The organism is Pseudaeromonas sharmana, assembly GCF_042649925.1.
In the GTDB taxonomy this organism is placed as follows: Bacteria; Pseudomonadota; Gammaproteobacteria; order Enterobacterales; family Aeromonadaceae; genus Pseudaeromonas; species Pseudaeromonas sharmana.
This window is the reverse complement of record NZ_JBHSAF010000006.1, coordinates 171,787-253,075: the sequence shown is the minus strand read 5'-3', so window position 1 is coordinate 253,075 and position 81,289 is coordinate 171,787. Positions and strand designations below refer to the sequence as shown.

78 protein-coding genes, 1 tRNA gene, 1 other RNA gene and 1 pseudogene (1 of these 81 cut by a window edge) are annotated in these 81,289 nt (G+C 56.9%); 41 read left to right on the top strand and 40 right to left on the bottom strand.

What is annotated here, in order from left to right; translation table 11 throughout:
- Positions 1-52 precede the first annotated feature (52 nt).
- From ACFOSS_RS07675 to ACFOSS_RS07655, 5 genes are all read right to left on the bottom strand, one after another.
- A complete protein-coding gene (locus ACFOSS_RS07675) occupies positions 53-286 on the bottom strand; it encodes a hypothetical protein (RefSeq protein ID WP_377151614.1) in 234 nt (77 codons plus the stop codon).
- 137 nt (positions 287-423) lie between these two features.
- On the bottom strand, positions 424-621 hold the full coding sequence (locus ACFOSS_RS07670) for a hypothetical protein (protein WP_377151613.1): 198 nt from the start codon (positions 619-621) through the stop codon (positions 424-426).
- 199 nt (positions 622-820) lie between these two features.
- On the bottom strand, positions 821-1,915 hold the full coding sequence (gene degS / locus ACFOSS_RS07665) for an outer membrane-stress sensor serine endopeptidase DegS (protein WP_377151612.1): 1,095 nt from the start codon (positions 1,913-1,915) through the stop codon (positions 821-823).
- 92 nt (positions 1,916-2,007) lie between these two features.
- Positions 2,008-3,369: a Do family serine endopeptidase gene (locus tag ACFOSS_RS07660; protein WP_377151622.1), complete on the bottom strand. Its 1,362-nt coding sequence runs from the start codon at positions 3,367-3,369 to the stop codon at positions 2,008-2,010.
- A 77-nt stretch (positions 3,370-3,446) separates the two neighbouring features.
- On the bottom strand, positions 3,447-3,842 hold the full coding sequence (locus ACFOSS_RS07655) for a YhcB family protein (protein WP_377151611.1): 396 nt from the start codon (positions 3,840-3,842) through the stop codon (positions 3,447-3,449).
- Between the two features lie 458 nt (positions 3,843-4,300).
- Here ACFOSS_RS07655 and rplM point away from each other — a divergent pair, with 458 nt between their 5' ends.
- From rplM to ACFOSS_RS07635, 4 genes are all read left to right on the top strand, one after another.
- Entirely contained in the window at positions 4,301-4,729 is a 429-nt protein-coding gene (rplM, locus tag ACFOSS_RS07650) for a 50S ribosomal protein L13 (protein ID WP_377151610.1), read from the top strand.
- Positions 4,730-4,744: 15 nt separating this feature from the next.
- The gene (rpsI, locus tag ACFOSS_RS07645) at positions 4,745-5,137 is read left to right on the top strand and encodes a 30S ribosomal protein S9 (protein ID WP_377151609.1); all 393 of its coding nucleotides are present in this window, start codon (positions 4,745-4,747) and stop codon (positions 5,135-5,137) included.
- A gap of 268 nt (positions 5,138-5,405) precedes the next feature.
- Positions 5,406-6,038 carry a stringent starvation protein SspA gene (sspA, locus tag ACFOSS_RS07640; protein ID WP_377151608.1) on the top strand — a complete coding sequence of 211 codons (633 nt, stop codon included), beginning with the start codon at positions 5,406-5,408 and terminating at the stop codon, positions 6,036-6,038.
- A gap of 14 nt (positions 6,039-6,052) precedes the next feature.
- On the top strand, positions 6,053-6,496 hold the full coding sequence (locus ACFOSS_RS07635) for a ClpXP protease specificity-enhancing factor (protein WP_377151621.1): 444 nt from the start codon (positions 6,053-6,055) through the stop codon (positions 6,494-6,496).
- Between the two features lie 150 nt (positions 6,497-6,646).
- On the opposite strand, the pseudogene dolP reads toward ACFOSS_RS07635, so the two are convergent.
- The 4 genes and pseudogenes from dolP to ACFOSS_RS07615 form a co-directional block, all read right to left on the bottom strand.
- A pseudogene (dolP, locus tag ACFOSS_RS07630) lies at positions 6,647-7,216 on the bottom strand (division/outer membrane stress-associated lipid-binding lipoprotein); the annotation flags it as partial.
- 16 nt (positions 7,217-7,232) lie between these two features.
- Positions 7,233-7,817, bottom strand: coding sequence for an SIS domain-containing protein (locus tag ACFOSS_RS07625; protein ID WP_377151607.1), 585 nt, complete (start codon positions 7,815-7,817; stop codon positions 7,233-7,235).
- Positions 7,818-8,198 (bottom strand): YraN family protein, encoded by a 381-nt coding sequence (locus ACFOSS_RS07620; protein ID WP_377151606.1) that lies wholly within the window; start codon positions 8,196-8,198, stop codon positions 7,818-7,820. It abuts the gene before it with no gap.
- Positions 8,140-10,014 (bottom strand): penicillin-binding protein activator, encoded by a 1,875-nt coding sequence (locus ACFOSS_RS07615; RefSeq protein WP_377151605.1) that lies wholly within the window; start codon positions 10,012-10,014, stop codon positions 8,140-8,142. The genes ACFOSS_RS07620 and ACFOSS_RS07615 overlap by 59 nt, the downstream gene beginning before the upstream one ends.
- A gap of 82 nt (positions 10,015-10,096) precedes the next feature.
- Here ACFOSS_RS07615 and rsmI point away from each other — a divergent pair, with 82 nt between their 5' ends.
- The 19 genes from rsmI to mutT all read left to right on the top strand — a co-directional run bounded on the left by rsmI (position 10,097) and on the right by mutT (position 32,011).
- Entirely contained in the window at positions 10,097-10,960 is an 864-nt protein-coding gene (gene rsmI, locus ACFOSS_RS07610) for a 16S rRNA (cytidine(1402)-2'-O)-methyltransferase (RefSeq protein ID WP_377151603.1), read from the top strand.
- A gap of 8 nt (positions 10,961-10,968) precedes the next feature.
- Positions 10,969-11,350: RNase P RNA component class A (gene rnpB / locus ACFOSS_RS07605), an RNA gene on the top strand.
- A 303-nt stretch (positions 11,351-11,653) separates the two neighbouring features.
- Positions 11,654-12,112: a division/cell wall cluster transcriptional repressor MraZ gene (gene mraZ / locus ACFOSS_RS07600; protein ID WP_377151602.1), complete on the top strand. Its 459-nt coding sequence runs from the start codon at positions 11,654-11,656 to the stop codon at positions 12,110-12,112.
- Positions 12,113-12,114: 2 nt separating this feature from the next.
- Entirely contained in the window at positions 12,115-13,053 is a 939-nt protein-coding gene (gene rsmH / locus ACFOSS_RS07595; protein WP_377151600.1) for a 16S rRNA (cytosine(1402)-N(4))-methyltransferase RsmH, read from the top strand.
- A 6-nt stretch (positions 13,054-13,059) separates the two neighbouring features.
- Positions 13,060-13,371, top strand: a complete 312-nt coding sequence (gene ftsL, locus ACFOSS_RS07590) for a cell division protein FtsL (protein ID WP_377151599.1) — start codon at positions 13,060-13,062, stop codon at positions 13,369-13,371.
- Complete coding sequence (locus ACFOSS_RS07585; protein ID WP_377151598.1) at positions 13,368-15,125, top strand: penicillin-binding transpeptidase domain-containing protein; 1,758 nt, start codon at positions 13,368-13,370, stop codon at positions 15,123-15,125. The genes ftsL and ACFOSS_RS07585 overlap by 4 nt, the downstream gene beginning before the upstream one ends.
- Positions 15,109-16,578, top strand: a complete 1,470-nt coding sequence (gene murE / locus ACFOSS_RS07580; protein WP_377151596.1) for a UDP-N-acetylmuramoyl-L-alanyl-D-glutamate--2,6-diaminopimelate ligase — start codon at positions 15,109-15,111, stop codon at positions 16,576-16,578. The genes ACFOSS_RS07585 and murE overlap by 17 nt, the downstream gene beginning before the upstream one ends.
- Positions 16,575-17,933: a UDP-N-acetylmuramoyl-tripeptide--D-alanyl-D-alanine ligase gene (gene murF / locus ACFOSS_RS07575; protein ID WP_377151595.1), complete on the top strand. Its 1,359-nt coding sequence runs from the start codon at positions 16,575-16,577 to the stop codon at positions 17,931-17,933. The genes murE and murF overlap by 4 nt, the downstream gene beginning before the upstream one ends.
- On the top strand, positions 17,927-19,009 hold the full coding sequence (gene mraY, locus ACFOSS_RS07570) for a phospho-N-acetylmuramoyl-pentapeptide-transferase (RefSeq protein ID WP_377151594.1): 1,083 nt from the start codon (positions 17,927-17,929) through the stop codon (positions 19,007-19,009). The genes murF and mraY overlap by 7 nt, the downstream gene beginning before the upstream one ends.
- Positions 19,010-19,015: 6 nt before the next feature.
- A complete protein-coding gene (gene murD / locus ACFOSS_RS07565) occupies positions 19,016-20,308 on the top strand; it encodes a UDP-N-acetylmuramoyl-L-alanine--D-glutamate ligase (protein WP_377151593.1) in 1,293 nt (430 codons plus the stop codon).
- A complete protein-coding gene (gene ftsW / locus ACFOSS_RS07560; protein WP_377151592.1) occupies positions 20,305-21,486 on the top strand; it encodes a cell division protein FtsW in 1,182 nt (393 codons plus the stop codon). The genes murD and ftsW overlap by 4 nt, the downstream gene beginning before the upstream one ends.
- The gene (murG, locus tag ACFOSS_RS07555) at positions 21,483-22,562 is read left to right on the top strand and encodes an undecaprenyldiphospho-muramoylpentapeptide beta-N-acetylglucosaminyltransferase (RefSeq protein ID WP_377151591.1); all 1,080 of its coding nucleotides are present in this window, start codon (positions 21,483-21,485) and stop codon (positions 22,560-22,562) included. The genes ftsW and murG overlap by 4 nt, the downstream gene beginning before the upstream one ends.
- A complete protein-coding gene (gene murC, locus ACFOSS_RS07550) occupies positions 22,559-24,013 on the top strand; it encodes a UDP-N-acetylmuramate--L-alanine ligase (protein WP_377151590.1) in 1,455 nt (484 codons plus the stop codon). Before murG ends, murC begins: the two co-directional genes overlap by 4 nt.
- 139 nt (positions 24,014-24,152) lie before the next feature.
- Entirely contained in the window at positions 24,153-24,932 is a 780-nt protein-coding gene (locus ACFOSS_RS07545; protein ID WP_377151589.1) for a cell division protein FtsQ/DivIB, read from the top strand.
- Complete coding sequence (ftsA, locus tag ACFOSS_RS07540; protein WP_377151588.1) at positions 24,892-26,148, top strand: cell division protein FtsA; 1,257 nt, start codon at positions 24,892-24,894, stop codon at positions 26,146-26,148. Before ACFOSS_RS07545 ends, ftsA begins: the two co-directional genes overlap by 41 nt.
- Positions 26,149-26,184: 36 nt before the next feature.
- On the top strand, positions 26,185-27,339 hold the full coding sequence (gene ftsZ, locus ACFOSS_RS07535; RefSeq protein ID WP_377151587.1) for a cell division protein FtsZ: 1,155 nt from the start codon (positions 26,185-26,187) through the stop codon (positions 27,337-27,339).
- 106 nt (positions 27,340-27,445) lie between these two features.
- Entirely contained in the window at positions 27,446-28,369 is a 924-nt protein-coding gene (lpxC, locus tag ACFOSS_RS07530) for a UDP-3-O-acyl-N-acetylglucosamine deacetylase (protein WP_377151586.1), read from the top strand.
- Between the two features lie 413 nt (positions 28,370-28,782).
- Positions 28,783-31,506, top strand: coding sequence for a preprotein translocase subunit SecA (gene secA, locus ACFOSS_RS07525; protein WP_377151585.1), 2,724 nt, complete (start codon positions 28,783-28,785; stop codon positions 31,504-31,506).
- Between the two features lie 88 nt (positions 31,507-31,594).
- Complete coding sequence (gene mutT, locus ACFOSS_RS07520) at positions 31,595-32,011, top strand: 8-oxo-dGTP diphosphatase MutT (RefSeq protein WP_377151584.1); 417 nt, start codon at positions 31,595-31,597, stop codon at positions 32,009-32,011.
- A 22-nt stretch (positions 32,012-32,033) separates the two neighbouring features.
- On the opposite strand, the gene yacG is transcribed toward mutT, so the two are convergent.
- The 8 genes from yacG to nadC all read right to left on the bottom strand — a co-directional run bounded on the left by yacG (position 32,034) and on the right by nadC (position 39,484).
- Entirely contained in the window at positions 32,034-32,237 is a 204-nt protein-coding gene (gene yacG, locus ACFOSS_RS07515; RefSeq protein ID WP_377151583.1) for a DNA gyrase inhibitor YacG, read from the bottom strand.
- Between the two features lie 21 nt (positions 32,238-32,258).
- Positions 32,259-32,984, bottom strand: coding sequence for a cell division protein ZapD (gene zapD, locus ACFOSS_RS07510; protein ID WP_377151582.1), 726 nt, complete (start codon positions 32,982-32,984; stop codon positions 32,259-32,261).
- Between the two features lie 62 nt (positions 32,985-33,046).
- Complete coding sequence (gene coaE, locus ACFOSS_RS07505) at positions 33,047-33,661, bottom strand: dephospho-CoA kinase (protein ID WP_377151581.1); 615 nt, start codon at positions 33,659-33,661, stop codon at positions 33,047-33,049.
- Positions 33,662-33,674: 13 nt separating this feature from the next.
- A complete protein-coding gene (locus ACFOSS_RS07500) occupies positions 33,675-34,544 on the bottom strand; it encodes a prepilin peptidase (RefSeq protein ID WP_377151580.1) in 870 nt (289 codons plus the stop codon).
- A 67-nt stretch (positions 34,545-34,611) separates the two neighbouring features.
- Positions 34,612-35,859, bottom strand: coding sequence for a type II secretion system F family protein (locus tag ACFOSS_RS07495; protein ID WP_377151578.1), 1,248 nt, complete (start codon positions 35,857-35,859; stop codon positions 34,612-34,614).
- A 175-nt stretch (positions 35,860-36,034) separates the two neighbouring features.
- Complete coding sequence (gene pilB / locus ACFOSS_RS07490) at positions 36,035-37,741, bottom strand: type IV-A pilus assembly ATPase PilB (protein WP_377151577.1); 1,707 nt, start codon at positions 37,739-37,741, stop codon at positions 36,035-36,037.
- An 87-nt stretch (positions 37,742-37,828) separates the two neighbouring features.
- A complete protein-coding gene (locus tag ACFOSS_RS07485; protein WP_377151576.1) occupies positions 37,829-38,251 on the bottom strand; it encodes a pilin in 423 nt (140 codons plus the stop codon).
- Positions 38,252-38,644: 393 nt separating this feature from the next.
- Positions 38,645-39,484 carry a carboxylating nicotinate-nucleotide diphosphorylase gene (gene nadC / locus ACFOSS_RS07480; protein WP_377151574.1) on the bottom strand — a complete coding sequence of 280 codons (840 nt, stop codon included), beginning with the start codon at positions 39,482-39,484 and terminating at the stop codon, positions 38,645-38,647.
- Positions 39,485-39,685: 201 nt separating this feature from the next.
- On the opposite strand from nadC, the gene ampD reads away from it, so the two are divergent.
- From ampD to ACFOSS_RS07465, 3 genes are all read left to right on the top strand, one after another.
- Entirely contained in the window at positions 39,686-40,291 is a 606-nt protein-coding gene (ampD, locus tag ACFOSS_RS07475) for a 1,6-anhydro-N-acetylmuramyl-L-alanine amidase AmpD (protein WP_377151573.1), read from the top strand.
- An 85-nt stretch (positions 40,292-40,376) separates the two neighbouring features.
- Positions 40,377-42,641: a DNA topoisomerase IV subunit A gene (gene parC / locus ACFOSS_RS07470; RefSeq protein WP_377151572.1), complete on the top strand. Its 2,265-nt coding sequence runs from the start codon at positions 40,377-40,379 to the stop codon at positions 42,639-42,641.
- Between the two features lie 42 nt (positions 42,642-42,683).
- Complete coding sequence (locus tag ACFOSS_RS07465; RefSeq protein WP_377151571.1) at positions 42,684-42,953, top strand: hypothetical protein; 270 nt, start codon at positions 42,684-42,686, stop codon at positions 42,951-42,953.
- A 101-nt stretch (positions 42,954-43,054) separates the two neighbouring features.
- On the opposite strand, the gene ACFOSS_RS07460 is transcribed toward ACFOSS_RS07465, so the two are convergent.
- Both ACFOSS_RS07460 and ACFOSS_RS07455 read right to left on the bottom strand, forming a co-directional pair.
- Positions 43,055-44,698 (bottom strand): EAL domain-containing protein, encoded by a 1,644-nt coding sequence (locus tag ACFOSS_RS07460; RefSeq protein WP_377151570.1) that lies wholly within the window; start codon positions 44,696-44,698, stop codon positions 43,055-43,057.
- Positions 44,699-44,835: 137 nt separating this feature from the next.
- On the bottom strand, positions 44,836-45,549 hold the full coding sequence (locus tag ACFOSS_RS07455; RefSeq protein WP_377151569.1) for a hypothetical protein: 714 nt from the start codon (positions 45,547-45,549) through the stop codon (positions 44,836-44,838).
- Between the two features lie 154 nt (positions 45,550-45,703).
- Between ACFOSS_RS07455 and ACFOSS_RS07450 the strand changes: the two genes are divergently transcribed.
- Positions 45,704-46,429 carry a 1-acylglycerol-3-phosphate O-acyltransferase gene (locus tag ACFOSS_RS07450; protein ID WP_377151568.1) on the top strand — a complete coding sequence of 242 codons (726 nt, stop codon included), beginning with the start codon at positions 45,704-45,706 and terminating at the stop codon, positions 46,427-46,429.
- An 88-nt stretch (positions 46,430-46,517) separates the two neighbouring features.
- On the opposite strand, the gene yggU is transcribed toward ACFOSS_RS07450, so the two are convergent.
- From yggU to ACFOSS_RS07430, 4 genes are read right to left on the bottom strand one after another with little or no spacing between them, the layout of a single operon-like run.
- A complete protein-coding gene (yggU, locus tag ACFOSS_RS07445) occupies positions 46,518-46,814 on the bottom strand; it encodes a DUF167 family protein YggU (RefSeq protein ID WP_377151567.1) in 297 nt (98 codons plus the stop codon).
- Between the two features lies 1 nt (position 46,815).
- A complete protein-coding gene (locus tag ACFOSS_RS07440) occupies positions 46,816-47,376 on the bottom strand; it encodes a YggT family protein (protein WP_377151566.1) in 561 nt (186 codons plus the stop codon).
- Between the two features lie 9 nt (positions 47,377-47,385).
- Positions 47,386-48,210: a pyrroline-5-carboxylate reductase gene (gene proC / locus ACFOSS_RS07435; RefSeq protein WP_377151565.1), complete on the bottom strand. Its 825-nt coding sequence runs from the start codon at positions 48,208-48,210 to the stop codon at positions 47,386-47,388.
- A complete protein-coding gene (locus ACFOSS_RS07430) occupies positions 48,210-48,911 on the bottom strand; it encodes a YggS family pyridoxal phosphate-dependent enzyme (RefSeq protein WP_377151564.1) in 702 nt (233 codons plus the stop codon). The genes proC and ACFOSS_RS07430 overlap by 1 nt, the downstream gene beginning before the upstream one ends.
- A 43-nt stretch (positions 48,912-48,954) precedes the next feature.
- On the opposite strand from ACFOSS_RS07430, the gene tapT reads away from it, so the two are divergent.
- From tapT to yaaA, 3 genes are read left to right on the top strand one after another with little or no spacing between them, the layout of a single operon-like run.
- Positions 48,955-49,989 carry a type IVa pilus ATPase TapT gene (tapT, locus tag ACFOSS_RS07425; protein WP_377151563.1) on the top strand — a complete coding sequence of 345 codons (1,035 nt, stop codon included), beginning with the start codon at positions 48,955-48,957 and terminating at the stop codon, positions 49,987-49,989.
- A 9-nt stretch (positions 49,990-49,998) separates the two neighbouring features.
- Positions 49,999-51,105: a PilT/PilU family type 4a pilus ATPase gene (locus ACFOSS_RS07420; RefSeq protein WP_377151562.1), complete on the top strand. Its 1,107-nt coding sequence runs from the start codon at positions 49,999-50,001 to the stop codon at positions 51,103-51,105.
- A gap of 19 nt (positions 51,106-51,124) precedes the next feature.
- Positions 51,125-51,904, top strand: coding sequence for a peroxide stress protein YaaA (gene yaaA, locus ACFOSS_RS07415; RefSeq protein ID WP_377151561.1), 780 nt, complete (start codon positions 51,125-51,127; stop codon positions 51,902-51,904).
- Between the two features lie 186 nt (positions 51,905-52,090).
- On the opposite strand, the gene ACFOSS_RS07410 is transcribed toward yaaA, so the two are convergent.
- Complete coding sequence (locus ACFOSS_RS07410; RefSeq protein ID WP_377151560.1) at positions 52,091-54,859, bottom strand: bifunctional diguanylate cyclase/phosphodiesterase; 2,769 nt, start codon at positions 54,857-54,859, stop codon at positions 52,091-52,093.
- 157 nt (positions 54,860-55,016) lie between these two features.
- Positions 55,017-56,333 carry an ATP-dependent RNA helicase SrmB gene (gene srmB / locus ACFOSS_RS07405; RefSeq protein WP_377151558.1) on the bottom strand — a complete coding sequence of 439 codons (1,317 nt, stop codon included), beginning with the start codon at positions 56,331-56,333 and terminating at the stop codon, positions 55,017-55,019.
- A 95-nt stretch (positions 56,334-56,428) separates the two neighbouring features.
- Here srmB and ACFOSS_RS07400 point away from each other — a divergent pair, with 95 nt between their 5' ends.
- Together ACFOSS_RS07400 and brnQ are read left to right on the top strand one after the other, a co-directional pair.
- Positions 56,429-57,136, top strand: a complete 708-nt coding sequence (locus ACFOSS_RS07400) for a tRNA1(Val) (adenine(37)-N6)-methyltransferase (protein ID WP_377151557.1) — start codon at positions 56,429-56,431, stop codon at positions 57,134-57,136.
- Between the two features lie 191 nt (positions 57,137-57,327).
- On the top strand, positions 57,328-58,632 hold the full coding sequence (gene brnQ, locus ACFOSS_RS07395; protein WP_377151555.1) for a branched-chain amino acid transport system II carrier protein: 1,305 nt from the start codon (positions 57,328-57,330) through the stop codon (positions 58,630-58,632).
- A 67-nt stretch (positions 58,633-58,699) separates the two neighbouring features.
- Here the strand turns inward: brnQ and fldB are convergent, their stop codons facing one another.
- From fldB to pyrB, 5 genes are all read right to left on the bottom strand, one after another.
- The gene (gene fldB, locus ACFOSS_RS07390) at positions 58,700-59,221 is read right to left on the bottom strand and encodes a flavodoxin FldB (RefSeq protein WP_377151554.1); all 522 of its coding nucleotides are present in this window, start codon (positions 59,219-59,221) and stop codon (positions 58,700-58,702) included.
- A gap of 86 nt (positions 59,222-59,307) precedes the next feature.
- Positions 59,308-59,724, bottom strand: a complete 417-nt coding sequence (locus ACFOSS_RS07385) for a CopG family transcriptional regulator (RefSeq protein ID WP_377151552.1) — start codon at positions 59,722-59,724, stop codon at positions 59,308-59,310.
- 8 nt (positions 59,725-59,732) lie between these two features.
- Entirely contained in the window at positions 59,733-60,374 is a 642-nt protein-coding gene (locus ACFOSS_RS07380) for an AAA family ATPase (RefSeq protein WP_377151551.1), read from the bottom strand.
- Positions 60,375-60,491: 117 nt separating this feature from the next.
- Complete coding sequence (gene pyrI / locus ACFOSS_RS07375; protein ID WP_377151550.1) at positions 60,492-60,956, bottom strand: aspartate carbamoyltransferase regulatory subunit; 465 nt, start codon at positions 60,954-60,956, stop codon at positions 60,492-60,494.
- Between the two features lie 10 nt (positions 60,957-60,966).
- On the bottom strand, positions 60,967-61,890 hold the full coding sequence (gene pyrB / locus ACFOSS_RS07370) for an aspartate carbamoyltransferase (RefSeq protein WP_377151549.1): 924 nt from the start codon (positions 61,888-61,890) through the stop codon (positions 60,967-60,969).
- A 364-nt stretch (positions 61,891-62,254) separates the two neighbouring features.
- Between pyrB and ACFOSS_RS07365 the strand changes: the two genes are divergently transcribed.
- Positions 62,255-62,331: transfer RNA gene (locus tag ACFOSS_RS07365), tRNA-Trp, on the top strand.
- Between the two features lie 196 nt (positions 62,332-62,527).
- Here ACFOSS_RS07365 and viaA read toward each other — a convergent pair.
- Positions 62,528-63,967 carry an ATPase RavA stimulator ViaA gene (gene viaA / locus ACFOSS_RS07360; protein ID WP_377151548.1) on the bottom strand — a complete coding sequence of 480 codons (1,440 nt, stop codon included), beginning with the start codon at positions 63,965-63,967 and terminating at the stop codon, positions 62,528-62,530.
- Entirely contained in the window at positions 63,964-65,595 is a 1,632-nt protein-coding gene (locus ACFOSS_RS07355; RefSeq protein WP_377151547.1) for an ATPase RavA domain-containing protein, read from the bottom strand. Before ACFOSS_RS07355 ends, viaA begins: the two co-directional genes overlap by 4 nt.
- A 246-nt stretch (positions 65,596-65,841) precedes the next feature.
- Here ACFOSS_RS07355 and ACFOSS_RS07350 point away from each other — a divergent pair, with 246 nt between their 5' ends.
- From ACFOSS_RS07350 to ACFOSS_RS07340, 3 genes are read left to right on the top strand one after another with little or no spacing between them, the layout of a single operon-like run.
- Positions 65,842-66,234: a hypothetical protein gene (locus ACFOSS_RS07350; protein ID WP_377151546.1), complete on the top strand. Its 393-nt coding sequence runs from the start codon at positions 65,842-65,844 to the stop codon at positions 66,232-66,234.
- Positions 66,224-66,679 carry a ribosomal protein S18-alanine N-acetyltransferase gene (gene rimI, locus ACFOSS_RS07345; RefSeq protein ID WP_377151545.1) on the top strand — a complete coding sequence of 152 codons (456 nt, stop codon included), beginning with the start codon at positions 66,224-66,226 and terminating at the stop codon, positions 66,677-66,679. Before ACFOSS_RS07350 ends, rimI begins: the two co-directional genes overlap by 11 nt.
- Complete coding sequence (locus ACFOSS_RS07340; protein WP_377151544.1) at positions 66,676-67,545, top strand: peptidoglycan DD-metalloendopeptidase family protein; 870 nt, start codon at positions 66,676-66,678, stop codon at positions 67,543-67,545. The genes rimI and ACFOSS_RS07340 overlap by 4 nt, the downstream gene beginning before the upstream one ends.
- Here the strand turns inward: ACFOSS_RS07340 and ACFOSS_RS07335 are convergent.
- A complete protein-coding gene (locus ACFOSS_RS07335) occupies positions 67,487-68,071 on the bottom strand; it encodes a hypothetical protein (protein ID WP_377151543.1) in 585 nt (194 codons plus the stop codon). The two genes, ACFOSS_RS07340 and ACFOSS_RS07335, sit on opposite strands and share 59 nt — an antisense overlap.
- 175 nt (positions 68,072-68,246) lie before the next feature.
- On the opposite strand from ACFOSS_RS07335, the gene ACFOSS_RS07330 reads away from it, so the two are divergent.
- Positions 68,247-70,037 carry an AMP-dependent synthetase/ligase gene (locus tag ACFOSS_RS07330; RefSeq protein WP_377151542.1) on the top strand — a complete coding sequence of 597 codons (1,791 nt, stop codon included), beginning with the start codon at positions 68,247-68,249 and terminating at the stop codon, positions 70,035-70,037.
- Between the two features lie 7 nt (positions 70,038-70,044).
- Here ACFOSS_RS07330 and ACFOSS_RS07325 read toward each other — a convergent pair whose 3' ends face one another.
- Positions 70,045-70,563: a lipocalin family protein gene (locus ACFOSS_RS07325; RefSeq protein ID WP_377151541.1), complete on the bottom strand. Its 519-nt coding sequence runs from the start codon at positions 70,561-70,563 to the stop codon at positions 70,045-70,047.
- Between the two features lie 469 nt (positions 70,564-71,032).
- On the opposite strand from ACFOSS_RS07325, the gene pntA reads away from it, so the two are divergent.
- Positions 71,033-72,562 carry a Re/Si-specific NAD(P)(+) transhydrogenase subunit alpha gene (gene pntA, locus ACFOSS_RS07320; RefSeq protein ID WP_377151540.1) on the top strand — a complete coding sequence of 510 codons (1,530 nt, stop codon included), beginning with the start codon at positions 71,033-71,035 and terminating at the stop codon, positions 72,560-72,562.
- 12 nt (positions 72,563-72,574) lie between these two features.
- On the top strand, positions 72,575-74,071 hold the full coding sequence (gene pntB, locus ACFOSS_RS07315; protein WP_377151539.1) for a Re/Si-specific NAD(P)(+) transhydrogenase subunit beta: 1,497 nt from the start codon (positions 72,575-72,577) through the stop codon (positions 74,069-74,071).
- 123 nt (positions 74,072-74,194) lie between these two features.
- On the opposite strand, the gene ACFOSS_RS07310 is transcribed toward pntB, so the two are convergent.
- Genes ACFOSS_RS07310 through ACFOSS_RS07300 form a run of 3 tightly spaced genes read right to left on the bottom strand, consistent with a single transcriptional unit; the run spans position 74,195 to position 76,112 of the window.
- Positions 74,195-74,449, bottom strand: a complete 255-nt coding sequence (locus tag ACFOSS_RS07310; protein WP_377151538.1) for a hypothetical protein — start codon at positions 74,447-74,449, stop codon at positions 74,195-74,197.
- Positions 74,450-74,475: 26 nt separating this feature from the next.
- Positions 74,476-75,198, bottom strand: a complete 723-nt coding sequence (locus ACFOSS_RS07305; RefSeq protein WP_377151537.1) for a site-2 protease family protein — start codon at positions 75,196-75,198, stop codon at positions 74,476-74,478.
- 17 nt (positions 75,199-75,215) lie between these two features.
- Positions 75,216-76,112, bottom strand: a complete 897-nt coding sequence (locus tag ACFOSS_RS07300) for a DUF2167 domain-containing protein (protein ID WP_377151536.1) — start codon at positions 76,110-76,112, stop codon at positions 75,216-75,218.
- Between the two features lie 209 nt (positions 76,113-76,321).
- Here ACFOSS_RS07300 and ACFOSS_RS07295 point away from each other — a divergent pair, with 209 nt between their 5' ends.
- Entirely contained in the window at positions 76,322-76,906 is a 585-nt protein-coding gene (locus tag ACFOSS_RS07295; RefSeq protein ID WP_377151535.1) for a hypothetical protein, read from the top strand.
- Here ACFOSS_RS07295 and ACFOSS_RS07290 read toward each other — a convergent pair.
- Entirely contained in the window at positions 76,903-78,312 is a 1,410-nt protein-coding gene (locus tag ACFOSS_RS07290; protein ID WP_377151534.1) for a phosphatase PAP2 family protein, read from the bottom strand. The genes ACFOSS_RS07295 and ACFOSS_RS07290 overlap by 4 nt on opposite strands.
- On the bottom strand, positions 78,284-79,891 hold the full coding sequence (locus ACFOSS_RS07285; protein WP_377151533.1) for a diguanylate cyclase: 1,608 nt from the start codon (positions 79,889-79,891) through the stop codon (positions 78,284-78,286). The genes ACFOSS_RS07290 and ACFOSS_RS07285 overlap by 29 nt, the downstream gene beginning before the upstream one ends.
- 159 nt (positions 79,892-80,050) lie before the next feature.
- Between ACFOSS_RS07285 and ACFOSS_RS07280 the strand changes: the two genes are divergently transcribed.
- Positions 80,051-80,896: a universal stress protein gene (locus ACFOSS_RS07280; RefSeq protein ID WP_377151532.1), complete on the top strand. Its 846-nt coding sequence runs from the start codon at positions 80,051-80,053 to the stop codon at positions 80,894-80,896.
- A 24-nt stretch (positions 80,897-80,920) separates the two neighbouring features.
- Here ACFOSS_RS07280 and ygfZ read toward each other — a convergent pair whose 3' ends face one another.
- Positions 80,921-81,289: the 3' end of a tRNA-modifying protein YgfZ gene (ygfZ, locus tag ACFOSS_RS07275; protein ID WP_377151531.1), read on the bottom strand. The gene runs 549 nt beyond the window's last position; the window shows 369 of its 918 coding nt (coding positions 550-918); its start codon lies beyond the right edge, outside the window; it ends in the stop codon at positions 80,921-80,923.

Genomic DNA, 81,289 nt, shown 5'->3' with positions numbered 1-81,289 from the left:
AGTACGCAGGATCTCTATGACCCATGGGACTGGGATTACTCGTTATCTCTGATTACCAACTGGGCTGGCCTTTCGGCCGCCTTAGATATCCCACTTCTATCACCAAGGCCAAAGAACACCAGCCATTCTGTTCTGCCCAGACCCGGCACAGCACGCTCGCTGACGGACTTGCCCCCTTGAGCTGGAAGATGCGCTGTTCCGTATTTTTGTTAAAGCGCTGCAGTGCCGCCACGGTTCGGTAACCGAAGGATGGATTCTCATCGATCATGACCTTGATCGACGTCACCAGATGCTCCTGAGCCTTGGGCGCTGCCTTGACGCCTCGGTAATACGAGCTGCGCCGCGGCAAGCCAAACCAACGACAGATTTTACTGACGGAGACCTCGGTACCCTCGGCGCGTAATCCCTGCTGAACATCGGCGACTATCTGTCGTCCTCGCCGAGCAGGGAGGCCAACTTTTTTCTGGCGCGTAACTCCAGCATGGCTTCACCATAGGCCTCTTGAAGCTCTTTGAGTTGTTTTTCGTACTGCTCGCAGATATCCAACGGCTTGGCGCGCAGAGCGTTCTCCATGCCCTGTTTGGCGTCATTAACCCACGCCGCAATTTCAGCGGGGGTCAATCGAAGTCGTGAGCCGCCTCGGAAGCTGTGGTCTTGCCCTGGATGATGTCCATGACCAAAGCGGTCTTGCGCTTGGCGGTCCAACGTGTGATTTCTTCGTCCATCGTAATGTGCATGTCTGTGATCTCCACTCATTATGACCTGAGCAGGATTTCAGTGGGTCATTACATCTTGGAAGTGGTTTTAGTTCAGTACACGTTTATTTTCTGAACCTAATATCTTCCTCAACTCTTACTTTGATATTGACTGGGTTACCATCTCTTAACACCAGAACCTCAACCGTCTGTCCAGGAGATGTCTCGGCAATCATATCCATAGCAGAACGCACGCCATCAATTTGTTTTCCGTTTAGTTTTAACAAAACATCACCACTTTTGAGTCCTGCTTTTCCTCCTGGGCCGTTTTCATCAAGATTCTCAACTATCAAGCCTTTTAACTCTCCCAAATTAAGGAGTTTGGCTGTCACGGGATCCACTTCTACGGTAGAAATCCCCAGATAGCCCCGGATAACACGGCCATTTGCAATAAGATCTTTCATTATGCGATAGGCCAAGTGATAGGGAATGGCGAAACTGATGCCCGAACTTTCCGCATTGTTCGTTTGATAAGAAGCTGAGTTGATTCCAACTAGCTCCCCGTTGCTGTTAACCAGCGCTCCGCCCGAATTCCCTGAATTAATGGCGGCATCAGTCTGAAGCAGGTCTTGCCGTCCATTACTGTCCGGACCCATGGTGCTTAAGCCAATACGACCAGTGGCGCTAATAATTCCTTGAGTAATGGTTTGACCGACGTTGTAGGGATTGCCGATGGCGAGTACTACGTCGCCAACTTGAGGTGATATTTTGTCATTTTGTGGAATCACTGGCAGATTATCGGCATTAATCGATAATACGGCTAAGTCGGTTGGGGGATCAGAACCAATCAAATCTGCAGTGAAAATTCGTCCATCCTGTAAGGCAACAATGATTTGGTCTGCTCTGGCAATGACATGAAAGTTGGTCAGTATGTGTCCTTTTTTATTCATGATGACACCTGAACCTAGACCTTCAGGTCTCAATTCTGTCTGCTTTCCAATATTGGTTTTTTGAAATGTCCGAGTATATATGTTTACCACGGCTGGTCCTGCTGCTCGCGCCGCGCGAGCATAGCTGGTAGGTGGAGGCGCATCGCTAGAGTAGAGCTGATCTCGGCTGCTACCAATTAATTCTGGGAAGATTAAAATTAATAAGAACGCAACGATGGCACCAAGTAATACGGCCTTGGCTATATAACGCAGGCTTGGATGGATAATCATACTGGCCTCTCTCGGATCATTTGAGAGGCAGGATAGCATAGCAGGGGAAGATAGTGGTTATGAGGCGCCAGATAATGGCGCCTCATAACAAGTTAGCGAAGAACTAAATACAGGGAGCTATTACCACGAATGATGTTCAAGGCTAGAACGTCGGAACGTTTTTTCATCACTTTTGCGAGCTGAGACAGATTGTCTATCTTCATGCGGTTAACACCAATGATGACATCACCTTTACGCAATCCAATCGCTGCGGCGGGGCTTCGTGAGGCCACATCGGATACTTCGACACCAGATATGTTGGCATCTTTCCTATTCTCAAGCTTGGCGCCTTCAAGGGCAGGATGCAGGCTTTGAGCTGGGGCATCACTCTCTTCAGACTGCTTCAGTGTTACCTGTACCGTCTGTTCTTTACCATCACGAATTAAACCTAACGCCACTTGCTTGCCGGCACCTTTCGTGGCCACTTTGGCTCGTAATTCGCCAAATGAGTGGATCACATTACCATCAATACTGATTATGATGTCGCCCGCTTTGATTCCAGCCTTGTCTGCTGCAGAACCTGGCATAACCTGACTGACGAACGCACCGTTTTGTTTGTCATAGCCGAATGCTTTAGCTAGATCAGCAGTTAACTCTCCACCCATTACACCCAAAACACCGCGCCGAACTTCACCATATTTAATGATCTGGTCTGTCAAATCGCGCACCATATTTGCCGGGATGGCAAAACCGATGCCGATATTTCCTCCATTCGGACCTAAGATAGCGGTATTGATACCGATGAGCTCCCCTCTGAGATTAATAAGGGCGCCACCCGAATTCCCGGAGTTAATTGCCGCATCTGTTTGAATAAAGTTCTCTAGGTTCTCTATATTCAAGCCGCTGCGTCCCAACGCACTGACAATCCCTGATGTGACTGTTTGCCCTAGCCCGAACGGATTACCAATGGCGATGGCAAAATCACCGACACGAAGTTTGTCAGAGTCAGCGAGTTTAACGGCAGTTAACTTATCGGCTTTAACCTGCAGAAGAGCGATATCAGATTGTTGATCTTCGCCAATTTTTTTAGCGGTCAGCTCTCTGCCGTCTTTGAGTGTGACTTTGATTTCATCCGCGGCATCAACCACATGGAAGTTGGTAATGACATACCCTTTGGCTGCATCCAGGATCACGCCGGAACCCAGCGCTTGAAATGGCCGCTCCTGTACCTGTTCTGATGGCAAGTTAGGTCCAAAAAAGAAGCGGAATTGCTCTGGAATAGCCTCTTTGGTGACCTTTTTTCCAGACACTGAAATATTGACGACGGCAGGTGTAACAATCTCGAGTACCGGAGCTAGCGACGGCATCTCCTGACCATCAACAGCTAAGGGCAAGGCAGCATTGGCTGAAAAGGGCAAAACACAAAGCCCAAGCGCAAGGGCAAGGGCAGACAAGCTAAGTCGAGAAGAGTTCATCATTGATTACAACTCCTAATAGAATGAAAGTGACCCTTAAGTCACTTCATTATGACTACTAGTTGTAATAAAAGTTCCTACGCCAAACGATTTTTGTCACTCAGCAGGCCAGACGGTTGCCCGGAGTAATCCAGTGGTTGGGTATTGGTAATGGGTGTTAACTCGACATCGCCGTCGGCGTGTTCGGTGGTTTCGGTTTGAAAAGGGTTGTTCTCAGCAGGAATGAGCTTCTGGCTCTGCTCAACCATATGCTGACTGAGTCGCTGGTATTGCTCATCAAGTTGTTCGAGCAAACTGGCGGTGCTGGAAAAGTGATCGGTCATTTCCCGCTTGTAGTGAGTCAGCTCTTTTCTTGTCCGGGTCAGCTCATTGTGGAGCTTATTGGCATCTCCCGCGCGAGATGTGGCTCGTCCGGCAACAAAACCGATAATGACGCCAATTAATACAAACAAAATGGTAGTGAATTCAGTCATAAGCATATCCTTTTTACTGCAGGAACTAGCATGTATGGAGTGCACTATACCTGCTGTCGTGGCGGGAGGGTACCCTTGATGTCATACGGTTGACGGATGCCTGTGCCAGAGCACATTTCGCATGGAGCGAGCCCACTCGATCAGAGATAATTCCATCATTGCCACAGGAATACCTTGCCAGAGTGGTCTTTTGTTAGTCAAAATATGCGGCCTTTCTTCTGGGGGCATCCAGCGGAAGGGCTGGGCTGGGCGAATGCAAATTTCACGGGCAATGAAAGATGCAGGTGATTTCTTGGGCGACTTCACTTATAATCGCCCAGCCCACGTTACAGGCCGTCGATATGACGGTACTAGCACTCTAACCAACTTGTATTCGAAGGGGTACGGGTAGGTACATTTTGTCGTGTCCGTGTTACGGATGCGGTTTATCTTTCAAACAGTAATTTGGGTTAACTGTAATGAAAACTTTCGTTGCCAAGCCAGAAACCGTAAAGCGTGACTGGTACGTTGTTGACGCCGAGGGCAAGACTCTGGGTCGCCTCGCCACTGAGATTGCCAGCCGTCTGCGCGGTAAGCACAAGCCGGAATACACTCCTCACGTCGATACCGGTGATTACATCATCGTGATCAATGCTGAGAAGGTTGCTGTTACCGGTAACAAGGCTGCCGCCAAGATGTACCACGCTCACTCCGGTTTCCCGGGTGGGATCAAGTCAATCAGCTTTGAAAAGCTGATTGACCGCAAGCCAGAAATGGTTATTGAAGCCGCAGTTAAGGGTATGTTGCCTAAGGGCCCGCTGGGTCGCGCCATGTTCCGTAAGCTGAAAGTTTACGCTGGTGGCGAGCACAACCATGCTGCTCAACAACCTCAAGTTTTGGACATCTAATTCGGGATCTGGCAAATGGCTGAAAATCAATACTACGGTACCGGTCGTCGCAAGAGCTCCACTGCTCGCGTATTCGTAAAGGCTGGTAATGGTAACATCGTCATCAACAAGCGCTCTCTGGAAGAGTATTTCGGTCGTCCGACCGCTCGTATGGTTGTTCGTCAACCTCTCGAGCTGGTTGAGCTGAGCGAAAAGCTGGACCTGTTTATCACTGTTTCTGGCGGTGGTATCTCTGGTCAAGCTGGCGCGATCCGTCACGGCATTACCCGTGCTCTGATGGAATATGATGAGAGCCTGCGCCCGGCGCTGCGCAAGGCTGGCTTCGTTACTCGTGACGCTCGTCGCGTTGAACGTAAGAAAGTCGGTCTGCACAAAGCTCGTAAGCGTCCGCAATACTCCAAGCGTTAATCGCTGTTATCAAAAACCCCGGTTTCGACCGGGGTTTTCTTTATGTGCCAGCAAGCAACTTTTGCATCTATATAATTTTAATCAATCGATTCCTGCGCAGGCGTCGCAGGATCTGGTACACTATTACACCTGTTTTAGGCAGCTTTCTCCTTGGAAGAATCCTAAGTGCTTGTATGGCGCTAAAGGGAGCACCTGTCTTTGTTATATATTTGTCTGGCGATGAGGGGCGGCCTTCATTGCCGTCTCTGTTTTGAAAATGGAGGGGTCGATGGCTTTTGCTGCCAATAAGCGCTCAATAATGACGTTGTTCTCTGCGGCCAATGATTTATTTAGTCATCAGGTCCGTATCGTGCTGGCTGAGAAGGGGGTAACTGTCGACATTTGTCCGGTTGACCTGAATAATCTGCCGGAAGAGCTGCTTGAGCTCAATCCCTATGGAACAGTGCCAACATTAGTTGATCGAGACTTGGTGCTGTATACCTCACGCATCATCATGGAATATCTGGATGAGCGTTTCCCTCACCCTCCACTGATGCCAGTCTATCCTGTTGCGCGTGGTAATAGCCGTCTGATGATGCATCGCATTGAACTGGACTGGTACTCTTTGGTCGACAAAATCATGGCTAATACCGCTGATGCGGATGTCGCCCGCAAAGATTTGCGCGAGGGGCTACTGGCTATTGCGCCGATCTTCAATGAATATCCCTACTTCATGAGCGAAGAATTCAGCCAGGTCGATTGCTTCATGGCTCCGCTATTGTGGCGCTTGCCTGTGTTAGGCATTGAGCTCACTGGCAAGGGTGCCAAAGAACTGAAGAGCTACATGGGACGTCTGTTCGAGCGTGAGTCTTTCCAGGCTTCCTTGACTGATTTTGAGCGCGAAATGCGGCCAGGCCTGTGACAATGCCAAATCATATGACTCCTAGTCGGCCTTATCTGCTGCGAGCGTTTTACGACTGGCTGTTAGACAATGATATGACTCCGCACTTGTTGGTTAATACCAAGGTGCGTCATGTCAAAGTGCCGATGCAGTTTGTCAAAGACGATCAAATCGTCCTGAATATAGCCCCGCAGGCGGTCATGGCGTTTACGATTGATAACGAGGCGTTGAGCTTTAGTGCACGCTTCGGCGGTGTACCATTTCAAGTCTATGTGCCGATGGCTGCAGTGATGGCCATTCATGCCCGGGAGAATGGCATGGGTACCTTCTTTCCGCCTGAAGAGGCCTATGCTGCTTGGGAAGATGCCGAAGCTGATGAGGCAGTGAAGATGGAGTCAGCCGATGATGTTCCGCCGTCGCCTGACGACACGCCGAAACCAACAGGCAGTACTCGTCCGACACTGCGAATAGTGAAATAAAAAACCGGCCAATGGCCGGTTTTTTTATCAGTACTGGATGACTTCTTCCGGTACGGCACCAATCTGGACATCTCCCGCGGGTGCAGTCGTTTGCGGGCTTGTGTTAGAGACTGCCCCTGTTTCCGAGTGCTTCTTGTCTCCGTCCTGTGTCTGAATGTACTCGAAAACCTTAATTACCTTTTTCACTCCGCTGACCTTGCGTGTCAGTTCAACTGCCCGGCTGGCTTCATCCCGCGTGACCAGGCCCATCAGGAAGACTTCACCATTCTCGGTTACCACCTTGAAATGCGTGCTGTCGATTCCCTTAGTCGTCAGCATCTGCGATTTGACTTTAGAGGTAATCCAGGAATCAGTTGTTTGCTGCCCGAGATCAATGGGTTTCCGAATTCTCAGTTCGTTATAGATATAGCGGACACCATCAATACGGGCGATCTGTTTTTCGACATCACGGCTGTATTGGCTATAGGGGGTTTGTCCAACCAACAGGACTTTACCATTAACGCTGGTTGCGCTTATGCGGCTGGCATTATTGATATCCTTGCGAGATGAAATGGCGCTGGATGACTTCATTTCGATATTCTGGTCATCGATGACTGAACCAACGGTTCTTCTGTCATTGGCGACGGCAGCGGTGGTTGCCGCTCCGGCAACAAATACTCCAGCACAGCCTTGTAAAAGGCTGACGCTGCCTAGTAACACCAAAAGTGGAATAACTCTCATCAGTCTGCTCCATTTATCATTGCGGGAATAATGTCCGGTCAATCAAGTCACTAAGACATTGCAGACATAACAGATTTACTTCAAGTATTCTGGCGTGGTTTGCGGACGGAACACGAATTTCCACATCACTGGGGCCGAGTAATCCCGCTATTTCTCCACCATCAAATCCTGTCAGGGCAACTAGCGTCATATCTCTCCCCAGCGCCGCTTCAGCCGCCTTGATAAGTGCTTTGTCATTGCCTTCAGATGTCAGTAGCAACAAGATGTCGCCTCGTTGCCCGAGCGCGCGTACCTGCTTGGCGTACATGTTGTCATAACCACTTTCGGCGGCGATACCGCTCATCAGAGTACTGTCTGCGGACAGGGCAATGGCCGGAAGCGAGGGGCGCTCAGTGTCAAATTTATGGACCAGTTGAGTCACGAATAACTGGCTGAGTGCAGCCATGGTGCCGTTGCCGCATGTCAGGATCTTGTTACCGTTTAGCAGACAAATGGTCAACATCTGAGCCGCCGTCTGGATGTCTTCAGCCAGCGCTTCGGCAGCGGCAATCTTGGTCTGAATACTCTCTGTAAAATGCTCTTTAATCCGATCCAATGACATTTACCTCTGAATAGCGTTTTGTATCCACTGACACGGGGCATCTCCTTCAAACGCGATGATATCAACGCGACAGGCTCCCGCATGCGGACGTTGCTGCAGATACTGACTTGCCGTCAGCCATATCTTTTCTTGTTTTTTTACAGTGATCGAGGCAATGGCACCACCATACCGCGAGCTTGCTCGGTAGCGGACCTCCACGAACACCAGTGTGTTTTGCTCGCGCATGATCAAGTCAATCTCACCGAAACGCGATCGGTAATTGCGCTCGAGCAGCGTCAGGCCCTGACGTTGCAGAAAGATCAGGGCCTGTTGTTCGTACGCTTCACCCTTGGGGTGATTGAGTCGCAGTTTCTGCAGCTGGGGTTGTTGTGGCGGGCGCATCAGCGGTGCCTTTTTCGATCGAGTGCCATGTGAGCTCTCGGTGCACTGTACCCTGAGAGTCCAGGCGCAGACGACCTGTTAATCCCTCCAACGCCTGACTTTCCAGTGTTGCCAAATTGGCTGCGATCATCAGCGCATCATACCCCATAGCAAAGAATCGCAGCAGGTCGTTGTTTTGTTGTGGCCAAACCAGCATGACCTTATCCCGCAACGGAAGGGTGGGCTCCACCATCCATGGCATATCACCGACTTGCATACCGATGACAGATTGACTGACTCCGGCATTATTCAGTCCGGGGTTACCCTTTGCACTCAAGTAATAGGCAGGGGGAGCAACAAATGGACTTTGTGTGATATCAATGAATGACCGTATGATGCCGGCCTCCAGTGGAGAGGCGTAAATGTAAATGGCATCAATGTCCTGGCGATTGAATGCTTGAGCAAATACTTTCTGCCCGGTTGCGTTTTGTATCTCGCTGATGCGCTGTTCGCTGGTGTCCACTCCCATCGCTTGCCGTAACACCCCTTGCAGGCTTTGTCGGTCGCTAAACCGGGCCACAACTGGGCTACTTCCTGTCAGTTGGTTCCAGGTGGAAGAAAAACTGTCTGCAACTTTTTGGCCTTGGGCTCCTTGAGGCACGAGAACCAGTGGTAAACGGTGATTCTCTTGCTTGATATGCGTTGCGGCTTCTGCCGCATCGGCCGTTGGTGCTAAGGAGTAATAGAACAGCCCGGTGCGGACAACTTTACCGTCGGGCTCATTCAGGGCCAGCACTGGCATGCTTGGGTTGAGGGCCAACAGTGCCTCGACTTGATCCTTCAGTAACGGGCCAATGATCAATTGTGCCCCATCCTGTTGCAGCTGTTGATATAGCGCGGGGATCGGTGTGGCGTAGCTATCGTAAAAGCGGATATCACCTTGCATGCCCGCTTCTTTGTAGGCGGTTAGCAAACCATTGCGCAGTGCGGCGCTGTTTTGTGCCAGTGGACCGGTTAAAGGTAACAGCACCGCGGTTTTCGCAGGCAAGCCTGTGGCGACGGCTGGAAGCGTGTCGTTGTTCTGGCGTGACGAGTCCACAAGGTTCAGTGACTGAGCCGGGTGTTCAGGATAGCGCTGCGCCCACTGCTGATATTGCGCTGCAAGTGCAGAATCATTGGCACTCTGGATCAATATCGCCAGTTCCAGCCAGCCAGAACGAACATCTGGTGCCGGTTTGGTGATTGCACTGCGCAGGGTTCCTGGCGGAATCGTCAGCAAAAGGTCACGGATCTGTTGGTGATGGCCGGTTTTGGCATCGTCAGTCAGGTAGGGCTCCATGAGCAGCAGGTTGTCAAACGCGGCAAGTGCATCGCCACTCGATGCCAGTAGCGCTGCTCGCAATTGATAAACGGCTAGCGTTGCATCGGTATCTAGTGGTCTTAGGTCAAGATCCGTTGCTAGCTGCAGAGCCTCGGTCAGTTTTTTTTGCTTCTGCAACAGCATGGCCTCAAACAGGCGTTGTTCCTGAATCTTGCGCGGCGTGACAGCTTCTTTGATCAACTGCTGGTTAATGGCGCTGGCTTGCTGCACATCTCCGGACTGTAAAAGGCTGCGCGCGGCCAGCAGCTCCCATGAGAAGCGGTTGGCGGCATCGGATTTGGCCAGGCGTTGCAGATACCAATCTGGCTTCTCCGTCAGTTGGCCAAACGCACTCGGCGGTGTGCTGCTTCCTGGTTGTTGGTTATCCGGAGTGCTCGCGCAAGCTGCTAACAACAGGGTCAGCAGAAACAACGGAATGAAGTGTGTTAGGCTATGGCGCTTGTTTTGACAGTACAAAATGATTCCCCGTGACAGGTTATTGTCCTGCATAGTGTAAACGGGTCATTTTTACGACACAATTGTTCGGCGAGGAGATGCCATGCAATCTGTTCCCTCTCTCTATATAGTGCCGACGCCTATCGGTAATTTGGCTGACATCACGCGTCGGGCCGTCGAGATCCTTGAGGGTGTCGATATCATTGCCGCTGAAGATACTCGCCACTCGGCAATTCTGCTCAACCACTTACAGATTCGGGGTCAGTTGCTGGCGCTACATGATCACAATGAGCAACAGCGTGCTGCGGCATTGATACAGCGTGTGCAGCAGGGTCAATCCGTCGCTCTGATATCGGATGCCGGTACACCGCTGATCAGCGATCCAGGCTACCACCTTGTCAGTCAGTGTCGGGCCGCCGGTGTGCCTGTCGTTCCGCTGCCAGGACCCTGCGCCGCGATTACGGCTTTGAGTGCATCCGGACTACCAACAGATCGCTTCGCGTTCGAGGGGTTCTTGCCCGCCAAGGAGAAGGCGCGAGATGATCGTCTTGCCGCATTGGCGGATGACCCTCGTACGCTGGTGTTTTATGAATCCCCTCGTCGACTGCTGGATACGGTACAGGCGATTGCCCGGCTGTATGGTGATCGTTACCTGGTCGTGGCGCGTGAATTAACTAAAACCTTCGAGAGCTTTCATGGCTTGCCGGCCGCTGAAATGCACGCCTGGTTATCTCAGGACGAGAATCGACGGCGGGGCGAGATCGTCCTGATGGTGGCAGGGCACAAGCCGGATGCCGAGGCGTTACCGTCAGCGGCGTTGCGTACGTTGAAATTGCTGCTGGCGGAGCTGCCGCTGAAAAAAGCAGCGGCACTCAGTGCCGAGATCCATGGGGTCAAGAAGAACGCGCTATACAAATGGGCCTTGGAGCACACTTCTGTTTGCTCCGATGACGCCGAGCCCCTATAATCCGCGCCGGAGTGAGTCGGGCAGTCGCTGCTGCATCGTTGTATCTTCGGATAGACGGATGTAGGGGAGGAAAGTCCGGGCTCCATAGGGCAGGGTGCCAGGTAACGCCTGGGGGGTGTGAACCCACGACCAGTGCAACAGAGAGCAAACCGCCGATGGCCCTTCGGGGATCAGGTAAGGGTGAAAGGGTGCGGTAAGAGCGCACCGCGCGACTGGTAACAGTTCGTGGCACGGTAAACTCCACCCGGAGCAAGACCAAATAGGCCCCCACAGGCGTGGCCCGCGCTGGGGGCGGGTAGGTTGCTTGAGCCAGTGAGCGATTGCTGGCCTAGAGGAATGACTGCTACCGCGCAAGCGGCACAGAACCCGGCTTACAGACTCACTCCCTTTATTATCCAGGCCTGCTATCGACGCTTCGATAACGGGCCTTTTCTTTTTTCGCCGTGCAGAAATTATGGCTGCGGCATGCCCGACTAAAAAAGAGTGAAGTGCATCGCAAATTGCTGGTTTCTTTTATCTCGGTCATTTACCTGAAAAATAAACGGCTTTTTCGAAATTTACCGCGCGAGGCCTTGAAAATAGCGGCTTGGTGCATTCTGGCTCCCTTGCAAACGATCAGGTGCGTCCTTACACTCTGCGGTGGGAAAAAGTGGTTAATAGTGGAAAAAAATAGAGCTACTGGACGGACGGCAGATGTTACGAGGCGCGCACGCCATCTCGCTTGATAGCAAAGGGCGACTGGCGATTCCAACTCGCTATCGTGAATGGCTTCGCGAGACATGCGACGGCCAGCTGATCTGCACCATCGATATCAACCACCCCTGCCTGCTGCTGTTTCCGCTTGCTGAATGGGAAGAGATCGAGCAGCGCCTTCGCCAACTCTCGAGCCTTAACCCGCACGAGCGTCGTCTGCAGCGTTTGTTACTGGGCTATGCCAGTGAATGTGAGCTGGATGGACATGGCCGGTTACTGTTACCCGCTCCGTTGCGTGAACATGCCGGTCTTGAGAAGGAGGCCATGCTGGTCGGGCAGTTGAATAAATTTGAAATCTGGAGTCAGCCACAGTGGCGGCTGCAGATTGAAACGGATTTGGCGACATTACCGCAGATGGACTGGAGTCAGTCCGATAACTTACGGGATTTTTCACTTTAATCATGCAACCGACTTTCAGTCATGTGACCGTCATGCTGCAAGAGGCCGTCGAGGCCCTTGCCATTCGCCCAGATGGTATCTATGTCGATGGCACTTTTGGCCGTGGCGGTCATTCACGGCTGATTCTGTCGCAGCTGAATGACGACGGGCGTTTGATTGCCATTGACCGCGATCCGTTGGCCATCGCCGAGGCGAAAACTATCACTGACCCGCGATTCGAGATGGTCGCCGGCCCATTTTCTGGTTTGCAAGACTATCTAACGCAGCGCGGCTTGCAGGGCAAGGTGGATGGGCTGTTGCTGGATCTGGGGGTCTCGTCCCCACAACTAGATGATGCCGAGCGCGGTTTTAGCTTCCAGAAGGATGGTCCGCTGGACATGCGTATGGATCCAACCCAAGGCATCAGTGCGGCGGAGTGGCTGGCTAACGCCGAGGCTGATGATATCGCCTGGGTGCTCAAGGAGTTTGGTGAAGAACGTTTTGCACGCAAGATTGCGCGCGCCATTGTGCATGATCGTGTGACCACACCGTTTACCCGTACCCGCCAATTAGCCGAACTGATCGCTCGACTGATTCCGAATAAGGAAAAGAACAAGCACCCTGCGACGCGCACGTTTCAGGGTATCCGCATCTATATCAATTCCGAGCTGGAAGAGGTCGAGCGAGCGCTACAGGGCTCGCTCAAGGTATTGGCTCCAGAAGGACGGCTGGCAGTCATCAGTTTCCACTCGCTGGAAGATCGGTTGGTCAAACAGTTCATTCGCAAACAGGAAAAGGGCCCTGAGGTACCGCATGGGCTGCCACTGACCGAGGCTCAGCTGGCATTTGGCCGTACCATGCGCAGTGTAGGGAAGGCGATGAAGCCGTCGGATGCCGAGATAGAGGCTAATCCCCGCTCACGCAGTGCCGTGTTGCGTGTCGCTGCCAAGTTGCCGGAGTAGATCAGGATGGAGCCGCGTATCAATCTGGCGCGCGAGATTCTGCGCGATCTGGGGCGCCATAAGTTTCAGGTCATTCTGGCTCTGGCCATCCTGGCGTCGGCGATGACCACGATAGTGGTCACCAACGAGACCCGATTATTGACGATTTCGCTTAATCAATTGCTGGATGAGCGTGACAAGTTGGACATTGAGTGGCGCCATCTGCTGCTGGAGCAGAACGCGCTGTCCGAACACTCCAGGGTGAGTGATATCGCCCGTAGTAAGCTGGAGATGGCGCGGCCCTCTCCACTGAAGGAACAGATCATTAATCAGCCATGAAAGTTAAACGCAAGACGCAGAAGATCGATCCCCGCATTCCACAGTGGCGTTTCCTCACTGTGGTGGGTTTCATCATCCTCGGTTTCATCGGGCTGGTTGCTCGTACGGCCTGGATACAGGTCATCGATCCCGATCGGCTACGACTGGAAGGTGATCTGCGCTCATTGCGGACTACGGCAGATGAGAAAGGCCGCGGCATGATCACCGATCGGAATGGCGAACAACTGGCTGTTTCCGTTCCGGTGCAAGCGGTCTGGGCGGATCCCAAGGCCGTTCATGAAAGCGGTAGCCTGGACAACGACAGGGCCTGGCGCGCGCTGGCCGAAGTGCTGGGGCTGGATGTTAAGGAGCTGACGGCCCGGATTGCCGATCCGCGTCGTCGATTTGTCTATCTTCAGCGTCAAGTGACTCCTGCTGTTGCCGAATATGTGGCCAAGTTGAAGCTGGGCGGCGTCTATCTGCGCCGCGAGTCACGCCGTTATTATCCAACTGGCGAAATCAGCGCACACATTGTCGGAATGACCAACATTGATGGATCCGGTATTGAGGGGGTCGAGCGGGCGTTCAACGAGTGGCTCAGCAGCGTGCCGTCGGAGCGCAGAGTGCGCAAGGATCGTCAGGGGCGCGTGATCGAGAATATCGGCATCGTCAAAGAGGGCAAGAAGGCCAACAACCTGGTACTGAGTATCGACCAGCGTCTGCAATCGTTAGCCTACCGCTCGCTGAAGTATGCCACCGAGGTCAACAAGGCCACGTCTGGTTCCCTGGTGCTGCTGGATGTCACCACGGGTGAGGTTCTGGCCATGGTTAATACCCCGTCTTACAACCCGAATAACCGCGGTCAGTATCAGGGCTTCCGCGCGCGTAATCGGACCGTAACCGATACCTATGAACCCGGTTCTACCGTCAAACCGCTGGTGGCCGTCAGCGCCCTGGAAAATGGCATTACCAACTGGAGCGAGGTATTCGATACCCGACCCTTTAATATTGGTGGCAAGCGGGTGACCGATTCGCACCGCATGGCCCAAGGGTCGCTGGGTGACATCCTCAAATTTTCCTCGAACATCGGCATGGCACACATAGCGTTGCGCATGCAGCCACAGCAGATCATCGATACCCTGACGCGGTTTGGTCTGGGTAGTGATTCCGGCACCGGCTTGCTGGGGGAGAGTTCCGGCATGATTCCGGTGCGCCGACGCTGGTCGGATATTGAACGTGCGACGCTGGGCTTTGGCTATGGCCTGCGCATCACGCCGCTGCAGCTGGCCTCGGCGTATGCCACCTTGGCGAACAAAGGCATCCGTAAACCGGTCTCGATTCTGAAAGTCTCTTCGGCTCCCCAGGGCGAGCAGGTCGTCTCGCGCAAAGATGCCGAAGCAGTCATGTTACAGCTCGAAGCCGTGGTGGAACGGGGTGGGACTGGTACCAAGGCGGAGGTGCCGGGATACCGGGTCGCCGGCAAGACGGGTACCGCCAAGGTTGCCATTGCCGGTGGCTATGGGAAGGATTATGTCGGCACTTTTGCCGGGTTTGCTCCGGTCTCCAATCCGCGTTTTGCCATGGTCGTCATTATCAATGAGCCGAAAGCGGGGAGCTATTACGGTGGTTCGGTGGCTGGCCCTACTTTTGCCGAAGTGATGGCGGGGGCCTTGCAGCTCTATAATGTGCCGCCCGATGCGCCGCAAAGCCCGGAACTGAATAAACCGCAAGTCAATCTGGCTCGCCAGGAGGTTAAAGTTGTCCCTCACACTTGATGCCTTGCTTTCCCCGTTGGGAATAGCTGCGCCAAATGTTGCGCTGCGTGAGATGCAGCTTGATAGCCGGGCCGTACAGCCCGGCGACCTGTTTCTGGCTCTGCCGGGACATGCTGTTGATGGCCGCCAGTTTATGAACGCTGCGGCGGCCAAGGGGGCCGCAGCTATTCTGTTTGAGCCCGCCGGATTGGATTCTGTACCTGAATGTGCGGCCTTGTGTATTGCCGTGCCCGGATTGGCGCGATGCGTTTCCGAGCTGGCCGGGCGTTTCTACGGCGAGCCGTCCCGACAACTGCAACTGATTGGTGTCACTGGCACCAATGGCAAAAGCACCACCACACAGCTGATCGCCAACTGGCGCAGCTTGCTGGGTGGACAGGCGGGGGTGATGGGCACCATCGGTAATGGCCTGTTTGGTGCGTTGCAGCCGACTGAAAATACAACCGCCAGCCCGCTGGCAATCCAGCAACAGCTGGCGCAGCAGCTGGCATTGGGAGCGGATCTGGTGGCGATGGAGGTCTCGTCCCATGGGCTGGTTCAGCACCGTGTTTCCGCCTTGTCGTTTGCGGTGGCCGTCTTTACCAACTTGAGCCGCGATCATCTGGATTATCATGGCGACATGGACGCTTATGCCGCCGCCAAGCGGCAGCTGTTCTCCATGGTGGCACCAGCGGATGTTGTGCTTAACGCCGACGATGCCGTGGGGCGACAGTGGTTACAACAAATACCGCAGGCAGTGACCTATACCCTGCTACCGGAAAATGCCCCTCGTGGTAGCCGCTACGTTGAAGCCGTGGCTGTCCGTTTCCACGATCGTGGTTTTTCTGCCTCGTTGCGGACTTCCTGGGGCCAGGGGGTGCTCGACGCCTCGCTACTGGGGCAGTTTAATGTGTCGAATGTCCTGGCCGCGCTGGCGGCGATGCTGGTGCTTGGATACGACTTCAAGGCCTTGCTGGCAGCCGCACCGCGGCTAAGTCCGGTTACAGGGCGCATGGAATGTTTCGGTGGCGATGCGCAACCGCTGCTCGTCGTGGACTACGCCCATACCCCGGATGGATTGGAGAAAGCCTTGGCGGCGGCGCGCCTGCATTGTCGCGGACGCCTGTTCTGCCTGGTTGGCTGTGGTGGTGATCGGGATCGTGGTAAGCGCCCCATGATGGCGTCAGCGGCCGAACAGCTGGCCGATGTTGTCATTCTGACCGATGACAACCCGCGGACTGAAGCGCCAGAGGCCATCATCGCGGATATGCGCGGCGGATTGTCGCGCCCTGATCAGGTCCGGGTCATCCATCAGCGTGAACAGGCGATCCGTCAAGCATGGAGCGAGGCCCGAGCCGGTGATGTCATTCTGATCGCTGGCAAGGGACACGAGGACTATCAGATCATCGGTAAACAGAAACTGCATTACAGCGACAGAGAGACCGCCAGTCTGTTGTTGGGGGAGTGTTCATGATTCCATTGTCGGTAAAAGAGATTGCAGTGGCATTAGGTGCCCAGTTGCACGGTGACGATACCCTGATCGAGGACGTTGTCACCGATACCCGTCAGCGGGTTTCTGCAGCACTGTTTGTCGCGCTCAAAGGGGAACGCTTTGATGGACACGCGTTCTGTCAGGCGGCGGTCGAGGGTGGTGCTACCGCCTTGCTGGTCAGTGAACGGCAACCGTTAGCTGTGCCTCAGATTCTGGTTGAAGATACCCGTTATGCCTTGGGTCACCTTGGTCGCTTGCTGCGGGATCGTCTGCAGCCCAAGGTGTTGGCTATTACCGGCAGCTGTGGCAAGACCACGGTGAAAGAGATGAGCGCAGCCATACTGTCGACGATGGGCCAAGTCCTGGCGACGAAAGGCAACCTGAATAATGAAATTGGCGTGCCGTTGACCTTGCTGCGGCTGACTCCTCAAGACCAGTATGCGGTGATGGAACTGGGTGCCAATCACCCAGGTGAAATTGCCTGGACGACATCGCTGGTCAAGCCTCATGTCGCGCTGATCAACAACGTGGCTGCGGCGCACCTTGAGGGCTTTGGCTCGTTGCAGGGGGTGGCGTTGGCCAAGTCCGAAATTTTCACCGGACTGGATGAGGATGGCACTGCGGTGGTAAATGCCGACAGCGAATTCTTCTCCCATTGGCAAGGGGATTTGGGCCCGAACATGGTCAGTTTCGGCCTGCACAACAACAAGGCTGACTTTACGGCCAGGGATATTCATGTCGATCCGATCTACGGCAGCCAATTTACGCTGGTCACGCCGCTTGGCGAGATCGACGTCAATCTGCCATTGCCGGGGCAACACAACATTGCCAATGCCTTGGCTGCGGCAGCCGCGACGCAGAGCCTGGGCGCCTCGCTGGGGCAAATTCGTCTCGGTTTGGCGCAGATGGCGCCGGTCAAAGGGCGGTTGTGCGTTCAATCGTTGCCGGGTGTCACCTTGATTGATGATACCTACAATGCCAGTGTCGAGTCGGTCCTGGCGGCCATTGATACGCTGGCAGCCATGCCTGGCTATCGCGTGCTGGTGTTTGGGGACATGGGAGAGCTGGGTGTCGAAGCGGAGGCCCAGCACAGACGGGTCGGTGAACATGCGCGGCAAGCCGGGTTGGATGGCGTTTACACGGTGGGACGCTGGTCTGCTGTGGCGGCCGAGGCTGCGCAGGGCACCCATTTTGCCGATAAAACGCAGCTGTTGGCAGCTGTATCTGCAGTGTTGGCCGAACACGACGATCTGGTGTTATTGGCCAAGGGTGCGCGCAGTTCGCGCATGGAAGAAGTCATTGAACACGTAAGAAGCATCAAGGAGCACACATGCTAGTCTGGTTGGCGGAGTTACTGACGCCCTATTTTTCACTGTTTCATGTGGTCTCCTACCTGACATTCCGGGCCATTATGGCGATTCTGACCGCCTTGGCGGTCGCGCTCTGGATGGGGCCGCATGTCATCCGTCGCCTCCAGCTGCTGCAGATTGGCCAGGTTGTTCGTCACGATGGCCCAGAATCGCACTTCAGCAAGCGCGGTACGCCCACCATGGGTGGCGTAATGATCCTCTCATCGATCCTGATCTCGGTGTTGTTATGGGCGCGCCTGAGCAATCCCTATGTATGGGTCGTGTTATTCGTGCTGGTAGTTTACGGCGCCATTGGCTTTGTTGATGACTACCGCAAGGTGGTACGCAAGGATACCAAGGGTCTGATTGCCCGCTGGAAATACTTTTGGCAGTCGCTGGCGGCCATTGCGGTGGGGATTTATCTCTACTCCAGTTCGGCTGGCGGGGCGGAAACGACCCTGGTGGTGCCGTTCTTCAAACAGTTCATGCCTGAAATGGGTCTGCTGTTTATCCCGTTCTGCTATCTGGTGATTGTCGGCTCCTCGAACGCAGTGAACCTGACCGACGGTCTGGATGGGTTGGCTATTATGCCGACTGTCATGGTGGCATCTGGACTGGCGCTGGTCGCGTGGGCGACCGGGAACGTCAACTTTGCCAGTTACCTGCACATTCCCTATGTTGCGCATGCCTCTGAACTGGTGGTGGTCTGCACGGCGATTGCCGGTGCCGGGCTTGGATTCCTCTGGTTCAATACCTATCCGGCTCAAGTGTTCATGGGCGATGTCGGTTCACTGGCGCTGGGGGGCGTGTTGGGCGTCATTGCGGTATTGATTCGTCAGGAGTTCCTGCTGGTGATCATGGGCGGGGTCTTTGTCATGGAAACCCTGTCGGTGATTCTGCAAGTCGGATCCTACAAGTTACGCGGCCAGCGAATTTTCCGTATGGCTCCGATTCACCATCATTACGAATTGAAGGGCTGGCCAGAGCCGCGCGTCATAGTGCGCTTCTGGATTATCACACTGGTGTTGGTGCTACTGGGTCTGGTGACCCTGAAACTGCGGTAAGCGATTATGCAAAAGGTGATCATCCTTGGATTGGGCAAAACGGGTCTCTCCTGTGTGCATCATTTCCTGCGCGCTGGTGTGACACCGACTGTTGTCGATACCCGCAACCATCCGCCCGGGCAGGAGAGCTTGCCCGCGGGCGTGCCGTTGCATACTGGCCCGTTGGATGAGCGTCTGCTGTGTCAGGCCGAGCTGATCATTGCCAGCCCCGGCATTGCGTTGGCGACCCCTGCACTGCAAGCGGCCGCAAAGGCCGGTGTCGAAATCATCGGTGATATTGAGTTGTTCGTGCGCCAAGCCAGGGCATCGATAGTGGCGATCACCGGGTCGAATGGTAAGAGTACTGTGACTACGCTGGTCGGTGAGATGGCGGCTGAGGCCGGATTGTCGGTCGGTGTTGGTGGCAATATCGGCACCCCGGCGTTGGATCTGTTGCTGCAACCGGCGGATCTTTATGTGCTGGAGTTGTCCAGTTTCCAACTGGAGACGACGCACACTCTGCAAGCGGCCGCGGCAGTGATTCTGAATCTGAGTGAAGATCACCTGGATCGGTATGATGGCATGGCGGGCTATCTGGCGGCCAAACAACGTATTCATAATGGCGCCCGGCGTATCATCAGCAACCGTGACGATGCGGCGACGCTGCCGCTTGGTCAGCCGGTTTGGCGTTCGTTTGGACTGGATGACCAGCAGTATGGTCGCATACGACATCAGGGCGAACTTTGGTTGGCAGTCGCAGGGGAGCCGGTGATGCCGGTTAGTCAGATGCAGATTGTCGGGGCGCATAATCAGATGAATGCGCTAGCGGCCATGGCATTGTGCGATGCTGTTGATATTCCTCGTGCACCGCAGCTGGCGGTGCTGCGCCGTTTCAGTGGGCTACCACACCGTTGTCAGTTTGTGCGTGAGCATAACGGAGTGCGCTGGATTAACGACTCGAAGGCAACCAACGTCGGCTCCACGCTGGCGGCGGTGTCGGGTATTGCCGAGGCTGTTACCGGTAAACTGGTATTGATTGCCGGAGGGCAGGGCAAGGGGCAAGACTTTGCACCGTTACAAGCCTTGCTCGGTCATGGCATCGATCACTTGCTGTGTTTTGGCCAAGATGCCGAGCTGTTAGCTGCGTTGGGTCCTCAGGCGGAGCGGGTGGCCGATCTGGAAGCCGCGGTCGCGCGTGCCGCAGCCTTGACCCAGGCCGGCGACTGGGTGCTGCTGGCTCCAGCCTGTGCCAGCCTGGACATGTTCCGTAACTTTGAGGCCCGCGGTGATCGTTTCTGTGACTTGGTGGAGGCGCTATGACCTTGTTGCGCAACGCTACCTCGGCCGTCTGGCGCTGGCTGGTACCTGACCGCAGCTCCTTGTATGACCGGCAACTGCTGGTTCTGGCGGCGACACTGATGGCCGTCGGTCTGATCATGGTGGCATCTGCCTCGATCACCGAAGGGGTCTCGTTGCAAAATGACGCCTTTTTCTTTGTCAAACGGCATCTGATCTTCCTGTTCCTCTGCACGTTGGCGGCGGTTGCAACCTTGTATGTGCCGGTGCGCTATTGGCAGGAATGGGGCGGCCAGCTGCTGATTTTCTCAATTCTGATGCTACTGGTTGTGCTGGTGGCCGGACACAGTGTCAATGGCGCCAAGCGTTGGTTGCCGCTCGGCCCGTTCAATTTGCAACCGGCGGAAACCGCCAAGCTGGTGTTGATCACCTATCTTTCCGGTTATTTGGTGCGGCGACTGGATGAAGTCCGCGGCCACTTCTCCGGCTTTCTCAAACCGTTGGCGCTGGTGTTCTGCATGGCGCTGCTGTTGCTGGCGCAACCGGATTTAGGCTCGGTCGTCGTGCTGTTTGTGACCACGCTGGGGTTGTTGTTCCTTGCCGGAGCTCGTTTATTCCAGTTTGTACTGATGATCATGATGGGCGTTGCGGCACTGGTCATGTTGATCCTGTTCGAACCCTACCGGATGCGGCGGGTGACCTCGTTTCTCGACCCGTGGGCCGATCCGTTCGGCAGTGGTTATCAGTTGACTCAATCGCTGATGGCGTTTGGTCGCGGTGGGTTCTTTGGCCAGGGATTGGGTAACTCGGTACAGAAACTGGAGTACCTGCCGGAGGCGCATACCGACTTTGTCTTCGCGATCCTGGGTGAGGAGCTCGGTTATTTCGGCGTGCTGCTGGTGCTGGCATTGCAACTGGCCTTGGTCTTCAAGGCATTGCAAATTGGCCGCGCGGCGCTGGACAAGGGGAAACAGTTTGATGGCTATGTCGGCTGCGGCATCGGTATCTGGTTTGGTTTCCAGACCGTGATCAATGTCGGCGCGGCGGCCGGCATGCTGCCGACCAAGGGCTTGACGTTGCCGCTGGTCAGTTACGGCGGCTCCAGTCTGATCGCCATGAGCATGGCAGTTGCCTTGTTGATACGCATCGATTTTGAACTCAGGCGGGACAGTGGACAGGTCCTGCAAAAGGGAGAGGTATGAGTAAGCGGTTGCTGGTGATGGCGGGTGGTACCGGCGGGCATGTGTTCCCCGGCCTGGCGGTTGCGCACCATCTGTCGGCACAGGGGTGGACGATACATTGGCTGGGCACGGCTGATCGCATGGAGGCCGAGCTGGTCCCGGCCCATGGCTATCCGATCTCGTTTATCGATATTCAGGGCGTGCGCGGGAATGGTCTGTTACGTCTGCTGGCCGCTCCGTGGCGTATCTTGCGTTCGATTCTGCAGGCTCGGCGTGTGCTGAGGTGCTTCCAGCCCGATGTCGTGCTCGGCATGGGCGGATTTGCCTCTGGTCCGGGGGGCGTTGCGGCCTGGCTGGCGGGGATCCCGCTGGTGCTGCATGAACAAAATGCCGCGGCCGGTCTGACAAATCGCTGGCTGGCACGATTGGCACGCCGTGTATTGCTCGGCTTCCCCGGTGCGTTTGCAGCGCATGAAAAAGTCGAAGTGGTTGGTAATCCGGTGCGTTCCGAGGTGGTCGCTTTGGCCGAGGCGCCCAGAGCCGCTCCGCAACCCGGAGCGTCGTTGCGGGTGTTGATCGTCGGCGGAAGCCTGGGCGCTCGGGTCTTGAACCAGACGGTCCCTGCGGCTGCAGCCCTGCTTGAGGGACTGGACATACGTCACCAGACTGGCAAGGGTAATCGGGACGATGTCGAGATGCGCTATCGCGATGTCGGTGTCGAAGCCGAGGTGTGCGAGTTCATCACCGATATGGCGGCCGCTTATGCCTGGGCGGATGTGATTGTCTGCCGGGCTGGTGCGCTGACAGTGGCCGAAGTCGCCGCGGCAGGGTTGCCGGCGATTTTTGTTCCGCTGCCTCATGCCGTCGATGATCACCAGACCCGCAATGCCGAAAGCCTGACACAACAAGGCGCTGCGTTATTGATGCCTCAGCGTGAACTGACGCCTGAAGGTTTGGCTGCGGCTCTTCGTGAGCTGCAGGATGTCGATTGCCGTGCACAGATGGCGACGGCGGCCCGTAAACAGGCCATCTTGAATGCCACCGAGCGCGTCGCTGTGGTGTGCGAAGCGCTGACAAAAAAGAGAGAAAAAGCATGACCAAGGTCGAACTGGCAAAGCTGAGAACCATGATTCCTGAGATGCGTCGGGTCCGGCGGATCCATTTTATCGGCATCGGTGGGGCTGGCATGGGGGGGATTGCCGAAGTGTTGGCCAATGAGGGCTATCAGATTTCCGGCTCGGATATCGCGACCAACCGGGTCACACAGCGCTTGGCCGAGTTGGGCGCCACCATCTTTATCGGCCATGAAGCCAGTCATGTGTCCGGCGCCAGCGTGGTCGTGGTATCGACCGCCATCCATGCTGACAACCCGGAAATCATCGCTGCGCGTGAACAGCGGATCCCCGTTGTGCGCCGTGCCGAGATGCTGGCTGAATTGATGCGTTATCGTCACGGTATCGCGGTCGCCGGGACTCATGGCAAGACGACCACGACCAGTCTGGTGTCGACCATTTATGCCGAAGCGGATCGCGATCCGACCTTTGTCATCGGCGGCCTGCTGAACAGTGCCGGTACCAATGCACGCCTTGGTAGCAGTCGTTACCTGATTGCCGAGGCCGACGAGAGTGACGCCTCGTTTTTGCATCTGCAACCGATGGTGTCAATTGTGACCAATATCGAAGCGGATCACATGGACACCTACGGGGGCGACTTTAATAAGTTGAAGGCGACCTTCATCGAGTTCCTGCACAACCTGCCGTTTTATGGCTTGGCGGTGGTTTGCATCGATGATCCGGTTATCCGCGGCCTGTTACCGGAAATCGGTCGAGCCACCATTACTTATGGTTACAGCGATGATGCCGATGTCCAGGTCCTTGACTTCGTGCAGGAGACCCAGCGTAGCCGCTTCAAGGTCCGTCGACACGATGGCTCCTTGCTGGATGTGACCCTGAACCTGCCTGGCCGCCACAATGCCCTGAATGCCGCTGCCGCGATTGCCGTCGCGACAGAGGACGGTATCGCGGACGAGGCCATCATCGCCGCGTTGGCACGTTTCGAAGGGGTTGGGCGTCGCTTCCAGCATTATGGCGAGTTCGAGACCGGGCGTGGCAAGGCCATGCTGGTGGATGATTATGGTCACCATCCAAGTGAAGTGCGTGTGACGATCAATGCCGCGCGCGGAGGTTGGGCTCAGCGTCGTCTGGTCATGATTTTCCAGCCGCACCGTTACACGCGGACCAGGGATTTGTATGAAGACTTTGCCGAGGTGCTCTCCAAGGTTGATGTCCTCATCGTGCTGGAAGTCTATGCCGCGGGCGAGGATCCGATACCGGGCGCCGATGGGCGTGCGCTGTGTCGTTCGATTCGTCAACGCGGCCAGCTGGAGCCGATCTTTGTATCGACCCCGGCGGAAGTCCCGGCCGTGCTGGCAGAGTTGGTGCAAGAGGGTGATCTGGTGTTGACGCAAGGTGCGGGGAATGTCGGTGCCCTGGCGAAAATGCTGGCTGAAATGCGTTTGGATATCGTCCGGATGAAAGGACAAGAGTGAGCCCAAGCCCCGGTTTTGCAAGCGGGTGTTTTGATCCGTACCGGGGCCTCTATATAATGTCACCCTTGATTTTTGCCGGTGTTGTGCATTCTGCACTGGCAAAGGAGCGCAATAACGATGGTATGGCGGACGCAACGGCATGAGTGAAGTGGTCTCGCGCAACCGCACCCGGGGAGAATTTCTGTTCGGCGTGCTGTTTTTCGCAGCAGTGCTGTATGGGCTGAGTTCAGCGGCGAATGACATCAAGCGCTGGTTTTTTGAGGAAGATCGGATCCCGGTGGAGGGTCTGGTGGTGCAGGGCAAGCTCGATTATGTCACGGTGGCGGATGTCCGCGAGACGTTACGAGCCGACCCTGCAGTCAGTAACTTCTTCAAACTGGACGTCAATGATGTGCAGCAACAGATCGAAGCACTGCCCTGGGTTTACCAGGCGTCAGTGCGCAAGCGTTGGCCGGCGTTGTTGTATGTGTACGTGATAGAACAGTCTCCTCGTGCGCGTTGGGGGGAAGACCGTCTGCTGAGTGATAAGGGCGGTATTTTCAAGGCGCCGCTGGAGCGATTGAAACATCCCCTGGTGCGATTGTCTGGTCCTGATGACATGGCCAATCGCATCTGGGAAGAATACAAGAACTATGAGCGCATCCTGGCGCTTAACGGTTATCACATCGAGTCGGTGAATTTGACCAAACGACACTCTTGGGAGGTCAAAATCAAAGACGGTCCCCTGTTGATTCTGGGGCGGGCTGATACCGGAGCGCGGCTGCAGCGATTTATCGATGTCTATCCGCAACTGGATCCTCGTGAGCAGATTGCTTATCTGGATCTGAGATATGACACCGGCTTTGCTGTGGGATGGAAACCAATTGAAGGGACTGGTAATGACCAAGACCACAGACAGAAATCTGATCGTCGGACTTGATATCGGCACCACCAAGGTGGCCGTATTAGTGGGGGAAGTCTTGCCGGATGGCGAGATCAATATCATTGGCCTCGGTACCCATTCCGCGCGCGGCATGGATAAAGGGGGAGTGAATGATCTCGAGTCGGTCGTCAAGTCGTTGCAACGTGCGGTTGACGAAGCCGAGATGATGGCCGATTGCCATATTTCGTCTGTCTTCCTCGGTATTTCCGGGCGCCATATCGAGTGCCGGAATGAAAAGGGCATGGTGCCGATCTCCGATGAGGAGGTCACACAGGATGACGTGGATAACGTGATTCATACGGCGAAATCGGTCCGTCTTCCGGACGAGCATCGCGTGCTGCATGTGCTGCCCCAGGAGTACTCGATCGATTATCAGGAAGGAATCAAGAACCCGATCGGCCTTTCCGGGGTGCGCATGGGTGCCAAAGTGCATCTGATTACCTGCCATAACGATATGGCGCGCAATATTGAAAAGTGCGTCGAGCGGGTGGGGCTGAAGGTCGACCAGATGATTTTCTCGGCATTGGCCTCAAGCTATGCCGTGTTGACGGAAGATGAGAAAGAGCTGGGCGTCTGTGTCGTCGATATCGGTGGTGGTACCATGGATATCGCCATGTTCACCGGTGGCGCTTTGCGCTATAGCAAGGTGATTCCGTATGCGGGCAACACCGTGACCAGCGACATCGCCTATGCCTTCGGAACACCGCCGCTGGATGCCGAGGCGATCAAGGTACGCTACGGCAGTGCCCTCGGTCGCCTGGTCAGCAAAGAAGACACTATCGAAGTTCCGAGCGTTGGAGGTCGTCCAGCGCGCAGTTTGCAACGTCAAACCTTGGCTGAAGTGATTGAGCCGCGGTATTGTGAGCTACTGGGGCTGGTTCAGGACGAAATCAGCAAGATGCAGAACGAACTTCGAGCCCAGGGCGTCAAGCACCAGCTGGCGGCCGGGGTGGTGCTGACCGGCGGCTCAGCCCAAATCGAAGGGGTCGTCGAGTGTGCAGAACAGATATTCCAGTGCCAGGTCCGTGTCGGCGAGCCCGAGAACGTACGTGGACTGACGGACTATGTACAGGCGCCGGTGTTTTCTACCGCTGTGGGCCTGTTGCAATACGGCAAGCTTCACCAGTCCAAAGGAAGCAAGGACAGTAACGTCAAGGCCAGTGTTGGTGGCATGTTCCAGCGACTGAGCAATTGGTTACGTGGCGAGTTTTGATTTTTGCTAGCAAGCAAATCGTGCGGAGAGAGAATCATGTTTACGTTTGAACCGGTTGGAAGCCAGGGTGATGATGCCGTCATCAAAGTGATTGGCGTCGGTGGTGGCGGTGGCAATGCCGTCGAGCATATGGTCCGTGAGAGCATCGAGGGTGTGCACTTTATTGCCATCAACACCGATGCGCAGGCGCTGCGTAATTCTGGTGCTGAAACGACGGTGCAAATCGGTGGCAATATCACCAAAGGCCTGGGCGCAGGTGCCAATCCAGAGATTGGCCGTGAAGCGGCACTGGAAAACCGTGATGATATCCGCCAGATGCTGGAAGGCTCTGACATGGTCTTTATCGCGGCCGGCATGGGTGGCGGTACCGGGACCGGTGCTGCCCCCGTCGTCGCTGAAGTCGCCAAGGAGTTGGGGATCCTGACCGTGGCCGTCGTCACCAAGCCGTTCAATTTCGAAGGCAAGAAGCGCATGAATTATGCGCTGCAGGGGATTGATGAGCTGTCAAAGCATGTTGATTCGCTGATTACGATCCCGAATGACAAACTGCTGCGCGTTCTGGGTAAGGGCGTCAGCCTGCTGGAAGCCTTCAAGGCCGCCAACGATGTGCTGTTGGGGGCGGTCCAGGGGATTGCAGAACTGATTACCCGTCCGGGCTTGATTAACGTCGACTTTGCCGACGTGCGCACCGTTATGCGTGAAATGGGAACCGCCATGATGGGGACCGGTTATGCACGTGGCGATGATCGCGCCGAAGAGGCGGCAGAAAAAGCCATTTCCAGCCCGTTACTGGAAGACGTCGATTTGGCCGGCGCGCGCGGTATCCTCGTGAATATCACGGCGGGTATGGACGTGACGATGGAAGAGTTTGAGACGGTTGGTAATGCCGTCAAGGCTTTCGCATCGGAAAACGCCACCGTGGTTGTCGGGGCCGTCATCGATCCCAACATGCAGGACGAACTGCGTGTCACCGTGGTGGCTACCGGTATCGGTCAGGAGCGCAAGCCCGAGATCACGCTGGTGAAAAATGCCCAGAAACCGGAGCGTCCTCTGCGTTCCATGTTGCAGGATGCACCGATGAGCCAGTTCGTCGAAGAGCGCCCGAAGGCGGTCAATGCCGAGCCGGTACAGAGCCGTGCCGAACCGGATTATCTGGATATTCCGGCGTTCCTGCGCAAACAAGCAGATTAAGCACAGCAGAAGACAGAAGTGTGACACGATTAGCATTTGCGCAACGCCTATGGTAGTATGCGTAACTGAGAGTTGGTCTGACCAGCTCGCTGATCAAGGTGAGGATATGATTAAACAACGCACTCTCAAGCAAAGCGTACAGGCGACAGGTGTCGGTCTGCACTCCGGACGCAAGGTTTCCGTAACCTTCCGACCGGCGCCAGCCAATACCGGTATCGTCTATGTGCGTACTGATTTGCAGCCGGCAGTCGAGATCCCTGCTCAGGCCGAGGCTGTGCGTGATACCGTCCTGTGTACCGCTCTGGTAAACGATGAGGGTGTCCGTATCTCTACTGTGGAGCACTTGTCCGCAGCATTGGCTGCGTTCGGTATCGATAATTTGTATGTCGAAGTGGACGCGCCAGAACTACCGGTCATGGATGGCAGTTCGCATCCGTTTATTTTCCTGCTGCAGTCTGCGGGCATTGAAGAATTGAATGCCCCCAAGCGTTTTATTCGTATCAAGAAGACGGTACGAGTCGAAGACGGTGACAAGTGGGCTGAGCTGAAGCCGTATAACAAAGGTTTCCGCATGAACCTGCGTATCGACTTCAAACACCCGGTGATGGATCCGGCCAAGCAGATGCTGAGCCTGAACTTCAGTGGCGCGGCTTTTGTGCGTGAACTGAGTCGTGCACGTACCTTCTGTTTCATGAAGGACGTCGAGTTCATGCACTCCAAGAACCTCGCGCTGGGTGGCAGTCTGGAAAATGCCGTTGTGATGGATGACTACCGTGTTCTGAACGACGAAGGTTTGCGTTATGACGATGAATTCGTCAAACACAAGATGCTGGATGCGGTGGGTGACCTGTATATGGGCAATCACACGATTCTCGGTGAGTTCAGCGCATATAAAACAGGGCATGCCGTTAACAACCAGTTGTTGCGCACCTTGCTGAACGATGCCGAAGCGTGGGAAATGGTTACCTTCGAAGATCAGAAGCAAGCTTCGCCGGTACCGTTCGCGGACGGACAACTGGCTTACGCCTGATATTTACCGTGGTCACCAAATAACCGTAAAGGCACCGGCTTCTCTCCCCGGTGCCTTTTTGTTTGCTTTTTTGATAAGGGTTTATGCTACCCTCGGCAAACTGCAGTAAATCAGCGACGGCTCGCAAGGCTTGGCTCGCTAGGCTTGAAATGAAGCCGCCAAGACACCATATCTTGGCAGAGTGTGATTTCTGTTTGTTTTCTTGTCTCTGGCATCGAGGTGGATGCGAGTCTGTCATGGTACTGGGGTAAGATAGGGCGCGGCTTGGCAGCTGATGGCTGCCATTACGTCGGGGCGGTATTCATTATCGATTAATGCCTTTTTCGCATGGCATTGGGTCCCGAAAACAAGAGTGTTTGATAACGTGGCGCTTCACCAGTGTGGAGCAAAAGACAACCAGAGAGTTGGTTACGATGATTACAAGTTTAATTACCAAAATCGTTGGCAGCAGCAACGAGCGCACGCTGAAGAAGCTCCGCAAGATCGTTAAACAGATTAATGCCATGGAGCCTCAATTCGAGGCCCTCTCCGATGCCGATCTGAAGGCCAAGACGGCCGAGTTTCGCCAACGTATCGAACAGGGTGAACTGCTGGAGCAGTTGCTGCCGGAGGCCTTCGCCACCGTGCGTGAAGCGTCCAAGCGCGTATTTGGTATGCGTCACTTTGATGTCCAGTTGATGGGCGGTATGGTGTTGAACAACAACCAGATCGCGGAAATGAAGACGGGTGAAGGCAAGACACTGACCGCAACCCTGCCGGCCTATTTGAATGGCCTGACCGGGCGTGGCGTACACATAGTGACGGTCAACGATTACCTGGCGCGTCGTGATGCCGAGTGGAATCGTCCGCTGTTTGAATTCCTGGGACTGACCGTCGGCTGCAATTTGCCTGGAATGAGTCACGAAGAGAAACGAGTCGCTTATGGTGCGGATATTACCTACGGTACCAATAACGAATTCGGCTTCGATTACCTGCGTGACAACATGGCTTATGCGGCCGAACAACGGGTGCAGCGTCCACTGTTTTATGCGCTGGTTGATGAAGTTGACTCAGTGTTGATTGACGAGGCGCGGACACCGCTGATTATCTCCGGCGCCGCTGAAGACAGCTCCGAACTCTATATCCAGATTAACAAGTTGATTCCGTTACTGCAGAAGCAGGACAAAGAGGACAGCGAAGAGTATCGGGGTGAAGGTCACTACACGGTGGATGAGAAAGCTCGTCAGGCGCTGCTCACCGAGAATGGCCAGATCTACGTTGAAGAGTTGCTGAAGCAGCATGGTCTGATGAGTGCTGAAGACTCCCTGTTCTCTGCCAGCAACATCACCCTGCTGCATCATGTGAATGCCGGTTTGCGCGCGCATACGCTGTTTGAAAAGAACGTCGATTACATCGTTAAAGATGGCGAAGTGGTTATCGTCGACGAGCATACTGGCCGGACTATGCCCGGACGTCGTTGGTCCGAGGGGCTGCATCAGGCGATGGAGGCCAAAGAGGGCGTTCGCATTCAGAATGAAAACCAGACGCTGGCTTCCATCACGTTCCAGAACTATTTCCGTCTGTATGAGAAGCTGGCCGGGATGACCGGTACTGCGGATACCGAAGCCTATGAGTTCCAGCAAATTTACGGTTTGAACACCGTTGTGCTGCCGACGAATCGTCCGATGATCCGCAATGACATGGGGGATCTGGTCTATCTGACATCGGAAGAGAAGTATGCGGCGATTGTTGAGGACATCAAGAATCGTGTGGCGGAGGGGCGTCCTGTGCTGGTGGGGACCATCTCTATCGAAAACTCGGAGCTGATCTCCAATGTACTGCACAAGCAGGGGATCAAGCACCAGGTTCTGAACGCCAAATTCCATGCCATGGAAGCAGACATTGTCGCCGAGGCCGGGCGCCCGGGGGCTGTGACCATCGCGACCAACATGGCTGGTCGGGGTACCGATATCGTGTTGGGCGGGAACTGGCAGGCCGAGCAGGCCAAGCTGACGGATCCGACGCAAGAGCAACTCGATGCGGTGAAAGCAGAGTGGCAGCGTCGTCATGATGATGTCATCGCCGCTGGCGGTTTGCACATCATAGGTACCGAACGTCACGAGTCACGCCGGATCGATAACCAGCTGCGTGGCCGGTCCGGTCGTCAGGGGGATCCGGGCTCATCCCGATTCTATCTGTCGATGGAAGATACCCTGATGCGTATCTTTGCCTCCGATCGTGTCACGGGCATGATGAAGAAGCTGGGCATGGAGTACGGTGAGGCCATCGAGCACCCTTGGGTTACCAAGGCGATCGAGAATGCCCAGCGGAAGGTGGAAGCGCGTAACTTCGATATTCGTAAAAACCTGCTGGAGTTTGATGATGTTGCCAACGACCAGCGTAAGGTGGTGTACGAGCAACGCAATGAACTGCTGGAAGCCTCCGACATCAGCGAGACGATCGAAGCGATCCGCGCCGATGTGATTAATAGCGTGATCAGCCAGTACATTACGCCGAACTCTCTGGATGAGACCTGGGATGTTGCCGGTCTCGAAGCACGCCTGCACGCTGACTTCAGTCTGGATTTGCCACTGGCGCAGTGGTTGGCGGAAGACGACAAGCTGTACGAAGAGCTGTTGCGCGACCGGATTGTGGCCGAGGCCGCCCGAATCTATAACGCCAAGAAAGAGCAAGTGGGGGATGAGGTCATTCATCAGTTCGAGAAATCGATCATGCTGCAATGCCTCGACAACTTGTGGAAGGAACACTTGGCGGCGATGGACCACCTGCGTCAGGGCATTCACCTGCGTGGTTACGCGCAGAAGAACCCCAAGCAGGAGTACAAGCGCGAATCCTTCGAGCTGTTTACCCAGATGCTGGAGTCGTTGAAGCTGGAGGTGGTCACCATCCTGTCCCGCGTTCAGGTGCAGGAGCGTGATGTGGATGCCATTGAGGAGCAGCGTCGTCGCGCTGAGGCCGCACCGCGCAATTATACCCATGCGGAGGCGGAGGGGCTGGCTGAAGAAGGTGATGCGGCGCAAGCTGAACAGGCTAGCAGTCAGACGCCGTATGTGCGTGGTGACAAGGTGGGGCGCAATGATCCTTGCCCTTGCGGCTCTGGCAAGAAATATAAGCATTGTCACGGCCAGATCAGCTAATACGCTGGCAGCATGATGAAGGGCGGCGTGAGGCCGCCCTTTCTTTTGGCATGGCGGTAGAATGGCGATTGAACAGAAGAGTAGGCAGATGAGTCGAGTGCATGTGGCTGTCGGTGTCATTGAAAATGGCGCCGGCGCGGTATTGATCAGTCGCCGTGGTGCCAGTCAACACCAGGCAGGGAAATGGGAATTTCCAGGTGGCAAGGTTGAGGCCGGGGAGTCGCTGCCAGAGGCTCTGGCGCGGGAGCTCTATGAGGAACTGGGGATCCGGGTGCTGTCATGCCGTGCCCTGATGGTGGTGGATCATGACTATGTGGACAAACAGGTCCGGCTGGATGTCTGGCGCGTGACGAGCTTTAGTGGTGAGCCAACCGGGCGCGAGGGGCAGGCCGTGTCTTGGGTTGCTATACCCGCACTGGCGGGCTATGTGTTTCCAGAGGCCAATACCCCGATCGTAGAAGCCGTGATGGCGCTGCGGTCGACTGACGGCACGGACAAGGTGTAAGCCAGCCACATGGGCTGGCTGCTCAAGGTGCCGTCGGCCCCCCGTTGCCTTCGGACCAGATATCACTGTCCGGCTCACCGGACTCACCGGCGATCCGCTTTTCTTCGTTTGCCCATTCGCCAAAGTCGATCAACTGGCAACGTTTACTGCAAAACGGGCGATAGGGGCTCTGCTCGCCCCAGACCACGGGCTGACCACAGGTCGGGCACTTGACTTCGGTGACCATGCGTTTTTCTCCTGGCGGCAATCAGCAGCAGGCCAACTGGAAGGCGATATCGTTGGTCTCGATGTCACCCAGCGGCAGGAAGCGGATAGCAAAACGTGTCTTGTGACCGCTCAATGTCGGATAGTGGCCACAGGCAGGGTCGACTTGCAGACGTACCAGCTCGGCACCGTCGGCATTGTCCTGATAGAAGCCATTACGGGCCAGTTCAGCCTGAAAATGACCACTTTCGCGCCATAACTGTAACAGTTGATCGGTGGCACGCATCAGCAGATCCAGCTCCTTGAGCCAGTTTTCTGCATCGCTGACGCGTGTGGTCAATGGTTGTCCCAGCCAGTGATGCAGGATGGGCACATCGAATGGGCACAGCCCACCCGGGATGGCAAAGCGCTGGCGGATGCTGCAGAGGAACTTGTCCTCCTTGAAGCGGGTGCCGGCGCGAACCGAGCGCGGTAGTTCGTAAATCAGACTGGCCAGCAGATCCAGCAACTGTTGCAGCTTCTCGGTATCCACCGAGGGCATTTGGCGCAAGGACTCCAACTTCTGGCGCTGCTTTTCCAGATCTTTCATCAAGTCGGTGCGAATGTCGCAGCGCTCGGAGAGTTCAATGAAATCAAACAAGGCTTTAAAAAAGCTGATGGCTTGCCCGCTGCGCTCCTGAGCGGCATTTTGCCGCAGCAACTGGAACAGGGCATCGAAGCGCAGGTAAGTCCGGCTCTTCTCGTTGAGTGGGAATTCGTAAGTCAGCATGGCTCTGGGCTATCGGGCTCGGTGGCCGGAAACAATAAGATGATGGGCGAGTGTACTGTCATTCACGGCAAGTGTTGAGAGGCAAACGCCAAATAATTGATATGTAACTGACTAACGTGGGCTCGCAACTGCTCCAGCGAGCGCTGCTCGTTGTCGATGACATCATGGCTGAGCGCCAGACGGGTGTCGCGCGGCACTTGTGCCGCGATGATCGCTTCCACCAGCGTGCGGTCATTGCCATCACGTTGACAGGTGCGCGCGATCTGGGTTTCGACGCTGACGTCGACGGTCAGCACGCGATTGACCAGCGTCTCGAGCTTATTTTCAAACAGCAGCGGGGCCATCAGGATGACATAGGCGGCGGTATTTTGCTGACAGGCGTGCAGGATGGCGCTGCGGATCTGCGGATGCAGCAAGGCTTCCAGCCAGCGCCGCTGTTGCGGATCGGCGAAAATCTGCTGCCGCATCTGCGCACGGTCCAAGCTGCCATCGGCCAGTAACATAGTGTCGCCAAACCGGGCGTGAATGGCGGCCAGGGCGGCTGAACCCGGGGCCACCAGCTCCCGGGCGAGCAGATCGGCATCGATCACCGGCACCCCGAGTTCGCTGAACAGGTTGGCAACCGTGCTCTTGCCACTGCCGATGCCTCCGGTGAGACCGACGATAAAATTACTCATGGCGGTTTCGTACTCAAAGCAAGGTCGATAGGTACCAGTGGTTGATCTGTTCACCCCAGAGCAAGGCGATCCAGCCGGCGGTGGCCAGATAGGGGCCAAACGGAATTGGATTCCCCTGCTGGTGCCGGCGTAGCAGCAGCAGGCCAATGCCGACCACGGCACCCACACAGGATGCCAGAATCAGTATCAGCGGCAAGGCCTGCCAGCCGAGCCAGGCGCCCAATGCGGCCAGCAGTTTAAAGTCGCCATAGCCCATGCCCTCCTTGCCGGTCAGCAGCTTGAAGCCCCAGTACAGACTCCATAGCACCAGATAGCCTGCGGCAGCACCGAAGACGGCATCCGGCAGGGCAACAAACAGCGATTGGCTATTCAGCAGCAACCCCAGCCACAGCAACGGCAGCGTCAACTGGTCGGGGAGCAGCATCTTGTCCAGATCGATGCAGGTCAGCGCCAGCAGCACCCAGCCGAGGAGGATGGCGCTCCATTGTTGCAGACCTGCCGGCAGTTGCAGGGCGATGACCAGCGTCATGATGCCGCTGACCAGCTCCACCAGCGGGTAGCGGGGTGAAATGGCTGCCTGGCATTGGCTGCAGCGCCCGCGCAGGCATAGCCAACTGATGAGCGGTATGTTCTCCCATGCCCGAATCTGATGGCCACAATGCGGGCATGCCGAGCGCGGTAGCACCAGGTTGTAAGGCGCGCTCGATGGCGGAGCCGCCTGCTCCGGATGGAAATAACTGTGGAATTCTTGCTGCCAGCTGCGTTCCAGCATGATCGGCAGACGGTGGATCACGACATTCAAAAAGCTGCCGACCAGCAGCCCCAGCAGGGTGACCAACGTCAGATAGAGCCAGGGAAACTGCTCGCTAAGCGCTAACAACATCTTTGCTGTCCTTTCTCGATAAATAATAAAGGCCCGTCAGGGACGGGCCTGAACCGCTAGCCATGGGTTAGCGTACGACGCTACCCAGCTTGAAGATCGGCAGATACATGGCCACCACCAGGCCGCCGACCAGAACGCCGAGAATCACCATGATCAGTGGCTCGATCAGGCTGGAGAGGCCATCGACGGCATCGTCGACCTGCTGCGAATAGATACCGGCGATCTTGGACAGCATGTCGTCTATGCTACCGGACTCTTCACCGATCATCACCATCTGGGTCACCATGTCCGGAAACACTTCGACGGTGCGCATCGCGATGTGCATCTGCATGCCGGCCATGACTTCGTTGCGTACCGCCATCACCGCATCGCGGTACAGCGCATTGCCCGAGGCGCCGGCGGCCGAGATCAGGGCTTCTACCAGCGGAATACCCGCGGCGAAGGTGGTGGCGAGCGTACTGGCAAAACGCGCCAGACAGGCTTTATGCAGTATCATGCCGACGATAGGCAACTTGAGGATTGCCTTGTCGACCTCGTCGCGCACCTTCTGCGAGTTGCGGTGAGCGCGCACAAATAAAAAGACGAAGCCCACAATCCCCAAAAAGAAGAAATACCAGGAGTGCTGCAAGAAGCGTGACAAACCAATCACCATCTGGGTGAACGCCGGCAGCTCGGCGCCGAAGCTCTTGAAGATGTCCTCGAACTGCGGCACGACAAACAGCAGCAGTATGGTGGTGACGATCACCGCGACGGCCATGACCGCCGCCGGATACATCAGGGCCTTCTTGATCTTCGACTTCAGCGCCTCGGCCTTCTCCTTGTAGACGGCAATCCGGTCGTAGATCTGCTCCAGGGCACCGGATTGCTCACCGGCGGCTACCAGATCAACATACAGATCGTCAAAGTAGCGCGGGTGTTTCTTCAGGGCCTGCGACAGCGGGGTGCCGCTTTCGACTTCGGCACAGATATTCGCCAGCAGTTCGCGCATCGTGGTTTTTTCATGGCTGCTGGAGAGCAGACGCAAGGTCTGCACCAGCGGCACACCGGCTGCCAGCATGGTAGCAATCTGCCGCGACACCATGGCGATGTCCATGGCCTTGATGGCGCCAGAGTATTTGGAGAAGATCGACTGGCTCTTGCGGCGGATCTTGCTGACGTTGACGCCCTGCTTGCGCAGTTCGTTCTTCACCAGATTGATGTTCTCGCCCTGCATTTCGCCAGATACCTTCTGGCCCTTGCGGTTGACCCCCTCCCACACGAAGGGGTAGAACTTCTTGGCTTCGATCTTGTCGCGGGTGCCTGTGTTGACTGCCATCCTGCTTCCTTCTCTGCTGTATCAGGTCCATCCGCGCCACGCATCATGCGCAGCGCCTTCTCCTACACTCATCCGTTGCACGCCCGGTATCGGCGCTCTCATCCTGTGCCGGCAGAGGCTCACGATCGGGCCGCGTGTGCCCGAGGTGACATGCCTAGGTTGCGGCGGCAAGCGGTTAACCGCTGGTGACGCGGTTGACCTCGGCGAGGCTGGTGATGCCCAGCCGTGCCTTTTCGAGGCCGGTCTGGCGCAGGGTCCGCATGCCCTCTTTTTGTGCCAGGCTTGCGATCTGCAGCGAGTTACCGCCTTCCATGATCAGGTTGGCGATGGCCTCGGACATCTTCAGCATCTCGTAGATACCGACCCGCCCCTTGTAGCCCCCCGAGCACTCCGGGCAGCCGACCGGTTTATACAGCTGCAAACCGGCATCGATCTGCTGCTGGCTATAGCCCAATGCCAGCAGCTCATGCGCCGGGATCTGCTCCGGGGCCTTGCATTTATCACATAACCGCCGTGCCAGGCGCTGCGCCATGATCAGCGTGACGGACGAGGCGATGTTAAACGCCGGCACGCCCATGTTCATCAGACGGGTCAGGGTCTCGGCGGCGGAGTTGGTGTGCAGCGTCGACAGCACCAGGTGACCGGTTTGCGCGGCCTTGATGGCGATCTCGGCGGTCTCCAGATCGCGGATTTCCCCGACCATGACCACGTCCGGATCCTGACGCAAAAAGGCGCGCAACGCGCTGGCAAACGACAAACCGGCCTTGGGGTTGACCTGGACCTGATTGATGCCGGGCAAGTTGATTTCTACCGGGTCTTCGGCGGTGGAGATGTTGCGCTCCGAGGTGTTGAGAATGTTCAGCCCGGTGTACAGCGAGACGGTTTTCCCGGAGCCGGTGGGGCCGGTGACCAGAATCATGCCCTGGGGCTTGGCCAGGGCATTCAGGTAGGTGGTTTTCTGTTCGCTGTCGTAGCCGAGCTGCTCGATGTTCAGGCGCGCCGCCGAGGAGTCGAGGATCCGCAGCACGATTTTCTCGCCCCACATGGTCGGCAGGGTGTTGACGCGCATGTCCATCGCCTTGGTGGCCGAGACTTTCAGCTTGATACGGCCATCCTGTGGCAGCCGGCGTTCGGCGATGTCCAGCCGGGACATGACCTTGAGGCGAGCGGCGAAGCGGCTGCCGAGGTTAACCGGCGGTGAGGCGATCTCGTGCAGTATGCCGTCGATACGGAAGCGGATGCGGTATTTGGTCTCGTACGGCTCGAAGTGCAAGTCCGAGGCGCCGCGCTTGATGGCATCCAGCAGCACCTTGTTGATGTACTTGACGATCGGCGCATCGTCATCGGCGTCATTGCTTGGCGCCTTGTCCTCGTGGAGGTCGTCATCGCCGACCTCGAGGCCGTCGATGTCGTTGTCGTGCAGGCTGTCGACCCCCAGCGCTTCGGCGACCCCCTCGGTCAGCTTGACGATGGCCTTTTGCAGTTTCAGCTCGTCGACCAGCAGTGCCTCGGTGTGCAGGCCGAAGCTGAAGCCGAAGTCCTCCAGCGCCGCGACATTGGTCGGGTCCGACATGGCCACGTACAGGGTGTGGCCCTGGGTGTAGATCGGCAGCGCATGGTGCTTGTCGATCAGCTTGCTGTTGAGGTATTTCTGCGGGATCTCGCTCAGGTCGAAGGCATCGAGATCCAGCAGAGGTACCCCATACTCCTGCTCGCAAAATTCGGCCAGGGCGGCACTGCCGAGAATCTTGTTATCCACCAGGAAGGTGATCAGCGGTTTGTGCTGCTGTTTGGCCTCGGCGCTATAACGTCGGGTATCCTCATCGCTCAGCAAGGAGGAGGCGACGAGGCTCATGGCCAGGCCACTTGCGGTTGCCGTCATGCAATTGCCCTTTTAAGCATCGAAGTGATAAACAATGCCACCAGAAGGTGGCATTGCTGTATTTAAATGGCCATCAAACGTTGTTGATTAGCACAGTTCAGCAGCACGGCATGAGCCGGTATCGTTTGTCCAGGTGACCTGACCACCAGCTTCGACAGTAGGAACCAGAATAAAGGTTTCACCGTCAAGACCTTCAACGTTATTTGCTGTTGCTGTGATGGTTCCATCAGCCACAGCAATGGTGGCGACATATTTTGTGGCGTAAGCATCGGCTGCTTTGATGTTCCAGCCGGCTCCACTTTCTTCACTGGTGCACCCAGTCTTGGTGCCCAGATCATAAATGCACAGTTCAACCTGTTGCTTGACGCCGTTGGTTGCGGTGACAACTTCGGTGAACTTGGAGCGTGCGGTGTATTTGTTGTACGCCGGCAGCGCGATCGCAGCCAGGATGGCGACGATGGCAACAACGATCATCAATTCAATCAGGGTAAAACCGGTTTGCTTTTTCATAATCAGGTTTCCTTACGTTTATCGTTCCTGAGGAAGGGGTGGCGTGCCACCACAGCGCCGATAATAGCTCCATTTGCGCTCCTGGGTACATCCCTGACCACGCTGTTTGCGGGACTGATTATGTGAAACTGTGAGGCACCACTAAAAGTAAAGGCCATTTTTTACGACTTTGCCGCCGTCAAGTGACACATTTACCATGAAAAGCCTCTCATGCGCGCCACAGCCTGGCAAGCGCAGAGTAAAAGGCTTTGTAAATTAAGTCTTTACACGATAAATGCTGCAAAGGGCTGGCGGTGGTGCGTGGCCGCCGCGGCCGCAGATTATGCTGCTGGCGAGAGGGGCTGTGACCCGACCCCCGACGCGGCGGTGGCGTGACGGGGGCGGGCAGGTGGGTTACAGGAAACGCATCGACAGGTCGAGCGCATGCACATGTTTGGTCAGGGCGCCGACCGAGATAAAGTCGACGCCGGTCTCGGCATAGCGGCGAATGGTCGCCAGGCTGACATTGCCGGAGACCTCCAGCTTGGCTTGCCCCTGATTGATGGCCACCGCCTGTTCCATCATCGGCACTTCGAAGTTATCGAGCATGATGATGTCGGCCTGGGCGGCCAGCGCCTGCTGCAGTTCATCCAGGTTCTCGACCTCGACTTCAACCCGCTTGCCCGGGGCCAGCTCGCGCGCCCGGGTCACCGCAGCGGCGATACCGCCACAGGCCAGAATGTGGTTTTCCTTGATCAGATAGGCGTCGAACAATCCCATGCGGTGGTTGCTGCCACCGCCACAGGTGACGGCATACTTCAGCGCGGTACGCAAACCGGGCACCGTCTTGCGGGTATCCAGCAGCCGGCAACGGGTGCCGGCAATCTCTTGCACATAACGGGCGACCAGTGACGCGACGCCGGAGAGGCTCTGGACAAAATTCAGTGCGGTGCGCTCACCGGTTAGCAGCTTCTGGGCCGGCCCCTGCAGCCGAAACAGCTCCTGGTTCGGCTGGACGGCATCGCCATCCTGTACTTGCCAGAGGACGTTGACGTCATTGCCTAACTGGCGAAACACCTCATCGACCCAGGCGCGGCCACAGAACACGCCGGCTTCGCGGGTGATGACGAAGGCCGTGGCCTGTTTGGCGGCGGGGATCAGTTGGGCCGTGATGTCGGCATGCGGGTCCAGGGTGCCACCGAGATCTTCTTCCAGGGCGGCCGTGACGGCGCGTTGAATATCGTGTTCTAACATGTAAGGTCCTGTATTGGCAGGGCTAATGCTCGCGAGTCTTGTGCGAGCTAGCCGTTATATGCAAGCCTGTCTGTGTCGATAAGGATAACATGAAGGGGGCCTGTCGGCAGCTGGCTCCTGCGCAGCGCGTGGCTCGCACCGCGCTAGGCGTGCGTCAGCTTGCGATGGGGGGTGTAGGCAATGAACGATAGTGAGGCAAACGTGAGTCATAACGGGCATATCGATGCGGGCTGGCTGGCACTCTGCCGGCGCCAGCCCTCGCCGCACTGCAATCCGCGGCCGGATGGGGAGATCTCGTTGCTGGTGGTGCACGGTATCAGTTTGCCGCCGGGGGAGTTTGGCGGCCCCTGGATCGATGATCTGTTCATGGGCCGCCTCGACCCGATGGCGCACCCCTACTTTGCGTCGATCGCCGGCCTGCAGGTGTCTGCGCACTGTCTGATTCGGCGCGATGGCGAAGTGGTGCAGTATGTCCCCTTCACCCTGCGCGCCTGGCATGCCGGGGTGTCGAGTTTTCAGGGGCGTAGCGCCTGCAATGATTTCTCTATCGGCATCGAGCTGGAGGGGACCGATGAGGGCGGCTATACCGAGGCGCAGTATCAGCAACTGGCACACCTGGCCCGGTTATTGATGCGTGTCTACCCGGCGATTACCCCGCAACGCATCGTCGGGCACTGCGATATTGCACCCGGGCGCAAAACGGATCCCGGGCCCGCGTTTGACTGGACGGGCTGGCGCGCCCGCCTGCAACTGACGGCAGAGAATGCCACCGACGGGCCAAATGACGCGGCATCGCCGGATCCTTGAGGTCTCTTGCTTTTTTGTCGCCGACAGTCATGTCATCATTACCCGTTGATTGCTGTCATCCTGTTGAATTGGAACCCACAGTCCCATGAGTGATGCCGAACTGAGCCTGGAAGGGATTGAACGCTTGCCGTTGCGCACGTTCACCGAACAGGCCTACCTGAACTACTCCATGTACGTGATCATGGACCGCGCGCTGCCACATATCAGCGATGGTCTCAAACCGGTGCAACGGCGCATCATCTATGCGATGAGCGAGTTGGGCCTCTCGGCGCTGGCCAAACACAAGAAATCGGCGCGCACCGTCGGTGACGTGCTGGGTAAGTACCACCCCCATGGCGACTCGGCCTGCTACGAGGCCATGGTGCTGATGGCGCAGCCGTTTTCCTATCGCTATCCGCTGGTGGATGGCCAGGGTAACTGGGGGGCGCCGGACGATCCCAAGTCCTTTGCCGCCATGCGTTATACCGAGGCGCGCCTGTCGCGCTTCTCCGAGGTGCTGCTCTCGGAACTGGAGCAGGGCACAGTGGAGTGGGTACCCAACTTTGACGGTACCCTGAAAGAGCCGGCGTTCTTGCCGGCGCGCTTGCCACATATCCTGCTCAATGGCGTTACCGGCATTGCGGTCGGTATGGCCACCGACATTCCACCGCACAACGCACGCGAAGTGGCCCATGCCTGTGTCATGTTGCTGGAGCAGCCGGATGCCGATGTGGCCACCCTGATGCAGCATATTCAGGGGCCGGACTACCCGACCGCCGCCGAAATCATCACGCCGCGTGCCGAACTGCGCAAGGTCTATGAGACCGGGCGTGGCTCGATTCGCATGCGGGCCGTCTACCGGATCGAGGATGGCGATATCGTCATCACGGCATTGCCGCATCAGGCCTCGGGAGCCCGGATCCTCGAGCAGATCGCCGCCCAGATGCAGGCCAAGAAGCTGCCGATGGTCAGTGATCTGCGCGATGAAGCCGATCATGAGAATCCGACGCGCATCGTGATTGTGCCGCGCTCAAACCGGGTCGATGTCGAGCAGCTGATGCAGCACCTGTTTGCCAGTACCGATCTGGAGAAGAGCTACCGCGTCAACCTGAACATCCTCGGGCTGGATAACCGGCCCCAGGTCAAGGATCTGCGCACCCTGCTCGGCGAGTGGCTGAGCTTCCGCCGCGAGACGGTGCGCCGGCGCTTGCAGTTCCGCCTCGACAAGGTGGAGCGTCGCCTGCACCTGTTGGAAGGGTTGTTGATCGCCTTCCTCAATCTGGATGAGGTGATCCACCTCATCCGTACCGAGGATGAACCCAAGCCGGTACTGATGGCGCGTTTCGGCCTGTCGGATGAGCAGGCGGACTACATTCTGGATACCCGGCTGCGGCAACTGGCGCGGCTGGAAGAGATGAAGATCCGTGCCGAACAGGATGAGCTGGCCGCCGAACGCGAGCAGTTGCAGGCGTTGCTGGGGTCCGAACGCCGCCTCAATACCTTGCTGAAGAAGGAGCTGCTGGCCGATGCCGAAAAATACGGTGATGCCCGTCGTTCACCGCTGGTGGAGCGCGAAGAGGCCAAGGCTCTGACCGAGAAAGAGCTGACGCCGAGCGAGCCCGTCACTGTGGTGCTGTCGGAGATGGGTTGGGTGCGGGCGGCCAAGGGCCACGACATCGATGTCGCCGGCCTCTCCTACAAGGCTGGCGATCAGTATCTGGCGGCGGCCACCGGACGCAGTAACCAGCAGGTGGTGTTCATGACCAATCAGGGCCGCACCTACTCGCTGGAGGCGCATACCCTGCCTTCGGCGCGCTCCCAGGGGGAACCGCTGACCGGACGTTGCAGCCTGAATCCTGGTGAACAGGCGCGCCATCTGTTGTTGGGTAACGACGAAGAGAAGTTCCTGATCTGCTCCGACGCCGGTTATGGCTTTATTTGTAGCTATGCCGATCTGGTCAGCAAGAACAAGAGCGGCAAGGCGCTGTTGACCTTGCCAGAGGGCGCAGAGGTCATGGCGCCGCAGCCGATCGCCACGCTGGCCGAGAGTCTGTGTCTGGTGATCAGCAATGAGGGGCGCATGCTGTTGTTCCCGTTAGCGGATTTACCGGAGCTGGCCAAAGGCAAGGGCAACAAGTTGATTGGCATACCGGGCAGCCGGGTGGCCAGCCGGGAAGAGTTTGTGACGCAGGTGGCGGTCATCGGGCCACAACAGCCAGTGACCTTGCATGCCGGCAAGCGCAAGCTGACCCTCAAACCCGCGGATCTGGAACTGTATCGCGGTGAACGCGGCCGGCGTGGTGCCAAGTTGCCGCGTGGGCTGCAGCGGGTAGACAGGATCGAGCTGGAGCCGTTGCCGGCCGAGGCGTAAGTCTGTGCGGGGGCAGGGGCCCCCGACACTGAGGAGAGAACGATGAATCAGGATGAGCCGATTTTTGATGGCGACTTGCTGCTGGAGATGGTCGAAAACCAGCTCAGTGATAATTACCCGCCCTGCGTCAAGGCGACGCTGATGCGCCTGGCGATGACCGGGCATGCTCAGGATGAGGCGCGGCATCTGATTGCCTGTGCGCTCGGGGCGGAAATCATGATGATGCAGGAGACCGGGCAGCCGTTTAGCGAAGAGCGCTACGCTGAGTACCTGGCGCAGTTACCCGCCATGCCTTGGGATGAGGAAGCCTAGTCTGGGCCGGTCGAGGTGGCGACAATGGCCGGTTGTCGGCTGCAGATAGGCGGCGCCGGCGCAATTCACCCTACCCGCCGTGGTCCAGCAACCAGACGGCATCAGGAGTACAAGGTGACCAGTTGAGGATCGTCCGCGGTCTGTTCTGTGGTCGTCACGTCAGGTGACGAGTGGCGGCCATGGAATTGCTGGAAGTCGGCCGCTCCCACCGGTCGGGAGAAATACCAGCCCTGCAGGCTGTGAATTGACCTTGTTGCCAGAAAGGCCACGTCGGTGATCTGTTCTACCCCTTCCACCAGCACCGGTGCCCCATAACCGTTCGCGACGGTGAGGACGGCGTCGAATACCCGATCCCCGCCCTGTTTGTCGACGGCGGTGCGCACCAGGCTGCGGTCGATCTTGATCAGTTCAAAGCCGAACTCATACAGGCGCGCCAGATTGTTGTAGCCGGTGCCGAAGTCATCGATCGCCAGCTTGAAACCATACTGGTTGGCGAGTTGTAACGCCTTGCGGGTTGATTCATCCGACTTGTCCAGCAGGTCGCGCTCGGTGATTTCCAGCGTGATCTGGTCGGGCGCTATGCCATGCCGTTGCAGGGTCTGCACGGCGCGGCGCAGGAACAGCTTTGACTCGAAATGCGCCGAGCTGACGTTCAATGACAGATAACACTCCGGATGTGCGCGCAACCAGCCGCCCATTTCCACGGCCAGCTGCTCGATCAGCCACTGGGTCATCGGCACTATCATGCCGGTGCGCTCGGCAATCGGAATGAACAAGTCAGGCATGATGATGCCCTGACGAGGGTGACGCCAGCGGATCAGGGCTTCGGCACCGATGCACTCTCCGGTTTCATGATTCATCGTCGGCAAGTACTGGATAAAAAACTCATGTCGGCGAATGGCTCGCGCCAGTTCATGGCTGACGGCATGGCTGAGATGGCAGCGCCCCTGTTTTACCCGGCGCCAAAGCAGGTAAGGGACGGCCCCCAATAGCAACAGCACGCCGGCGGTGAGCGGCAGCGCCCAGAGCCAGCTACGCCAGAACAACATGGCGTCGAGATAGATCTGCAGTTGCAGGGGGCCAATCTGTTGCTGGTCGACATAAGGCCCCTCTGGAAAAGCCCGCCGCAGCAGGGGGGTATCGAACATCAGCAGGGACTCGCCGTATCCGGCTTCAGCCAGCGGCTGGCCATCGTGTGACAGCGAAAGACGGGCGCGATAGGGGAGGTCGGTACCCTGTAACGGCGTGAAGAGCGCTTCCGGCACCAGCAGCAGGTTGACGCCGACCCCTTCTGCCAGACCGAGCCCCATGATCAACGAATAATTCTTCAGATCGCTGAAGGCCGAGCCATACAGCGGCGCAAACTGGCGCGAGCCGGCATGATATTCGCTGGCGCTGGTGGCGACCGGAATGGCTGGATGGTGGCGCCCCCAGGATGAGCAGACGATGCTGTTTTGTCGCAGAACGGCGGCTTCTCGGATCTCCTCGTAGTCATAAGCCAGGCTGCGCATCAAAGAGAGGGTCTCGGTCGAACAATGACCTTGGGATTTGTCTGCCAGCAGTTGCAACAGGGATTCTGATTCATCCAGCGTCGTTTGGATGTGCTCCCCGAGGCGCTGATGTAACGCACCCAGCTGCAATTTGACCCAGCCATCGGCCAGCATGGCGCTGGTACCCAGCCAGAGCAGGCAGGGGAGCAATAGCCACAGGGTGCGCATCAGCCAGCGGTTGACAAGGAACGACATAGGCCCGGTCCGGTTGCATTACATCAGAGGCCCATCTTACGCATCGACAGGATGACGCCCACTGCGCTGGTGCTTTTTTGGGCGCCACCTCCCCCTCATTGCATCAAGAATGCGCTTTCAATCGAAAAAACCAGTGCTCACAGTGCCCCGCCGTAGGGTAGTACCACTTTTTGCACCTGTAGCTGGGATTGCCAGCGCGAGACACTACGAGCCGAGTACTCTTTTTCGGTGCGTACGCCGTTGATGTTGAAGCGCCGCAGATCTTCCGGCGGCATTACAAAGGCGCCGTGTGCGTTATAGGGGGGTAGTTTCCCAATCCAGCAGACGCGGCTGTCCACACCGAGGCGTTTGAAGAAGATCTCCTCCAGCGATACCTGTTTGCGCAAAGCATTCAGTTCATCCACCGGTAATGGTGCGGGTTGGGGTTGGTTCGCCGCGGGATTCAGCTGTTGTTGTAACTGGTATTGCAGATTGCCCTGCCATGCCACTATGGCGCCGGGTTGTATCAGCTTGTTACGCGCCGCGGGAAACAGATAGTTGGCGCAATTCTCCAGACACAGACGGGTCACTTCCAGATTCAGCTTGTGCTGGTGGATCCAGTACCCCAGCGCCATCGCCGCTTCGGCATCTCCGCCGCGGCTATCCACTTCCAGCACCCGGAGGGCATGCTTGCCGGCCAGGGATTGCAAGCGGTGTACCCCATACCAGTCGATGGGGCCATGGTAGATGGCGCGTGCGGCCGCGATGTCAACGCGTTGCTCGGCGGGGGGATCGGCAGGCAGGCTGCTGCAGCCGGCAGCAGATAACGACAGGCTCAGGCACAGTAAACGGTAGCGGCGGGAGAGGGTCATATGGGCGGCTCTTGGTGTCAGCGAAATAATGGGAGTCTATCGACACGGATGACGAATCACCAGTGTGAAACCTGCGTTACGGGAGCTGGCGCGGCATGGTTGCCTGAGGCTCTGGGGACGGTGCTATACTGCCGGCTCTTAACAAGGGGGTTGTATGCTCAAACTGATTCGCCTGTTGGTTCTCGGGCTGATGATGGTGCTCTGGTTTTTGCTCGGTCTGGCCATTTGTCTGTTACGTCCGCGGCATAGGACGAATGTCTATTGGTTATCCAATCGCTTGTTGCGCTTCGCGTTGCCCGTGATCGGCCTGAAAGTGCATCTGAAGATTCCGCCCGGAATCGACAAGCTGGGGCCTGCTGTTTACGTGGCCAATCACCAGACGAATTGGGACATAGTGGTGTTGACCTGTGCGGTCCAGCCCGGCGTGGTGGCGGTGGGTAAAAAGAGCCTGGTCTGGTTACCGTTGTTCGGTATTCTGTTTTACCTGTCAGGCAACATCCTGATCGATCGCAGCAATCGCGCTCGTGCGATTGATACCATTCGTCAGGTAGTGGATAAGATCCGTGAACGCCGGTTGTCGATCTGGATGTTCCCGGAGGGTACTCGCTCCCGTGGTCGTGGTTTGTTGCCGTTCAAGACTGGTGCCTTCCATACGGCAATGCAGGCTGGGGTTCCGATTGTGCCGATCGTGGCATCCAGCTACGCCACTCAGGTGGATCTCAATCGCTGGGATAATGGCGAAGTCTGGATTGAGATGCTGGCGCCGGTGGATAGCCAGCAGTGGGCGCGGGATCAGGTGCGAGAATGCTCTGAGGTGATTCGCGAGCAGATGGTCAGCAAACTGGCCGAGCTGGATCAGCAGGCGCGCCGGCCGACCTAGTCGGCCCGAGTTGGCACTATACCGCGCAAGGAACAAAGGGCTGTCGATGACAGCCCTTTTGCTTTCTGCTCCATGCATTCAGATGGGGTCACTCCGGGTGCAGCAGCGGCTTGAGTTCGTCAGGAATCTGTTTGGGCGCAGTGATGCGGACGGACTTGTGACGGCCCAATTCACCACGCACGATCGACACTTGTCCTTTGGCCACCCGGCACTGCTTGGCGAGGAACTTGATGAGGTGACTGTTGGCCTGGCCGTCAACCGGTGGCGCCGTGATGGCCACCTTCAGTTCCTCTCCATGCAAGCCGACGATGAGATCGCGGCTGGCCTTGGGCTGAATCAGCAGATCCAGCCACAAGTCGCCCCCCTCCAGACGCACGGCCGGCATGCTAGAGCTGTTGCCAGATCATGCCGAACCAGCCGGAGTTCGACAAAAACACATTCAGCGCCTGCAGCAGCAGGAACAGGACCAACACCGACAGATCCAGCCCGCCAAGCGGTGGAATGATGCGGCGGATCGGTGACAGCAGCGGCTCGGTCAGTTGAATCAGCACAAAGTCAAACGGGTTACGCCCCTGACTGACCCAACTGAGGATGGCACGAACGACCAGGATCCAGAACAGCAGGGAGCCCGCCTGTTTCAGCACCAGCAGTACACTGAAGATCAGGAGCACGCTGATCTGCGGTAACCCCCCCAACAGCAGGCTTAATGTCACAAACTTCAGCAGCGAGACCAGCCATGCCAGCACGATGCCGGCCAGATCCAGGCCACCCAGCGAGGGAATGATACGACGCAGTGGCGCCAGTATCGGATGGGTGGCCTTGACGGTGAACTGGCTCAGCGGGTTATAAAAGTCGGCGCGTGCCCACTGCAGCCAGACCCGCAGCAGCACGACCATCAGGTACAGATCAAACAGGGTTGAAACGAGAAAAATCAGGGTTTGCGTCATAGTGCGACCTCAGAACAGTGTTTCCATCTCTTCGGCGCGCGTTACGGCGGCCTGCATGGCGGTGCTGACCATGTTGGCCAACCCCTGCTCTTCAAAAGAGCGAATTGCTTCTGCCGTCGTGCCCCCCTTTGAGGTGACCTGGGCACGCAGGGTTGCCAGTTCCAACTGCGGATTATCGACCACCATCTGGGCCGCGCCGAGGGCGGTTTGTTGCACCAGCAGGCGTGCCTGTTCTGCCGAGAAGCCCATGCGCTGGGCTTCAGCCGCCATGGCCTCCATGAACAGGAAGAAGTAGGCCGGGGCCGAACCAGATGCTGCAATCACGCTGTTGATCCCGGACTCAGTTCCAACCCAGACCGTCTTGCCGACGGACTGCAGCATGCTTTCAGCGAAGCCGCAATCGGCAACCGGGACACTGGGATCGGCGAACAGCCCTGTCATGCCAAGACCAATCAAGGCCGGCGTGTTTGGCATGCAACGGACGATACGGCGATGGCCGCCCAGCAGGGCGCTCAGACGGGTGACGCTGATCCCGGCTGCAATCGAGATCACCAGCCGCTCGCCATAGGTACCGAGACGTTCGGTCAGCTCGTCGAGCGCTTCGGCCATGTATTGGGGTTTGACCGCCAGCACCAGCACGTCGGCACCGTCTGCCGCAGCGAAATTATCGAGAAAGGTCTGGACACCAAACTCCTGCTGTAAGGCATCGAGTTTATCCTGATCCAGATCCGTGACCCGGATGCATGCTGCAGGGTAGCCGGCGTGAATCAATCCACTCACCAGGCTGCGGGCCATATTGCCGCCACCGATAAAAGCGATATTGCGTTGTTCCATTATTCCTGCCTGTATTCTCTTGCCCCGAAAATTGCGGTACCGATGCGCACCTGGGTGCTGCCACTGGCTACTGCGATCTCGAGATCCTGGGTCATGCCCATGGAGAGGGTATCCATGGACGGGAAAGATTCGTGCAGATGCACGAAAAGATCATGAAGTTGTGAAAAACTGCGCTGAATGGCTCCTTCATCGTCGGTATTCTCGGCGATGGCCATCAACCCACGCAGCCTCAGTCGGGGCAGAGCACTGATTGCTCGCGCCAGATCGAAAACTGCGGCGTCGGTTGTACCCGATTTCTGGCTTTCTCCGCTAATATTCACCTGGATACAGACATTCAGCGGTGGAAGGCTATCGGGGCGTTGCTCGTTGAGCCGTTCGGCGATTTTCAATCTGTCGACACTATCGACCCAGTCGAAGTGTGCGGCAACCGGACGGGTCTTGTTGGACTGTAACGGGCCGATAAAGTGCCATTCGATTTCCAGTCCTGCGGCTTGGGCGGCTTGTACCTTGAGTACAGCCTCCTGTGCATAGGATTCGCCAAATCGGCGTTGTCCTGCCGCGTAGGCCTCCTGGATTGCGCTCAGGGGTTTGGTTTTGCTGACTGCCAGCAACTGGATCTCGTCAGGCGCACGTCCGGCCTTGCCGGCGGCGGTGGCAATTTGTGCCTGGACCTGTTGTAGATGGTGGGCAATGTCGCTCATGCTGTTTTTTCGTCCAGATTGACGTAACAAGAGTGGATAACACATGGATATCACAGAATTATTGGCGTTCAGTGTAAAGCATAAAGCCTCGGATCTACACCTCTCTGCCGGTGTGCCTCCGATGATTCGGGTTGATGGCGATGTTCGCAAGATCAATCTGCCGGCGCTGGAGCACCGTCAGGTGCACAGCCTGATTTACGACATCATGAACGATCATCAGCGCAAAGAGCTGGAAGAGAACCTGGAGGTCGACTTCTCGTTTGCGGTACCGAATCTGGCGCGTTTCCGGGTTAACGCCTTCCATCAGAACCGGGGTGTCGCCGCGGTGTTCCGTACCATTCCCAGTACAGTGCTGACGCTCGAAGAGTTGAGTGCTCCGGAGATATTCCGGCCCATCTGCGAGTATCCTCGCGGGCTGGTTCTTGTCACCGGGCCGACCGGTTCGGGTAAGTCCACCACACTGGCGGCGATGATCGACTACATCAATGACAACTTCCATCACCATATTCTGACGATTGAAGACCCCATCGAATTCCTGCATGAAAATAAACGCAGCCTGATTAACCAGCGTGAAGTGCATCGCGACACGCTGAATTTCAGTAACGCCCTGCGCTCGGCACTGCGTGAAGACCCGGATATCATTCTGGTCGGTGAAATGCGGGACCTCGAAACCATCCGCCTGGCGCTGACGGCGGCTGAAACCGGTCACCTGGTATTCGGTACCCTGCACACCAGCTCGGCGGCGAAAACCATCGACCGTATCATCGACGTGTTCCCGGGGGCGGAAAAAGACATGGTGCGCTCCATGCTGTCAGAATCGTTGCGTGCCGTTATATCCCAGACGCTGTTGAAGAAGATTGGCGGTGGTCGGGTGGCGGCGCACGAGATCATGATCGGTATTCCTGCTATCCGGAACCTGATCCGCGAAGACAAGATTGCCCAGATGTATTCCGTTATCCAGACCGGGATGATTCACGGTATGCAGACCATGGATCAATGCCTGAAACAGCTGGTTTCCCGTGGTCAGGTGTCGGTCGCGGACGCTAAGGCCAAGGCGATGGACCCTAACAGCATCTAAGGATAACCGATGAAAATTGATGGTTTGTTACGGGTATTAATCGACCAGAAGGGGTCGGACCTGTTCCTGTCGAACGGTATTGAGCCTTGTCTCAAGGTGAACGGTCGCCTGACGGCGCTGGGCAACGTCAAGCTGGATGATGGCATGGTGCTGGAGTTCATTCGCGAAATCATGACGCCGGCGTTGTTCGAGCGTTACTGCCAGTCGTATGAGGCCAACTTTGCCATCCAACGCCCGGATCTCGGGCGTTTTCGTGTCAGCTGCTTTTGGCAGATGGGCTCGCCGGGGATGGTCTGTCGCCGCATCGTGACCGAAATTCCGACCATCGAGGAGCTATTCCTGCCTGGCATCCTGCGCGAGCTGGGTGTTGCCAAGCGTGGACTGTTACTGTTTGTCGGGGCGACGGGAGCAGGTAAGTCGACGACCCAGGCCGCCATGATCGGCTATCGCAACCGGACGACGGATGGACACATACTGACGATCGAGGATCCCGTCGAATTCGTTCATCATCACGGACGCTCCCTGATTACGCAGCGTGAGGTGGGGACGGATACCGAATCGTTTGATGCGGCACTGAAGAGTGCCTTGCGTCAGGCTCCGGATGTCATATTGATCGGTGAAATCCGCTCGCAGGAGACGATGGAGTTTGCCCTGTCGTTTGCCGAGACCGGTCACTTGTGCATGGCCACGTTACACGCCAACAACGCCAACCAGGCGCTGGAGCGGATCATGCACCTGGTGCCGCAGGAGAAGCATCGTCAACTACTGTACGATCTCTCCTGTAATCTCAAGGGGATAGTGGCACAACAGCTGATCCCGACCCGAGATGGACAGGGGCGCCGGGCAGCGTTCGAGCTGCTGGTCAATACCCCTCTGGTCAAGGACATCGTCATGAAGGGTGAGCTGCATCGCCTGAAAGAGGTGATGAGCAAGTCGCGGGAACAGGGCATGGTCACCTTCGACCAATCGCTGTTTGACCTGTTCCGTCAAGGCGTTATCGGTTATAACGAGGCCCTGGCGCATGCCGACTCGGCCAACGATGTCCGTCTGATGATCAAGCTCGATGGTGGGGTCGCAGCCGACGGAGGCATGCTCAATAACGTGACGCTCGACTAACCATTGAGGATAGCTACCGATGTTGATGGTGATCTCGCCGGCGAAGACGCTGGATTATTCTTCGCCGCTGCCGGAGACCCCGGTCACCCAGCCGGAATTGTTAGCGCAGGCCAGTGAGCTGGTGGCCCTTTGCCGGCAGCTCACTCCGGCACAATTAGCCTCGCTGATGAGTATCAGCGATAAACTGGCCGGGTTGAACGCGGCCCGTTTTGCTGAGTGGGCATTGCCGTTACAACCGCCGGCAGCGCGTCCGGCGCTGTTTGCTTTTAAGGGGGATGTCTACACCGGTTTGCAGGTAGAGACGCTCGGTACCGAGGCGTTGCAGCGGGCACAATCACACTTGCGCATCCTCTCGGGTCTGTATGGCGTTCTTCGACCACTGGATTTGATGTTGCCATACCGGCTGGAGATGGGCACTGCGCTGGAGAATGCGCAGGGCCGCCATCTCTATGCGTTCTGGGGGGACACCATCACCGATTTGCTGAACCAGGAGTTACAGCATCTGTCTGCCAGGGTGCTGGTAAATCTGGCGTCGGAGGAGTATTTCAAGGCGGTGCGTGTAGCCAGACTGCAGGCTGAGGTTATCTCTCCGGTATTTGAGGATGAGAAGAACGGACGCTACAAGATCATCAGTTTTTATGCCAAGAAGGCGCGTGGTCTCATGTGTCGCTATGCCTTGACTCAGGGTATCGATCGCGCCGAGGGTTTGCTGGATTTTGATCTGGCAGGCTATCGTTACATTCCCGAGCTGTCGACGCCGTTACGTCCTCTCTTCCGGCGGGCAGAGCAGTCGGCATGATCTTGCGTTCACCGCGAACAGCGGAACTGGCTCGGGCCGCACTCCTGTTGGCTTAACAAAGAGCGCTGAGCGCTCCCGTTGACTCACACACCGCAACCCCACTTGGGGTGGTATGTCTGCCGCCCCAAGTGGGTCATGTTCATCTTGCCTGCACTGCGCCGCCGAGATCCAGGCCTCGTTTGTTGACTAGCAGGCGTTGAGGTTCGCCAACGCTTCGCCGGACATGGGGCGATAGTAGTAGTAACCCTGGATCTCGCGGATACCCAGCGCCACCAGCTTATCCCGCTGGGAGGCGAGTTCCACGCCCTCGGCAATGACATCCAGGCCGAGATCCCGCGCCATATTGATGATGGCTCTGACCAGCAGCTCGCCCTGTTGACCCTCCATCAGCCGTAACACGAAGCTGCGGTCCAGCTTCACCATGTCTATCGGATACTGGCAGAGGGTATTGAGTGCCGAATAGCCGGTACCAAAATCATCCAACGCCAGGTGAATGCCCAATTGGCGGATGGCATGCATACGTCGAATGGCATCTCGCGGTGATGCAAGCAGGGTGGTTTCGGTGATCTCGATGGCCAGCTGGCTGGCCGGGAGCCCGCTGCAGGCGAGCGTGTGTTCCAGCAACGGCAGTAAACGCGGGCTGGCGAAGTGGCGAGCCGACAGGTTGACGTGGGTAATCAATGGCGGCAGTTGGCGTTTTTCTCGACACTGGTTGAGCTGCACCGCATAGTCGCAGGCTAACTGCAGCACCTTCTCGCCCAGCTCGATGACCAGGTGTCCCTGTTCGGCAATGGGGATGAATTTGGCGGGTGAAACAAACCCCAGTTTGGGGTGTTTCCAGCGTACCAAGGCCTCCAGGCCGACCACCTGCTCAGTATGGCTATCGACGATCGGTTGGAACCAGACCATCAGTTGATCTTGACGGATAGCCTGCGGCAGATCGCGCTTTATCATCATCGACTCGATGGCTTCCTGATACAGGCGCTGCGTAAACAAGCGGATAGAAAGAGGGCCTTGCTTGGCCTTGCCCAGGGCGTAATCGGTGCAACGCAGGACTTCCTCTGCCGTATGAAACTCTTGTCGTCCGACGACTACGCCAATACAGATTACGACCTGCAATTCCTGATGTTCAATACGCAAGGGGGCGATGAGGGCATGTTGTAAGCGCTTGGCCAGGCGCATCGTGGCAAACAGACTTTCCAGTTGCGGCAAATAGAGGACGAATTCATCTGCGGCGATGCGCGCCAGGATCTGTTGCGGGCAGAGGCGGCTCAAGCGGCGCGCTATCTCCTGCAACAGCTGGTCCCCGATCTCGTGGCCGAAGGTATCGTTGATGTGCTTGAAATGAATGATGTCGAGGTGCAGGAGGCCAAAGGGCTGTGCTTTGCCGTGATGCTCGCGTTCGGCAAGGTCCTGGTTGATGATGGCTTGTAGTTGATGACGATTCAGCAATCCGGTCAAGGTGTCGTACAAACTGAGCCGTTTAATTTTACTCTCGGTGTTGCGGCGCTCGGTAATGTCGATCATGGTCAGTAGCCAGCTGTCATGATCGGCGTGACGCAACGCAACCAGCTGGATCTCGCATGGCAGTCGGGAACCGTTGCGGGTGACCAGTTCCCATTCGAAATGGTGTTGCCCCAGTTGCAGCATTTGCTGGAAGCGTGACGAACTATAGGGTTCATCAGGCTGATCCTCTGGCAGCAGTTGGCTGAACGGTTGACCCAGTGGCGGGGCGTGACGATAGTCAAGCAGTTGTAGCGCTGTCTGGTTCATGTTCATGATCATGCCTTGATGCAACATCATGATGCCGGCTGCGCTGTGCTGGTAGATAGCCGAGAATTTCTGCTCTATCTCCTGGAGCTCCAGATTGGAACTCTCTCTGGAAGCGAGCAGCTGATTGATGACCTGGCTTGCAAGGGCCACCTCATCCTTGCCGTCGATAGCCAGTGGCGTGCTCCAGTTGTCGTAAGCCAGTTTGCGCAGACCCTGTTCCAGTGCTTGAAACCGGGCGGTGATATGTTGCCGGAACAGCCGCAAAAACAGGATCAGCAACAGACCGCCACCCAGTAGATTGACCGCCAGCAGGACTTTCATCGACAACTGGCCGGCGCGATAGATCAGGCGTGGTGACGAAGTTTCGAGTCGCATGGCTCTGTGCTGATTGAGATCCCGTATATCGCTGGCGGCAAACAGGGTTTGCTCCGCTTGCCAGAGCGTGACCTCCGGATCGGGGGATGGCAGCGGAGTGATCTTATGCTGCTGCACTGCCGTGTCTGTCGCCACTTTCAACACAGCGTCACTGGTCAATATTTTGCTGACGCGGGCGGGAAAGAAGGAGGGGATGGCCTGAGCCCAGATCATCCAACCGGCCACAGGGCCCTGGTATTCGCTAGTCAGCACCGGCGTCAGCGCCACATTCCAGGGAATGCCTTGCAGCATGATGATGCCTGATATGGGCCGCGGTTCGACATCGGGATGTTGCAGCAGGTGTTGGATGCGGCTACCCAAGCCATCGTCAGATAACAACTCCTGGGATAGCTCGGCACTGACGGCGATCAGCTCAGTGCGTTGCGGGTTGAGCATGCTGGCCAATTTGGGCTGGCCGCGGCGATCCAGAAACAACATCAGATCGACGTCATTCGTCTTGAAGGAGTCGGTGTTCAGGTTGCGCTGCGCGTAGCGTTCGTCACCTGAGGTCAGCAGACGGTAGGTTTCATCCCAATATGCCCAGTCGATGCTGCGTGCCGCCATTTCATCGAGACGCAGATTGATACTCTCTCTGGCCTGATGGTTGGCGCGAACCAGAAGCTGACTTTCGATATCACTGATGGAATGCAGGAAGAAAAAGCCAAGGACCAGCAGGCTGGTACCCATCACCATCAACAGGCTGACGGCAAACAGCAGGGTGGCGCGTGTCGCCAGACGAATATTACGCAAACGGGACAAGAGAGACATGAAGACGCCGTTTTATGAATATCTAGGCTTTGAATGTAGCTGAGTACTTCTGTTAAGCCCATGTTTATGCAGTTAAAGATCGGCTTGGCTCACAAGGAGTCATCAGGCGGGCGGTACAGGGAAGGCCAGCACAGACCGGCTGTGCTGGCGGAAGGGGTTACGCGCTTTCGGTGGTATTTTTGGCGGCTTTCTTGCGTGCCCAGTCAGGCTTGCCCTTGTTCTTCAGGTCACGATGGCGTTGCTTCTTGCGCGGTTCTTGCTCGTCTTTCTTTTGCGCTTTCTTTTTCTCTTTTTTGGCATCAGGTTTCTTTTTGCCACCGGCGGAAGCCATCTTGTGCTGCGGGCGCAATTCGTCAATCACACGACGACGTAACGTCTCCTCGGTGTAGCGTTCTATCCGCTCCAGCATAGGTACATCATGCGCTTCAATCAGGCTGATGGCGGTGCCGCGTTTACCGGCTCGTGCGGTACGACCAATGCGGTGCACATAGACGTCGGCGGTACGAGGCAGATCGAAATTGATGACGTGACTGACATCCGGAAGATCGATACCGCGCGCGGCAACGTCAGTGGCCAGCAGGATGGCGACTTCCTCATCGCGGAAACGGCGGATGGCTTCAATACGGCGCTCCTGCTCCATTTCCCCTCGAATCCAGGCGCAGTCGATCCCCTGGGCATTCAGTTGCGCGACCAGCTCGGCCAGACGCTCGCGGGTTTTGACGAAGATGATACTGCGTTTAACGTCTTCACTGCGCAGCAGGTGGACCAACAGTGCCAGCTTGTGTTCCGGCGAGTCGGCCAGATACATCAGCTGCTGAATCTTGCGCCGCTCGCTGCGTGGCGAGTCGGCATGCAATTCGACCGCATCTTTCAACACCTCGTTGGCAAAGCGGCTGAGGCCATTGCCTTCGAGTGTGGCGGAAAACAGCAATGTCTGTTTGCGCCACCGCGCTTCACCTGCAATGCGTTCGACATCCTTGATGAAACCCATGTCGAGCATGCGGTCAGCTTCATCCAGCACCAGCACCTCGATGGCTCGACTATCAAAGCTCTCCGCATCAATGTATTCGAGCAGGCGACCTGGTGTCGCGATGACGATATCGGTGGTCTGGGTCAGTGCCGGAAGTTGCTTGTCGTGTTCGACACCGCCGATGATGGTTTCTATGACCAGGTGGGTATATTGGGCCAAGGCTCTGGCTTGTTCGGTAATCTGGAGCGCCAGTTCGCGGGTGGGAGCCAAAATCAACACGCGAGCCGCACCGGCACGGCGACGCGGGTAATCGAGCAGGTGTTGCATGCAGGGCAGCAAGAAGGCCGCGGTCTTACCGGTGCCGGTCGGGGCGGACGCCAACACATCCCGACCATCCATCGCCACCGGAATGACTTGTTGCTGTATCGTGGTAGGCCGGCTGAAACCCTGTGCGGCGACAGCCTGCAGCAGGGCGGGATCAAGATCCAGAAGTTCGAAGGACATGTGGCGAGTTACTCGTTGCTGGTATTTGGGGGCACATTATAGGCTAGTGGCGTGATAAAATCCGCAGCCGGTAGTCAGTTGTGTAGTGGCAAGGCATGAGTAGTTGTCCATTTCGCTTTAAACAGTTTGCCATTCATCAGGATCGCTGTGCCATGAAGGTAGGGACCGATGGCGTGGCTCTTGGCGCCTGGGTACCCCTGGAGGGGGCTCGGCGGATTCTGGATATTGGCACTGGAACCGGGCTGATTGCCTTGATGCTGGCGCAGCGCACAGCGGCAGATTGCCATATCGATGCCGTGGAACTGGATTTGGCGGCGGCGGTGCAAGCCGCAGAAAATGTTGCCGCATCCCCATGGCCACAGAAGATTAAGGTCCATAGCTGTGCCATTCAGGACCATGTTGCCGAGGCCTACGATCTGGTGGTGTCCAACCCGCCGTTTTTTCGCCACGGGCAACCCTTTAGCGATAGCAGTCGGCAACAAGCACGTCATACCTCGACGCTGAATCACGAAGAGTTGTTGCATCAGGCGGAACGACTGTTGACGCCCACCGGGCGACTGGCAGTCATCTTGCCGATAGCGGCAGCCGAACAACTACAGCACACTGCAGTACAACAGGGATGGTACTTGCAACTTGGGCAGCGATTAATTCCGAAGCCTGGCAAAGCTCCAAATCGTTTTTTAATGCTGTTTGGTAGAAATAAAACCCACATTGAAGCGGAAAGTATTGTTATTTGTGCTGCAGATGGCGCTTATTCCGATACATATTCAAAGTTTGTCTCGCCGTTCTACCTTGCGCTCTAGCGAGTGCCTTGCGTCGAAAATCAATTGCTTTATCCTGCTTAACCTATTTTCCACCACAGGATCCCGGAGGATCCTGCTGGGGGTGTCGCCATGGATGGTGATTCACTCTGCGGCCAAGATGGCCAGCATCACAGAATAAAAAAACACAAAATCAGCTAGTTACAGAGTTGGAGTTCACCTTGAATCAAACGATGAAAACCACCGATATCATCGGTCTGGGCTTTATGACCTTTGCGTTCTTTCTGGGCGCAGGGAATATCATTTTTCCACCCATGGCCGGCTTTCTTGCTGGCGAGTCCATGTCCTGGGCCATGTTGGGCTTCTTGCTGACCGGCGTTGGCCTGCCGTTGTTAACGATTCTGGCCGTCGCCCGTGCCGGTGGCGGTCTGCTGACGATGACGCGTCTGCTGCCGCCCTCTATCGGTGTCGCGATCGCCGTTGCGGCCTATCTGATCATTGGGCCCGCGTTCGCCACGCCACGTACCGGATTGGTGGCTTATGAGATGGGCGTTAAACCGTTCCTGGGGGATGGGGCGAGTCAGGGCACCCTGATCGGTTTCACCGTGGCCTATTTTGGTTTGACTCTGTTCCTGTCGTTGAATCAGGGGCGTCTGCTGGATGCGATCGGTAAAGTGCTGACACCGGTCCTGGTGCTGTTGTTACTGGTTCTGGCTGTCGCCGTGCTGATTGCGCCTCAAGGGGTCGTACCGGCCGCATCCGGTGATTATGTTGCCAACCCGGGTATCAAGGGCTTGCTGGAAGGTTACAACACCATGGATACCTTTGGTGCGCTGATGTTTGGCATGCTGATTATCGATGTATTGCGTGACAAAGGCGTAACCGATAAGACGCTGCAGACCCGATATCTGATCCGTGCAGGCGTGATTGCCGCTGTCGGGCTGGCGTTTGTTTACGTGTCGCTGTTCCAGTTGGGGGCAACATCGGGTGGGTTGATGGTCAATCCGACCAACGGTGGCGAAATTGTCGCCCTGTATGTATCCAAGCTGTTCGGCTCTGCCGGCCAGTTGATTCTGGCGGCCATTGTCTCTTTGGCCTGCCTGACGACCGCAGTAGGCCTGACCTCAGCCTGTGCTGACTTTTTCCATACCCTGTGGCCCCGGTTGAGCTATCGCGCTTTGGTGGTCGTCATGTGTGCGACCTGCGCATTGGTTGCCAATGTGGGGCTGTCGACGCTGATTGCCTTGTCGATTCCTGTGCTGGTCGCCATCTATCCGGTTGCTATCGCGCTGGTGGCGATGACATTCCTCAAAGACTACTATGCTCACCCGCGCCTGGCGTTCCGTCTGGTGTTGCTGGTTTCGATGCTGTTTGGTGCCCTGGATGGCCTGAAAACGGCCGGTGTGAATCTGGATCTCTTCAACTTCCTGCCGCTGTTCAGTCTGGGGCTGGCCTGGATTCTGCCGACGCTGGTGGCCATGGTTCTGGCATGGTTACCACGACAACCCGTCTGCGGTCTGGCGGAAGAGCAGGCCTGATTCCAAGCTGTAGACATGACAAGGGGCCGCTGAGGCCCCTGGTCATTGGCTGCCTGTGTGCGGATCCTCATACGGTGAGCATCAGCATCTCATCGAGAACTTGCGGCAGCCAACGATCGAGCCGCTCATCAGTCTGGTCGTACTGGCTGGTTTCGTCGAGTGCCAGGCCGACAAACCACTGGCCATCTGGGCTCAATGCCTTCGAGGCGTCGAATTCATAGCCTTCGTTTGGCCAGTAGCCCACCAGCTGGCAGCCTTGCAACACCAGCTTGTCATGTAGCAAGCCCATCGCATCGAGAAACCATTCGCCATATCCTGCTTGATCGCCCAAGCCAAACAGTGCAATCCGCTTGCCGCGCAAGTCGACGCTGTCGATGGCATCCCAACTGGCGAGCCAGTCCTCCTGTATTTCGCCAAAATCCCAGGTCGAGATACCCAACATCAGACAATCGTAGTCAGCCATTTGCTGTACGGACGTGGTTTTCAGGTTGTGCAGCGTGACCAGCTCGGGTCCCACTCTGGCCTGGATTTTTTCAGCTACCATCTCGGTGTAACAGGTGCTGGAACCATAAAAGAGTCCAATCTTCATGCGTGTGCTCACGAGCTATCAAGTGTTGGAATGGGGCGGGATGGTAACAAAAAGCACCGCTCGGAGGGAGCGGTGCCGGTAACAGATTATTTTTTGTTGTTATCGAACAGATGACTGAACCGCTCGTAGATCAGATCCCGCTCCTCCGGGGGGAGCTGGTAAAAATAGTGGGTAAACAAACGCAGCAGCTGAGAGCGGTTCATGCCATCGTTTTCGGCGATCTGCTTGAGGTTCTCGATGCATTCGAGGCTCATCGAGTAGGTGGCCTTCTTGAATACGGCGCGTAATGCCAGAGCTTCCTCGCTGAGATCTTCTGGTTCGGGGGCCAGCGGAATTTGCGCCTTGGGGCGAGGAATCGTAATTTTGCGCGAGTGGCCGAGCGCGTACAGCTCAGCGTCATTGATAAATTCATCGAGGGTGATGGCCGTCTTGGCCTTCACGTCCTCGCTATCTTTCTCCGGGGGCGGTGATTCGCTCTTTTTTTTCAGGTCTGACAGGCCCATAACACGTCCTACAGATTAAGAAACTCTTTGGCGATGGCCTTGATCTCCTCGGCCGCTTTTCCATCCGGTTCGATCTCCATGACCGATAATCCGCGCTCTTCGCTGTCGTCGTAGACATTACGGCTGTAGATGATGGCATCCAGTACGTGCACACAAAAAGAGCTGCACACCTCCTTGGCTTCAAGAATGCGTCGCGCTTGGTTGGGTAGGGACGGGCACTGGGTCATCACGACGGCGGCACTCAGTGACGGGTTGACCATTTTACAGGTGGTGATGATGTCTTCCATGTGCGGCAGGGTTTTCAGGTCCCGCCGTTTCGGACGCAGAGGGATCAGGGCATGGGAGGCGACCGACATGGTAGAGCGCAGGGCCCGGTTATCCTGCCCTCCGCAATCGACAACCACAAAATCGTAGCGACTCTTCAGACTCAGCAAATCTTCGCGGATGTTGCCGTAGAGCTGGACACAATTGATGGACGGCAGATCCGTGTTGTCCTTGCGCTCCTGGATCCAGTCTGAGGTGGTTCGTTGCGGGTCGCAGTCCACCAGCAGCACTTCGCCTTGGTAGTGCCGACGGAAGTAGACCGCCAGATTTTGCGCCAGACAGCTTTTGCCGCTGCCGCCTTTTTCGCCGCCGACCAGAACAATCATAAGGCACCACCTCGAATGGTTATTTACCGAATCACATGAGATGGTCTGAGTATAGATAAAGATTTATTGGCAGGAGGCGGGAGACGGGAACGGCACATGCCGTCCCGTTGTTTTTATTCAGAAATGTGCGCTGACAATCTCTTTGGTGAAGGATTTCTCGCAGTATTTGCATTTCATCCGCACTGCGCCCTTCACTTCCCGGACCGAGAAACAGCTGGCCACCGGTTCGCTATGGCTGATGCAGTTGGAGTTCGGGCAGGCAAAGACACCACTGATCTGTTCAGGCAGTTGCAGCTGATGTTTCTTCACGACCTTGAAATCTTCGATGATGTTCACCGTCGCCTGCGGCGCAAATAACGCCAGTTGATTTGCCTGCTCTCCGGTCAACGAGGTGTTTTCGACCTTGATCAGGTCTTTGGCACCCAGGGCCGCGGATGGCAGATTCAGGCCGACGGTGATGCGTTCTCGGGTATCCAGCAAGTGGAACAGCTTGAGGATCTTGATGCCCTGGCCCGCCGGGATATGGTCGATGACGGAGCCGTTACAGATGGCTTCGACCTGCAGTTGTTTTTTCTCGGACATACAGTGCTCCTTAGACGGTTTCGTTCAGCACGAGGGCCAGCAGAGCCTGGCGGGCGTAGACGCCATTTTCGGCCTGCTCGAAATAATAGGCATAGGGGGTGGTGTCGACGTCGATGTGAATTTCGTCAACCCGCGGCAAGGGGTGCAGTATTTTCAGGTTGTCACGCGCATCCGCCAGCGTATCGACCGTCAATACATACTTGGCTGCGATGTGGCGATATTCGGCTTCATCGAAGCGCTCTTTCTGTACCCGTGTCATGTAGAGGATGTCCAGCTGCGGGATGATCTCCTCAAGATGCTCATGCACGCTGAATTCGATGCCACGCTCTTCGAGTTCTTCACAGATGTAGTCCGGCATCGCCAGGGCCTCGGGCGACACGAAGAACAGACGTGCGTTGAACAGGCTCAGTGCCTGAGCCAGCGAGTGGACGGTGCGGCCATACTTGAGGTCGCCGACGAAAGCGACATTCAGATTATCCAGACGGCCCTGGGTTTCGTACAGCGTGAACAGATCCAGCAACGTCTGCGTTGGGTGTTGGTTGGAGCCATCTCCAGCGTTGATCACCGGGACCCGTGAGAACTCGGCAGCCAGACGGGCGGCCCCCTCCTGCGGATGTCGCATCACGTAGGCATCGGTGTAGGAGGTGATGATGCGAACCGAATCGGCCAGCGTTTCCCCTTTCTTGGCCAGTGAGGTATTGCCGGCATCGGCAAAACCGATGACGTTACCACCGAGGCGTTGCACCGCCGTTTCAAAGGAGAGACGGGTTCGGGTCGAGGCCTCAAAGAAGCAGCTGGCAATCAGTTTGTGACACAGCAGATCGTGGCGCGGCTCGGCTTTCAACCGGCTGGCGGTTTCCACCACCAGCTCCAGCTCGGTGCGGGTCAGATCGGAAATGGAGATGATGTGCTTCTGGTAGAGGGGGTTGGCCATCGTCTGTGATTCCTTAACGTCGGCAAGGTGGACAACAAAAAGCCCCGGAAACGGGGCTCGACCAAAGGGCAGTACAAGACCATGGCTGACGCGCGACACGATAGAGGCTGGTGATCGGCGCGGAGGCGTAAACGTTTGGCTGCATGGGCTGGTTATCCATCCGTGTCTTGTATGCAAACGCGGGAATTATAGAGCAAGCGCCCCGGCATGTTAATGCGCTAAATCCCGCGCTGGAGATCGTTTTTTGTGACCCAGGGCAGAGTGTCACTGTACCGGCGCCTAATTGTTGCGCAGTCGCACGGCTGACCCAGAAAAAGGCCTTTACCTTTAGGGATCAGTTTGTATAATGCGCCTCGTTGAATGCAGGGGCGTAGTTCCAATTGGTAGAACAGCGGTCTCCAAAACCGATGGTTGGGGGTTCGAATCCCTCCGCCCCTGCCAGATTCAAAAAGACCCGCCTTCTGGCGGGTTTTGTCTTTCTGCGCGGCGGTCATTTTCCTCACTTCCCCATCTTTCCTCATTTGCCCAACGCCATAGGTATCATCCCCTTGGCTCGATCAGCAGGCCATGGTTCCTGGCTACCGCATTGCCCGAGTTGGCCTTGGCATGGCGCATGACACAGAGCGTAAAGGTCAGGTCAGGAGAGACGACGCAGCAGGCGGCCTTTTAACCCGGTATCGAAGCGCCAGACAGCGTCGAAAATTTTCATCAGCGCCGGCTTGCCATGCCGAGAGAGGCTGATGGCATTGAAGCGATTGCCACGTCGTTTGATGTCGCGTACCTGTTCCCGCAACTCGGTTGGCAGCCGCTGGGCAATGAAGTCGGACAGCACTATGGCATCGGCATCCTGGTAGGCCCGCTGTTGCATCTGCTCGAGCACGGTGGCAAAGCAGGGGGCCAAATCAGTACCGCCTTTAAAGCTGCAGCCGAGAAAATTCACCGCTTCTTGTAGTCCCTGCTTGCCGGTCAATTCGTAACTGATGACGTCCGTTGAAAACAGCTGAATGATGCAGGGCCGATCCTCGCTGATGGCAATTTGCAGCAAGGCAAGACAAAAAGCTTTGGCCGCTTGTTCCGGGTAACCGCTCATCGAACCGGATGTATCGATGCAGACGATGAAGGGCCCTTTGGGTTTAAGTTCGTCGCCGCTGGTATAGCGCTGTTCGAGCATGACTTTCGGCGCCCGACTCTGACCCATGAAGTGATAATTCAGCAGGCGTCGTTCCGCCATTTGCTGGTAGAACAGGGTTTCCAATTCCGGGCTGCTTAACAGCATCGTCTGCGAGGGCAGCAGATGCTGCAACTCGTTGCTCTGGTGCACACCGACCAGATCATCCGGGATGGCATCCTGTTGCTCGTATTGCATCACCCGGTTTTCGACATTGCTCAACCGTTGCCGATTGCGCTGTTCATCCGCTGCCGCGCGTCCTAGCTCTGCTGCAATATTGCGCAGTTCAGGGTTGCGGGCCAAAAACTGGGCATAATGCCGTAATCGCTGGGTATCACCCTGCAACAGTTTGGCGGCGCTCAGATCCCAGAGTTTTCCCGGGTTATCTGGCTGTAGCGTCTCTTCGACGGTACTGGCGATATCCACTCGCTCTTCCAGCTCCCGCAGCATGCGTTCTCGTTCCTGATCGGCGAGAGCCAGTTCAAGGGCGACCAGGCGATTGACTATATCGTCGCGCCAGCGCGTAAGGAACAGCTGCTTGCGGAGATGAGGATTGGACTCCTTGAGGTTGCCGAGCAGGCTGGTCGCTTGTTCCAGAAAGGGGCTGCGTGCCAATTGGGCAATCAGGCGGGGCTCATGTGTCTGAAACTGTTCGGCCGCGAGCAGTTGTGTTTCCTGATAGAGCCGAAACTCCTGTTCCAGTTCTGCGGGGACCGGTTGGTGCCATACCTGGCTGCTGACTCCACGGCTCCAGCGGCCAAGTTGATCGCGGATCTGTTGCTCAAAACGTGGACGCGCCTTGAGAAAACTGACGACCTGGGGAGACCCCATCAAGCCACTGACCATGTCCTTGATCAGTTCGGCATCATTGAATGACAACAGGGTCGATAGCGTATGCAGATCGATCATCTCGGGCCGCCCCCCGCGTACTGCAACAAGTTGTCGAGGGCCTCACGGGCTTCAGCCAGCATGGCGACCAGAGCATCGTCTTTTTGGACCAGCTGCAACAGGCTCTCTTCAATCATCACCAGCCAGTCCGCGGCGAGAAACAGGTGTGGACAATGACTGGTAAACAACTGTCGTTGCGTGGTGATATCGCGGCGCAGCTCCACCAGGGCTTCTTCACGCTCTTCTATCGCTGCCAACCAGCGCTGTCGCAGCCATTCCGGTACCCCGCCAGGGCGCGCGAACGCCACCGGCACCGGACGGTTGGCGGTGTCGCGAACCATCAGTTGCTGGCGGCTATCGACATCGAGTAACAATTCGATGCTCGAGGTATCTTGGTGCAGACGAACGGGGACCCGGCCTCCTTTGCGCAGCCACTGCAGCAGGTCACGACGGCTCAGGGCCGCATAGCGAGTCAGTCGCTCCGGTTGCTGCGGGTCCAACTGACATGGCGCCAGAAACAGCAGGCGATAGTGCGGCTGGCGAGGGTCCATGCCATTGGCTTTGAAATCCAGTTGCCAGGTGGTGCGTTTTAACAGCGGGTTCTGCACGGACTCCAGCTGACAGCCCAACTCCTGCACCATCGCCTCCTGCAACTGCATCAGCTCCTGCTGCTGCTGTTGTAGCGCGAACTGCAGGCGATCCTGTGCATAGGCCTGGCGCTTGGCAAAATCAGCCAGCTGCTGCCGGATCTGCTCACGGGCATGCAGGTCATGCCACAGACAGTCTTTTAGCAACAGCAGATCCAGCGGCACTATGTGATGGCGGCCGTTGAAGAAGGCGCTGGCCTGTAACAGGCGCAGGGCTTTTTTCCAGCGTCGGTCCGAGACGTACAGGGATTGCCGGTGGGTATCATCGGATTGAGCATTCAGCTCGGCCAGGCGTTCACGCAACAGAAACAGCTGTTCAAACAGGTTATCGCTGAGGCTGACCTGGGTCAGCCCCTGCTGCCAGGCCAGGTAGTCGTTGTCGTCGATTTTCAGGGTAGCCGGTACCGGATCCTGAGCCGGATCCTGACGACTGGTCAGCATGGCACGGAAATTCTGCTTGTCCTGTATGCGGTCTAACCACAGACGAATGAGCATGCGATCATAGAGCGCCTCTAGGCCGCTTTGCTCTTCGGGTAATTCGTTAGAGGCGGTGACCAGCAGCCGCATCGGAACGCGGATCTCCTTTTCACCATTGCGGAAGCGCCGCTCGTTGATCACGGTCAGCAAGGTATTGAGAATCGCCGGTCCGGCCTTCCAAATTTCATCCAGGAAAACCACTTCGGCATCGGGGAGATACCCCTCGGTGAGGCGGAGGTAGCGGCCTTCATCTTTGAGTGCCTGAATCGACAGCGGACCGAAGACTTCTTCCGGGGTCGAAAAACGGGTCATCAGATATTCAAACGCACGACTGTCGCTGAATGCGCAGATCAACCGTCGTGCCAACAGGCTCTTGGCGATGCCGGGTGGGCCCAGCATGAAGACACTCTCGCCGCATAAGGCGGCCAGAAGGCACAGGCGCATGGTATCCTTGCGCTCGTACAACCCTTGGGCGAGGGCATCGATCAGTTTGCCGATGCGATCCTGCAGTGCTTTGTTATCCATGCCGACCTGCTGGTAAAAAAGGAAATGTCTGGCGCTCGAATCACGGCCGGCGATCGGGATCACATCGCGGCGTCACCTATCGCTAATTGTTGTGATTAGTCTCACAAACGCAAGGGTTAGTTGTGCCTTGGATGACAAAAAATGATGTCACAGGGTGGTCAATTGTCGTCGGGACAGGAAAATGTTACGCCGGCGCCAGGGTGAGTAGCGAGGCGATAACATCGCGATTACAAAGGAGAATCTGGAATGCTGACGAGACAGGAACAGGGGGTGTTGGCCATGGGCTTGACGCTATGGCAGTTGCGCCGTCCCGAATGCTTGCAGCTCCAGCCCTCTGTGGTTGTTGCGCCGGATAGCTGCGCGAAGACAGCGCCGACAGCAAGTGACACGATCACGCCGACGCTCTGGCTGCAGGGCGCGGCGCCTGCCTGGTTTCCCGCCTTGGTGCTCTGGCTGCAGCGTCAGGGTGTGCGCTGCGCCGAGCTGGATGTCGCCGCGTGTCAGCCTGCGGATGCATTGTTGCAGATGGAGAGCGGCGGGCCAGTGCCGGTCGAGCTAGCGATTCTGCCGGGTTACGCCGGAAAACGAGCGGTCTGGCGCGCACTCTGTGCACTGGGATGGGGGCAGAATGGTGCCTGAATGTCGCCCGCTGTGCCCGGATCAGTTGTCGCTGATGCTGCCGATTGAACAAGCCGCCCATATCGCACCGTGGAGTGCCAACCTGCTGGCGCAAAGCTTTGGCGAGCGATACCTGACCGTCGGCATCTGGCAGGGGGAGCAACTGCTTGGGTTCTATATCGCCGATTGGCTGCTCGATGAGTCGACACTGCACAATATCTGTGTAGCGCCGGGCGTGCGGCGCTTGGGTTATGGTGCCCGACTGCTGGAGGATTATTTGCATCGCAGTGCCGCTCGGGGCTGCGCCTGCTGGTGGCTGGAGGTGCGCCGATCCAATGCGGCGGCCATCGCGTTATACCAGCGTTACGGTTACCAGATTGCGGGGTGTCGCAAGGCGTATTACCGCCATGAAGACGGTGTTGAGGATGCGCTGGTCATGCAGCGTCAATCGGAGGCGCTAGCGTGAGGGGCGGCGGGCTCCTGCTGCTGTGCTGGTTAGCCTGCCCGCTCCACGCGGGTGTCTTCAAGTACGTCAATGCCGATGGCGTCGTCAGTTATACCGATGATCGCGATCTGGCCGCTCCTTTTAATCCGGAAGAGCTGGAGTATCTGGACCCGGATCCGGACAAGGTGCGTCTGCGCTATACCCCAAGTGGTAATTTATTCATCATCAACGAGCTGCACGGGCCTGTGACGGTGAGTCTGCAACTGAGTACCCGTGTTGGGGTCGAGAGCCAGCATGATCTGTCGGCACCGATCGTGGTGCCGGCCCAGTCAGAACAGTTTGTGGATCGACTGAGTTACCATGGCGATGGGACCCTGGCGATCCGCCATACCTTTGTGATTGGTGCACCGAGTCATACTCAGGATGCCGACCTGGTAGTGCCGTTCCGCGGCCGCTATCGCATATCACAAGGTTTTGAGGGCCGGTTCAGTCATCACCTGCCGGGTAATCGCTATGCGATTGATGTGCCGATGCCAGAGGGTACACCGGTACTGGCTGCCCGCTCCGGGGTGGTGTTTGACATGAAGATGGGGTTTAGTGGCAGCAGTCAGGATCCTTCAGCGCGGGCCAGGACCAACTATATCCGGCTGCTGCATGGTGATGGCACCATGACGGTGTATGCCCACCTGCGGACCGGCACCGCCAGGGTGCAGTCCGGGCAAAGCGTGAGTGCCGGGCAGATGATCGCCGAGTCGGGTAATACCGGCTACAGCACGGCTCCGCACCTGCACTTTGCGCTGCAGCATAACGATGGCCAGCGCCTGGTCTCTATTCCATTTCACTTTCAGGGCCAGACTCCGCAGCAGGGGATGTGGCTTGGGAATTGACCGTCTCGTCGGCGCTTTCGAGAAGCCAGCTGTCGAGGGCAGCCTTGAGGTGTTCGGCGGTGAGGGCCATGGGTTGGCCATGCGCGCCGACACGAAACGCCGTCATATCGGCGTTAAAATAGAGCGCTGTGGCCTCGCCCTGCGGGGTCCGTTCCAGGATCCAGACCGGAAATTCCGCTTGCTGGTGGTAGCGTTCCAGCAGTTGTGCCGTCGCAATATCCGCTTCACCATCCAGTCGCACGCGTAGCCAGTCGCGGGTGCTCTCTTGCCACTGCGGAGTCTGCCACAGCTGTTCGAGTTGTTGGCAGCGCATGCAGTCGCCCTGTTGCAGCCATAGCAGCAGCGGCTTGCCATTCTGTGTGGCGCGATAGACCGCTTGCTGGTAGCCGTTGGCGTTGTAGAGCCAGCCACCGGCCGCAGCCTGCCGGGTATCCAGCCAACCCAGTGTTGTGACGGCTACGCCTGCCAGCAACACGGCCCCCGATATCACCAGTGCCCAGGGGCGGATCCGCATCCAGTTACACATTTTCACTCTCGTTGTCCTGATGTGAATGGTCTGTTTGGCACTGTCTATTGTGCACCGGCAGCAACTTTGAAGCAAAAAGCTAACACCTGTACGCTAAATTGTGGGATCCTCCCCTTGGTATCGCATTCGGACAGCGTTATTGGCCGAACAACTGTAATCTGAAAGGTTTTTAGCAATGCATGAGCTCCATTTGGTTCGCGTTTTTCGCAAGCGTATCGAGGGACTGAAACACAAAGCCGCGCTGCGGGTCCAACAGGATGGACAGTGGCGAGACATCAGCTGGCAGGCATTTGGCCGCAGCATGGATTATCTGGCTCAGGCGCTGATTCGGCTGGGCCATCAACCACAACAAATGGTGGGCATCTGCGCCCGCAACATGCCGGAGTGGACACAAGCGGACCTGGGTATTCTGGCGGCGCGGGGCGTCGTGGTGCCGATTTACTCAACCAACACGCTTGAGCAGACCCGCTACATCCTCAACGATGCGGGGATCCGGATCCTGTTTGTGGGAGAGCAGCCGCAATTTGAACAGGCGCGGCAACTGCTGGCCGAAGGCTGTCTGGATCACATCATCTGTTTCGAACCGGCTGTCGATCTTCAGGGCTGCCCTCAGGCGATGCACTTTGCCGAGTTGCTGCAGTATGGCAACCATGAGCCGGCGGCTCGTGAGTTGCAACAGCGTGCGGCAGATTATCGAATGGAGGATTTGCTGACCCTGGTTTATACCTCGGGGACCACGGGCGAGCCCAAAGGCGTCATGGTGGATTACAGCAATCTGGCGGCGGTGCTGGTGATGCACGATCAGCGCGTTAGCGTCGGCCACGAGGATGTTTCGCTGGCGCTGTTGCCACTTAGTCACGTCTACGAACGTTATTGGACCTACTATGTGCTGTATCGTGGCGCCGTGAATGTTTACATTCGTGATCCGCAGGCGGTGATGTCAGTGTTGCACGATGTCCGCCCCACTGTGATGTGTGCGGTGCCCCGAGTCTATGAGAAGGCCTACACCATCATTCACGGTAAGGCCGATACCGCCAATCCAGTGCGGCGCCACATTTTTTACTGGTGCAAGCGCATTGGCTTGCGTCACTTGGAAGCGCGCATGGCGGGTGAGCAACCGGGAGTGCTGCTGAAACTGCAGCACAAGGTTGCGGACCGTCTGTTGTTTTCGACGCTGCGTCAGCGGTTTGGTGGGCGAGTGCGCTTTTTGCCGGTCGGCGGCGCGCGACTGGCTGACGAAATCAATCTGTTCTTCAATGCCGCAGGGCTGAATATCAAGTGCGGTTATGGCTTGACCGAAACCTGTGCCACCGTATCGTGCCCGCGGCATGATGATCTGGCCATTGGAACCATAGGCACTCCGCTGGATGGCCTGGAAGTGCGCTTGGGGGCAGACAAGGAAATTCAGGTCAAGGGACCCACGGTGATGCGTGGCTACTACAACAAGCCGGAGGAGACCGCCAAAGTCCTGACCGAGGATGGTTACTTCCGCACCGGCGATGCCGGTGATCTCGATGCTCAGGGACGCTTGTTGTTTACCGAGCGCCTGAAAGAGCTGATGAAGACGTCGAACGGCAAGTATGTGGCCCCTCAGGTCGTGGAGGGCACGCTGTCAAAAGATCCCTTGATCGAGCAAATTGCGGTGGTCGCCGATGCCCGCCATTTTGTCTCCGCATTGATAGTCCCATGCTTCGAGTCTCTGGAAGAGATGGCGCGTCAACTGGGTATCGAGTATCAGAATCGCCTGGATCTGCTTAAAAACAGTGAGGTGGTCGCGTGTTTTGAGAAGCGGATTAACGCGCTGCAACAACACCTTGCCAAGTGGGAGCAGGTGAAGAAGTTCACGCTGCTGCCACGGCCATTCTCGATGGAACTTGGGGAACTGACGCCAACCTTGAAGTTGCGGCGCAAGGCGATCGAACAGACATTCGGTGCCGAGATCGAGGCCATGTACCGCGCCCACTGATCCCTCATCAGCGGGCTGTCTGGTTAACCCAGATCAGCTGTGCGGTCGCAAACCCCATACTTTGGGCACGGTTTAATAACCGTGCCTTTTCTTTTTCTGGCAAGGTGGGGGTGCGAGATAACAGCCACAAGTAATCACGGTCTGGGCCACTGACCAGGGCATAGCGATAATCCGCATCCAGATCCAGGATGGTGTAGCCGCCATAGAAGGGGCCGAAGAAACTGACCTTGAGATGGCCAATATCCGGTGTCGACACAAACCGCGCGATACCGTCGGCCTGTTGCCACTCGCCTCGACTGGGGTTAAATCCCCGATTGCGAACGCCAATACTGCCATCCGGGTTGAGCCGGTATTCCGCGGTGACCTGTTCCAAACCTCGCTCAAAGCGATGATCCAGGCGGGCGACTTCGTACCAGACCCCAAGGTACCGCTGGGCATCGAAGGCGTGGACCGGTGAGAGCCCCTCCGGAACACCGGTACAGGCGGATAACAGCAACAACGATAACAGCAGACCCTGTTTTAACATGACATCGTCCTTACGAGATTTTCCCGCTCTTAATACGCAGCGCGGGCGGTTTTGGATTGGCGGGCAGTCCATTTACTTAAAAGATTTTATGTGGTCTATAGCGATTTAATAGAACCGAAAGGAACTATAAACGCCAAATAATTATAACTAAGCCGGGTCCAAGGATTTTTTTTCCGGGTTATACCGGCTACAGTGTGAGACCCGTTTTGCAGGATGTCCTGTTTTGGCGCATCCGGGATGGCAGCAGCGCACAAGCCTGGCTCCCGAAATCCGATGGCAAATCGGGTTTCCGGTGTTGAGGGATCAGGCCGGTGTGACTGGTCTGGTATCAGCGAACGTCAAGATCGTTGATAATCCTGTCCTGTTGCCTAGTAAACGCCGGCGTTGCGGGGGAACCCGAGTGCCGAGACGCTTTCCTGCCTCTGGGGGAGCGTGCATAGCGACCTTTATCGAATATCAGGGAAAAGACATGCAGATTGGAATACCGAGAGAAAGTCTCGCCGGTGAAACCCGGGTGGCCGCCACCCCGGTGACCGTCGAGCAACTGCGCAAGCTCGGCTTCGACGTTGTCGTCGAGTCGGGGGCCGGTGCTCTGGCCAGTTTTGATGATGCCGCCTTCACCGCGGCTGGTGCCAGCGTCGTGGACACCGATACGCTGTGGCAATCTCCGATTATCTACAAGGTAAATGCCCCCAGCGACGCTGAAATTGCGCGTCTGCAAGCCGGCACCACCCTTGTCAGCTTCGTCTGGCCTGCCCAGAATCCGGAGTTGGTCGCAAAACTGGCCGAAAAACAGGTCAATGTGCTGGCGATGGACATGGTGCCGCGTATCTCCCGCGCCCAGGCGCTGGATGCCCTCTCCTCGATGGCCAACATCGGTGGTTATCGTGCCGTCGTTGAAGCGGCCCATGCTTTCGGCCGTTTCTTCACCGGCCAAATCACCGCCGCTGGCAAGGTGCCGCCGGCCAAGGTGCTGGTGATTGGTGCGGGTGTGGCTGGTCTGGCCGCCATCGGTGCCGCAGGCTCCCTCGGTGCCATCGTGCGTGCCTTTGATACCCGCCTGGAAGTGGCCGAACAGATCGAATCCATGGGTGGCGAGTTCCTGAAACTCGATTTTGGTGGTGAGGATGGAGCCTCCTCCGATGGTTATGCCAAGGTGATGTCGGATGAGTTCATCGCCGCCGAGATGGCGCTGTTTGCTGCTCAGGCCAAAGAGGTGGATATCATCATCACCACGGCATTGATCCCGGGCAAGCCGGCACCCAAGCTGATCACCAAGGAGATGGTGGACAGCATGAAGCCGGGTTCGGTCATCGTCGACCTGGCCTCGGCTGCTGGCGGCAACTGTGAATATACGGTGCCGGGCGAGCTGCATGTGACAGCCAGTGGCGTCAAGGTGATCGGTTACACCGACCTGCCAGGCCGTCTGCCGACCCAATCTTCCCAACTCTATGCCACCAACCTGGTCAACCTGACCAAGCTGCTGTGCAAGGAGAAGGATGGCAACATCGATATCAATTTCGACGATGTCGTACTGCGTAACATGAGCGTGGTCAAGGCCGGTGACGTGACGTTCCCGCCACCTGCCATCAGTGTCACCGCCGCGCCAAAGAAAGAGGCGGCTCCGGCACCCGTAGCCAAAGCAGCCAAGCAGCCTTCCAAGCTCAAGTACTGGCTGGCCGCTGCCGGCGTTGCCGGATTCGGCTGGGTGGGTCATGTGGCACCGCCGGATTTCCTGTCGCATTTCACCGTGTTCGTGCTGGCGTGTGTCGTCGGTTACTACGTGGTGTGGAATGTCACCCATGCTCTGCATACACCGCTGATGTCCGTCACGAATGCCATTTCTGGCATCATCGTTGTCGGCGCCCTGTTGCAGATCGGCTCGGCATCGACCCTGGTCACGGTACTGGCGTTTGTCGCCGTGTTGATCGCGACGATCAACATTGCCGGCGGCTTCACGGTGACTCAGCGCATGCTCAAGATGTTCCGCAAGGATTAAGGGAGAAACAACATGTCTCATGGATTGGTCACGGCTGCTTATATCATCGCCGCCGTGCTGTTCATCCTCAGCCTCGCCGGACTGTCGAAGCAGGAAACCGCCAAGTACGGTAACTGGTTCGGTATCGTCGGTATGGCCATTGCCCTGGTGGCAACCATTGCCAGCCCGAGTGTGCATGGCGTTGTCTATATTCTGATCGCGATGGCCATCGGTGGCGCCATCGGTGCCCGCCTGGCGCTAAAAGTCGAGATGACCCAGATGCCGGAGCTGGTGGCAGTGCTACACAGCTTCGTCGGCCTGGCAGCGGTACTGGTCGGTTTTAACAGCTTCATCGATCTGCTGCCATCCGATGCCGCAGCCCAACTGGTGCTGCCGCTCTCCGGTAGCCCGGAAGAGATCCTGGCGGCGGCACAGCAAGCTATCGCCCAGATTGCCAATCAGCAAGCCGCTCACGATGCCCATCTGACGGGAGCCATGCTGAACATTCACCTGACGGAAATTTTCCTTGGTGTGTTCATCGGTGCTGTTACGTTCACCGGCTCCATTGTCGCCTTTGGCAAGCTGCGTGGCATTATCAGCTCCAAGCCGTTGTCGCTGCCGCACAAGCACAAGCTGAACCTGCTGGCTGCAGTCGGCTCCTTTGCTCTGATGCTCTATTTCATCAACGTTGGTGGCTCTACCTGGGCGATCCTGCTGATGACATTGATCGCGCTGGCATTCGGCTGGCATCTGGTGGCGTCTATCGGCGGCGCTGACATGCCGGTCGTGGTCTCGATGCTGAACTCCTACTCAGGGTGGGCTGCAGCCGCGGCGGGCTTCATGCTCTCCAACGACCTGCTGATCGTGACTGGTGCACTGGTGGGCTCATCGGGTGCCATCCTCTCTTACATCATGTGTAAGGCGATGAACCGCTCTTTCCTCTCGGTGATTGCCGGTGGTTTTGGCACCGATGGGGCCAGCAGCAGTACTTCTGAGGAAGAGATGGGCGAGTACCGCGAAATGAAGCCGGAAGAGGTGGCTGAGCTGCTGAAGAACTCCAGCTCAGTGATCATTACTCCCGGTTACGGCATGGCGGTGGCTCAGGCTCAATATCCGGTCGCTGAAATCACGCAGAAACTGCGTGAGCGTGGTATCAAGGTGCGTTTTGGTATCCACCCGGTGGCGGGACGTCTGCCAGGACACATGAACGTGCTGCTGGCGGAAGCCAAGGTACCGTACGACATCGTGCTGGAGATGGACGAGATCAATGAAGACTTCCCGGATACCGACACCGTACTGGTGATTGGTGCCAACGACACGGTGAACCCGGCGGCGATGGAAGATCCGGGCAGCCCAATCGCGGGGATGCCGGTACTGGAAGTGTGGAAGGCGCAGAACGTGGTGGTGTTCAAGCGTTCGATGAACACCGGCTATGCCGGTGTGCAGAACCCACTGTTCTTCAAGGAGAACTCGCACATGTGCTTCGGCGACGCCAAGGCAACTGTCGAGAATATCCTCAAGGCGCTGTAATACCGTCACAGGTTGCGATAATCAAGATAAGGGGGCCGGAAGGCCCCCTTAATCATTGGCATGGGATATCACCGGCTGCGTGTTGTCAGGTGGGCTGGTGATGCCATATCGGACCGAGTGGTCTTATTCCGCCTCTTCTTCCCACCCTTCGGCGACGCCCTGAACGGCATCGCGTGTACCGTGACCGATCGCCTTGGTCGTGTCCCGCGTCTTGTGGCCTATGGCGGTGGTGACATCCCGGGTGGTGTGTCCAATGCTCCGCGTCACGTCCCGAGTGGCGTGGCCAATATCGCGACCGGCCGCCTTCATGTCACTGCACCCCCATATCATGGACGCCAACAGCGCCGTGGTGCTCAGGATCAGACTGGTTCGTTTCACGTTAGCTCCTCGTGGTGAATGCAAAATCAATGACTTCTGAGATGGCTCAGCATCAGATGCACATCGTGACTCATGATGGCAAGAAAGCCCAGTAACGCCAGATAATAACAGGCGTACTGAATGCGCTGTTCCAGGCTGACCCGATAATAACCTTCCGGCTTGTCATGCCGTTCGCGTCCGCGCAGGACGCTCCAGACTTGTGGCGCCGCCAGCACTGCGACCAACAACAACAGTGGACTAGGACGGTAAAAAAACAGCGCGATCAACACCGGGACGCCAACCAGCCACAAGCGTGGCGATATGATGGCCACGATGCGTCCGCCATCAAACGGGCTCAGTGGTATCAGGTTAAACAGATTGAGGATGAAGCCGATATAGGCCAGTGCCAACCAGATTTCGCTACCACCTTGTCGCCCGATGTAATAACAGCCGAGGGCGCCCAGGGTTCCGAGCAAAGGGCCGGCAAAACCAACCCAGGCTTCAGTCTCGACATCCATCGGCTGCTCCTTGAGCTGGATCCAGGCTCCGACAAACGGGATAAATGTCGGGGCGCCAACCTGCAGCCCCCGCTGGCGCGCAGCCAGGTAGTGGCCCATCTCGTGAATGAACAGCAATGCAATAAAACCGGCGGCATACCACCAGCCAAACAGCTGGGCATAGATCACCAAAGAGAGCGCCATGCTGCCAAGGGTTAGCAACAGGGGGCCAAGCTTGCCGGCCCCGAACAGTATCATCAAAAGCTTGAGCACAGGGATTCCTGTCTTGGTTATTTGCGTCGGAACAGTTTACCCAAAGTCGCGCCGCCAGCAGCCACGGCGATGAAGATAACCTTGGCAAATTTGGCAAAGAAGGCCGCCGCCAGCGCAAAGAACCCCAGTTTCTTGGCGGCAACGCCAGCCACCAGTGCGGCCAGACCATATTCTGCCACCTGATCGGTCTCTTCGCTGAAATCGCTGTAATGTTTGCCGTCGTTGTAGGCAATGCCGTTGATCAGTTGCGAAGCCAGTGGCTTGAGGCGATCGACGTTCTCCATGTCCGTGATCAGGTTCATGCCAATATAGCCTTCGCGTCCGAGGGCCAACGTCTTGTAGTTGATGGTGTAGTTGCTGTCGACGCTGCCCTTCTGTCGAGCCGAGGCAGACCAGCGAAGCTGGTGTTGTGCCGAGTCGTAGGCGGGAACCTCTGCCCAGCCCAGGACTTCCAGTTCCGGAATACCGCGTTGACGACGCTCTTCGTTGGCGGCTTCGGTACCCTCTTTGAGACTGTCGAGCATACCGTCCGGATCCCACTCCTTGGCATCGTCATCACGAATGAAACCTGTCTTCTCGTAGCTGACCAGCAACATCCAGTTTTCGTCCTCGCTCTGCGGGATGATGGTGCCTTCGACCGCGCTGTCACCCTGGCCGTCAATGGCCTGCAGCAGGCGCTGTGTCTGCTGCTTGGGTATAAAGGCCATGCCTTCCGGCAATTGCAGGTGGGCCTGATCGTTGATGGTAATATCTGTTGGGCCGGCAACGGCAGCCTGCATGGCGGCGATGTTTGCGGCTTCATATTCGGCTTGTGCCGCAGCCATGGCATCGGGCTCTTCCGCTTGCACGGGTAACGTCAGGGCCAAGCCCAGCACCAGGCAACGTGTGCGTTGCCACCCTGTTCTTATGATCATCGTTTGCTCCGTAATGTATCGCGGGGCCCCATTGGCCCGCTGCCGCTATCAATGCGGGCGGCCATTTTGACATGGTTTCATTTGACTAGCTTCGGTCAAGTTGTGATCGCCTCGCTGATTTCACATTCTGATTCGGAGTTCATGACGGGAAAGGATATGATGTCGCGCGACAAAGAGGCATATCGCCTTGAAGCCAGAGGAAATTTGTCATGCGTGTTGTAAAAGTTGCGCTCGTTTTGTGTTGCAGCCTGATGTTGACTGCTTGCATAGCCCCGCTGATTGCCGGTGCGCAGAGTCAGTTGCTGTGGGCATTGATCAAGCCCATGGTCGGCCTTGACCCTAACGAGGTGAACCTGTTTGAACAGCCGCTGATCAAGGATCGAATGCAGCCTCTGCTGGGTGAACATTACGGTACTGCGGTGTCGTTGTTGAAAACGGCTGATGAGATTCAGCAGGAGGGACCATTGTTCTACGTGTTGTCGAACAATGCGTTGACACAACCATTAGCCGATAAGGCTGGTTTTGTCTGGAACTCGCAGAGTAATCAGATGGCGATCCTGTTGCAGCAACAAGGTAAACAACAGATTTTCAGTGAACCGCTGGCCGCTGGCAGCACGGCCGTTGCCAACGCTAGCAGTGCGGCGGGCTTGACCTGGCCGAGTCAGATGCAGCCACTGCTGCAACTGCAGCAACAAGCGAGCCAAGCTGTCGCCAGCCAGGTTGAACAGGGCGTTTCCAACTCGACTCAAACCTTGTCCGATGCAGCCTCGGCCGCAGTCGCCACCCAGCACTAGGCGCGATGAGCGGGCTTTGCCCCGCCAGAGACACTCCACCATAAGTAGCCTGCCAGACCTGACCAGAGCAGTGTCTGGCAGGCGAGCAGGGTGACCGATCCCAAGCCGACTTTCGCCAGCAGGTGCTGCAACACCAGGCAGGACAGGATGATAAGCAACGCGCTGCCAGTGGTTATCCACGCCGGCGGGCATGACATCCCCTGCCGTGCTGATTTTTTCGGCAAAATGCCGGCCAATGCGCCGCCGCAGCAGGCGCCGAACAGGCAGAGCAGCGGTTGTGACTGATAATGCCAGGCTGCGGCTCCGACGAGCGAGGCCAACAGCCAACATGTGGCCGGGCGATTCCGATTCTGGATCTGCGGCAGCAGCGTCAGCGCAGATAAGGCCAGTGCCATTCCCGCCAGCGTATCACTGAAAAAATGTGCGCCGCTGGCGGTACGACCCATGGCAACGGTCAGTGTGGCGGCCGCAGCAAACAACCCACGCCAATACATAGGCCACTTGGCCTGCTGACCGAGCAACAGGCAAAAGAACAAGGCCTGGGCCGTGTGACCGCTAGGCATGCCATAACCGGCGGGAAACTGTCCGGCCAGCTCCGGAATGAAATGAAATGGTCGGGGCTGTGCGAACGCCGCTTTGGCCAGCTCGACCAGAAAAAGTAACACAGCGCCGCCAGTCAGCATCTGGCGTGCCCCCTCGTTGCCAAATCGCCAGCGCCAGAGTGGTACGCAACACAGCCAGAAGGGCAGGCTGCCGAACAGGTTGCTGAAGATCCATCCCGGCCAGTGGCCACTCCAGCCATGCCATCGCTCAAGCCAGTACAGTTCCCAGCGTTGCCAATCATGGGCATGATCGCGAAAATCGGTGACGTCTTCGGCCTGGCTGATGGCGATATGCGCCAGCTCCGGTTGCAGACGGGGTAGTTGATCGCTAAATCGCTGACGGCTGTCTTCCGGCAGTTGTTCAGGATCGAGCAGGCGGGCGCGAATGATTTCACGGCCCAGATGTGGCGCAGCGAGAATATCGACATCACCACTGGCCGAGATCCAGCGCAGCGGGCTTTGTGTCTGGCAGGCAAAAAACGCGCCGCCAACATAGTCTGGTACTAGGCGCTGCACGGCGCTGGCATGCAGTCCCGTCTCTTCGTATAACTCGCGCAAGGCGGCCTGTTCCGGCGTCTCTCCCGCTTCAATGTAGCCACCGGGGAGGGCATAGCGCCCGGATAGTCGATCCTGCACCTGCAACAGCCGGTTTTCCACCTTGATGACGCAGGCGGCAAAACGCAGCGGGGTGGCAGGGGGCACCGGCTCGGCATGACTGGGCGGTGGTAGCAGCAAAAAAAGCAGCAATAGCAGTGGCATGGTCAGGATGGGGTGATCAACTCTCGTGAATACGATAACACTCAACCCGGTTTCGACCCAGTGATTTGGCCCGGTAGAGCGCCTCATCGGCCCGGGCCATGATGTCGCAGATCTCCTGATCTTTCAGGTCAACTTCCGTTACGCCGAGGCTGACGGTCAGCGTTAACGTCGTCTTGCTGGTGATGGTGAACGGCTCGCTGCAAATCTGCATCCTGAGTGTTTCGGCTCGCCGGCAAGCCTCTTCCTGCCGACACTCGAGCAGCAGCAAAACAAACTCCTCGCCGCCGATTCTGGCCAACACATCACACTGTCGCAGATGGGTTTGCAAGCGGCTGCCCAGTTGTCGCAGGACTTCGTCTCCGGCCGCATGGCCCCATTCATCATTGATGCGCTTGAAGAAATCGATGTCCATCATCAACAGACTGAAGGGGCGCCGATATCGATGAAAGTGCTCGAAGGTTTCTTGCAGATGTTGTTGCAGATAACGCAGATTGTGCAATCCGGTCAGGGGATCCGTCATGCTGAGATTCAACAACTGGCTTTCCGCCAGTTTGCGCGCGGCAATCTCGGTTTTCAGGCGTCGATTCAGGCGATAGAACCACATCACCGCCAGCATCAAGAGGATGGCGAGCAGGGAGACGGCGATCAGCAGATGCAAAAAGCCGGTAATGCGCCCCTGCTGTTCCGTTTCACTGTACAAAAAATTTTGCAGCTGCAGTTTGTCCGCGTAGGACTCCCCCAGTTGCAGTTCGGCAATCCGCTGCCAGCGACCGGGGTTCATGTGACCAATGTCGATGAGATCCGGTTGCATCAGACGCCGCATCGCATTGGCCTCGAACCTGAGCTGTTCCGGGGTGCGGTCAGTGGTGTAGTGACGCAGAATTACCGCGATGGTTTCATCCACATGGTCCATTGCATAGCGCCAGCCTTGCAGGCTGGCTTGGCGAAAGGCGCGCACCCGCTCCGGGTGTAGCATCATTTCACGTTGCGAGGTGAACAGAATATCGCCATAAAAGTCGATACCATAGGTGCGCGGATCGATCAGGCGGTAAGGGATGCCTTTTTGCTGCAACAGAAAAGGTTCATTGGTGACATAGGCATCGAAGGCATCGACCTCCCCGCGTAGCAGCGGCCCGAGATCAAATTGAGTGGGAACCAAATGCAGCTGATTCAGGTTGATGCCCTCGGCCTCAAAGGGGGCGAGCAGCTCGACGCTCTCGCTCAGCGGGAACACGGTCATCAGCTTTTTACCGACCAGGTCATGCAGGTTCTGGATGTCCGGTCGTTCCAGTACCAGCCAGGAAACGGCGGAGTGCTGCAAGGTGGCCGCCAGGGCCACTAGCGGTTTTCCCTCTGCGTAGTCGCGAACCAGCCCGGAGTTGCTGATGCCATAGTCCGCTTCTGCGTTGAGTACGGCTTCAACCGGCGACACAAAATGCCCGTTGTAACCGTTGGCCAACAGGGTGACATCCAGTCCGGCCTGACGGTAAAAGCCTTTGTGCAACGCCATATAGTAACCGGCGAACTGAAATTGATGCGTCCACTTGAGCTGAACGGTGACCGGCTCCAGCGCTGCGGCCGGTAGCGCGATCAGCAGACAGAGCAGCAGCATCACTCTTGGCATAGCAACGTCCTTATTAGAAAGCCTGTCCTTTCAAGTTAAGCTGACGACCGAGCCGGTGCAATGCTGCATTTGAGACTCGTCGTTTATTTTTAGCGCACTGGCAGAATCAGACAACTATTCCTAGCCTCAAAGGGGAGAAAACTGTGTGCTGGAGGGGATATGCGATACCAGCAACTGCTTTTGGCAGTGGATCTGCAACATGAGGCCAGCCATCTGATTCAGCGGGCGGCGAAGCTTGCGCACCGCATGAATGCCGAGTTGACGCTGTTGAGTGTTATCCCGGTGGCGGATGAAAAAGCGGTCACCGAGAGTGAATTGTGGCATCTCAAACGCCACAGCCTGGATTATTTGACGCGTATCACCAGCGCGTTGCCGTGCCATATTCGCCGTTATCAGGTAGAGGCTGGCGAGGTCATGGAGCAGATACATTTCGCGTTGCGCGAGTTACAACCCGATCTGCTCATTCTTGGACACCGGCAAGCCAACGGCTTGCTGGCGCATTGGCGTACTTCGCTGGCCGAACGGTTGCCGCCCTCCACGCGCTATGACGTCTTGATACTCGATGATGATTCGCCGTTCTGGTCGGCACCACTGCATTTTACGCTGGCGCTGACATTGCATCCGTCCGGTCAGACGCGGCTCCATCGCGCCGCGACATTTGCCAACTGGCTGGAGGCGGCATTGACCGTGATCCATGTCCTGGAGCCGGTGGCAGAGGCGCAGCTGGCTATCGAACTGGAGCAGGAGTCCCAGCATTGGCTGGAGTCGCGCAAGTCACGGGCAGAACATCAGTTAGCTGACTGGATGGCTCATCTTGCGGGGCCTTTGCCGCGCTGGGAAGTGCTGTCCGGTGATGCCGCGAGTCTGTTATCACAGCACATGAAGCAGTCGCGTGACGCACTGCTGATCGTCGGTTCAGAGGACCAGGAGGACGAACACTGGACCTCTGGCTACCACTTGCATGCGCTGTTACAGCACAAAGGGGATGTGCTGGTCATGCGCTAAACAGTGGGCCGGCAGGCCCGCTGTTTATTCATCGCTCAGCGCGTATGGCAATGGCAAGCCATGCAGATGGCTGCCCTCGTCGCCTTTAATGCGCAGGCAGGCATCGGCGTCAAGATCCTGCGGCAATACGGCGCTCAGCAATACCTGTTGCTGTTGCTGCCAGCAATCCAGCACTATGCCGACGCGCTTCCAGTGCTCGCCCAATTGCCATTCCAACGTGTCACCGGGCGTCAGTGTGGCGCTGACGTGCCCCTGCAAAATGAAGAGGCGGCGATTATTGGCTCCACGGTACTTGGCGCGGGCAACCGTTTCCTGTCCCGTATAACAGCCTTTGCGGAAACTGATGCCATTGAGCGCCTGCAGGTTAAGCATTTGCGGAATATATTCGCCCTG

Bases quoted from the DNA above. Each gene is read 5' to 3' on its own strand.
- degS (WP_377151612.1), bottom strand. From the start codon at position 1,915: ATGATTATCCATCCAAGCCTGCGTTATATAGCCAAGGCCGTATTACTT.
- ACFOSS_RS07660 (WP_377151622.1), bottom strand. From the start codon at position 3,369: ATGAACTCTTCTCGACTTAGCTTGTCTGCCCTTGCCCTTGCGCTTGGG.
- ACFOSS_RS07655 (WP_377151611.1), bottom strand. From the start codon at position 3,842: ATGACTGAATTCACTACCATTTTGTTTGTATTAATTGGCGTCATTATC.
- rplM (WP_377151610.1), top strand. From the start codon at position 4,301: ATGAAAACTTTCGTTGCCAAGCCAGAAACCGTAAAGCGTGACTGGTAC.
- rpsI (WP_377151609.1), top strand. From the start codon at position 4,745: ATGGCTGAAAATCAATACTACGGTACCGGTCGTCGCAAGAGCTCCACT.
- sspA (WP_377151608.1), top strand. From the start codon at position 5,406: ATGGCTTTTGCTGCCAATAAGCGCTCAATAATGACGTTGTTCTCTGCG.
- ACFOSS_RS07635 (WP_377151621.1), top strand. From the start codon at position 6,053: ATGACTCCTAGTCGGCCTTATCTGCTGCGAGCGTTTTACGACTGGCTG.
- ACFOSS_RS07625 (WP_377151607.1), bottom strand. From the start codon at position 7,817: ATGTCATTGGATCGGATTAAAGAGCATTTTACAGAGAGTATTCAGACC.
- ACFOSS_RS07620 (WP_377151606.1), bottom strand. From the start codon at position 8,198: ATGCGCCCGCCACAACAACCCCAGCTGCAGAAACTGCGACTCAATCAC.
- rsmI (WP_377151603.1), top strand. From the start codon at position 10,097: ATGCAATCTGTTCCCTCTCTCTATATAGTGCCGACGCCTATCGGTAAT.
- mraZ (WP_377151602.1), top strand. From the start codon at position 11,654: ATGTTACGAGGCGCGCACGCCATCTCGCTTGATAGCAAAGGGCGACTG.
- rsmH (WP_377151600.1), top strand. From the start codon at position 12,115: ATGCAACCGACTTTCAGTCATGTGACCGTCATGCTGCAAGAGGCCGTC.
- ftsL (WP_377151599.1), top strand. From the start codon at position 13,060: ATGGAGCCGCGTATCAATCTGGCGCGCGAGATTCTGCGCGATCTGGGG.
- ACFOSS_RS07585 (WP_377151598.1), top strand. From the start codon at position 13,368: ATGAAAGTTAAACGCAAGACGCAGAAGATCGATCCCCGCATTCCACAG.
- murF (WP_377151595.1), top strand. From the start codon at position 16,575: ATGATTCCATTGTCGGTAAAAGAGATTGCAGTGGCATTAGGTGCCCAG.
- mraY (WP_377151594.1), top strand. From the start codon at position 17,927: ATGCTAGTCTGGTTGGCGGAGTTACTGACGCCCTATTTTTCACTGTTT.
- murD (WP_377151593.1), top strand. From the start codon at position 19,016: ATGCAAAAGGTGATCATCCTTGGATTGGGCAAAACGGGTCTCTCCTGT.
- ftsW (WP_377151592.1), top strand. From the start codon at position 20,305: ATGACCTTGTTGCGCAACGCTACCTCGGCCGTCTGGCGCTGGCTGGTA.
- murG (WP_377151591.1), top strand. From the start codon at position 21,483: ATGAGTAAGCGGTTGCTGGTGATGGCGGGTGGTACCGGCGGGCATGTG.
- murC (WP_377151590.1), top strand. From the start codon at position 22,559: ATGACCAAGGTCGAACTGGCAAAGCTGAGAACCATGATTCCTGAGATG.
- ACFOSS_RS07545 (WP_377151589.1), top strand. From the start codon at position 24,153: ATGAGTGAAGTGGTCTCGCGCAACCGCACCCGGGGAGAATTTCTGTTC.
- ftsA (WP_377151588.1), top strand. From the start codon at position 24,892: ATGACCAAGACCACAGACAGAAATCTGATCGTCGGACTTGATATCGGC.
- ftsZ (WP_377151587.1), top strand. From the start codon at position 26,185: ATGTTTACGTTTGAACCGGTTGGAAGCCAGGGTGATGATGCCGTCATC.
- lpxC (WP_377151586.1), top strand. From the start codon at position 27,446: ATGATTAAACAACGCACTCTCAAGCAAAGCGTACAGGCGACAGGTGTC.
- secA (WP_377151585.1), top strand. From the start codon at position 28,783: ATGATTACAAGTTTAATTACCAAAATCGTTGGCAGCAGCAACGAGCGC.
- mutT (WP_377151584.1), top strand. From the start codon at position 31,595: ATGAGTCGAGTGCATGTGGCTGTCGGTGTCATTGAAAATGGCGCCGGC.
- yacG (WP_377151583.1), bottom strand. From the start codon at position 32,237: ATGGTCACCGAAGTCAAGTGCCCGACCTGTGGTCAGCCCGTGGTCTGG.
- zapD (WP_377151582.1), bottom strand. From the start codon at position 32,984: ATGCTGACTTACGAATTCCCACTCAACGAGAAGAGCCGGACTTACCTG.
- coaE (WP_377151581.1), bottom strand. From the start codon at position 33,661: ATGAGTAATTTTATCGTCGGTCTCACCGGAGGCATCGGCAGTGGCAAG.
- ACFOSS_RS07500 (WP_377151580.1), bottom strand. From the start codon at position 34,544: ATGTTGTTAGCGCTTAGCGAGCAGTTTCCCTGGCTCTATCTGACGTTG.
- ACFOSS_RS07495 (WP_377151578.1), bottom strand. From the start codon at position 35,859: ATGGCAGTCAACACAGGCACCCGCGACAAGATCGAAGCCAAGAAGTTC.
- pilB (WP_377151577.1), bottom strand. From the start codon at position 37,741: ATGACGGCAACCGCAAGTGGCCTGGCCATGAGCCTCGTCGCCTCCTCC.
- ACFOSS_RS07485 (WP_377151576.1), bottom strand. From the start codon at position 38,251: ATGAAAAAGCAAACCGGTTTTACCCTGATTGAATTGATGATCGTTGTT.
- nadC (WP_377151574.1), bottom strand. From the start codon at position 39,484: ATGTTAGAACACGATATTCAACGCGCCGTCACGGCCGCCCTGGAAGAA.
- parC (WP_377151572.1), top strand. From the start codon at position 40,377: ATGAGTGATGCCGAACTGAGCCTGGAAGGGATTGAACGCTTGCCGTTG.
- ACFOSS_RS07465 (WP_377151571.1), top strand. From the start codon at position 42,684: ATGAATCAGGATGAGCCGATTTTTGATGGCGACTTGCTGCTGGAGATG.
- ACFOSS_RS07460 (WP_377151570.1), bottom strand. From the start codon at position 44,698: ATGTCGTTCCTTGTCAACCGCTGGCTGATGCGCACCCTGTGGCTATTG.
- ACFOSS_RS07455 (WP_377151569.1), bottom strand. From the start codon at position 45,549: ATGACCCTCTCCCGCCGCTACCGTTTACTGTGCCTGAGCCTGTCGTTA.
- ACFOSS_RS07450 (WP_377151568.1), top strand. From the start codon at position 45,704: ATGCTCAAACTGATTCGCCTGTTGGTTCTCGGGCTGATGATGGTGCTC.
- yggU (WP_377151567.1), bottom strand. From the start codon at position 46,814: ATGCCGGCCGTGCGTCTGGAGGGGGGCGACTTGTGGCTGGATCTGCTG.
- ACFOSS_RS07440 (WP_377151566.1), bottom strand. From the start codon at position 47,376: ATGACGCAAACCCTGATTTTTCTCGTTTCAACCCTGTTTGATCTGTAC.
- proC (WP_377151565.1), bottom strand. From the start codon at position 48,210: ATGGAACAACGCAATATCGCTTTTATCGGTGGCGGCAATATGGCCCGC.
- ACFOSS_RS07430 (WP_377151564.1), bottom strand. From the start codon at position 48,911: ATGAGCGACATTGCCCACCATCTACAACAGGTCCAGGCACAAATTGCC.
- tapT (WP_377151563.1), top strand. From the start codon at position 48,955: ATGGATATCACAGAATTATTGGCGTTCAGTGTAAAGCATAAAGCCTCG.
- ACFOSS_RS07420 (WP_377151562.1), top strand. From the start codon at position 49,999: ATGAAAATTGATGGTTTGTTACGGGTATTAATCGACCAGAAGGGGTCG.
- yaaA (WP_377151561.1), top strand. From the start codon at position 51,125: ATGTTGATGGTGATCTCGCCGGCGAAGACGCTGGATTATTCTTCGCCG.
- ACFOSS_RS07410 (WP_377151560.1), bottom strand. From the start codon at position 54,859: ATGTCTCTCTTGTCCCGTTTGCGTAATATTCGTCTGGCGACACGCGCC.
- srmB (WP_377151558.1), bottom strand. From the start codon at position 56,333: ATGTCCTTCGAACTTCTGGATCTTGATCCCGCCCTGCTGCAGGCTGTC.
- ACFOSS_RS07400 (WP_377151557.1), top strand. From the start codon at position 56,429: ATGAGTAGTTGTCCATTTCGCTTTAAACAGTTTGCCATTCATCAGGAT.
- brnQ (WP_377151555.1), top strand. From the start codon at position 57,328: ATGAAAACCACCGATATCATCGGTCTGGGCTTTATGACCTTTGCGTTC.
- fldB (WP_377151554.1), bottom strand. From the start codon at position 59,221: ATGAAGATTGGACTCTTTTATGGTTCCAGCACCTGTTACACCGAGATG.
- ACFOSS_RS07385 (WP_377151552.1), bottom strand. From the start codon at position 59,724: ATGGGCCTGTCAGACCTGAAAAAAAAGAGCGAATCACCGCCCCCGGAG.
- ACFOSS_RS07380 (WP_377151551.1), bottom strand. From the start codon at position 60,374: ATGATTGTTCTGGTCGGCGGCGAAAAAGGCGGCAGCGGCAAAAGCTGT.
- pyrI (WP_377151550.1), bottom strand. From the start codon at position 60,956: ATGTCCGAGAAAAAACAACTGCAGGTCGAAGCCATCTGTAACGGCTCC.
- pyrB (WP_377151549.1), bottom strand. From the start codon at position 61,890: ATGGCCAACCCCCTCTACCAGAAGCACATCATCTCCATTTCCGATCTG.
- viaA (WP_377151548.1), bottom strand. From the start codon at position 63,967: ATGATCGATCTGCATACGCTATCGACCCTGTTGTCATTCAATGATGCC.
- ACFOSS_RS07355 (WP_377151547.1), bottom strand. From the start codon at position 65,595: ATGGATAACAAAGCACTGCAGGATCGCATCGGCAAACTGATCGATGCC.
- ACFOSS_RS07350 (WP_377151546.1), top strand. From the start codon at position 65,842: ATGCTGACGAGACAGGAACAGGGGGTGTTGGCCATGGGCTTGACGCTA.
- rimI (WP_377151545.1), top strand. From the start codon at position 66,224: ATGGTGCCTGAATGTCGCCCGCTGTGCCCGGATCAGTTGTCGCTGATG.
- ACFOSS_RS07335 (WP_377151543.1), bottom strand. From the start codon at position 68,071: ATGTGTAACTGGATGCGGATCCGCCCCTGGGCACTGGTGATATCGGGG.
- ACFOSS_RS07330 (WP_377151542.1), top strand. From the start codon at position 68,247: ATGCATGAGCTCCATTTGGTTCGCGTTTTTCGCAAGCGTATCGAGGGA.
- ACFOSS_RS07325 (WP_377151541.1), bottom strand. From the start codon at position 70,563: ATGTTAAAACAGGGTCTGCTGTTATCGTTGTTGCTGTTATCCGCCTGT.
- pntA (WP_377151540.1), top strand. From the start codon at position 71,033: ATGCAGATTGGAATACCGAGAGAAAGTCTCGCCGGTGAAACCCGGGTG.
- pntB (WP_377151539.1), top strand. From the start codon at position 72,575: ATGTCTCATGGATTGGTCACGGCTGCTTATATCATCGCCGCCGTGCTG.
- ACFOSS_RS07300 (WP_377151536.1), bottom strand. From the start codon at position 76,112: ATGATCATAAGAACAGGGTGGCAACGCACACGTTGCCTGGTGCTGGGC.
- ACFOSS_RS07295 (WP_377151535.1), top strand. From the start codon at position 76,322: ATGCGTGTTGTAAAAGTTGCGCTCGTTTTGTGTTGCAGCCTGATGTTG.
- ACFOSS_RS07285 (WP_377151533.1), bottom strand. From the start codon at position 79,891: ATGCCAAGAGTGATGCTGCTGCTCTGTCTGCTGATCGCGCTACCGGCC.
- ACFOSS_RS07280 (WP_377151532.1), top strand. From the start codon at position 80,051: ATGCGATACCAGCAACTGCTTTTGGCAGTGGATCTGCAACATGAGGCC.